This is a genomic window from Conexibacter sp. JCM 18997, assembly GCF_055391915.1.
This window is the reverse complement of the sequence record NZ_AP043885.1, coordinates 4807395-4918108: the sequence shown is the minus strand read 5'-3', so window position 1 is coordinate 4918108 and position 110714 is coordinate 4807395. Positions and strand designations below refer to the sequence as shown.

The 110714-nt window shown below is 72.9% G+C and carries 110 protein-coding genes and 2 tRNA genes (2 of these 112 cut by a window edge); 52 read left to right on the top strand and 60 right to left on the bottom strand.

All coding sequences use genetic code 11. The annotated features are described in order from the left end of the window. The 8 genes from ACZ5UI_RS24640 to ACZ5UI_RS24605 all read right to left on the bottom strand — a co-directional run. Positions 1-517 carry the 5' portion of a hypothetical protein gene (locus tag ACZ5UI_RS24640; protein ID WP_464192125.1) on the bottom strand. It extends 473 nt beyond the left edge of the window, so only the first 517 of its 990 coding nucleotides appear in the window; the start codon lies at positions 515-517; the stop codon falls past the left edge of the window. A gap of 5 nt (positions 518-522) precedes the next feature. Then, complete coding sequence (locus tag ACZ5UI_RS24635) at positions 523-1587, bottom strand: Gfo/Idh/MocA family protein (RefSeq protein WP_464192123.1); 1065 nt, start codon at positions 1585-1587, stop codon at positions 523-525. Position 1588: 1 nt separating this feature from the next. After that, complete coding sequence (locus ACZ5UI_RS24630) at positions 1589-2590, bottom strand: ABC transporter permease (RefSeq protein ID WP_464192121.1); 1002 nt, start codon at positions 2588-2590, stop codon at positions 1589-1591. 2 nt (positions 2591-2592) lie between these two features. After that, positions 2593-4107 carry a sugar ABC transporter ATP-binding protein gene (locus ACZ5UI_RS24625; RefSeq protein WP_464192119.1) on the bottom strand — a complete coding sequence of 505 codons (1515 nt, stop codon included), beginning with the start codon at positions 4105-4107 and terminating at the stop codon, positions 2593-2595. Positions 4108-4122: 15 nt separating this feature from the next. Next, positions 4123-5217, bottom strand: coding sequence for a sugar ABC transporter substrate-binding protein (locus ACZ5UI_RS24620; protein ID WP_464192117.1), 1095 nt, complete (start codon positions 5215-5217; stop codon positions 4123-4125). A 106-nt stretch (positions 5218-5323) separates the two neighbouring features. Further along, positions 5324-6160, bottom strand: coding sequence for a sugar phosphate isomerase/epimerase family protein (locus ACZ5UI_RS24615; RefSeq protein WP_464192115.1), 837 nt, complete (start codon positions 6158-6160; stop codon positions 5324-5326). Then, the gene (locus ACZ5UI_RS24610; protein WP_464192113.1) at positions 6161-6610 is read right to left on the bottom strand and encodes a VOC family protein; all 450 of its coding nucleotides are present in this window, start codon (positions 6608-6610) and stop codon (positions 6161-6163) included. Beyond that, positions 6603-6917, bottom strand: coding sequence for an L-rhamnose mutarotase (locus ACZ5UI_RS24605; RefSeq protein WP_464192111.1), 315 nt, complete (start codon positions 6915-6917; stop codon positions 6603-6605). The genes ACZ5UI_RS24610 and ACZ5UI_RS24605 overlap by 8 nt, the downstream gene beginning before the upstream one ends. 52 nt (positions 6918-6969) lie before the next feature. Here ACZ5UI_RS24605 and ACZ5UI_RS24600 point away from each other — a divergent pair, with 52 nt between their 5' ends. The 4 genes from ACZ5UI_RS24600 (at position 6970) to ACZ5UI_RS24585 (ending at position 12191) form a co-directional block, all read left to right on the top strand. Continuing rightward, positions 6970-8004 carry a LacI family DNA-binding transcriptional regulator gene (locus ACZ5UI_RS24600; protein WP_464192109.1) on the top strand — a complete coding sequence of 345 codons (1035 nt, stop codon included), beginning with the start codon at positions 6970-6972 and terminating at the stop codon, positions 8002-8004. Next, entirely contained in the window at positions 8001-9422 is a 1422-nt protein-coding gene (locus tag ACZ5UI_RS24595; protein WP_464192107.1) for an acyl-CoA synthetase, read from the top strand. Before ACZ5UI_RS24600 ends, ACZ5UI_RS24595 begins: the two co-directional genes overlap by 4 nt. A 184-nt stretch (positions 9423-9606) precedes the next feature. Further along, entirely contained in the window at positions 9607-10677 is a 1071-nt protein-coding gene (locus ACZ5UI_RS24590; protein ID WP_464192106.1) for a mandelate racemase/muconate lactonizing enzyme family protein, read from the top strand. After that, entirely contained in the window at positions 10674-12191 is a 1518-nt protein-coding gene (locus tag ACZ5UI_RS24585; RefSeq protein WP_464192104.1) for a hypothetical protein, read from the top strand. Before ACZ5UI_RS24590 ends, ACZ5UI_RS24585 begins: the two co-directional genes overlap by 4 nt. Before the next feature lie 342 nt (positions 12192-12533). On the opposite strand, the gene ACZ5UI_RS24580 is transcribed toward ACZ5UI_RS24585, so the two are convergent. The 8 genes from ACZ5UI_RS24580 to ACZ5UI_RS24545 are packed head-to-tail and all read right to left on the bottom strand — an operon-like array spanning position 12534 to position 20482. Then, a complete protein-coding gene (locus ACZ5UI_RS24580) occupies positions 12534-13745 on the bottom strand; it encodes a dihydrolipoamide acetyltransferase family protein (protein WP_464192101.1) in 1212 nt (403 codons plus the stop codon). Position 13746: 1 nt separating this feature from the next. Continuing rightward, a complete protein-coding gene (locus tag ACZ5UI_RS24575; protein ID WP_464192099.1) occupies positions 13747-14727 on the bottom strand; it encodes an alpha-ketoacid dehydrogenase subunit beta in 981 nt (326 codons plus the stop codon). Further along, the gene (locus ACZ5UI_RS24570) at positions 14724-15710 is read right to left on the bottom strand and encodes a thiamine pyrophosphate-dependent dehydrogenase E1 component subunit alpha (RefSeq protein WP_464192097.1); all 987 of its coding nucleotides are present in this window, start codon (positions 15708-15710) and stop codon (positions 14724-14726) included. The genes ACZ5UI_RS24575 and ACZ5UI_RS24570 overlap by 4 nt, the downstream gene beginning before the upstream one ends. A gap of 24 nt (positions 15711-15734) precedes the next feature. After that, positions 15735-16502 carry an SDR family NAD(P)-dependent oxidoreductase gene (locus ACZ5UI_RS24565; RefSeq protein WP_464192095.1) on the bottom strand — a complete coding sequence of 256 codons (768 nt, stop codon included), beginning with the start codon at positions 16500-16502 and terminating at the stop codon, positions 15735-15737. Positions 16503-16546: 44 nt separating this feature from the next. Continuing rightward, positions 16547-17437, bottom strand: a complete 891-nt coding sequence (locus ACZ5UI_RS24560) for a 2,4-diaminopentanoate dehydrogenase (RefSeq protein WP_464192093.1) — start codon at positions 17435-17437, stop codon at positions 16547-16549. Further along, positions 17434-18420 carry an alcohol dehydrogenase catalytic domain-containing protein gene (locus tag ACZ5UI_RS24555; protein ID WP_464192091.1) on the bottom strand — a complete coding sequence of 329 codons (987 nt, stop codon included), beginning with the start codon at positions 18418-18420 and terminating at the stop codon, positions 17434-17436. The genes ACZ5UI_RS24560 and ACZ5UI_RS24555 overlap by 4 nt, the downstream gene beginning before the upstream one ends. Positions 18421-18425: 5 nt before the next feature. Continuing rightward, positions 18426-19139, bottom strand: coding sequence for an SDR family NAD(P)-dependent oxidoreductase (locus ACZ5UI_RS24550; protein WP_464192089.1), 714 nt, complete (start codon positions 19137-19139; stop codon positions 18426-18428). A gap of 26 nt (positions 19140-19165) precedes the next feature. Further along, the gene (locus tag ACZ5UI_RS24545) at positions 19166-20482 is read right to left on the bottom strand and encodes a hypothetical protein (protein WP_464192087.1); all 1317 of its coding nucleotides are present in this window, start codon (positions 20480-20482) and stop codon (positions 19166-19168) included. Between the two features lie 67 nt (positions 20483-20549). On the opposite strand from ACZ5UI_RS24545, the gene ACZ5UI_RS24540 reads away from it, so the two are divergent. Together ACZ5UI_RS24540 and ACZ5UI_RS24535 are read left to right on the top strand one after the other, a co-directional pair. Beyond that, complete coding sequence (locus tag ACZ5UI_RS24540) at positions 20550-21662, top strand: hypothetical protein (RefSeq protein ID WP_464192084.1); 1113 nt, start codon at positions 20550-20552, stop codon at positions 21660-21662. 20 nt (positions 21663-21682) lie between these two features. Then, complete coding sequence (locus ACZ5UI_RS24535; protein WP_464192082.1) at positions 21683-22555, top strand: amidohydrolase family protein; 873 nt, start codon at positions 21683-21685, stop codon at positions 22553-22555. A gap of 16 nt (positions 22556-22571) precedes the next feature. Here the strand turns inward: ACZ5UI_RS24535 and ACZ5UI_RS24530 are convergent, their stop codons facing one another. Genes ACZ5UI_RS24530 through ACZ5UI_RS24520 form a run of 3 tightly spaced genes read right to left on the bottom strand, consistent with a single transcriptional unit; the run spans position 22572 to position 25506 of the window. Next, positions 22572-23315 (bottom strand): SDR family NAD(P)-dependent oxidoreductase, encoded by a 744-nt coding sequence (locus ACZ5UI_RS24530; protein ID WP_464192080.1) that lies wholly within the window; start codon positions 23313-23315, stop codon positions 22572-22574. Further along, positions 23312-24379, bottom strand: coding sequence for an MmgE/PrpD family protein (locus tag ACZ5UI_RS24525; protein ID WP_464192078.1), 1068 nt, complete (start codon positions 24377-24379; stop codon positions 23312-23314). The genes ACZ5UI_RS24530 and ACZ5UI_RS24525 overlap by 4 nt, the downstream gene beginning before the upstream one ends. Continuing rightward, positions 24376-25506 (bottom strand): mandelate racemase/muconate lactonizing enzyme family protein, encoded by a 1131-nt coding sequence (locus ACZ5UI_RS24520; protein WP_464192076.1) that lies wholly within the window; start codon positions 25504-25506, stop codon positions 24376-24378. The genes ACZ5UI_RS24525 and ACZ5UI_RS24520 overlap by 4 nt, the downstream gene beginning before the upstream one ends. A gap of 241 nt (positions 25507-25747) precedes the next feature. Between ACZ5UI_RS24520 and ACZ5UI_RS24515 the strand changes: the two genes are divergently transcribed. From ACZ5UI_RS24515 to ACZ5UI_RS24490, 6 genes are all read left to right on the top strand, one after another. After that, on the top strand, positions 25748-26926 hold the full coding sequence (locus ACZ5UI_RS24515) for a low temperature requirement protein A (RefSeq protein ID WP_464192074.1): 1179 nt from the start codon (positions 25748-25750) through the stop codon (positions 26924-26926). Beyond that, complete coding sequence (locus ACZ5UI_RS24510) at positions 26923-27813, top strand: ABC transporter ATP-binding protein (RefSeq protein WP_464192071.1); 891 nt, start codon at positions 26923-26925, stop codon at positions 27811-27813. Before ACZ5UI_RS24515 ends, ACZ5UI_RS24510 begins: the two co-directional genes overlap by 4 nt. Continuing rightward, a complete protein-coding gene (locus ACZ5UI_RS24505) occupies positions 27813-28607 on the top strand; it encodes an ABC transporter permease (protein WP_464192069.1) in 795 nt (264 codons plus the stop codon). Before ACZ5UI_RS24510 ends, ACZ5UI_RS24505 begins: the two co-directional genes overlap by 1 nt. A 9-nt stretch (positions 28608-28616) precedes the next feature. Continuing rightward, the gene (locus tag ACZ5UI_RS24500) at positions 28617-29462 is read left to right on the top strand and encodes an alpha/beta hydrolase (protein ID WP_464192067.1); all 846 of its coding nucleotides are present in this window, start codon (positions 28617-28619) and stop codon (positions 29460-29462) included. 9 nt (positions 29463-29471) lie between these two features. Continuing rightward, positions 29472-30443, top strand: coding sequence for a sigma-70 family RNA polymerase sigma factor (locus tag ACZ5UI_RS24495; protein WP_464192065.1), 972 nt, complete (start codon positions 29472-29474; stop codon positions 30441-30443). A gap of 79 nt (positions 30444-30522) precedes the next feature. Further along, positions 30523-31332 carry an alpha/beta fold hydrolase gene (locus ACZ5UI_RS24490; protein WP_464192062.1) on the top strand — a complete coding sequence of 270 codons (810 nt, stop codon included), beginning with the start codon at positions 30523-30525 and terminating at the stop codon, positions 31330-31332. 27 nt (positions 31333-31359) lie between these two features. On the opposite strand, the gene ACZ5UI_RS24485 is transcribed toward ACZ5UI_RS24490, so the two are convergent. From ACZ5UI_RS24485 to ACZ5UI_RS24465, 5 genes are all read right to left on the bottom strand, one after another. Further along, positions 31360-31854: a beta-class carbonic anhydrase gene (locus tag ACZ5UI_RS24485; RefSeq protein ID WP_464192060.1), complete on the bottom strand. Its 495-nt coding sequence runs from the start codon at positions 31852-31854 to the stop codon at positions 31360-31362. Positions 31855-31969: 115 nt separating this feature from the next. Beyond that, positions 31970-32395, bottom strand: coding sequence for a DUF1810 domain-containing protein (locus ACZ5UI_RS24480; protein ID WP_464192058.1), 426 nt, complete (start codon positions 32393-32395; stop codon positions 31970-31972). A gap of 44 nt (positions 32396-32439) precedes the next feature. Further along, positions 32440-34944: a choice-of-anchor A family protein gene (locus ACZ5UI_RS24475; RefSeq protein WP_464192056.1), complete on the bottom strand. Its 2505-nt coding sequence runs from the start codon at positions 34942-34944 to the stop codon at positions 32440-32442. Between the two features lie 194 nt (positions 34945-35138). Beyond that, positions 35139-35720 carry a gamma subclass chorismate mutase AroQ gene (aroQ, locus tag ACZ5UI_RS24470; RefSeq protein WP_464192053.1) on the bottom strand — a complete coding sequence of 194 codons (582 nt, stop codon included), beginning with the start codon at positions 35718-35720 and terminating at the stop codon, positions 35139-35141. 10 nt (positions 35721-35730) lie between these two features. After that, positions 35731-36342 (bottom strand): TetR/AcrR family transcriptional regulator, encoded by a 612-nt coding sequence (locus ACZ5UI_RS24465; RefSeq protein ID WP_464192051.1) that lies wholly within the window; start codon positions 36340-36342, stop codon positions 35731-35733. Between the two features lie 33 nt (positions 36343-36375). Between ACZ5UI_RS24465 and ACZ5UI_RS24460 the strand changes: the two genes are divergently transcribed. The 17 genes from ACZ5UI_RS24460 to ACZ5UI_RS24380 all read left to right on the top strand — a co-directional run bounded on the left by ACZ5UI_RS24460 (position 36376) and on the right by ACZ5UI_RS24380 (position 51076). Continuing rightward, complete coding sequence (locus tag ACZ5UI_RS24460) at positions 36376-37860, top strand: flavin-containing monooxygenase (RefSeq protein ID WP_464192049.1); 1485 nt, start codon at positions 36376-36378, stop codon at positions 37858-37860. A gap of 237 nt (positions 37861-38097) precedes the next feature. Next, positions 38098-39033, top strand: coding sequence for a S1C family serine protease (locus ACZ5UI_RS24455; protein WP_464192046.1), 936 nt, complete (start codon positions 38098-38100; stop codon positions 39031-39033). 211 nt (positions 39034-39244) lie between these two features. Further along, positions 39245-40186: a ribosome small subunit-dependent GTPase A gene (gene rsgA / locus ACZ5UI_RS24450; RefSeq protein WP_464192043.1), complete on the top strand. Its 942-nt coding sequence runs from the start codon at positions 39245-39247 to the stop codon at positions 40184-40186. 146 nt (positions 40187-40332) lie between these two features. Continuing rightward, positions 40333-41217, top strand: a complete 885-nt coding sequence (locus tag ACZ5UI_RS24445; protein ID WP_464192041.1) for a TerC family protein — start codon at positions 40333-40335, stop codon at positions 41215-41217. 39 nt (positions 41218-41256) lie between these two features. Then, the gene (locus ACZ5UI_RS24440) at positions 41257-42066 is read left to right on the top strand and encodes a CoA transferase subunit A (RefSeq protein ID WP_464192039.1); all 810 of its coding nucleotides are present in this window, start codon (positions 41257-41259) and stop codon (positions 42064-42066) included. Continuing rightward, positions 42059-42808, top strand: coding sequence for a CoA-transferase subunit beta (locus ACZ5UI_RS24435; RefSeq protein ID WP_464192037.1), 750 nt, complete (start codon positions 42059-42061; stop codon positions 42806-42808). Before ACZ5UI_RS24440 ends, ACZ5UI_RS24435 begins: the two co-directional genes overlap by 8 nt. After that, on the top strand, positions 42808-43983 hold the full coding sequence (locus ACZ5UI_RS24430; RefSeq protein WP_464192035.1) for a thiolase family protein: 1176 nt from the start codon (positions 42808-42810) through the stop codon (positions 43981-43983). The genes ACZ5UI_RS24435 and ACZ5UI_RS24430 overlap by 1 nt, the downstream gene beginning before the upstream one ends. 19 nt (positions 43984-44002) lie before the next feature. Beyond that, positions 44003-44725, top strand: a complete 723-nt coding sequence (gene pcaH, locus ACZ5UI_RS24425) for a protocatechuate 3,4-dioxygenase subunit beta (protein ID WP_464192033.1) — start codon at positions 44003-44005, stop codon at positions 44723-44725. Next, positions 44722-45348: a protocatechuate 3,4-dioxygenase subunit alpha gene (gene pcaG, locus ACZ5UI_RS24420; protein WP_464192031.1), complete on the top strand. Its 627-nt coding sequence runs from the start codon at positions 44722-44724 to the stop codon at positions 45346-45348. The genes pcaH and pcaG overlap by 4 nt, the downstream gene beginning before the upstream one ends. Positions 45349-45370: 22 nt before the next feature. Further along, complete coding sequence (gene pcaC, locus ACZ5UI_RS24415; protein WP_464197874.1) at positions 45371-45739, top strand: 4-carboxymuconolactone decarboxylase; 369 nt, start codon at positions 45371-45373, stop codon at positions 45737-45739. Then, positions 45736-46482 (top strand): IclR family transcriptional regulator domain-containing protein, encoded by a 747-nt coding sequence (locus ACZ5UI_RS24410; protein ID WP_464192029.1) that lies wholly within the window; start codon positions 45736-45738, stop codon positions 46480-46482. The genes pcaC and ACZ5UI_RS24410 overlap by 4 nt, the downstream gene beginning before the upstream one ends. Beyond that, on the top strand, positions 46479-47660 hold the full coding sequence (locus ACZ5UI_RS24405; protein ID WP_464192027.1) for a 4-hydroxybenzoate 3-monooxygenase: 1182 nt from the start codon (positions 46479-46481) through the stop codon (positions 47658-47660). The genes ACZ5UI_RS24410 and ACZ5UI_RS24405 overlap by 4 nt, the downstream gene beginning before the upstream one ends. Further along, positions 47657-48997, top strand: a complete 1341-nt coding sequence (gene pcaB, locus ACZ5UI_RS24400; RefSeq protein WP_464192025.1) for a 3-carboxy-cis,cis-muconate cycloisomerase — start codon at positions 47657-47659, stop codon at positions 48995-48997. Before ACZ5UI_RS24405 ends, pcaB begins: the two co-directional genes overlap by 4 nt. Further along, complete coding sequence (pcaD, locus tag ACZ5UI_RS24395) at positions 48994-49764, top strand: 3-oxoadipate enol-lactonase (protein WP_464192022.1); 771 nt, start codon at positions 48994-48996, stop codon at positions 49762-49764. Before pcaB ends, pcaD begins: the two co-directional genes overlap by 4 nt. Positions 49765-49771: 7 nt before the next feature. Then, positions 49772-50077 (top strand): antibiotic biosynthesis monooxygenase family protein, encoded by a 306-nt coding sequence (locus ACZ5UI_RS24390; protein WP_464192020.1) that lies wholly within the window; start codon positions 49772-49774, stop codon positions 50075-50077. Positions 50078-50105: 28 nt separating this feature from the next. Beyond that, positions 50106-50768, top strand: coding sequence for a MotA/TolQ/ExbB proton channel family protein (locus ACZ5UI_RS24385; protein WP_464192017.1), 663 nt, complete (start codon positions 50106-50108; stop codon positions 50766-50768). Beyond that, a complete protein-coding gene (locus ACZ5UI_RS24380) occupies positions 50765-51076 on the top strand; it encodes a DUF2149 domain-containing protein (protein WP_464192015.1) in 312 nt (103 codons plus the stop codon). Before ACZ5UI_RS24385 ends, ACZ5UI_RS24380 begins: the two co-directional genes overlap by 4 nt. A gap of 328 nt (positions 51077-51404) precedes the next feature. Here ACZ5UI_RS24380 and ACZ5UI_RS24375 read toward each other — a convergent pair whose 3' ends face one another. The 6 genes from ACZ5UI_RS24375 to ACZ5UI_RS24350 are packed head-to-tail and all read right to left on the bottom strand — an operon-like array spanning position 51405 to position 58389. Then, positions 51405-52145: a 3-keto-5-aminohexanoate cleavage protein gene (locus tag ACZ5UI_RS24375; RefSeq protein ID WP_464192013.1), complete on the bottom strand. Its 741-nt coding sequence runs from the start codon at positions 52143-52145 to the stop codon at positions 51405-51407. Beyond that, complete coding sequence (locus ACZ5UI_RS24370; RefSeq protein WP_464192010.1) at positions 52142-52498, bottom strand: hypothetical protein; 357 nt, start codon at positions 52496-52498, stop codon at positions 52142-52144. The genes ACZ5UI_RS24375 and ACZ5UI_RS24370 overlap by 4 nt, the downstream gene beginning before the upstream one ends. A 5-nt stretch (positions 52499-52503) precedes the next feature. Next, the gene (locus tag ACZ5UI_RS24365; RefSeq protein WP_464192008.1) at positions 52504-53916 is read right to left on the bottom strand and encodes an acyl-CoA synthetase; all 1413 of its coding nucleotides are present in this window, start codon (positions 53914-53916) and stop codon (positions 52504-52506) included. After that, positions 53913-55292 (bottom strand): pyridoxal phosphate-dependent decarboxylase family protein, encoded by a 1380-nt coding sequence (locus ACZ5UI_RS24360; RefSeq protein ID WP_464192006.1) that lies wholly within the window; start codon positions 55290-55292, stop codon positions 53913-53915. The genes ACZ5UI_RS24365 and ACZ5UI_RS24360 overlap by 4 nt, the downstream gene beginning before the upstream one ends. A gap of 51 nt (positions 55293-55343) precedes the next feature. Beyond that, on the bottom strand, positions 55344-56162 hold the full coding sequence (locus tag ACZ5UI_RS24355) for a serine protease (RefSeq protein WP_464192004.1): 819 nt from the start codon (positions 56160-56162) through the stop codon (positions 55344-55346). A 37-nt stretch (positions 56163-56199) separates the two neighbouring features. Then, positions 56200-58389, bottom strand: a complete 2190-nt coding sequence (locus ACZ5UI_RS24350) for a diguanylate cyclase domain-containing protein (protein ID WP_464192002.1) — start codon at positions 58387-58389, stop codon at positions 56200-56202. A 72-nt stretch (positions 58390-58461) separates the two neighbouring features. Between ACZ5UI_RS24350 and ACZ5UI_RS24345 the strand changes: the two genes are divergently transcribed. Next, positions 58462-59658 carry an esterase/lipase family protein gene (locus ACZ5UI_RS24345; RefSeq protein WP_464192000.1) on the top strand — a complete coding sequence of 399 codons (1197 nt, stop codon included), beginning with the start codon at positions 58462-58464 and terminating at the stop codon, positions 59656-59658. Position 59659: 1 nt separating this feature from the next. Here ACZ5UI_RS24345 and ACZ5UI_RS24340 read toward each other — a convergent pair whose 3' ends face one another. After that, the gene (locus tag ACZ5UI_RS24340) at positions 59660-60430 is read right to left on the bottom strand and encodes a VOC family protein (protein ID WP_464191998.1); all 771 of its coding nucleotides are present in this window, start codon (positions 60428-60430) and stop codon (positions 59660-59662) included. A gap of 58 nt (positions 60431-60488) precedes the next feature. Here ACZ5UI_RS24340 and ACZ5UI_RS24335 point away from each other — a divergent pair, with 58 nt between their 5' ends. Continuing rightward, a complete protein-coding gene (locus tag ACZ5UI_RS24335; protein WP_464191996.1) occupies positions 60489-61703 on the top strand; it encodes a metallopeptidase domain-containing protein in 1215 nt (404 codons plus the stop codon). Here ACZ5UI_RS24335 and ACZ5UI_RS24330 read toward each other — a convergent pair. Further along, complete coding sequence (locus ACZ5UI_RS24330) at positions 61700-62602, bottom strand: oxidoreductase (RefSeq protein ID WP_464191993.1); 903 nt, start codon at positions 62600-62602, stop codon at positions 61700-61702. The genes ACZ5UI_RS24335 and ACZ5UI_RS24330 overlap by 4 nt on opposite strands. An 86-nt stretch (positions 62603-62688) precedes the next feature. On the opposite strand from ACZ5UI_RS24330, the gene ACZ5UI_RS24325 reads away from it, so the two are divergent. The 5 genes from ACZ5UI_RS24325 to ACZ5UI_RS24305 all read left to right on the top strand — a co-directional run bounded on the left by ACZ5UI_RS24325 (position 62689) and on the right by ACZ5UI_RS24305 (position 68551). After that, on the top strand, positions 62689-63300 hold the full coding sequence (locus ACZ5UI_RS24325; protein ID WP_464191991.1) for a TetR/AcrR family transcriptional regulator: 612 nt from the start codon (positions 62689-62691) through the stop codon (positions 63298-63300). 120 nt (positions 63301-63420) lie between these two features. Next, positions 63421-64248, top strand: a complete 828-nt coding sequence (locus tag ACZ5UI_RS24320) for an alpha/beta hydrolase (protein WP_464191989.1) — start codon at positions 63421-63423, stop codon at positions 64246-64248. Next, positions 64245-65048 (top strand): MBL fold metallo-hydrolase, encoded by an 804-nt coding sequence (locus ACZ5UI_RS24315; protein WP_464191987.1) that lies wholly within the window; start codon positions 64245-64247, stop codon positions 65046-65048. Before ACZ5UI_RS24320 ends, ACZ5UI_RS24315 begins: the two co-directional genes overlap by 4 nt. After that, entirely contained in the window at positions 65041-65772 is a 732-nt protein-coding gene (locus tag ACZ5UI_RS24310) for an alpha/beta hydrolase (RefSeq protein ID WP_464191985.1), read from the top strand. Before ACZ5UI_RS24315 ends, ACZ5UI_RS24310 begins: the two co-directional genes overlap by 8 nt. 64 nt (positions 65773-65836) lie before the next feature. Next, the gene (locus tag ACZ5UI_RS24305; RefSeq protein WP_464191983.1) at positions 65837-68551 is read left to right on the top strand and encodes a helix-turn-helix transcriptional regulator; all 2715 of its coding nucleotides are present in this window, start codon (positions 65837-65839) and stop codon (positions 68549-68551) included. Here ACZ5UI_RS24305 and ACZ5UI_RS24300 read toward each other — a convergent pair. Continuing rightward, a complete protein-coding gene (locus ACZ5UI_RS24300; RefSeq protein ID WP_464191981.1) occupies positions 68548-71268 on the bottom strand; it encodes an AAA family ATPase in 2721 nt (906 codons plus the stop codon). The two genes, ACZ5UI_RS24305 and ACZ5UI_RS24300, sit on opposite strands and share 4 nt — an antisense overlap. Before the next feature lie 47 nt (positions 71269-71315). Between ACZ5UI_RS24300 and ACZ5UI_RS24295 the strand changes: the two genes are divergently transcribed. Beyond that, positions 71316-74546, top strand: a complete 3231-nt coding sequence (locus tag ACZ5UI_RS24295; RefSeq protein ID WP_464191979.1) for a BTAD domain-containing putative transcriptional regulator — start codon at positions 71316-71318, stop codon at positions 74544-74546. On the opposite strand, the gene ACZ5UI_RS24290 is transcribed toward ACZ5UI_RS24295, so the two are convergent. After that, positions 74520-75284, bottom strand: coding sequence for an ABC transporter permease (locus tag ACZ5UI_RS24290; RefSeq protein ID WP_464191977.1), 765 nt, complete (start codon positions 75282-75284; stop codon positions 74520-74522). The genes ACZ5UI_RS24295 and ACZ5UI_RS24290 overlap by 27 nt on opposite strands. Further along, positions 75281-76237: an ATP-binding cassette domain-containing protein gene (locus ACZ5UI_RS24285; RefSeq protein WP_464197872.1), complete on the bottom strand. Its 957-nt coding sequence runs from the start codon at positions 76235-76237 to the stop codon at positions 75281-75283. Before ACZ5UI_RS24285 ends, ACZ5UI_RS24290 begins: the two co-directional genes overlap by 4 nt. A gap of 153 nt (positions 76238-76390) precedes the next feature. Between ACZ5UI_RS24285 and ACZ5UI_RS24280 the strand changes: the two genes are divergently transcribed. After that, positions 76391-76708, top strand: coding sequence for a PilZ domain-containing protein (locus tag ACZ5UI_RS24280; RefSeq protein WP_464191975.1), 318 nt, complete (start codon positions 76391-76393; stop codon positions 76706-76708). Between the two features lies 1 nt (position 76709). On the opposite strand, the gene ACZ5UI_RS24275 is transcribed toward ACZ5UI_RS24280, so the two are convergent. Together ACZ5UI_RS24275 and ACZ5UI_RS24270 are read right to left on the bottom strand one after the other, a co-directional pair. Then, the gene (locus tag ACZ5UI_RS24275; RefSeq protein WP_464197870.1) at positions 76710-77774 is read right to left on the bottom strand and encodes an HD-GYP domain-containing protein; all 1065 of its coding nucleotides are present in this window, start codon (positions 77772-77774) and stop codon (positions 76710-76712) included. A 207-nt stretch (positions 77775-77981) separates the two neighbouring features. Further along, positions 77982-78833 carry a hypothetical protein gene (locus ACZ5UI_RS24270; RefSeq protein ID WP_464191973.1) on the bottom strand — a complete coding sequence of 284 codons (852 nt, stop codon included), beginning with the start codon at positions 78831-78833 and terminating at the stop codon, positions 77982-77984. An 89-nt stretch (positions 78834-78922) separates the two neighbouring features. Here ACZ5UI_RS24270 and ACZ5UI_RS24265 point away from each other — a divergent pair, with 89 nt between their 5' ends. Continuing rightward, positions 78923-80212 carry a TetR/AcrR family transcriptional regulator gene (locus tag ACZ5UI_RS24265; protein WP_464191971.1) on the top strand — a complete coding sequence of 430 codons (1290 nt, stop codon included), beginning with the start codon at positions 78923-78925 and terminating at the stop codon, positions 80210-80212. An 11-nt stretch (positions 80213-80223) separates the two neighbouring features. Here the strand turns inward: ACZ5UI_RS24265 and ACZ5UI_RS24260 are convergent, their stop codons facing one another. After that, positions 80224-82599 carry a hypothetical protein gene (locus ACZ5UI_RS24260; RefSeq protein WP_464191969.1) on the bottom strand — a complete coding sequence of 792 codons (2376 nt, stop codon included), beginning with the start codon at positions 82597-82599 and terminating at the stop codon, positions 80224-80226. Here ACZ5UI_RS24260 and ACZ5UI_RS24255 point away from each other — a divergent pair. Then, positions 82598-82873 (top strand): hypothetical protein, encoded by a 276-nt coding sequence (locus tag ACZ5UI_RS24255; protein WP_464191967.1) that lies wholly within the window; start codon positions 82598-82600, stop codon positions 82871-82873. The genes ACZ5UI_RS24260 and ACZ5UI_RS24255 overlap by 2 nt on opposite strands. A 235-nt stretch (positions 82874-83108) precedes the next feature. Here the strand turns inward: ACZ5UI_RS24255 and ACZ5UI_RS24250 are convergent. Both ACZ5UI_RS24250 and ACZ5UI_RS24245 read right to left on the bottom strand, forming a co-directional pair. Continuing rightward, a tRNA-Ser gene (locus tag ACZ5UI_RS24250) sits at positions 83109-83198 on the bottom strand. A gap of 43 nt (positions 83199-83241) precedes the next feature. Continuing rightward, positions 83242-84441 carry an aminopeptidase gene (locus tag ACZ5UI_RS24245; RefSeq protein WP_464191965.1) on the bottom strand — a complete coding sequence of 400 codons (1200 nt, stop codon included), beginning with the start codon at positions 84439-84441 and terminating at the stop codon, positions 83242-83244. A 102-nt stretch (positions 84442-84543) separates the two neighbouring features. Between ACZ5UI_RS24245 and ACZ5UI_RS24240 the strand changes: the two genes are divergently transcribed. Further along, positions 84544-85911: a sensor histidine kinase gene (locus tag ACZ5UI_RS24240; RefSeq protein ID WP_464191963.1), complete on the top strand. Its 1368-nt coding sequence runs from the start codon at positions 84544-84546 to the stop codon at positions 85909-85911. Here ACZ5UI_RS24240 and ACZ5UI_RS24235 read toward each other — a convergent pair. Together ACZ5UI_RS24235 and ACZ5UI_RS24230 are read right to left on the bottom strand one after the other, a co-directional pair. Continuing rightward, positions 85847-87103, bottom strand: coding sequence for an RNA polymerase sigma factor (locus ACZ5UI_RS24235; RefSeq protein WP_464191961.1), 1257 nt, complete (start codon positions 87101-87103; stop codon positions 85847-85849). The two genes, ACZ5UI_RS24240 and ACZ5UI_RS24235, sit on opposite strands and share 65 nt — an antisense overlap. After that, on the bottom strand, positions 87100-87453 hold the full coding sequence (locus ACZ5UI_RS24230; RefSeq protein WP_464191959.1) for a YciI family protein: 354 nt from the start codon (positions 87451-87453) through the stop codon (positions 87100-87102). Before ACZ5UI_RS24230 ends, ACZ5UI_RS24235 begins: the two co-directional genes overlap by 4 nt. 88 nt (positions 87454-87541) lie before the next feature. Here ACZ5UI_RS24230 and ACZ5UI_RS24225 point away from each other — a divergent pair, with 88 nt between their 5' ends. Then, positions 87542-89014 carry an MDR family MFS transporter gene (locus ACZ5UI_RS24225; RefSeq protein ID WP_464191957.1) on the top strand — a complete coding sequence of 491 codons (1473 nt, stop codon included), beginning with the start codon at positions 87542-87544 and terminating at the stop codon, positions 89012-89014. Here ACZ5UI_RS24225 and ACZ5UI_RS24220 read toward each other — a convergent pair. From ACZ5UI_RS24220 to ACZ5UI_RS24185, 8 genes are all read right to left on the bottom strand, one after another. After that, positions 89011-90669, bottom strand: coding sequence for a methyl-accepting chemotaxis protein (locus ACZ5UI_RS24220; RefSeq protein WP_464191955.1), 1659 nt, complete (start codon positions 90667-90669; stop codon positions 89011-89013). The genes ACZ5UI_RS24225 and ACZ5UI_RS24220 overlap by 4 nt on opposite strands. A 67-nt stretch (positions 90670-90736) precedes the next feature. Continuing rightward, entirely contained in the window at positions 90737-91684 is a 948-nt protein-coding gene (locus ACZ5UI_RS24215; protein WP_464191953.1) for a VOC family protein, read from the bottom strand. Continuing rightward, a complete protein-coding gene (locus ACZ5UI_RS24210) occupies positions 91681-92289 on the bottom strand; it encodes a 4-carboxy-4-hydroxy-2-oxoadipate aldolase/oxaloacetate decarboxylase (protein ID WP_464191951.1) in 609 nt (202 codons plus the stop codon). Before ACZ5UI_RS24210 ends, ACZ5UI_RS24215 begins: the two co-directional genes overlap by 4 nt. Beyond that, positions 92286-92999, bottom strand: a complete 714-nt coding sequence (locus tag ACZ5UI_RS24205; protein WP_464191948.1) for a PIG-L deacetylase family protein — start codon at positions 92997-92999, stop codon at positions 92286-92288. Before ACZ5UI_RS24205 ends, ACZ5UI_RS24210 begins: the two co-directional genes overlap by 4 nt. Then, positions 92992-93924, bottom strand: a complete 933-nt coding sequence (locus ACZ5UI_RS24200; RefSeq protein ID WP_464191946.1) for a DUF6282 family protein — start codon at positions 93922-93924, stop codon at positions 92992-92994. The genes ACZ5UI_RS24205 and ACZ5UI_RS24200 overlap by 8 nt, the downstream gene beginning before the upstream one ends. Continuing rightward, complete coding sequence (locus tag ACZ5UI_RS24195) at positions 93914-94675, bottom strand: DUF1932 domain-containing protein (protein WP_464191944.1); 762 nt, start codon at positions 94673-94675, stop codon at positions 93914-93916. Before ACZ5UI_RS24195 ends, ACZ5UI_RS24200 begins: the two co-directional genes overlap by 11 nt. A 6-nt stretch (positions 94676-94681) precedes the next feature. After that, positions 94682-95812, bottom strand: coding sequence for a 5-methyltetrahydropteroyltriglutamate--homocysteine S-methyltransferase (locus tag ACZ5UI_RS24190; RefSeq protein ID WP_464191942.1), 1131 nt, complete (start codon positions 95810-95812; stop codon positions 94682-94684). Between the two features lie 25 nt (positions 95813-95837). After that, positions 95838-96482, bottom strand: coding sequence for a GntR family transcriptional regulator (locus ACZ5UI_RS24185; protein WP_464191941.1), 645 nt, complete (start codon positions 96480-96482; stop codon positions 95838-95840). Positions 96483-96572: 90 nt separating this feature from the next. Here ACZ5UI_RS24185 and ACZ5UI_RS24180 point away from each other — a divergent pair, with 90 nt between their 5' ends. Continuing rightward, a complete protein-coding gene (locus ACZ5UI_RS24180; RefSeq protein WP_464191939.1) occupies positions 96573-97499 on the top strand; it encodes an acyl-CoA desaturase in 927 nt (308 codons plus the stop codon). 25 nt (positions 97500-97524) lie between these two features. Here ACZ5UI_RS24180 and ACZ5UI_RS24175 read toward each other — a convergent pair whose 3' ends face one another. After that, positions 97525-98127, bottom strand: a complete 603-nt coding sequence (locus tag ACZ5UI_RS24175; protein WP_464191937.1) for a hypothetical protein — start codon at positions 98125-98127, stop codon at positions 97525-97527. A gap of 146 nt (positions 98128-98273) precedes the next feature. On the opposite strand from ACZ5UI_RS24175, the gene ACZ5UI_RS24170 reads away from it, so the two are divergent. Continuing rightward, complete coding sequence (locus tag ACZ5UI_RS24170) at positions 98274-99632, top strand: HD-GYP domain-containing protein (protein ID WP_464191935.1); 1359 nt, start codon at positions 98274-98276, stop codon at positions 99630-99632. Between the two features lie 137 nt (positions 99633-99769). Beyond that, complete coding sequence (locus ACZ5UI_RS24165; protein ID WP_464191933.1) at positions 99770-99964, top strand: hypothetical protein; 195 nt, start codon at positions 99770-99772, stop codon at positions 99962-99964. Between the two features lie 137 nt (positions 99965-100101). On the opposite strand, the gene ACZ5UI_RS24160 is transcribed toward ACZ5UI_RS24165, so the two are convergent. Next, positions 100102-100191, bottom strand: a tRNA-Ser gene (locus ACZ5UI_RS24160). A 91-nt stretch (positions 100192-100282) separates the two neighbouring features. On the opposite strand from ACZ5UI_RS24160, the gene ACZ5UI_RS24155 reads away from it, so the two are divergent. Beyond that, a complete protein-coding gene (locus ACZ5UI_RS24155) occupies positions 100283-101692 on the top strand; it encodes an alpha/beta hydrolase (RefSeq protein ID WP_464191930.1) in 1410 nt (469 codons plus the stop codon). Here ACZ5UI_RS24155 and tadA read toward each other — a convergent pair. Beyond that, the gene (gene tadA / locus ACZ5UI_RS24150) at positions 101685-102182 is read right to left on the bottom strand and encodes a tRNA adenosine(34) deaminase TadA (protein WP_464191928.1); all 498 of its coding nucleotides are present in this window, start codon (positions 102180-102182) and stop codon (positions 101685-101687) included. The genes ACZ5UI_RS24155 and tadA overlap by 8 nt on opposite strands. A 25-nt stretch (positions 102183-102207) precedes the next feature. Here tadA and ACZ5UI_RS24145 point away from each other — a divergent pair, with 25 nt between their 5' ends. Further along, the gene (locus tag ACZ5UI_RS24145; protein WP_464191925.1) at positions 102208-103362 is read left to right on the top strand and encodes a S8 family serine peptidase; all 1155 of its coding nucleotides are present in this window, start codon (positions 102208-102210) and stop codon (positions 103360-103362) included. Here ACZ5UI_RS24145 and ACZ5UI_RS24140 read toward each other — a convergent pair. Beyond that, positions 103346-103789 (bottom strand): universal stress protein, encoded by a 444-nt coding sequence (locus ACZ5UI_RS24140; protein WP_464191923.1) that lies wholly within the window; start codon positions 103787-103789, stop codon positions 103346-103348. The two genes, ACZ5UI_RS24145 and ACZ5UI_RS24140, sit on opposite strands and share 17 nt — an antisense overlap. Here ACZ5UI_RS24140 and ACZ5UI_RS24135 point away from each other — a divergent pair. The 3 genes from ACZ5UI_RS24135 to ACZ5UI_RS24125 are packed head-to-tail and all read left to right on the top strand — an operon-like array spanning position 103764 to position 105573. Next, complete coding sequence (locus ACZ5UI_RS24135; protein ID WP_464191921.1) at positions 103764-103934, top strand: hypothetical protein; 171 nt, start codon at positions 103764-103766, stop codon at positions 103932-103934. The genes ACZ5UI_RS24140 and ACZ5UI_RS24135 overlap by 26 nt on opposite strands. A gap of 37 nt (positions 103935-103971) precedes the next feature. Continuing rightward, positions 103972-104988: a DUF2334 domain-containing protein gene (locus ACZ5UI_RS24130; RefSeq protein WP_464191919.1), complete on the top strand. Its 1017-nt coding sequence runs from the start codon at positions 103972-103974 to the stop codon at positions 104986-104988. Positions 104989-105015: 27 nt separating this feature from the next. After that, entirely contained in the window at positions 105016-105573 is a 558-nt protein-coding gene (locus ACZ5UI_RS24125) for a hypothetical protein (protein ID WP_464191917.1), read from the top strand. A 165-nt stretch (positions 105574-105738) separates the two neighbouring features. Here ACZ5UI_RS24125 and ACZ5UI_RS24120 read toward each other — a convergent pair whose 3' ends face one another. The 3 genes from ACZ5UI_RS24120 to ACZ5UI_RS24110 are packed head-to-tail and all read right to left on the bottom strand — an operon-like array spanning position 105739 to position 107483. Beyond that, positions 105739-106167: a hypothetical protein gene (locus ACZ5UI_RS24120; protein WP_464191915.1), complete on the bottom strand. Its 429-nt coding sequence runs from the start codon at positions 106165-106167 to the stop codon at positions 105739-105741. A gap of 51 nt (positions 106168-106218) precedes the next feature. Continuing rightward, positions 106219-107124, bottom strand: coding sequence for a homocysteine S-methyltransferase family protein (locus tag ACZ5UI_RS24115; protein ID WP_464191913.1), 906 nt, complete (start codon positions 107122-107124; stop codon positions 106219-106221). After that, positions 107121-107483, bottom strand: a complete 363-nt coding sequence (locus ACZ5UI_RS24110; protein WP_464191911.1) for an STAS domain-containing protein — start codon at positions 107481-107483, stop codon at positions 107121-107123. Before ACZ5UI_RS24110 ends, ACZ5UI_RS24115 begins: the two co-directional genes overlap by 4 nt. Before the next feature lie 91 nt (positions 107484-107574). On the opposite strand from ACZ5UI_RS24110, the gene ACZ5UI_RS24105 reads away from it, so the two are divergent. Continuing rightward, on the top strand, positions 107575-108306 hold the full coding sequence (locus ACZ5UI_RS24105) for a hypothetical protein (RefSeq protein ID WP_464191909.1): 732 nt from the start codon (positions 107575-107577) through the stop codon (positions 108304-108306). On the opposite strand, the gene ACZ5UI_RS24100 is transcribed toward ACZ5UI_RS24105, so the two are convergent. After that, complete coding sequence (locus ACZ5UI_RS24100; RefSeq protein ID WP_464191907.1) at positions 108290-108898, bottom strand: helix-turn-helix transcriptional regulator; 609 nt, start codon at positions 108896-108898, stop codon at positions 108290-108292. The genes ACZ5UI_RS24105 and ACZ5UI_RS24100 overlap by 17 nt on opposite strands. A gap of 105 nt (positions 108899-109003) precedes the next feature. Here ACZ5UI_RS24100 and ACZ5UI_RS24095 point away from each other — a divergent pair, with 105 nt between their 5' ends. Then, on the top strand, positions 109004-109609 hold the full coding sequence (locus tag ACZ5UI_RS24095; RefSeq protein WP_464191905.1) for a superoxide dismutase: 606 nt from the start codon (positions 109004-109006) through the stop codon (positions 109607-109609). 10 nt (positions 109610-109619) lie between these two features. Here the strand turns inward: ACZ5UI_RS24095 and ACZ5UI_RS24090 are convergent, their stop codons facing one another. Further along, the gene (locus tag ACZ5UI_RS24090) at positions 109620-110459 is read right to left on the bottom strand and encodes an EamA family transporter (RefSeq protein ID WP_464191902.1); all 840 of its coding nucleotides are present in this window, start codon (positions 110457-110459) and stop codon (positions 109620-109622) included. A 1-nt stretch (position 110460) separates the two neighbouring features. Further along, on the bottom strand, positions 110461-110714 hold the end of the coding sequence (mgrA, locus tag ACZ5UI_RS24085; protein WP_464191900.1) for an L-glyceraldehyde 3-phosphate reductase. 811 nt of this gene lie beyond the right edge of the window; only the last 254 of its 1065 coding nucleotides appear in the window; its start codon lies beyond the right edge, outside the window — the gene reads right to left on this strand; it ends in the stop codon at positions 110461-110463.

The window sequence follows — 110714 nt, the reverse complement described above, 5'->3', positions numbered from 1 at the left end:
AGCACTCGCCCACCGCGGCCTCGCCGAAGCGGTCGGCGACCACCGTGAGCAGCCCGGCCTGCAGGTCGGCCCAGCGGTCGTGCAGCGCGCGCCAGGCCTCGCGCAGCGCGTCGAAGCGCTCCAGCCCGTAGGCCGTGCCCACCTCCAGCCCGCGCAGGTCGTTGCCCAGCCGGCCGGCCATCGCGCCCAGGTCGCCCCAGCGCGCGTGCGGGTCCAGCGGCGTGCCGTCGGGGTAGGCCAGCAGCCGCGCCAGCCGCTCCCGCTCAGCCGCCAGCTCGTCGGCGCTCACCCCGCGCGCGAGCAGGAAGCCGTCGAAGCCCGCGCTCCAGGTCAGGTAGACGACGTGGCAGACCTTCGCCTCCTCCATGAAGTAGTCGACGAGCTGCGCCGCCTCCTCCCAGCGTCCGGCGCGGATCGCCTCGGCCACCTTGTGGGTCGTCCCGATCGCCTGGTCGGCCCAGTCGCCCGGGCGCACGCGCTTGCCCAGCGTGGCCGACCACGTCAGCGGGCCGGCCATCGCGCTCAGCGGGCGACGGGCTCGAGCTGGCCGCTGGCCGCGCTGCGGTAGGCGGCGTCGAGCAGCTCGACCGTGCGCGCCGCCAGCTCGCCCGGGGACTGGTTGACCACGTCCTTGCCCAGGGCCAGATCCACGAGCATGTGCGGCGGCCCGTCGCAGTCGTAGGCGCCGTCGCCGGCCTCGACGTCCAGGTGGATGTCGGTCGCGCCGCGGTCGGCCCAGATCCAGCCCGCCTCGCGCTCGACGTCGACGAGCAGGTGCCCCTCGGAGCCGATCGCGCGCACCTCGAGCTGGTGCTTGTTGCCCCCGGCGCCCAGATGGGCCGAGCCGCCCGCGACCGTGCCGATGGCGCCGTTGTCGTAGCGCACGGTGATCGCGTCGTGCAGCTCCACGGGCGCGTCCAGCGGGGCGCTCATCAGCGCGAACGCGTCGCTGGCCCGCAGGCCGGTCAGCCACAGGGCCAGGCCCAGCGCGTGGCTCAGCTGGGCCTGCGCGTAGCCGCCGCCCGAGACGCGCGGATCGGTCCAGGTGGCCTGCTCGGGCACCGTGTCCGGATCGGCGTCAGGGTAGGAGCCGGTGTTGGACAGCAGCTCGCGCGTGACCGAGGCCATCTGCACGGCCATCTGCTCGACCTCGCCGATGCCGCCCTCGTCCATCAGGCGCTTCATCTCGCGCACCATCGGCCGGTAGTTCCAGCCGAACGAGACGACCATGTGGCGCCCGAGCCGCTCGCCCGTGGCCACCAGGTCCCAGGCGTCGGCCGGGTCGATCGTGAACGGCTTCTCGACGAGCACGTGCGCGCCCGCCTCCATCGCCGCCTTGGCGTGCTCGTGGTGCAGGCCGGTCGGGCTGGCGATCAGCGCGATGTCCACGCCCGCATCGAGCACGTCGCGGTAGTCCTCGCTGGCCACCGAGAACCCGTACTCGCGCTGCACGCGCTCGAGCGCCTCGGTGCCCTTGCGGGCCACGCCGACGAACTCGACCTCGTCGGCGCGCTGGGCGAAGTTGGGCAGATGCGAGGCCAGGGCCCAGGACCCCGCGCCGATGACGCCCAGTCGGAGCTTGGTCATGTCAGTTGCTCGTCAGTCGGATGCGGAGCTGGTCGAACGACACCGCGAAGATCAGCAGCGCGCCCTGGGCCACCGTCTGCCAGAAGCTGGAGACGTTGAGCAGGACGAGGCCGTTGTTCAGCGTGCCGATGATCAGCAGGCCCAGGATCGTGCCGGCGATCGTGCCGCGGCCGCCGGCCAGCGACGCGCCGCCGAGGATCACCGCGGTGACCACCGAGAGCTCCATGCCCGTCGCCGCCTGCGGCGAGGCGGCGCCCAGCTGCGAGGCCAGGATCAGGCCGCCGATCGCCACGCACAGGCCGGACAGCACGAAGCCGATCCAGATCACGCGCCGCGAGCGGATGCCGTTCAGGCGTGCCGCCGCGGGGTTCGCGCCGATCGCGTACATCGAGCGCCCGTACACGGTGTAGCGACTGAGGAACCAGAAGGCGATGACGATCGCCGCCAGGATGAACACCGGCAGCGGGATGTCGAACAGCGGACGCGACGTGGCCCAGCTGAACTTGTCGATCGACAGCGTCTGACCGTCGGTGATCACCTGGGTCAGACCGCGGAACACCGCGAGCGTGCCCAGCGTGGTGATCAGCGCGTTGATGCCGACCACGGTGACCAGGAAGCCGTTGACCAGCCCGATCCCGATGCCGGCCAGGATCGCGATGAACACCGAGTAGTAGATGTCGTTGTGCAGCGCCAGCGAGGCGAGCACCGCACCACAGAACGCCGCCGCCGAGCCGACCGAGAGGTCGAACTGCCCGGCGATCAGGAGCATCGTGGCCGGCGCGGCGATGATGCCGGTGACCGCCGCGGCGGTGACGATGTTGACGAAGTTGTCGTAGTTCAGGAAGAACCCCGACGTGATCGAGAAGAACACCCCGAGCACGATCAGGACGACGATCAGCGCGGCGGTCTCCGGGACCTGCCGGCGCCGCTGGGTCGGCACCGCGGAGGTCGGCGGCGCACTGGGCCCTCCGACGACCTCGGGCGACAGGACGGGATCGGGCACGTTCATCCTCCAGCCAGCTCGGTGAGCCGTTCAGTCGTGATCTCATCGCCGCCCAGCTCGCCCACGACCCGTCCGCGGGCCATCACCGCGGCACGGTCGGCGAGCTGCACGACCTCCTCGTAGTCGGACGTGGCCACCAGCACGCCCATGCCCTTGCGGGCCAGCTTGCGGATCTCTCGGTAGATCTCCATGCGGGCGCCGACGTCGACGCCGCGGGTCGGCTCGATCAGCACGAGCATGTCGGACTCGCGCTCCAGCCAGCGGCCGAGCACGACCTTCTGCTGGTTGCCACCCGACAGGGTGCTGATCAACTGCTCCGGATCGTTGCGCGACCGGATCGACAGCTCGTCGTGCCAGCGCTTGTAGGCGCGCGCCTCGGAGCGGCGGCCCAGCAGGCCCCGCCGCGACAGGCGGCTCCAGGACGGCACGGAGATGTTCTCCGACACCGAGCGGACCATGAACGCGCCTTCGCGCTGACGATCGGCGGGCACGAGGCCGACGCCGGCGGCGATCGCCGCGTGCGGGCCGGACGGCGTGTGCGTCTCGCCGCGCAGGCGGCAGTCGCCCTCCGACAGCGCGCGCAGGCCGAAGGCGACCTCGGCCACCTCGGCGGTGCCGGAGCCGAGCTTGCCGTACAGCGCGACGACCTCGCCGGCGCGCACCGACAGGTCGACGTCGGCGAAGGCGCCCTCGCTGGCCGCGCCCGCGTAGGCCAGCAGCGGCGTGACGCCGGCGTCGATCGTGGCCGGCTCCGGGCGGGTCACCTCGCCGACCTCGCGGCCGACCATCGCGGTGACCAGGTCGGCGCGGCTGGTGCCGGCGACCTCGCGCTCGAGCACGACGGCGCCGTCGCGCAGCACCTCGACGCGGTCGGCGATCTGCACGACCTCGTCGAGACGGTGGGTGATGTAGATCAGCGCGGTCCCGCGGTCGCGCAGGCGGCGGACCGCGTCGAACAGCTTCTCGACCTCCTGGGCCGACAGCGCCGCGGTCGGCTCGTCGAGGATCAGGCAGCGGGCCCGGTCGGAGATCGCGCGAGCGATCTCGACGGCCTGGCGCTCGCCGATGCGCAGCTCGGCCACGGGACGGTCGGGGTCGAGGTCCACGCCGAGCTCGTCGAGCGCGCGGACGGCGCGCTCGCGCACCGCCTTCCAGCGCACGAAGCCGCGCTTGCCGGGCCAGCGCCCGAGCGAGATGTTCTCGGCGACGGTGAGCGCGGGCGCGTCGCTGAGCTCCTGGAAGATCATGCGCACGCCCAGCGACCTTGCGGCCACCGGGTCCAGCGCGGAGTGCGACTCGCCGGCGATGACGATCTCCCCCGAGTCGGGGGAGTGATCGCCGGCGAGGATGCGCACGAGCGTGGACTTGCCCGCCCCGTTCTCGCCGAGGAGGGCCAGCACCGAGCCGCCGGCGACATCGAGGTCCACACCGTGGAGGACCTCGACGCCGCCGAACGACTTGCGGATCGCCCGCGCCTGGAGGCGGAAGGGCTGCTGCGGTGTTTCAGAATCCGACATCCAGGCGCTCCGCGATCAGCACTTCGAAACGTCGTAGTAGTCGGCGATGTTGTCCTTGTTGATGATCACGTGCGGGACGAACAGGGTCTCGTTGACCGTCTCGCCCTTGGCCGCACGGATCGCCGCCGGGACCGCGATCTGACCGTACTTCTCGGGGAAGTACGCCGCGTCGGCGACCCACTGGTCGTTCGTCGCGATCTGGCAGTGCGACGTCGGGTCGGCACCTTGGCCGGCCAGGTACAGGTCCTTCTCGCGGCCCTGGGCCTTGGCGGCCGCCAGCGCGCCCAGCGCCATGTCGTCGTTCAGCGACAGGACGATGATCTTGTGCTGGCCGGGCAGCGACGTGAGGACGTCGGCGAACTTCTTCTGGCCACCCTCGATGGTGCCGCCGCCGTCGACGACCTTCAGGTTCTTCGGCTTGCCGCAGACCGACTCGAAGCCCGTCAGCGCGCCACCGGAGCGCTGGTCGTTGACCACGCCGGCCGCCGGCTGCTGCATCGACACGACCGCGTCGTAGTCGCAGTCGGAGTTCTCCTTGAAGTACGTGCCCATCGCCTCGCCGGCGATCTCACCAGCGCGCTGGTTGTCGGCGCCCATGAAGGCGACCTGGCACGGCTTCTGGTTGATGTCCACGGCGATCGTGGGGACGTCGGGACCGGCCGCGCAGATGCGCGGTGCGGACTTCTCGTCGACCTGGAAGTTGATGATCGCGTCCACGCCCTGCGTCTTGAAGTTCTTCGCGCAGTCCAGCGCCTTGGCCGCGTCCAGCTGCGAGTCGCAGAAGACGAGCTGCGCGCCGTCGGCCTTGGCCTCGGCCTTGATGTTGTCGGACACGAGCTTGACGAACGGCACCTGGTCGCCCAGGGAGATGTAGCCGATCTTCAGGCCGTCGCCGGAGCCGGGGACCGGGTCCTCGAACTTCGCGGCACCCTCGATGTCGGGCGTCGTGGCCTCCGGAGCCGCCTCAGCGGTCGTGGCCGGAGCGGCCGCGGCCGCCGTGCTGGCCGCCGTACCCGTGTCGTTGCTGTCTTCGCTGCCGCTGCCGCAGGCAGCCGCCCCGATGGCCAGAGCAGCGACTGCAGCCGCCGTCAGGCCCTTGCGCCAAAGCATTCTCGTTCTCCTCCTCCGTGTGGTGCCAGCCCCCGGACTGGGGACCGTTGCCGGAATCGCAACCGGAACCGTTTCCGGCGACGATACCTGCGCCCTCGTCAGACTGTCAAGCGACAACGGTCGCCTCCCGCCGGGCGGCCAGCCAGGCGACGCCTTGGCGGACCATCGAGCGCTCGTCGACGTCGCCGTCGCCGAGCTGCGCAAGCTCGATGCAGACAGGCAATCGCGGGTTCGACGGCAGCGCAGCCAGCACGCCATCGAGGTCGACGATGCCGTCGCCATAGGCCACCGATCGCGGGTCGGGACCGGCGTCGGCGACGTCCTTGAGGTGGACCATGGCCACGCGCGGCGCGACCGCGGCGGCCAGCGCGACCGGATCGTCACCCACGCGCAGCGCGTTGGCGGTGTCCAGGCAGACGCTCAGGCCGGGCACGGCGGCCAGCAGCGCCGCCAGCGCCGGGGTGTCGACGTCCCCGTGGTTCTCCAACGCGAGCGTGATGTCGCGGGCGCGGGCGCGCGCGTGGGCACGGCGCAGCGCGCGGGCCGTCGGCTCCAGCAGCCGGCCGTCGGGACCGCCCCGCGGGCGCAGCGCCGGATGCGCCGCCACGCAGCGCACGATCCGCACGCCGAGCGCCGGCGCGAGGTGGATCCAGGCCAGCAGGTCGTCCAGCGCGTCGGGATCGGTCCCCCAGCGCAGCCCGTAGGGATGCCCCCAGGCCAGCGCCAGCTCGCGCCCGCCCGCCGCATCGAGCAGCGCGCGGGCGTCGAGCTCGCCCGGCGGATCCAGGAAGACCGTCTCCAGCGACAGCACCTCGCCGCCGGCGTCGGCCATCTCGGCCACCAGCGCGGCCACGTCCGGGATCGGCGTGGCCCCCGGCCGCTCGCCCGGGCGGACCTCGCCGAGCAGGCGGTGGTAGCTGTAGGAGTCGATCCCGACCCGCATCTACGGGACCTGGAAGAGCTCGACGCTGATGCCGTCGTGGACCCGCAGATAGCAGACGCGCGCGCCCTCGTTGGGACCCGAGTCGATCGACACCGGGCCGTCCGGGTTCACCGGGCGCGCGCCCAGCGCGACGGCCCGCGCCCACACCGCGTCGACGTCGTCGACCCGCAGACACAGGTGCACGTTGCCCGGGTGCTTGGTGTCGTCGTCGCGCTGCTCGCGGCCGTCGAGCTGGTAGTCGAGCAGCTCGAGCACGCCCCCGCCGGGGAGGTCGATGATGCCCGCGTCGATCGTCACGCCGGGGTGGCCGACGGACTGCCCCAGGTACGGGCGTGACAGGCGGCCGCTGAAGCGGGCGGTGACGCCGAGGAACGCCTCCCAGAAGTCCAGTGCGGCGCGCAGGTCGGACACCGAGGCGCCGACGTGATGCACGCCGCGGACCTCAGTCAAGGTGCCAGACCTCTTGCGCGGTGAACAGCTCGCCGTTCTCATCGGTGAGCGCGACGATCAGGTCCTCGAAGTACTCCGACCAGCGCGTGTTGGCGTCGCTGGCGCCGATCTTGCCGAACGCGGTGGCCACGTCGGGCTCGGCCTCGCAGTAGGCGATGATCGTGGTGCCGCGACGGAAGAGGGAGTAGTTCGAGACGCCGCTGCCTTGGATGACCTCGACGAGCTCCGGCCAGATCTCGTCGTGGCGGCGCTTGTACTCGTCCTCGGCACCGGGACGGATCTCGAAGGTGAAGCAGAAACGCTCCATCTGAACCTCTCTCTCCTCGCTGGCTGGAACCGCTTCCGGTATCGTAACCGACATGAGGAGAAGTGAGGGCGGTCGCTCCAGCATGCGCGAGGTCGCGGACGCCGCGGGCGTCGCGATGTCGTCGGTCTCACGGGTGCTCAGCGGTCATCCTGACGTCTCGGAGAAGATGCGCGCGCGCGTGATGGTCGCGGTCGACGAACTCGGCTACACGCCCGACATGCTCGCGCAGTCGCTGCGCCGGCGGGCGACGCTGTCGATCGGCTTCGTGGCCGGCGACATCTCCAATCCCCTGATGGCGTCGATCGTCAAGGGCGCCGAGGCCGAGCTGCGCCGGGGCGAGTACTCGATGCTGCTGACCAACTCCGAGGGCGATCCGGATCGCGACGCCGAGCACGTCCGCCTGTTCGAGCAGCGCCGGGTCGACGGCCTGATGCTGTCGGTCGCGCGCGAGGACCACCCCGAGACGCTGGCCGCGCTGCGCGAGACCGACACGCCGCGCGTCGTCGTCGATCGCGCGCTGCCCGCCGACATGAACGCCTCCAGCGTCCTGTCCGACCACCGCTCCGGCATGCGCACCGCCGTCGGCCACCTGCTCGACCTCGGCCACCGCCGCATCGGCCTGATCCTCGGCCGTCCGGTCCGCCCCGCGCGCGAGCGCCTGCGCGGGCTCGAGGAGGCCTACGCCGACCGCGGGCTGCCCAACACCTACGTGGTCAGCGAGGGGGTCCTCTCCCCCCAACACGGTCGCGACGCCACCCGCCGCCTGCTCGACGCCCCGGACGCGCCCACCGCGATCATCACCGGCGGCAACCAGCTGCTGTCGGGCACGCTGATCGAGCTGCGCGACCGCGGTCTGGCCGTGGGCGCCGACGTGTCGGTGATCTCCTGCGACACGATCTCCACCACCGAGCTGCACCAGCCGCCGATCGCGGTCATCCGCCGGGACACGGTCGCCCTGGGGTCCCGGGCCGCGGAGCTGCTGCTGCGCCTGCTCGAGGGCGGCGCCGCGCCGGAGAGCATCACGCTGCCCACGGAGTTCGTGCCGCGCGAGAGCTGCGCGCCCCCGCGCGAGGTCGCGGCGCGATGAACTACACCCGTGACGTGGTCGACGCCGCCCCGGCGGCGCGCGAGGCGCTGATCACCATCAACGCCGCCGATGAGCGGCGCGCGTGGACCTTCGGCGAGCTGTCGGACGCCACCGCGCGGCTGTCGGGCACGCTGGTGGCCAACGGCGTCGGCCGCGGCGACGTGGTCATGACGCTGATGGGCAACCGCGTCGAGTGGGTGCTGACGCTGCTGGCCTGCTTTCGCATCGGCGCGGTGGCGCTGCCCTGCACCGAGCAGCTGCGGGCCAAGGACCTGTCGCTGCGCCTACGCCACGCCCGTCCCGCCGCGGTCGTCGCCGACGCCCGCAACCTCGACGAGCTGCAGGCCGCCGGACCGGACTGCCCGATCCTGCTGGCCGACGACGACGCGCTGCTGGCCGGCGCGCCCCAGCCGGCGGTCGACCTGGCCCCGGACGACCCGGCGCTGGTGATCTTCACCTCGGGCACGTCCGGCGAACCCAAGGCGGTGCTGCACGGCCAGCGCTACCTGGCCGGCCAGGCGCTGCAGGCCGAGCACTGGCTCGACGCGCGGCCCGGCGAGCTCGTCTGGTGCACGGCCGCCGCGGGCTGGAGCAAGTCCGCCCGCAACACGTTCATCGCGCCCTGGCTGCGCGGCGCGCGGGCGCTGCTGCACGACGCGCGCTTCGACCCCGCCCAGCGCCTGGACCTGATCGAGCGCGAGCGGGTCGACGTGCTCTGCATGGCCCCGACGGAGTACCGGGTGATCGCCAATCGGGCGACGTTGCGGCCGGTCGGCCTGCGCACCGCCGTGGCCGCCGGCGAGGCGCTCAACGCCGAGGTCGTGGGCACCTGGCAGGACGGCGCCGCGGTCACCGTGCGCGACGGCTTCGGCCAGACCGAGACGGGCGCGATCACCGGCATGCCGGTCGCCGAACCGGTCCGGCCCGGCTCGATGGGCCGCCCGCTGCCGGGCGTCGGACTCGACATCCGCGACGGGCAGATGTACCTCGATCCGGCGACCACGCCCACGTTCTTCCTGCGCTACCTCGACCACCAGCCCCACACCGGCTGGTGGCCGACGGGCGATCTGGTCGATCGCGACGAGGACGGCTTCCTGTGGTTCCGGGGCCGGGCCGACGACGTGATCGTCTCGGCCGGCTACCGGATCGGGCCGACCGAGGTCGAGGGCGCGCTGAACACCCACCCGGCCGTGGCCGACGCGGCCGTGGTCGGGGCGCCCGACGCGGAGCGCGGCGAGGTGGTGCGGGCGGTGATAGTGCTGCGCGACGGGTGGTCGGCCGACGACGCGCTGGTGCGCGCGCTGCAGGATCACGTGAAGGCCGAGACGGCGCCCTACAAGTACCCGCGGCTCGTCGAGTTCACCTCGACGCTGCCCCGCACGGCCAGCGGAAAGCTGCGCCGGGCGGCCTTGCGCTGAATGGTCAGGAGGGCTGGCAGTTGACAGCGCACAGCGTCTCTGGAAACGTTACCGGTAACGATGTGGACAACCGCGCAACGGCGTGGGATGAGGGGACTGGCGAGTGAGCACGACGGACGCGACGACAGCGGCAGGGACGATCAGGAGCCTGACCATCAGGCGGATCGAGACCGTCCCCATCCGCGTGCCACTGGGCCGCATCTACCGCGGCAGCTACTACGAGATGAGCCACCGCTCGACGATCGTCACGCGGGTCTTCACCGACGAGGGCATCGTGGGCGAGGCCTACGCCGGTGACGAGGACGCGGGCCTGCTGGAGATCGACGCGATCATCCACGAGGAGATCGCGCCCCGGCTGATCGGGGCCGACGCGATGGCCATCGAGCGCTGCTGGGAGCTCTCCCGGGGCGTGACGTTCAACATCCTGCGCGACCGCCGGCTCGGCCTCGTCGCCCAGGCCTGCGTCGACGCGGCTCTGTGGGACGCGATCGGCAAGGCGCTGGACCAGCCGCTGTGGCGGTTGTGGGGCGGCTACCGCGACCGCGTGCCGATGATCTCGATCGGCGGCTACTACGACGGCACGGGCACGATCGCCGAGGAGATCGAGCAGTTGCGCGAGGCCGGGATGGCCGGCATGAAGTTCAAGGTCGGCGGCAAGGACCCGGTGACCGACGCGGCTCGCTTCCGCGAGGCGCGCGCCGCCGGCGGCGATGACTTCATCCTGGCCGCCGACGCCAACCAGGGTTGGACGCGCGAGGAGGCGATCACCTTCGCCCGCCTGGTCGACGGCGCCAACCTGCGCTGGTTCGAGGAGCCCTGCCGCTGGCACAACGACCGCCGCGCGATGCGCGACGTGCGCAACATGGGCGGCGTCGCCGTGTGCGCCGGCCAGACCGAGTTCTCCGCGTCGGGGTGCCGCGACCTGATGGTCGAGGGCGCGATCGACGTGTGCAACTTCGACGCCTCCTGGTCGGGGGGACCGACCGAGTGGCGGCGCGTGGCCGCGATGGCCCTGAGCTTCGACGTGGCCATGGGCCACCACGAGGAGCCGCAGGTCGCGTCGCACCTGCTGTCGTCGATCTCCAACGGCACCTACGTCGAGTGCTTCCACCCCGATCGCGACCCGATCTGGTGGAACCTGATCGCCAACCGGCCCAAGCTGGTCGACGGCCAGCTGATCCTCACCGAGGCGCCCGGCCTGGGCTGGGAGCTGGACGAGGACTACATCGAGCATCACCGGGTCGCCCGCGCGTGAGCGGGATGCGGGCCGGGGCGGCGGCGGTCTCCCTGGAGCCGCCGCTGGGCCTGCCGATGGTCGGGTTCGTGCGCCGCTGGGAGCCGGCGCGATGGTCGGTCGGGGACCTCGAGGCGACGGCCGTCGTGCTGGAGTCCGACGGCACGCGCGCGGTCGTCATCGGCGTCGACACGATCGCCATCCAGGCCCCGATCATCGACGCGCTGCGCGAGCGCGTCGCCGCGGCGGTCGGGTGTGTGCCCGAGGCGGTGCTCGTGAACTTCAACCACACGCACTGCGCGCCGCCGGCCTCGCCCAAGCTGATGGAGCTGGGCGGTGGCGGACCGGGCGATGCCGCCGGTCCGGCCGTCGCGGCCTACGCCGAGCGGGTGCACGCCGCGATCGTCGACGTCGCGCTGCTCGCCGCGTCGCGCCTGGAGGAGGCCGCGCCCACCTGGGGCGTCGGGCGCTGCGACGAGTCGGTCAACCGGCGCGAGCGCCGCGGCGACCGCGTGATCCTGGGCTGGAACCCCGACGGGATGGTGGATCCCCAGGTGCCGGTGCTGCAGCTCCAGCGGGCCGACGGCAGCGCGCTGGCCACCGTCGTCGGCTTCGGCTGCCACACGGTCGCCGTCGGCCCTGACGTGCTGGCCTACAGCGCCGACTACGCCGGCCCGATGCGCGCCGCGGTCCGCGACTGGACGGGCGGCGAGTGCGTCTTCCTGCAGGGCGCGGCGGGCAACATCCTGCCCCGGGTGGCCTTCTCCCCGTCGCTCGAGCCGGCCCGCGCGATGGGCCGCCGGCTCGCGCTGGCCGCGCTGGATGCCGTGGCCGACCGGCCCGCCTGGGGGCGCCGGTTCGACCGTTCGCAGGACGGCTCGGTCACGCCCTTCCACCTGTACCGCCCGAGTGCGGGGGCGGCCGGGGACGTGACCCTGGCCGCCACGCAGCTCGACGTCGCCTTCCCACTGCAGGAGGTGCCGACGCTGGAGGCCGTCGAGGCCGAGCTGGCCGGCGTCGAGGCCCGGCTGGAGGCCGCCCGCGCCCGGGGCGCCGACGGCGGCGAGCTGAACGTGATCGGCTACGACGCCGTGTGGGCGCGCATCGTGGCCGACGAGCTGCGCGCCGGTCTGGTCAGCGACGCGCCCGTCGGGCCCGTGTGCGCGCTGCGCGTGGGCGATGGTGCGATCGTCACCGGCCCGGGCGAGATCTTCAGCGAGATCGGCCTCGCGGTCCGCGAGCGCTCACCGGCCGCCGTGACGCTGTACGCGGGCTACACGAACGGCCTGCTCACCTACTTCCCCTCCGCCGCGGCCTACCCGCACGGCGGCTACGAGCCGTCCCACGGCAACCGCTCGTTCGGCCTGGCCGCCCAGGTCACCCCCGAGGCCGACCGCCTGCTGGTGCGCGCCGGCGTCGACGCGCTGGCCGCCGTGTTCGACACGCCCCGGGTGCCCGAGGACGACGCGCTCCTCGCCTCCGGCCGGCTGCCCACCCCGCCTCCGGCGCTCGAGGCCGTCCGCCCCACCGGCTGAGGGCGCCCCGAACGACGGGCATCGAAGGCGAGCGGGCCTTGAGTCCCGTCCATTCGCCCGCGGCACTCGCGACCGTTGTCGGGTTTGCGTCGCTATGCGACGCCAGACCGACAACGACCGCTGGCAGTGACGCGTTGGCGCTCACATCCGCGACCGTTGTCGGGTTTGCGTCGCTATGCGACGCCAGACCGACAATGGTCGTGGCGGGGAGCGGTGACGCGCCACGGACCGCGGACGTGGGCGGCGGGGCGCGGCCCACGCGTCTTCGATGCCGTCGTTCGCCCGAACCCGGCCGAGTGACATATTCCCTCCGCTGAGCGGAGGGAATATGCCGTTCGGCCGTCAGAGGGCGAGGGCGAGCGGGTTCTCGAGGAGCTCGCGGATCTCGGTCAGGAACTGCGCGGCGTCGGCGCCGTAGAGGATGCGGTGGTCGCTGGCCAGCGTCATCGACATGATCGGCCGGACCGCGGGTGCGCCGTCGAAGGCGACCACCCGATCCTTGATCGCCCCGACGCACAGGATCGCCGCCTGCGGGACGTTGACGATCCCCTCGAAGCGGTCGATGCCGAACATGCCCAGGTTGCTGACCGTGAACGTGCCGCCCGACAGCTCGGGCGCGCTGATCTGCCCGTCGCGGACGCGGCCGGCCATGGCCCGCACCTCGGTGGCGATCGCGCCCAGCGACTTGCCGTCGGCGTTGCGCACGACCGGCACGACCAGGGTGTCGGTGGCGGCCACCGCGACACCGACGTTGACCTCGTCGTGCAGCTCGAAGCGGCCGTCCTTGTAGGACCCGTTCGCGCGCGGGTGGCGCCGCAGGGCGACGGCCGCCGCCTTGACGATCAGGTCGTTGACCGAGGGCGCCGGATCGGCGATCGCCTTCAGCTTGGCCCGCAGCTCGAGCGCGGCCGACATGTCGACCTCGACCTCGACCGCGAAGTCGGGCACCGTGGCGCGCGACTCGGCCATGCGGCGGGCGATCAGCTGCTGCGTGCGCGACAGGTCCTCCCCGGAGGCGGAGGCCACCGGGACCGGGACCGGCGTGGGCGTCGGCGTCGGCGTCGGCGTCTCGTCGGCCAGCGCCACCGCGACCGCGGGCTGCTCCTCGGGCTGCTCGGCCGGGACCTCGATCGTCGGCGTCTCGTCCGCCGCGGCGACCACGTCGGCCTTGAGCACGCGCCCGTACGGGCCCGAGCCGGTCAGGCCGACGAGCTCGACGCCAAGCCGCGACGCGATCCGCCGGGCCACCGGGGAGGCGTTGATCCCGCCGCCGCCGTTGACCGCGCGTCCGACGCCGGCCCCGACCGCGGCGCCCACCAGCGCCGGCTCACCGATGAACCCGATCGGCGCGCCGACCGCCACCGTCGAGCCGTCGGGCGCGCTGATCGACAGCGTCCCGGACTCGTCGGCCTCGTAGGCCATCGTCGCCTTGTCGGTCTCGATCTCGACCATCTCCTCCCCGCGCGTGACCTCGTCGCCGTCGGCCTTCAGCCAGCGCAGGATCGTGCCCTCCTCCATGGAGTCCGACAGGCGCGGCATCACGATCTCGCCCATGTCAGTAGGCGAGGGTGCGGCGCACGCCGTCGGCGATCCGCTCGGCGCTGGGGATCCACAGCTCCTCGAGGTCGCCGGCGTAGGGGATCGGGGTCTCGTCGCCGCCGATGACCAGCGGCGGCGCGTCGAGCGACTCGAAGTGGTCGCGCATCAGGCGCGCGACCAGGGAGGCGCCCCAGCTGCCGTCGTGCGTGCACTCCTGCGCGACGACCAGGTGGTTCGTGCGATCCAGCGATGCGCCGATCGTCTCGGCGTCCAGCGGCACCAGCGTGCGCGGGTCGATGACCTCGACCGACACGCCCTCGCCGGCCAGCAGCTCGGCCGCCTCGACGGCCCGGTAGCGCATCATCTGCGTGGCCACGATCGTCACGTCGTCGCCCTGGCGCACGATCTCGGCCTGGCCGAACGGCACCACGGCGGGCGTGTCGGCCACCTCGCCCTTGTGGTTGAACAGGTGCTTGTGCTCGAAGATGAGCACCGGATCGGGATCGCGGATCGCGCTGCGCAGCAGGCCGTAGGCGTCGGCCGGCGTGCCCGGCACGGCGATCTTCAGGCCCGGCACGTTGATGAACCAGTTCTCGACCGACTGCGAGTGCTGCGCGGCGAAGCCGGCGCCCGCGCCGTTGCCCAGGCGGATCGTCGCCGGGACGTTGACCTGGCCACCCGTCATGTAGCGGTACTTGGCCAGCTCGTTGGCGATGCCGTCGAAGCAGACCCCCGCGAAGTCGGCGAACATGATCTCGGCGATCGGACGCAGGCCCGACAGCGCGCTGCCGATCGCCGTGCCGATGATCGCCTGCTCGGAGATCGGCGTGTCGCGCACGCGGCGCGGGCCGAAGCGCTCCAGCAGCCCGTCGGACAGCTTGAACGGCCCGCCCGCCTCGGCCACGTCCTCGCCGAACAGGAAGACGCTCTCGTCCTCCTCCATCGCGTCGCCCATGGCCTGGACGATCGCGTCACGGTAGGTGATGGTCTGGCTCATGCGTAGACGTCCTCCAGTCGCGTCTCGGGCGCTGGGTCGGGCCAGCTCATCGCGCGCTCGAGCGCGTCGTTGACGGTCTTCTCGGCCTCGGCGCGCAGGGCGTCCAGGCGCTCCTGCTCGACGCCGGCGGCCAGCAGGTTGCGCTCGTGCAGCACGATCGGATCGCGCTCCAGCCATTGCTCCAGCTCGCCCTCGGGGCGGTAGGCGCCCGGATCGGCCCGCGAGTGGCCCTTGTAGCGGTAGGTCATCGCCTCGATGAACGTCGGGCCCTCGCCGGCGCGGGCCCGGGCGACCGCCTCGGCCACCGTCTCGTGGACGAGGTTGATGTCCATGCCGTCGATGCGCACGCCGGGCATCCCGTAGGAGTCCGCGCGCGTGACCAGCTCGGTGATCGGCGTCGTGTGGGCGATCGGGGAGAACTCGCCGTACAGGTTGTTCTCACACAGGAAGATCGCGGGGAGCTTCCACACCGAGGCCATGTTCATCGACTCGTGGAAGCCGCCGATGTTCGTCGAGCCGTCGCCGAAGAAGCACAGCGAGACGCCGTCGGAGCCCTTGTACAGCTCGGCGTAGGCGGTGCCCAGGATGATCGGCAGGTGGGCGCCGATGACGGCGAAGGAGCCGATCGCGCCGACGCGCATGTCGGTCAGGTGCATCGAGCCGCCCTTGCCCCGGCACAGGCCCTGCTCCTTGCCGAGGATCTCGGCGAAGGACTCGTCCAGCGGCGCGCCCTTGGCCAGCACGGCCGCGTGGCCGCGGTACGTGCAGGCCATCATGTCGGTGGTGCGCAGGGCCCGGCAGGCGCCCACGTTGACCGCCTCCTGGCCGGCGGCCAGGTGGGTCGATCCGCGCACCAGGCCGCGCGCGAACATGCGGTGGCACTCCTCCTCGAAGTGGCGGATCTCGAGCATCGACCGCTGCCAGTCGAGTTGCTCCTCCAGCGGCACGGCGGCCGCCGGGTTGGACGGTGCGGTCTTGCTCATCGGTGCATCGGCTCCATCGTGAGGTCAGTACATGAGCTGGCCGCCACTGACGTTGACGGTCGCGCCCGTGATGTAGGAGGCGTGGTCGGAAGACAGGAAGAGGACGATCCCGGCGAGCTCCGAGGGCTGGGCCATGCGCCCGAGCGGGACCATCTTGAGGAAGTTCGTGAGCGCCTCGTCGGAGGAGCCGTCGGTCATCATCGTCGTGTCCACGCCGCCCGGGGAGACGGTGTTGACGGTGATCCCGTCGGCGGCCAGCGTGCGGGCCAGGCCGCGGCTCATCGAGACGATGCCGCCCTTGCTGGCCGCGTAGACGACCGAGCCGCCGAAGCCGCCGGTCCACCAGCCCTGCGAGGTGAAGTTGACGATGCGCCCGCCGTTGCCCTGCTCGCGGAACAGGCGCGCGGCCCAGCGGTTGAGGAAGAAGGTGGCCTTGAGGTTGACGTCGAGCTGGAAGTCCCAGTCGTCCTCGGTGACGTCGTCGATCGTGTCGCGCCGGCGCAGGACCGCGGCCAGGTGGGCGAGCACGTCGAAGCGGCCGAAGTGCTCCAGCACCTGGCGCAGCACCGGCTCCTGAGCGTCGAGGTCGCTGATCGAGGCGCCGATGGCCAGGTGGCGGTCGGGCCCGCCCTCGAGGCCGGCGACGACCTGGGCGCAGGCGTCAGGATCCAGATCGACCACCGCGACGCGGGCGCCGGCCGAGGCGTACGCGGCGGCGACCTCACGGCCGATCCCACCCGCGCCTCCGGTGACGACGACCCCGCGGTCGTCGAGTCCCAGCTCCCAGCTCATCCTCTCTCCCTGAATACGGTACTGGTAACGATTCCGAAAACCTATCAGACCACCGGCAACGCGGGCGGCAACTCGGCCACCGTGACCCATCCCGGCGCCGCCGCGGCCACGCGCGCCACCGAGTTGGCCAGCACCGCCGCCGAGCCCGCCTGGGACGGCAGCCCGCCCGCGATCTCCATCCGCACCGGCGGCGTCGCGTCGACCTCGATCACGTCGCGCATGGTCAGCCCGGCGCTGCGCGGCGCGACGTGGCCGGTGAACTCGGCCACGAACCAGGGCTCCCCCTTGGCCACGGCGACGTAGCGCTGGACGAAGCCCGCCGTGCGCCCGCCGGCCAGCAGCGGCTCGATGTCGCCGTCGACGCGCTCGAGATCGACGCCCAGCGCCCGCGCGACCAGGCGCATCGACTGGGGGAAGCCGATGTGCCCGGTGATCGTGCCGGCGGCGATCCCGGCGGCGAACGCGTCGGGCGGGTAGCCGACGCCCAGCCGGGCCAGGATGGCCGGGCCGAACCCGGACAGGTCCACGACCCGCTCCACCCGCAGCGCGCGCACGTCGACGCAGGCGCCCATCGCGGTCAGCACCAGCGCGTCGAAGGCGAAGCCCGGGTTCAGCCCTGCGCCCAGGACCGTGACCCCGTGGGCGCGGGCCAGCGGGTCCAGCTCGCCCGCCAGCGCGGGATCGGTGGCCCACGGATCGGCCGCCTCCTCGGCGCTGGTCAGCACGTTGGAGCCCGCCTCGATCGCGGCGCGCACGTCGTCGGCGATGTCGGCCAGGAACGACGTGGTCGTGATGACCACCACGTCCGCCCCGCCCTCCAGCGCCGCGGACCGCTCGTCGCGGCCGAACGGCCCCTCGACGACGTGCCCGCGCCGGGCCAGCACACCCGCCACCGCGGTCCCGGCCTGGCCGACCCCGTAGATCGCCACCCTCACGGGATCAGCACCGAGCGCAGCACGCGGCCCGCGCGCAGGTCCTCCAGCGCGGCGTTGCCCTCCTCCAGCGGCCGCTGCACCCGGGTCAGGTGCTCGGTCTGCAGCTGGCCGGCCAGGTACAGGTCGATCACCGCGCGGATGTCGTCGGGCGTGAAGCCGCGCGAGCCCATCACCGACAGCTCGCGCCAGATCAGGTCGCTGGAGCGCGCCCGGAACTGGTCGACCGATGCGCCGACGAGCACGATGCGCGCGCCGTAGCCGCCCAACGCGATCGCCGCCTCGTCCAGCGCCGCCGAGTCGGCGCACTGCACGATCACGTCGGGTCCGTCGGGGCCGATCGCCTCGCGCGCCTGGTCCAGCGGCACGGCCGCCTCGGCGCCCAGCGCCCGGGCCAGCGCCAGCTTCTCCTCGCTGCGGCTGACCGCGATCACCCGCGCGCCCAGGCCGCGCGCGACCTGCACCGCGTTGGACCCGATCCCGCCGATCCCCAGCACGACCACCGTCTCCCCCGCCTGCACCCGCGCGATGCGGGCCAGCGCGTGGTAGGGCGTGCCCACCGCGTCCGTGAGCACGGCCAGCGTGGCCGGGTCCACGTGCGCCGCCGGCACGATCAGCGTCGACGCCGGGCGCACGACGTACTCGGCGAACGCGCCGTCGACGTCCACGCCCATGCGCTGGACGTGCGGCCCGAGGTTGGGCCGCGGCGCGTCGGGCGGGTTATCGATGTAGTAGAGCGCGACCTGGTCGCCGACGCGCAGACCTTCGACCCCGTCGCCCAGCGCGTCGACCACACCCGCCGCCTCGTGACCGGGCACGACCGGCAGCTTGTCGGCGCCGAACCCGCCCTTCTGCAGGAACAGGTCCGAGCCGCACACGCCGCAGGCCTGCACGCGCACGCGCACCTGCCCGGGACCGGGCTCGGGCACCTCGCGCTGCACCAGCTGAAGCGGCGCGTCGACGGCGGGCAGGAGCAGGGCACGCATCGCGATCAGTCGATCAGGAAGCCGCCGTTGACGTCGACGACCTCCGCGGTGATGTAGCCCGCGTGCTCGGAGCACAGGAAGGCGACGATGTCGGCCACGTCGTGGACCGTGCCCAGCCGGCCGACCGGGACCTTGGAGGCCATGTCGGGCATCGCGGAGATCATCTCGGTGTCGATCAGCGAGGGCGCCAGCGCGTTGGACGTGATGCCGAAGGGCGCGTACTCCGAGGCGATCGCCTTGGCCAGCGCCATCACGCCCGCCTTGGACGCGCCGTAGGCGGCCACCGACTTGGCCCCGCCCGTCTTGCCGGCGCTGGAGCCGATGGCCAGCACGCGACCGTAGCCCGCCTCGCGCATGGCCGGCAGCGCGCGGCGCGCGCACAGGAAGGCGCCGGTCAGGTTGACGTCGATCGAGCGCTGCCACGAGGCCAGCGTGGTCTCCTCGAAGGGCTCGATCACGAAGATGCCCGCGTTGAGCACGAGGATCGAGGGCGCGCCGAGCTCGGCCTCGACCCGCGCGAACGCGGCTTCGACCGACGCCTCGTCGGTCACGTCGAGCTCGATGCCGAGCACGCCGTCGTGCTCGGGCGCGCGCAGGTCGCCGGCGGCGACACGCGCGCCCAGGTCGCGCAGGGTGGTGGCGATCGTCGCGCCGATGCCGCGCGCGGCGCCGGTCACGAAGGCGACGCGGTCGTCGTAGCCATTGAGTTGGAGGGTCATGGTGCGGGTCCGTTCGTGGTTGGTTCTCAGCAGCGGATGGCCTGGACGCCGAGGAAGCGCGCGAGCACCTCGATCTGCGCGCCCAGCGCGCCCGGCGTGGCCGACGAGTGGTGGTTGGCTCCGGCGCGGCACCAGTCGGTCCACGCGTCCAGGCCACGGTCGAAGCGGAAGGCGCCGTTGGCCGTGCCGGTGGCCGGGAAGGCGCGGCCGGTGAACGCGCCCTCGGCGGCGATCAGGCGATAGCCGTCGCCGACCTGCGCGAAGCCGACGAGCGTCGCGGGCCCGGCCGGCGCGGAGAAGACCGGGCAGGCGCCGACCCGTGCGTCGGCCGCGTACCAGTCGTTGGCGATCAGGCGCGGGCGCACGCCGGGAGCGAGCGCCAGGTCGAACTCGCCCGAGCTGGCCAGGATCAGCTCGCCGGTGTCGTAGTCGACGGCCTCGAGCTCGTGGTACTGCGCGGCACCGCCCAGGCGCTTGGTGGCCAGCATGGCCACCGCGGTGAGCACGTCGCCGACCTCGGTCCAGGGGATGCCGTTCGTGGTCGCGCGACCCAGCGCGAAGGACGGCGCGATGCCGATCTCGGCGCCGAAGCGGATCTCGGGCACGTGCCCGTTGAGCGCGCCCGCGTCGAGCCGGTGGCGCGTGGCCAGATCGTCGATCGCGCAGGCCGCGCGCAGCGACCGCTCCAGGCCGTCGCCCTCGATCTCCACGTCGTACAGCGCGCGCGTCTCGGCCTCCAGCTCGCGTACCCGCGCGGGCGCCACGGCGCGGTACAGCTCGAGCACCTCGGCCGCCTCGATGGCCACCAGTTCGACGCCCGTGGCCGCGCGCAGCAGCGCGTCGTCGGTGTCAACGCAGGCGTAGCCGTCCAGCGGCCGACCCACCCGTCCGATGCGCGCGCGCCCCAGCGCCGCGGCCGCGCCCGCGGCCACCAGCGCGTCGGCCACGGCGTCCAGCGCGGCCGGATCGTCGATGCGCCCGAGCACGATCTCGAATGGCCGGCCCGCGCGCACGAGCAGGGACGTGAGCATGGGGACGCCGACGGTCGCGCCCTCGGTGGTGATCGCCGCGTGGTCGAAGCCCGAGGGCAGCGCGCCGCGGTGCGCGGCCCACACGACGACCGGCACGTCGCCCAGCGCGGGCAGCGTCCAGGCCGGCGGGGTGGCCATCGTCTGCAGCACGAGCGCGGCGTCGGCCTCGGCCGCGTCGGCCACCCACTGCACGCGTCCGGCCAGCGCGGCGCGTACGGTGTCGCCGATCGCCGCGCGGTCGGCGCGCAGGTCGTACGGGACGGAGCTCTCCCAGAACTCCCAGTACGGCTCCACCAACGCGACCCGAGTCATCTCGGACGCGACCGTATCAGGAAATGCTTGCGGGCCGGAAACGTTGCCAGTAACGTATCCGGGCGCCATGAGCGACACCCTGATCGCCTTCTCGGACGCGCTGGGTCGGCGCGTGCGAATGGGCAGCTGGGAAGACCAGCGGATCTCGACCTACCGCAAGATCCACGAGGCCATCGATGCCGGCGAATGGGATCTCGCCGCGCAGCTGGCCAACTACTTCGTGGAAGAGGCCAGCGTCTGCTGGGGCATCTACCGCCAGTGGATCCCCGACCTGAACGCCTTCCTGGCCGAGAACGGCGTGTCCAAGGAGGACATCGCGCAGGCCAACGAGCGGATCGTCTCCGTGCTCGCGTTCCCCGACGGAACGCCGTGGAACGTGCGCACCCAGTGGCACAAGGTCCACGAGCAGTGCGAGGAGTTGGTCGGCCACGTCTTCCGCGAGGAGGCCGACGCCGCCCACGCCAAGCTCGACGAGCTCAAGGAGACGTGGCGCCAGTGCCACGACCGCGACGTCGACCACACCTACGGGCTGATGAGCGAGATCGTCGCGCGCCTGGGCGAGGCCGCGATCGGCCGGATGTGGGAGAAGGTCCTGCTGCCGCTCTTCGCCTGGCGCTACGAGAAGTTCGACATCGACAAGTACCCGTGGGACGAGGGTCTCGAGGTGCTGATGACCGTCGCCTGCGAGGCGATGCGCGGCCACCTGTCGGGCCCGGAGCGCACCGGCGACTTCGACCTGTTCGAGCTCGACGACCGCTACGTGCTGCGCTTCGACCCCTGCGGCTCGGGCGGGCGCATCCCGCGCGGCGACGTGATCGAGGGCACCCCGGCGCGCACCGAGGCGCCGTACAACTGGTCGGTCTCCCAGGAGCCGCACACCTGGAACCACGGGAAGACCGGCGTCTGCCACTACTGCACGCACTGCGTGTACCTGATGGAGGAGATCCCGATCGACCGCTTCGGCTACCCGGTGCGCGTCGTCGACCCGCCCCAGCAGGGCCAGACCGAGCCCGACGGCTCGCCGCAGAAGTGCCAGTGGCAGATGTTCAAGGACCCGACCACGGTTCCGGAGGAGTACTACGAGCGGGTCGGGCGCACGAAGCCCGACGTGTTCGGCTCCAGCAACCACGCGTCCGAGGACCTGCCCGACATCGTCGTCGCCATGCCCGGCGCCGGCTGACCCACCCGAGGAGAGACCCCATGGCCGAGCTCGCGCTCGTCGACACGCACGTCCACTTCTGGGACCTGCAGAACCCCAAGACGCACTACTCCTGGCTGCAGCCCGGCTGGATCCACCCGATCCTGGGCGACATCGAGGCGATGAAGGTGCCGCTGTACGGCGGTGAGGCCTACGCGGCCGACGTGGCCGGGTCCAACGTGACCAAGGCCGTCCACATCCAGGCGGCGCTGGGCAGCGAGGATCCCGTCGAGGAGACGATCTGGCTGCAGGAGCAGGCAGAGGCGACGGGCTGGCCGCACGCGATCATCGGCGACGCCAAGCTCAACGCGGCCGACATCGACGAGGTGCTCGACCGTCACGCCGAGGCCTCGCCGCTGTTCCGGGGCATCCGCGACTTCGGCGAGGGCGACTACCTGCGCGACCCGGCCTGGCAGGCCGGCTTCGCCAAGCTCGGCGAGCGCGGCCTGGTCTACGACCTGGACTGCTTCTGGGAGAACATGCCCAAGGCCCGCGACCTGGCCAACCTGCACCCCGGGACCGTCCTGATCCTCGACCACGCCGGGTTCCCGCTCGAGCGCACGGACGAGTACTTCGCCAACTGGAAGCAGGGCATCAGCGCCCTGGCCGAGGCCCCGTCGGCCCTGTGCAAGATCTCCGGCCTGGCCATGGGCGACAACGACTGGACGGTCGACTCGATCCGCCCGTGGTTCGAGCACTGCGTCGAGGCGTTCGGCATCGAGCGCTGCTTCCTGGGCACGAACTGGCCGGTGGACAAGCTCTACAGCGACTTCGCCACCGTGGCCGACGCCTACGCGGAGATCGCCGCGCAGTACACCGCGGACGAGCAGGTCGCCCTGTTCTCTGGCAACGCGGAGCGCGTCTACAAGATCTGACGGCGGGCGGGCGGCCTCACCACATGGCGAGGCCGCCCGAGACGTTCATCGCCTCGCCGGTCATGTAGGAGCTGTCGGGCGAGAGCAGGAACCAGATGCTGCCGGCCATCTCGGCGGGCGTGGCGCCGCGCTTCATCGGGACGCTGTCGTTGCGGGCCTCGGAGAGCTCCTGGAGCGGCACGCCGCGCAGCACGGAGACCTCCTCGAGGACGGCGTCCTGCATGGGGGTGTCGGTGATGCCGGGGCAGACCGCGTTGACGCGCACGTCCTGCGCGGCCAGCGCGTAGGCGAAGGCGCGCGTGATGGCCAGGATCGCCGTCTTCGTCGTGGCGTAGATCGCCGTCTCGGCGGTCGAGGTCAGCTTGGCCGAGACCGACGAGAGGTTGACGATCGCCCCGCCCGGGCGCAGCTTCGGGCCGATCTGCTGGCACAGGAAGAAGATCGACTCGGCGTTGACCGCGAACAGGTCGTGCCAGTCCTGGCGCGACGTCTGAAGCAGCGGACGCAGCCGGATGATCCCGTGGCAGTTGACCAGAAAGTCGAAGTCGCTGGCGGCGACCGCGGCGACGGCGTCGACGCCCTCCTCGGTGGACAGGTCGACGGCCAGCGGGGTGGCGCCGGCCTCCTCCACCGTGGCCAGACCGTCGGTGTCGAGGTCGACGGCGACGACCTCGACGCCCTCGGCCAGCAGGCGCAAGGCAACGGCCTGGCCGATCCCGCGGGCCGCGCCGGTCACGACGGCGCGCTTGGTGTCGGTCATGCGGATCCCTTCTGGAGCAGGTCGAGCGGGGGTGCGGCGTCGGGGTTGAGCGCGCGCCACTTGGTCAGCAGGTCGTCGTCGGTCAGCTGGTCGGCCAGGGTGCGCTGGGCGCTGCGCCCGCCGATGGTCACGCGCGAGACCGCGGCCTCACGCAACTCGACGCGCGCTCGGACGGCGGTCACCTCGGGGTCGTCGACGTGCGCGAGGTCCTCGAGATCGCGGCCCAGCAGGGCCACCGCGACGGCGTGCGGTGCGCTCCACCAGGCGTCCGCGGCGGTCCCCGGCGCGGGGTCGCCGGCCATGGCCAGCGTCGCCGCGGGCGCCTCGACCAGGATCGGGCCGCCGTCGTCGGCCAGCTCGCGCGCGGCGTCGACCAGCGCCTGGTTGAACCCGCTGGTCGCGTGCGCGCGCAGGCTGGTGCCGGCGATCGCGCCCCGGTCGAATCCCTCCAGCGCCTGCTCGGACGAGCCACCCATCGCCGCGAACAGCCCGCGCTCGTGCTCGAGCCCGAGCTGGGTGGGGCGAAGATCGGTCAGGCGCGCGCACAGCAGCGCGGCGTTGACCGCGTGGTCGCGGTGGACGATGCGCGTGTCGCTGCGCTCGACCAGCGCGAGGATCGACCCGCCGGCCAGGGAGACCGCATGGCTGGCGGCGGCGACCGGATCGGTGCCCAGCGCCAGCGCCGCGGCGACCGCGCCGCCGACGGTCCCGGCGCTCGTCGTCGCGTGCCAGTAGCGACGGTGGTCGGGACCGAGCGCGCGGCCCAGGCGCGCGGTCACCTCGTAGCCCGCGTGCGCGGCGCGCCAGCGGTCCTCGCCCTCGGCGCCGGCGGCCAGCACCACGGTCCACACGATCGCCCCGGGATGGGTCAGCGACGCCCAGTGCACGTCGTCGCGATCGAGCGCGACCGCGGCGCCGGCGTCGCCCACCGCGGCGGGCACAGCGCGTCGACCGGCCTGCAGGTTGGCCAGGTAGTCGAACAGCGCGCGCCCACCGGCGGTGCGCGCCTCGAGCGGGTCGTAGGCCTCCAGGGCGGCGCCCACCATCCGCTCGGTGAGGGTCATGACAGCCGGTATTGCTCCAGCACCGACTCGCGCACCTCGACGCCGAGGCCGGGGCCGGTGGGCACCGTGATCCAGCCGTCCTGCTGGGCGATCGGCGTCTCCACGAGCTCGTGCTGCATCGGGTTCTCGTCGGGCTTGAGCTCCTGCAGCAGGCAGCGCGGCGTCGAGGCCGACAGCGCGATCGAGGCCGACGTGTTGACGGCGCTGGACCACGCGTGCGAGTTGAACCACAGGTCGTGCTGCTCGACCAGCGCGATCACGCGCAGCGCGCCGGTGATGCCCTCGGCGCGGCCGATGTCGCAGCCGACCACGTCGATGACGCCGCTCTCGATCACGCGCTGGAAGCCGCGCGCGTCCCACTCGCGCTCGCCGCCGGCGACCAGCGTCTTGGTGTGCTGGCGCAGGCGCTCGTGCCCCTTGACGTCATCGGGCTCCAGCGGCTCCTCGATCCAGTACAGGCCGAGCTCCTCGAAGGCGTTGGTGCGCTTGATCGCCTCGGCCAGATCCCAGGTCAGGGCCTGGCCGCGGTCCATCATGATCCAGGCGTCGGGGCCGACGGCCTCGCGCAGCAGGCGCACGAACTCGACGTCGCGGGCGAGCTCGTAGCCCAGCCGCGTGCCGCCCTTCTTGCCCATCCCGATCTTCACGCCCTGGTAGCCCTGCTCGCGCACGTAGCGGCCGTGGCGCTCGGCCTCGTACTCCAGCGACTCGTTGAACACGTGCGTGGAGGCGACGGAGGGCAGCTTCTCGTGCGCGGCGCCGCCGAGCAGGTTGATCAGCGGCTGCCCCAGCAGCTTGCCCTTCAGGTCCCACAGGGCGATGTCGATCGCGCTCAGGGCGAAGGCGGCGGCGCCGCCGCGGTAGCCGACCCACCAGCCGTTCTTCTTGATCGAGCGCCAGGTCTGGACGTTGGTCATCGGGTCGGTGCCGATGACCAGCTCGGCCATCCCGTTGACGAAATCCGCCGTCGCCCGCGTGGCATCGGGGAACATGGTGATCGCCTCGCCCCAGCCCACCGTGCCGTCGTCGGCCTCGACGCGCACGAACAGCAGGTGGCGCGTGTTGCCGTTGTCGTTGGGCTCGGGATAGGCGACCGGGAAGGTCGAGATACCGCTGACGCGCGCCATGGTCGGCAACGGTACCAGAACCGATTCCGGCCAGCCGTTGTCCGCTCAAGCCCGCCATCCGGGCGCAAGCGGACAACGGCCGGTCAGGCGCGCGGCATCGCGGCGGGCGTGCGGGTGCTGCGCTGCATGGTCCGGTACGCAGGCCAACGGCGCGCGCATCGCGTTTCTCCCCTCAGTCGGAAACGTCCAATGATTTGGGTAGCCAGCGTCCGCCCGGTCGACGCGTAGAGTCCGCGGGCGCATGAGTTCCGCAGCGCCGTTACGCCCGCGCCGCGCCGTTCTGCGCGACGACGCGCGCGTGCGCCCGCTGGAGCTGTTCTTCGACCTCGTCTTCGTCCTGACGTTGACGCAGTGCACGGCGCTGATGGCCGAGCACCCGACCGGCCAGGGCCTGGTCCAGGGCGTGCTGATCGCCGGGATCATGTGGTGGGCCTGGGTCGGCTACACGTGGGTGGGGTCGGTCATCGACCCCGAGGAAGGCCTGGTCCGCCTCGGCTTCTTCGTCGCGATGGCCGGCCTGCTGGTGGTGGCGCTGTGCATCCCCGACGCCTACGGCGACGAGGGGCTGCTGTTCGCCATCGGCTACGCGGTCGTGCGCTTCTCCCAGCTCTACCTGCTCAGCCTGGGCGGCCGCGAGGACCCCGCGTTCCAGCGCGCGGTGCGCGGCCTGACGGTGGGCACGACGATCGGCGTCGCGCTGTTGGTTGGCGGGTCGTTCGCCGACGGCTGGCTGCAGATCGGCATCTGGGGCCTCGCGCTGGCGCTGGACATGGGCGAGCCGTACGTGTTCGGCAGCGACGGCTGGAAGCTCAACCCGGCGCACTTCGCCGAGCGCCACGGGCTGATCATCATCGTCGCGCTGGGCGAGTCGATCGTGGCCATCGGCGTCGGCGCCCGGGCGCTGGACATCGACACCGGCATCGTCGTCGCGGCGATCCTCGGCCTGGGGATCTCGGCGGCGCTGTGGTGGCTGTACTTCGACGTGGTCGCGCTGGTCGCCGAGCGAAGACTCCACAACGCGGCCGAGGGCAAGGAGCGCAACGAGATCGCGCGCGACTCCTTCTCCTACCTGCACTTCCCGATGGTCGCCGGCATCGAGCTGATGGCGCTCGGGCTGGAGAAGACGATCGAGCACGTCGACGAGCACCTCAAGCTCGTGCCCGCCATCGCGCTGATGGGCGGCGGCGCGATGTACCTGCTCGCACACGTCGCCTTCCGCTGGCGCAACGTGCATCGCTTCAGCACCCAGCGTCTGGTCGGCGCCATCGTGCTGCTGGTGCTGATCCCGGTGGCCGAGCACATCCCCGCGTTGCTGTCGGTCGGGCTGACGCTGCTCGTGCTCGTCGCGGTCCTCGTCTACGAGCGGATCCGCTTCGCCGAGCTGCGCCACCGCCTGCGCCATCAGGTCGACGAGGCATGAGCGACCTGGCGCTGCGGATGCGCGGCGTGGTCAAGCGGTTCGGCTCCCTGACCGCGGTCGACGGCCTCGACCTCGACGTCCCGGCCGGCTCGTGTGTCGGCCTGCTCGGCCCCAACGGCGCGGGCAAGTCGACGACGATGCGGATCCTCACCGCCCAGGCGATCGCCGACGAGGGCGAGCTGGAGATCCTCGGGCACCGGCTCCCGGAGGACTCCAAGCAGGCGCGCGCGCTGATGGGCGTCGTGCCGCAGCTCGACAACCTCGACACGACGCTGACCGTGGAGCAGAACCTGCTCGTCTTCACGCATCTGTATCGCGTGCCCAAGGCGGCTCGCCGCGCGGCGATCGACCGGGCGCTGGACATCGCCAACCTGGGCGACCGCCGCGACGCCAAGGTCGACGTGCTCAGCGGCGGCATGCGCCGGCGGCTGCTGATCGCCCGGGCGCTGCTGCACGAGCCGCGGCTGGTGCTGCTGGACGAGCCGACCGTCGGCCTGGATCCGCAGGTCCGCCAGGAGCTGTGGGCGCTGATCGCCCGCCTGGGCTCGGAGGGCGTGTCGATCCTGATGAGCACGCACTACATCGACGAGGCTGAGCGCCTGTGCGACCGCGTGACGATCGTCTCCCACGGCCAGGCGGTGGCGGAGGGGCCGCCGCGCGAGCTGATCGAGCACCACGCCGGCAGCGAGGCGCTCGAGGTGTACGGCTCCCCCACCCGCCTGCGCGAGGTCGAGGGCGTGGCGGTCGAGCGGGGCTGGCGGACCCGGCGGACGGGGACGTCGGTGGCCATCCTGCACGCCGACGACGACCACGGCCTGGACGGCGAGCGGCGCACGACGAACCTCGAGGACGTCTTCGTGCTGCTCACCGGTGAGGAGATCGGCTGATGGCCGCGGCCGATACATCGCGGCGCCTGCATCGGCTCGAGGCCGCGGCGCTGCGCGGCGTGCTCGTGCGCGAGGTCGTCAACTTCTCCTCGTTCTGGAAGTCGTCGACGTTCTCCTCGACCGTCGACCCGACGATCTACCTGCTGGCCTTCGGGTTCGGCTTCGGCTCACTGGTCAGCACGGTCGGCGGCTACGACTACATCGACTTCGTCGGCACCGGCATCGTGGCCACGACGGTCCTGTTCTCCGGCGCGTTCCCGGCCATGTACGGGACGTTCGTCAAGGCGACGTTCCAGCACACCTACGACGCGATCCTGGCCGCGCCGGTCGACGTCGAGGAGCTGGTCACCGGCGAGGCGCTGTGGATCGGCGCGCGCACGGGTGTGTACGGGTGCGTGCCGATGCTCGTGGCCATGGTCTTCGGGCTGGATCCGAGCTGGGGCATGCTGCTGGTGCCGTTCATCGCCGCGCTGGCCGGCTTCGGCTGGGCCGCGACCGGCATCTTCATCGCCGCTCGGGCGAAGTCGATCGAGTCCTTCTCCTACTGGCAGAGCGGCCTGCTCACCCCGATGTTCCTCGTCGCCGGCACGTTCTTCCCGCTGTCCGAGCTGCCCGAGTGGGCGCAGATCCTGGGCAACTTCAACCCGCTGTTCCACTGCGTGCAGCTGGTGCGCCACGCGGTGTTCGGCTTCGTCGGCTGGGCCGACGTCGGGCACCTGGCCTTTCTGATCGGGTTCGCGCTGATCATGTGGCGGCTGGCAATTCATTTCATGGAGAAGCGCCTGATCCTGTAGAGAAGGGCTATGTCCTCCTCTGCACACGACACCACCGAAGCGCAAATCGACGCCGCCAACGCCTCCGGCAAGGTCCCCGTCGTCTTCGTCCACGGTCTGTGGCTGCTGCCCAGCAGCTGGGATCGGTGGGCCGCCGTCTTCGAGGAGGCCGGCTACGCGACGGTCGCCGCCGACTGGCCCGGCGACCACGAGACCGTCGAAGAGGCCAAGGCCAACCCCGAGGACGTGGCCGGCGTGTCGGTCGGCGACGTGGCCGACCACATCGGCGAGCACATCGCCAAGCTCGACCGCAAGCCAGCGATCATCGGGCACTCGTTCGGCGGCCTCCTGGTGCAGATCCTGGCCGGCCGCGGCCTGTCGGCGGCGACGGTCTCGATCAGCCCGGCGCCGTACCGCGGCGTCCTGGCGCTGCCGATCTCCGCGCTGCGCGTCGCGTCGGTGGCGCTGCGCAACCCGCTGAACAAGAACCGCGCGGTGCCGCTGACCTTCGAGCAGTTCCAGTACGGCTTCGCCAACCTGCTCGAGGAGGACGAGGCGAAGGCCCTGTACGAGGAGTTCTCCGTTCCCTCCCCGGGCGAGCCGCTGTTCCAGGCCGCGTCGGCCAACCTGAACCCGTGGACCGAGGTCAAGGTCGACTCCGACAACCCCGACCGCGGGCCGCTGCTGATCGTCGGTGCCGACAACGACCACACCGTCCCATGGGCGGTGTCGAACGCGTCCTACAAGCAGCAGAAGGACAACCCGGGCCTCACGGAGATCGTGGAGATCAGCGACCGCGGCCACGCGCTGACCATCGACAGCCGTTGGCGCGAGGTGTGCGACACGTCGCTGAACTTCGTGAAGCGCTTCGTGTAGCGTCGAGGCATGGCGGTCGAGGCGGAGGCGATCACGCTCGATCTCGAGCCGTACCGACGTGAGCTGACGGGCTACTGCTACCGAATGCTCGGGTCCGGTTCCGAGGCCGACGATGCGGTGCAGGAGACGATGGTGCGGGCCTGGCGCAATGCCGGTTCGCTGAAGGCGCGCGACGCGCTGCGCGCCTGGGTGTACCGGATCGCCACGAACGTCTGCCTCTCCATGCTGTCGGGCGCGCAGCGGCGCGCCCGACCGTTGGAGGTCGGGTCGCTGGTCAGCGCGGACCGCCCGATCCTCGACGAGCTGCCCCGCTACACGTGGGTCGAGCCGGTCGCCGATGCGGCGGTGCTGCCGGAGTCCGGCGATCCCGAGTCCGTGGCCGTCGCCCGCGAGACCGTGCGCCTGGCCTTCGTCGCCGCGCTGCAGCATCTGCCGCCGCGCCAGCGCGCCGTGCTGGTGCTGCGCGAGGTGCTGCACTTCTCGGCCGCGGAGACCGCCGAGCTGCTCGAGTCGAGCGTCGCCTCGGTCAACAGCGCGCTGCAACGGGCGCGGGCGACGATCGACGGGCTGGACATCGATCCGGCCGAGACGGCCGAGGTGGCCGACGAGCACGAGGAGCTGCTGGACCGCTACGTGGCGGCGTTCGAGGCCTACGACATCGACACGCTCGTCGCGTTGCTCGCGCGCGACGTCGTCTTCGACATGCCGCCGCACGCGATGTGGCTGGAGGGCCCCGAGGAGGTCGGGCGCTTCATGCTCGGCACCGGGATCCACTGCCGCGGCTCGCGCGTGCTGCGCGTCGACGTCAACGGCTCGCCGGGCTACGCGGCCTACAAGCCCACGGGCGACGGCGTGTGGACGCCCTGGTCGATCGTGGCCATCGACGTGGCCGCGGGCGGCGGCGCGATCGGCGCGGTCCACAACTTCCTGTTTCCCGAGCTGTTCCCGGCGTTCGGGCTGCCCGAGCGCCTCGAAGCCTGATGGACGTCGCCGTCGGTCGGCTGGAGCCCGACGAGGGCGAGCGGTTCCAGCGGCTGCGGGCGCCCGAGGACCTGCCGGCGTGAGCTTCGTCGACGTCGGTGACGCCCGCGTGGCGTACGCCGTCGACGGGTCGGGACCGGGCCTGGTGCTGGTGCACGGCACGGGCGGCAACGGCGCGACCGACTGGGGTGCGCTGGTCCCGCGCTTCGCCGACGCGTGGACGGTCGTGCGCCCGGACTACGCGGGCTCGGGCGAGACGACGGACGGCGGCGGCCCGCTGACGCTGGAGGTGCTGGCCGAGCAGGTCGCGGGCGCGGCGGCGGCCGCGGGTCTGGCGTCCTTCGACCTCGTCGGCTTCTCGCTGGGCGCGGCGGTCGCGGCGCAGCTGGCCGCCGATCGGCCCGAGCTGGTGCGGTCGCTGGTGCTGATCGGCGGCCTGGTCGACGCGGTCGACGACGCGCGCATGCAGATCCAGTTCGGGGTGTGGGAGCGCCTGTCGCAGTCCGATCCCGACCTGTTCGCCCGGATCGCGCTGCTCAGCGCGCTGTCGCCGGCGTTCGTCTCGGCGATGTCGCTCGCCGAGGCCGAAGAGGCGGTCGCGTTCGGCGTGCGCAACCGCCAGCCCGGCACGGCCCGCCAGGCCGCCCTGGACCGGCGCATCGACCTGCGCTCGTCGCTCGGCCTGATCCGCGCCCGGACGCTGGTCATCGGGCAGACGCTCGACTCGGTGGTTCCGATCGAGCACGCGCGCGCCCTGCAGGCGGGCATCGACGGCGCGGAGTACGTCGAGATCGACACCGGCCACCTCGGGCTGCTCGAGCAGCCCGACGTCGTGGCCAAGACGATCCGCGACTTCCTCTCGCGTTGCTTGTCAGATCCCTCGGCCTGAGCCCGAGCGATCTGACAAGGAACGCCGTCAGTCGTCGAGCACCTCGCGCACGCCCCCGGTCTCGGGGTCGAACACGAGGCCGCGGATGTGGTCGCGGCGGCTGAGCTCGGGTGCGGTGCGCAGGCGCTGCAGGCTGTTGCGCATCGTCGCGTCGATGTCGGCGAAGGCGCCCATCCGCCAGCTGGGGTGCGCGCCGGCCTCGGCCAGCTCCTTGGTGAACACGTCCTCGGACGCGCCGTGCAGGCCGCACCCGTCGTGCATCACGACCACGATCTCCTCGGTGCCCAGCACGCGCTGCGAGATGGCCAGCGAGCGGATCGCGTCGTCGGTGGCCAGGCCGCCGGCGTTGCGGATGATGTGCGCGTCCCCGAGCTCCAGCCCGAGCAGCGGGAAGATCGCGATCCGCGCGTCCATGCACGCGAGCACCGCGACCTTGCGACCGGGCGCGGCGCTGAGGTTCGGCGCGGCGTTCGACGCCGCGTGCGTCGCAGCGTGTTCGAGCATGTGGTCGGCGTTGCGCATCGGCTCGGATGGTACGAACCGACGACCGCGCACGCGTTGCTTGTCGGATCGATGGTCATGGCGACCATGGATCCGACAAGCAACGCCGGGCAGCGCCGCGACGGCGCGGTGAAGCTCACAGCCGCCGCTCGGTCTCCCGATCGGCCAGGCCGTCGAAGTAGCGCTCGAGCACCTGGGCGAACACCGGCTCGTAGCCGGACGCGCGTGCGAACAACGTCATCGAAGAGCGCAGCTTCAGCGCGTCGACCTCGCCGAGGATGTCGGCGGCGGAGCGACCGTCCTGCTCGGCCATCGCGCTTGCGCTCTCGATCAGGCGCGGGCCGAGGACCGGATGCGCCAGGTAGGCGCGCGCCTCGTCCAGGCCGGAGATCGCGTAGCGCGCCGCCGTCGGCGAGCGACCCAGGCCGGCCACCTGCGGGAACACGAACCACATCCAGTGGCTCACCTTGCGCCCGCCACGCAGTTCCGACAGCGCCCGGTCGTACGTCCCACCGGCGTCCTGCGCGTCGACGAAGCGCTCCAGATCAAACGGATCGCCCATGGGGCGCGATGCTAGTCGCGCCCCATGGGTGGGAGATCCGTGAGCTAGGCCGGCTTGATCGTCATCCAGCGAGTCCCGCTGCCCGCGGAGACCTCGATCGTGCCCTTGCCCTTCTTCGTGGCCGAGCCCAGCGCGGCCTGGCCGTCGCTGGTCAGGTCCAGCTGCACCGTCTTGGCCACGCCGGCGGTCAGGTTGGTCGAGCCCGTGGCCCAGACCGTGCCCGACGGCGACTTCACCGTGATCGTTGCGTTGTCGCTGACCGAGGCGATCGCCTTGACCGTCAGCTTGGTCGAGCCGGCCTTGGCCGAGGCGCCCAGCGCCACGACCTTGTCGGGCTGGACCGTGACGGTCGCGCTCGCGCTGTTGTTGCCGTTGACCGAGTCGGTCGCGGTGGTGCTGACCGTGGCGGTGTTGAGCACCGACACGGGCGAGGCGCCGTTGACCTTCTCGGGACCGGTGCGGTCGTTGAGGCACTCGAGGTCGATCGTCGCGCTCTGGTTGGAGCCGGTCGTGTTGACCAGCTTGAACGCGCGCGTCTTCGGCCGCGGGTCGTTGCCCACCGAGTACACGCCCGCCGGCAGCGTCCAGGTGCCCACGATGCCCTTGGCGTCGTCGGCGCAGATGACCTGCTCCTCGATCGTCTGACCGGCCGGCACGTTGACCGTGCGCACGATGTGGTTGGTGACCAGCGCGTGCGTGTGGCCGGCCGCCGGATCGACGTCCGTGTTCAGGCAGCGCACCGACAACGTCGCCGTGGTCGGGGAGCTCACGTCGACCGTGAACTTCCAGCCGCCGGCGGTCGGCTCGGAGCCGGCCACCGTCGCCGCGCCGCCCGCGAAGGCGAAGCCCGGGACGATCGGCATCGTGCCGCTCGGGCACGCGACGGTCGCCGTCTGGCGCCCGACGCCCCACGCCTGCGTGGTGGAGACGACGTTGTTGGCGGCGATCAGCGAGTGCTGGTGGCCACCGGCCGACTCCGTCGAGGCGGGCAGGCAGACCGCGAAGGCCTTGGCCTGCGCGCGGCCGGTCGCGCCGTTGGTCACGACGGCCTCCCAGGAGGCGATCCCGGTCGACTGCGCGCTGACCACGTGCACGTCGGTCATCGCGCCCGTGCCCTGGTCGACGGCATCGACGCGAATCGAGGCATCGCTCAGGATCGCGCCCGACGAGGGGCACGAGATCTGGACGGTCTTCGTCTCACCCGGGTTGAGATCGACCTGCGACTCCACCTTGGAGATCGTCAGGTTGTGCTGCTGACCGGGGTGCGGCACCGAGCCGCCGGCGCCGATCGGGTTGGCGATCACGCCGATCTTGAACGTCTTGGAGTCGCCGTTGTTCAGGTCGCCCGCATCGCAGGTGACGATGACGCCGGAGACCGTGCAGCCGGTCGAGGCCCAGTCGAACGTCACGCCGAGCGGCAGCGTGTCGCTGGCCTTGACGGCGGTCGCCTTGTCGGGGCCGTTGTTCTTGACGGTCAGCGAGTAGCTGAAGGTCGAGCCGCCGCCGGGGCTGGCCTTGGAGGCCGTCTTGGTGATCTGCACGTCGGCGTCCGGCGTCGGCGTCGGACCGCCGCCGCCCGGCAGGCAGGCGCTGCTCGGGAACAGACCGAGGTGCGTCTCCTTCTCGGAGTCGAACGTCTTTGCGATGATCTGGCCAGGGTTGTTGCCGATCGAGCTGCTGGTGGACACGGCCGCGTTGGGGGCCAGGTACGTGCCGCCCCAGTTGCCGCCGCCGTTGAAGTTCACCGACGTCGCCGTCGGGAAGTTCCACAGGATCCCCGGCTGCGCGGCGATCGTGGAGTCGCTGGCCTGCTTCCAGGTGCCGCCCTGCTTGAGCCACATCTTCGCGGCGCTGCCGTTGCCCAGGGTCACCGAGGTGCCCGAGACGTTGATGAGCGCGACCGAGCCCATCGGCACGTCGATGGCGACGCCCTGGGTCGAGGACAGCTGCGCGGCCGTGACGTTGAAGACGTTCAGGTCCGAGTTGGTGCCGGTCATCCCGAGCAGCGGACCCTCGGGGACCGCTGGCGGGTTGAGGTTGGCCACCGTGCCGGTCGTCGTCGCGGTCGCCCACGCCGTCGACTTGGCCCGCAGGTCGGTGAAGGCCGCGGCGAAGTCGATCGGGTTGGAGGCGGCGTAGCCCGAGCCCGACTGATGGAACTCGATGGCGCCGGGATTCGGCGGGTTGTTGAAGAACGGCGTGCTGCCGGCCCGGTTCCCCACCCACGCGCTGCCGTGCTCGAGCTTCACCGGCGCACCACCGTTGGTGATCTTGTCGCCGACGACCAGGCGAACGGTCGCCGGGTTGCCGTTGGTGCCGTGGATGTCCACCTGCTGGATGGTCAGGACACCGCCGGTGGCCACCGACCCTTCCGACTCCGACGAGTGGCGGTTGTTGCGCCCCTCGATGAACTCGGTCCAACCCTGGGCGGCGCCCAGCGGGTTGGCGACGGTCGTGCAAGAAGCGGGCGTCGCGCTTGCCGAGGTGGCAAGCGGAATTGCCGCGAGCCCGAGCAGGGCCAGGCAGGCGAGCGCAGCACGGAGTGCCACGCGGAGGAGCGCAGAGATCATTGGTGAGGTTCGACCCGGTTGAGGGAGGTATTAGACGTCTGTCAAACAACGTCTGACCTCAAGGTAGTGAACTTCAGGGTTCACGTGAGGTCCGACATTCGTTTATCGACTGTCGCGAGAAAAACCTGAAGCACCCCCCTCGAGTTTCGACGGGCGGGCTGATTTGGGCTGCGTCAGACGGATGAACAGGGTGCCCGCCGACCGGCGGGCCGCACGCCCAGCACCGCGTCGACGATCTGCTCGCGCAGCGCGTCGTCGGCGAACCGGACGGTGATCGTCGCCCGCGCCGCCTTCATCAGGCTCGCGTAGGCGTTGCGCACGCAGTGCGCCCGCCCGGTGCGCGTCAGCGCGTCGGCGATGGCCGGCGCCAGCGCGCCGATCTGCGGACGCACGCTGGCCAGGTCCGGCGTGGGCGCGTCGGCCGGGTAGCCGAACAGCAGCCACTGCTCACCCCAGCCGAGCTGGATCTGCTTGGCCGCGGTGATCTGCGCCTGGAACAGGTCGGCCACCGAGGTCGGGTTCAACTCGCGGGCCGTGGCCAGATCGCGGGCGCTGGCCAGCACGGTGGCCTCCTGGGCGCTGTCCTGGATCGGCGACCGGCTGACCCACTTGGCCGCCGCGACCGTCTCCATGAACGAGAGCCGCTGCTGGGTCAGCGCCAGCACGTCGCGCGCGCCCGAGAGGTCGTCGGCGTGGGCGACGCCGGCTGGGACCAGCAGCGCCGCGAAGAGGATCAGGACCCGAAGTGCCCGCACGCGGGCCAGGCTAGCCAGTGAAGACCGGCGCGGTCACCACCGCGACGATCAGGTCCGTCGCCACGCCGGTCAGGTCGGCGAGGTGCTGCGTGCGCCCGTCCTCGACCGCCTGGAGCATCAGCTCGTTGATCCCGCCCGCGACCGCGGTGGCCAGCGCCGGCGAGAGCGGCGTGATCGTCGGCTCGTCGGTGGCGGCCTCGGCGGTGAGCACGCGCAGCTGCTCCGCGAAGCGCTCGTGGACGACGCGGCGGGCGGCCAGCGCGCGGGGGCCGGCGGCCTGGATCTCGACCACGAAGGTCCGGGTCAGCGCCGGTTGGGCCGCCAGCTCGGTCAGGTACGCGTGCGCGGCCGCCTCGACGCGGTCGCGCCAGGGGCCCGCGCCCCGCACCGCGTCGGCGATGACCGCGAGCAGGTGGTCGCTGACCGCGGCGTACAGGGCCAGGAAGCACGCCTCCTTGTCGGCGAAGTGCTCGTAGAAGGTGCGCTTGGACACGCGCGCGTGGCGCACGACGTCGGCGATCGTCGCGGCGGCGTAGCCCTTCTCGACGATCGCCAGCGCCAGGCCGCCGAGCAGGCGCCCGCTGGCGTCGTCCGGCAGTTGCAGGTCGCCGGGTTTATCCATCGGCGATCGATGGTACCAATGCGTACCAGACCGATGACCCCTCCCCACGTCCACATCGCCATCGCCGGCACCGGGTTCGGCGGGCTCGGCATGGCGGTCCGCCTGCGGCAGCGCGGGCGCCGCGACTTCGTCCTGTTCGAGAAGGCCGACGACGTCGGCGGCACCTGGCGCGACAACACGTATCCGGGCGTGGCCTGCGACGTGCCCTCGCACCTGTACTCGTTCAGCTTCGCCCCCAATCCCGACTGGTCGCGCACGTTCTCCGCGGGCGGCGAGATCTGGGCCTACCTGCGCGGCGTCGCCCGCGAGCACGGCGTCTACGAGCACGTCCGCTTCGGCCACGAGGTGCGGCGCGCGGCCTGGGACGACGACGCGCGCCGCTGGGAGATCGAGACCAGCCAGGGCACGTGGACGGCCGACGTGCTCGTCTCCGGCACCGGCGCGCTGCACGAGCCGGCGCTACCCGCCCTCCCCGGCCTCGAGCGGTTCGCGGGAATCACCTTCCACTCGGCCGCCTGGGATCACGACCACGACCTGACCGGCCGCCGCGTCGCCGTCGTGGGCACCGGCGCGAGCGCGATCCAGTTCGTCCCCGAGATCCAGCCGCAGGTGGCCAAGCTCAGCCTGTTCCAGCGCACGCCACCGTGGATCATGCCGCGCGGCGACCGACCGCTGCGCCGCTGGGAGCACCGCCTGTACCGCGCCTTCCCACCGGCCCAGCGGGCGATGCGGGCGGCGATCTACTGGGCCCGTGAGGTGTTCGTGCTGCCGTTCATGCACCCGCCACTGGCCCGCCTGCCCGAGCGGATCGCCCGCAAGCACCTGCAGGACTCGGTCGCCGATCCGGCGCTGCGGGCCAAGCTCACGCCCGACTACCGCATGGGCTGCAAGCGCATCCTGCTCTCCAACGACTACCTGCCGGCGCTGGAGAACGACAACGTCGACGTCGTCACGGCCGGCATCGCCGAGGTGCGCGAGCGCTCGATCGTCACCACGGACGGCGCCGAGCACGCGGTCGACACGATCATCTTCGGCACCGGCTTCCAGGTCACCGACATCCCGATCGCCCATCGCGTGTGGGGTCGCGACGGGCGCCACCTGGCCACCGAGTGGGACGGCAGCCCGCGCGCGCACCTGGGCACGATCGCCCACGGCTACCCGAACCTGTTCTTCCTGCTGGGACCGAACACGGGCCTGGGCCACAACTCGGTCGTGTTCATGATCGAGTCCCAGCTCGCGCTGATCCTCGACGCGATCGATCACCTCGACCGGACCGGCGCCCAGGCGATCGAGCCGCGGGCCGAGGCGCAGGCCGCGTTCCTGGCCGAGGTGGACGCCGCGATGTGCGGAACCGTGTGGACGTCGGGCGGCTGCCAGAGCTGGTACCTGGACCACACGGGGCGCAACTCCACGCTGTGGCCGGGCTTCACCTATCCGTTCAGGCGGCGCCTGGCCCATCTGGACCCAAGCGAGTTCTCGGCCATCGCTCCGCCGGTCCGGGAGGCCGTCCCCGCTTAGCCAATCCCTCCTCGCCCTTGATCTAGCGCTGAGGATTCTTTCGCGCCAGCTTCAGCAAGCATCACTTCACTGGACGTTGCCAATGCAACGACATGAAGGAGATGAATGGGCATGAGGAACGTAGGCGCAGCCCTTCTGGGCGCGCTCACCGCACTGGGAGTGTGCGCCGCCGTGGTCTTCGGTGGAGTCCTGAGCTCCGACGATTCAGGGAAGGCGAGTACCGAGAACACCCGCCAGGTGGCGCAGACGCCGTCGTCCTCGTCGTCCAGCAGCTCAAGCACCAACGTGGACCTGGCCGAGCTCTACAACTCGGTCAAGAACGGCGTCGTGTACGTCCAGGCCGGCGAGTCGGCCTCCGGCTCGGGCTTCGTGATCAGCGATGACGGCTACATCGTCACCAACGAGCACGTGGTCGCCGACGCCTCCAGCTACACGGTCCGCATCGGCGAGACCGACAAGACCGTCCCGGCCACGCTGATCGGCGCGGACGCGTCGAGCGACCTGGCGCTGCTCAAGGTCGACACGGCGCAGACGGGCACGCTGCATCCGCTCGAGCTGGCGGACGCCAGCGACGCGAAGGTGGGCGACGAGGTGATCGCCATCGGCAGCCCGTTCGGCCTGCAGTCCACGTTGACCTCGGGCATCGTCTCGTCGCTCAACCGCACGCTGCAGTCGCCCAACGGCCACAGCATCAGCGGCGCGCTGCAGACCGACGCGGCCATCAACCCCGGCAACTCGGGCGGCCCGCTGCTGAACACCGACGGCAAGGTCATCGGCGTCAACGCCCAGATCGCCTCGCAGTCGGGCGGCAGCACCGGCGTCGGCTTCGCGATCTCGGTGACGACGGTCAAGAGCATCATCCCGCAGCTGAAGGCCGGCGGCGGCACGGGCACCGAGAGCACGCAGGATCCGACCCAGCAGGTCGATCCCAGCCAGCAGCAGGTGGACCCGACCGACCCCAGCCAGCAGCAGCAGATCGACCCGACCGACCCCAGCCAAGGCGGCTCGTCGGGCGGGATGACCCAGGAGGAGCTCCAGCAGCTGCTCGAGCAGCTCCAGCAGCAGCAGGGGTCGCAGTCGCAGGACCCCTACGGGGATCAGTCGCAGGATCCGTTCGGCACCGACCCGTCGGACCCCTACGGCCAGCAGTACGCGCTGCCCGGCTCCGGCTGAGCACCAGCACCGCATCTTGGGCGCGAGCGGACCGTGGGAGGCCGCTCGCGCCCTTGCGCGTTCTCCGGGCGATCGGGTACCGTCGATCGCTCATGCAGCACCGCCTTCACATCACGCACGCCACGGCCGCCTGACGCAGGCGCCGGACCGGATCGGTCCGCCGCCCTGCCGCGCCCGTTCCGTTTCGTGATCTCGTGAAGGACCTCTCCCCTTGCCTCCCCATGTTCCGCTGCGCGTGCTCGCGCAGCATCGCGGCCGCTGGCTGGTCGCCACCGACACCGGTTCCCTGCTCGTGCCCGCGCGCGGGCGCCTGCGCGAGACCCCGCCGGTCACCGGCGACTGGGTCCGGCTGGACGACGGCGGCGCGATCGCCGAGGTGCTCGAGCGCCGCGGCACGATCGTCCGCCGCGCGGCCGGCGCGCGCACCGAGGCCCAGGTGCTGGCCGCCAACGTCGACCTGGCGCTGGTCGTCGAACCGCTGCCCTCCCCCAACGCCCGCCGCGCTGAGCGGATGATCGCGCTGGCCGGCGCGGGCGGGGTCGCCGCCGCGCTCGTGCTGACCAAGGCCGACGCGGCACCCGAGGCCGACGCGATGCGCATGGCCCGATCGCTCGGCCTGGCCGACGGCGTCGCCGTCAGCGCGCTCGAGGGCGACGGCGTCGGCGTGCTGCGCTCGCTGCTGCCGCCCGGGACCACGACGGTGCTGCTCGGGCCGTCGGGCGCGGGCAAGTCGACGCTGGCCAACGCGCTGCTGGGCCAGGAGCGGCTGGCCACCGGCGCGGTGCGCGCGTCCGACGGACGCGGGCGCCACACCACCGTGGCCCGCGAGCTCGTCGCGCTGCCCAACGGCGCGCTGCTGGTCGACACGCCGGGCATCCGCGAGGCCGGCGTGTGGGACGGCACCGGCGGCGCGTTCGCGGAGATCGATGCGCTGGCCGGCGCCTGCCGGTTCGCCGACTGCCAGCACGAGGACGAGCCCGGCTGCGCGGTGCGCGGCGCGGTCGACCCCGAGCGGCTGGCGGCGCGGCGCAAGCTGGAGCGCGAGCAGGCCTGGGTCGACGACCGCCGCGCGGCCAACCGGGCCCGCGAGGCGCTCGGACGCGCACGCTGGCGCGAGCAGAAGGCCGCCCGGCGCAGCAAAGGTTCGCCTTAGGTCGCGGCCCTATCGTTGCGGGCGTCGAAGGGAAGTAGCCCAACGGCGGGTGTTCGTCAACACGGCCTTCGGGCCCGGCGCCCGCAGCCCGTGTGGCGGCAAAACCTTCGCGAGTTGCCCGACCCAACCCGCGAAGGAGCCGTTCCATGTCCGACCTGCTGTCCTCGTCTGCCGCGCCCTGGCTGGGCCTCGGCATCGCCATCGCCGTCCTGCTGGCCATCGACCTGTTCGTCGTCCGCGGCCGCGGGGGCGAGATGACCGCCCGCCAGGCCGGAATCGCCAGCGCCGTCTGGGTGGCCATCGCGCTGGCCTTCGGTGGTGTCCTGCTGCTGTTCGGCGAGCGCGAGGACGCGGGCTCCTACCTGGCCGGCTACCTGGTCGAGAAGAGCCTGTCGCTGGACAACGTGTTCGTCTACCTGCTCGTGCTGACCGCCTTCGCGGTGCCGGTCACCGAGCGCCACAAGCTGCTGACCTACGGCATCGTCGGCGCGCTGCTGCTGCGCGGCGTGTTCATCTTCGCCGGCGCGGCCGTGCTGGAGCAGTTCAGCTGGGTCAGCTTCCTGTTCGCCGCGCTGCTGCTGTGGACGGCCTGGCGGCTGTTCGCCCACCGCCACGACCACGCGGGCGAGGACAAGCTCGTCCAGCGCCTGAGCAACAAGCTGCCCAGCGCGTTCGCGGGGGCCCTGGTGGCGATCATGATCGTCGACATCATCTTCGCGATCGACTCGGTGCCGGCGATCCTGGCCATCACCGACGACGCGTTCATCGTCTTCGCGGCCAACGCGTTCGCGCTGCTCGGCCTGCGACCGCTGTTCTTCCTGGTCGCCGACCTGGTCGAGCGCCTGTACTACCTGAAGACCGCGCTGGCCGTGCTGCTCGCGTTCATCGGGCTGAAGATGGTCCTGGGCGAGCTGGTCGGGAAGGTCGGGCCCGAGTTCAGCCTGCCGGTCATCGCGCTGATCCTGGGCACCGGGGTGGTCGCCTCGCTGCTGCGCGAGCGCCGGCAGGCAGCGGTGCCCGAGATCCCGTAAGGTGTTCGCCCAGCGCACCGTGTGCGCTATCCGCACACCATGACTGCCACCTTCACCACGCTCCCCGAGGCGATCGCCGCCCTCGTCCACGACGGCGACACCATCGCGCTCGAGGGCTTCACCCATCTGATCCCGGTCGCCGCGGGCCAGGAGATCATCCGCCAGGGTCGGCGCAACCTGACCCTGGTGCGGATGACCCCGGACATCGTCTACGACCAGCTGATCGGCGCCGGCTGCGCGCGCAAGCTCGTCTTCTCCTGGGGCGGCAACCCGGGCGTCGGCTCGCTGCATCGCCTGCGCGACGCGGTCGAGCACGAGTGGCCCGCGCCGCTGGAGATCGAGGAGCACTCGCACGCGGGGATGGCCAACCGCTACGCGGCCAGCGCCGCCGGCCTGCCCTTCGCGGTGATGCGCGGGTACACGGGCACCGACCTGCCCAAGCACACGAAGACCATCGGCCAGGTCACCTGCCCGTTCACCGGCGAGGTGCTGACCGCGGTGCCCAACCTCGGCCTCGACGTGGGGATCATCCACGCGCAGCGGGCCGACCGGAAGGGCAACGTGCAGATGTGGGGCCTGACCGGCGTGCAGAAGGAGACGGTGCTGGGCGCGCAGCGCTCGCTGGTCACGGTCGAGGAGATCGTCGACGAGCTCGAGCCGATGCCCAACCAGGTCGTCCTGCCCAGCTGGGTGGTGACCGCGATCGCCGAAGTGCCCAAGGGAGCCGTGCCGTCCTACGCGCAGGGCTACTACGACCGCGACAACGCGGCCTACCGCGCGTGGGACACCGTCTCGCGCGACCGCGAGTCCTTCCAGGAATGGCTCAACCGCGAGGTGCTCGATGCCTGAGTTCGCCCCCGACGAGCTGCTCACCGTCGCGGCGGCGCGCGTGCTGACCGACGGCACCACGACGTTCGTGGGCATCGGTCCTCCCGGCGCGGCCGCCAACCTGGCCCAGCGCACCCACGCGCCGAACCTCGTGCTCGTGTACGAGTCCGGCGCGATCGGGGCCAAGCCCGACCGCCTGCCGCTGAGCATCGGCGACGGCATCCTGGGTGAGACGGCCGACGCGGTGGTCGCCGTGCCCGAGATGTTCAACTACTGGGTGCAGCCGGGCCGCATCGACGTCGGCTTCCTCGGCGCCGCTCAGATCGACAAGTTCGGCAACATCAACACGACGGTGGTCGGCGGCGACTACGCGCACCCGAAGGTGCGCCTGCCCGGCGCCGGCGGAGCGCCCGAGATCGCCGCCAACTGCGGCGAGGTGATCGTGATCCTGCGCCAGTCGGCGCGCGCGTTCGTGGAGAAGGTCGACTTCGTGACCAGCGTGGGCCACGGCGACGGCTCGCCGGGCTACCGCGAGAAGCTCGGCCTGCGCGGCCGCGGCCCGACGAAGATCATCACCGACCTCGGCGTCCTCGAAGCCGAGGACGGCAGCAACGAGTTCGTGATGACCGCGCTGCACGAGGGCGTCACGCGCGAGCAGGCCGTCGAGGCGACCGGCTGGGCGCTGCGCTTCGCCGACGACGTCGACACCCTGGCGCTCCCGACCGCCGCGGAGCTGGACACCCTGCGAGCCCTGAAGGCCTGATGCCGACCTCCTACGTCATCGACGCGATCCGCACCCCGATCGGCCGCTACGGCGGCGCGCTGTCGGGCGTGCGTCCCGACGACCTCGCCGCCCACGTGGTCAAGACGATCGTCGAGCGCGACCAGATCGATCCCGAGCTGATCGACGACGTCTTCTTCGGCGACGCCAACGCGGCCGGTGAGGACAACCGCGACGTCGCGCGCATGGCCGTGCTGCTGGCCGGCCTGCCCACGACGGTGCCGGGCGTGACGCTCAACCGGCTGTGCGGCAGCGGCCTGGAGGCGGCGATCGGCGCCAGCCGCGCGGTCGAGGCGGGCGACGCCTCGCTGACGCTGGTCGGCGGCGTGGAGTCGATGAGCCGCGCGCCCTGGGTGCTGCTGAAGCCGGCCAAGGGCTTCCCGGCCGGCCACGAGACGCTGCACTCGACCACGCTGGGTTGGCGCATGGTGAACCCGAACATGCCCGACCAGTGGTCGATCCCGCTGGGTGAGTCGGCCGAGATCCTGGCCGACCGCTACGAGATCACCCGCGAGCAGCAGGACGCGTTCGCGATGGCCAGCCATCAGCGCGCGCACGCCGCCTGGGAGGCGGGGTTCTACGACGACCACGTGGTCCCCGTGCCCGGCACCGACCTGACCCGCGACGAGGGCATCCGCCCCGACAGCTCGATGGAGAAGCTGGCCAAGCTGAAGCCCGCCTTTCGCCAGGACGGCACGGTCACCGCCGGCAACGCGTCGCCGCTGAACGACGGCGCCGGCGCCGTGGTCATCGGCGACGAGGCGGCGGCGAGCAAGCTGGGCCGCGAGCCGATGGCCCGCATCGCCGCGCGCGCGGTGCACGGCGTCGATCCCGACGTCTTCGGCATCGCCCCCGTGGAGGCGGCCAACAAGGCGCTGGCCCGGGCCGGCATCGGCTGGGACGACCTGTCCGTGGTCGAGCTCAACGAGGCGTTCGCCTCCCAGTCGCTGGCCTGCCTGGCCGACTGGAAGGAGCTCGATCCCGCGATCGTCAACCCCAACGGGGGCGCGATCGCCATCGGCCATCCGCTCGGCTGCTCGGGCGTGCGCATCCTCGGCGCGCTGGCCCACGAGCTGCGCCGGCGCGGCGGCGGCTGGGGCCTGGCGGCCATCTGCATCGGCGTCGGCCAGGGGCTGGCCGTCGTGTTGGAAGCCTGACGTTCACCAAGGAGGAGAGATGTCGCAGAGCCCGCTCCCGACGTACGCGCCGCTCCCCCAGGGCGACGACCCGTCGGCGTTCCCCGGCTACCGCTCGACGCAGTACCGCTTCCCCAAGCGCAAGCTGTTCCACCTGCCCCAGGGCATCGGCGAGGTGACCGGCCCGCTGCTGGGCGAGGACCGCGTCGGCGAGCACGACCACGACCTGACCGTGCACGGCCGCGGTGAGCCGATCGGCGAGCGCATCATCGTCCACGGCCGCCTGCTGGACAGCGGCGGCCGCCCGCTTCCGGGCCAGCTCGTCGAGCTCTGGCAGGCCAACGCGGCCGGGCGCTACGACCACGTCGTCGACCAGCACCCGGCGCCGCTGGACCCGAACTTCAGCGGGGTCGGCCGCGCGCTGACCGACGCCGACGGCCGCTACCGCTTCATCACGATCAAGCCGGGCGCGTACCCGTGGGGCAACCACCCCAACGCCTGGCGCGCCCAGCACATCCACTTCTCGCTGACCGGGCGCTCGCTGCCCCAGCGGCTGGTCACCCAGATGTACTTCCCCGGCGACCCGCTGTTCTTCCAGGACCCGATCTTCGACGCGGGCCTGGACGAGCCCACGCGCAACCGCATGATCAGCACGTTCGACCTCGACGAGACCGTGCCCGAGTGGGCGCTGGCCTACAAATGGGACATCGTCCTGCGCGGGCCCGACGCGACCCACATCGAGACCGCGGAGGAGCACGGATGAGCGACCCCTACCAGGAGCCGATCGGCCCGTACGCGCCCGCGACGCTGGCGCCGACGCCCGGCCCGACGCCGTCGCAGACCGTCGGTCCCTACTTCGCCTTCGGCCTGACCACGCCGTGGCCCGAGGGCGTCAACGCGGTCGAGCCCTACCACGGCGACGCGATCGAGATCTTCGGCCACGTGTACGACGGCAACGGCGCGCCCGTGCCCGACGCGATGATCGAGATCTGGCAGGCCGATCCCAACGGGCGCTTCAACCACCCCGACGATCCGCGCGGCGCCACGGTGTTCGAGGGCTTCAGCGGGTTCGCCCGCTGCGGGACCGACAACGAAGGTCGCTGGGCGGTCAGGACGCTGAAGCCGGGCGCGATCCCGGCGGCCGAGGGCGACCGCGACCAGGCGCCGCACATCTCGGTGATCGTCATGGCCCGCGGGCTGCTGCGCCAGCTCAACACGCGCATCTACTTCGCCGAGGAGGCCGCGGCCAACGCGGCCGACCCGGTGCTGCAGTCGCTGCCCGAGGACGTGCGCGGGACCCTCATCGCCGAGCCGGTCGACGACCGCGGCTATCGCTTCGACATCGTCCTGCAGGGAGCTGGTGAGACTGCCTTCTTCGAGCTCTGACGACGAGCGCCGCGCACAGGGGATGGAGGTCCGCCGGGCGGTGCTCGGCGAGGCCCACGTCGAGCGCGCGGTGGCGGGAACCACCGACTTCACCGAGCTGTTCCAGGACTTCATCACGCGCACCGCGTGGGGGGACGTGTGGTCGCGGCCCGGGCTGGACCGGCGCACCCGGTCGATCATCACGCTGACCGCGCTGACGGCGATCCGGGCCGAGGGCGAGATCGCCATGCACGTGCGCGCGGCGATCACCAACGGGCTGACGCCCGACGAGATCGGCGAGGTGATCCTCCACACCGCGGTGTACGCCGGCGTCCCGGCCGCCAACGCGGCGTTCAAGATCGCCAACGAGACGCTGCGCGAGCTGGGCATCGCGGAGGCGCAGCAGCGGTGAGCGACGCCGTCCCCGCCCGCCCCGACCACTTCGTCCAGTCGCTCGAGCGCGGCATCGCCGTGATCCGGGCGTTCTCGGCGGAGGAGCCGCAGATGACGCTGAGCGACGTCGCGCGCCGCACCGGCCTGACGCGCGCGGCCGCGCGTCGCTTCCTGCTGACGCTGGTCGACCTGCACTACGTGCACACCGACGGGCGGATGTTCTGGCTGTCCCCGCGGGTGCTCGAGCTCGGCCACAGCTACCTGTCGTCGCTGTCGCTGCCCGAGGTGGCCGAGCCGCACATCGAGCGCCTGGTCGCCCGGGTGCGTGAGTCCTCGTCGGTCTCGGTGCTCGACGAGGGCGACGTCATCTACGTCGCGCGCGTGCCGGTCTCGCGGATCATGACCGTCTCGCTGCACGTCGGCACCCGTCTGCCCGCGCACCGCACGTCGATGGGTCGCGTGCTGCTCGCGGCCACCGACTTCCACACCGGCGACGCCGTCCTGCAGCGCAAGCTCGACGACGCGCGCCGCGACGGGTACGCGATCGTCGACCAAGAGCTCGAGGCGGGCCTGCGCTCGATCGCCGTCCCGATCCGCGACGGCGCCGGCACCGTCGTCGCGGCCATGAACCTGTCCACGCACGCCGCCCGACGCACGGTCGCGGCGATGCGGTCGGAGCTGCTGCCCGCCCTGCGCGAGACCGCGGCGCGCATCGAAGCCGACCTCGCCGCCACACCCGTCATCCACCGGAGAGCAACATGACACGCACCCAAGTGGGGATCGTCGGCGCCGGGCCCGCCGGCCTGTTCCTGGCCGAGTTCCTGCGCCAGGCGGGGATCGACTGCGTCGTCATCGAGGCCCGCGACCGCGAGTACGTCCAGCAGCGGGTGCGCGCCGGGGTGCTCGAGCAGGGCTCGGTCGAGGCGATGGCCCAGCTCGGCGTCGACGCGCGGCTGCGGCGCGAGGGGCTCGTGCACGAGGGCTTCGAGCTGCTGTTCGAGGGCGCGCGGCATCGGATCGACATGCAGGCGCTGTGCGGGCGGGCGATCACCGTCTACGGCCAGCAGGAGGTCGTCAAGGACCTGATCGACCATCGCCTGGCGGTCGGCGGCGCGCTGCACTTCGAGTGCTCCGACGTCGCGCTGCACGGCCTGGACTCCGATGCGCCGTCGATCACCTACACCCAGGACGGCGCGGCCCACGAGCTGGTCTGCGACTACATCGCCGGCTGCGACGGCTTCCACGGCATCTCGCGCCCGTCGATCCCCGACGGCGTGCTGACCGTCTTCGAGCGCGTCTACCCGTTCGCCTGGCTGGGGATCCTGGCCCGCGCCGCGCCGGCCAACGAGGAGCTGATCTACGCCAACACGCCGCGCGGGTTCGCGCTGTACTCGATGCGCAACCCGCAGGTCACGCGCCTGTACCTGCAGGTCACGCCCGACGAGGACATCGAGCAGTGGCCCGACGAGCGCATCTGGTCCGAGCTGCACGCGCGGCTGGAGACCGGCCCCGACGACGACTTCCACCTCAACGAGGGCGAGATCTTCGAGAAGGGCATCACGCCGATGCGCTCGTTCGTCGTCGAGCCGATGCAGTACGGCCGCCTGTTCCTGTGCGGTGACGCCGCGCACATCGTCCCGCCCACCGGCGCCAAGGGCATGAACGTGGCGATCGCCGACGTGCAGAACCTGTCCGAGGCGCTCGTCGCGTTCTACGACCGCGACGACCGGTCCGGACTGGAGGGCTACACCGAGCGCTGCCTGCGTAAGGTCTGGCGCGTGCAGCACTTCTCGTGGTTCATGACGTCGATGATGCACCAGCCTCCGGGCCGCGATCCGTTCGAGGAGCGCCTGCAGATCTCGCAGCTGAAGTACGTGACGTCGTCGCCCGCGGCCGCGCTGTCGCTGGCCGAGAACTACGCGGGGCTGCCCCGCACGTGAATCAGCTCTTCGCCGGGGTCCTCGCGCGTGGACCGGTGGCGGAGGCCGTCGGCGAACGCGCCTGGCTGCAGGCGATGCTCGACTTCGAGGCGGGCCTGGCCCGGGCGCAGGCCGAGCTGGGGCTGATCCCGCACGGCGCGGCGGAGGCGATCGCCGCGGCCGCGCGCGCCGAGAACTTCGATGCGGCGTCGATCGGCGTGGCGGCGACCAGCGGCGGCAACCCGGCCCAGCCGCTGGTCAAGGCGCTGACCGCGGCCGTGGGCTCCTCCAGCGCGCGCGGTCACGTGCATCGCGGCGCCACGTCGCAGGACGTGATCGACACGGCCGCGATGCTCGTCTCGCGCGTCGCGCTCGACCTGATCCTGGTCGACCTGCGCGCGGCCTCCGACGCTGCCGCGGCGCTGGCTCGCGACCATCGCGGCACGCCGATGGCCGCGCGCACGCTGATGCAGCAGGCGGTCCCGACGACGTTCGGGCTGAAGGCGGCCGGCTGGATGATCGCGCTCGACGCCGCGACCGATCGGATCGCCGCCGTGCGCGAGACGCGCCTGGCCGTCCAGCTCGGCGGCGCGGCGGGCACGCTGGCCTCGCTGGGCGCCGACGGTCCGGCGGTGGTGGCGACGCTGGCCCGCCTGCTCGGCCTGCCCGAACCGGTGCTGCCCTGGCACACCGACCGCACGCGGATCGGCGAGCTGGCCGGCGCTCTGGGCGAGGCCGCGGGCGCGATCGCCAAGCCGGCGCGCGACGTGATCCTGCTCAGCCAGACCGAGGTCGGCGAGGTGCGCGAGAGCGCGGGCGGCGGCTCGTCGACCATGCCGCACAAGCAGAACCCGGTGGCGTCGATCGCCGCGCTGGCCTGCGCCCGGCGGGCCCCGGCGCTGGCCGGCGGGCTGCTGGGCTCGATGGACCACGAGCACGAGCGCGCCGCCGGGGCCTGGCACGCCGAGTGGGTGCCGCTGTGCGACCTGCTGGTGGCCGTGGGCGCCGCCGCGGCCTGGCTGCGCGAGTGCCTGCAGGGCCTGGAGGTCGATCGCGCGCGGATGCGCTCCAACCTCGACGCGACCGGCGGGCTGCTGCTGGCCGAGCGCGTGTCGACCGAGCTCGGCCGCACGCTGGGCCGCGACGTGGCCCATGAGGCGATCGAGCGCGCCGCGCAGGAGGCCGGGACGCTCGGCCGCCCGTTCGGCGAGGTGCTGGCCGAGGACGAGGCGGTGCGCGCGCACGTGCCGGCCGACGAGCTGGCCGAGCTCCTGGACCCCGAGGGCTACCTGGGCAGCGCCGGCGTCTTCGTCGACCGAGCGCTCGAAGCGCACCGTGCGCTTCAATCCGGCGCGTGACCGCCGTCGACGTCCACCACGTGGTCGAGGGGCCGGCCGATGCGCCCGCCCTCGTGCTGATCAACTCGCTGGGCTCGACCCTGGCCATGTGGGAGCCGCAGATCGACGCGCTCGCCGCGCGCTTCCGCGTCGTGCGCTTCGACCTGCGCGGCCACGGCCGCTCGCCGGTTCCGCCCGGGCCGTACGCGCTGGATGACATCGGCGGCGACGTGCTGGCGCTGCTGGACGCGCTGGGCATCGCGCGGGCGCATGTGGCCGGCGTCTCGCTGGGCGGCATGACCACGATGTGGCTGGCCACGCACGCCGCCGACCGGGTCGATCGGATCGTGCTGTGCTGCACGTCGGCCCAGCTCGGGCCCCCGCAGCAGTGGGTGGACCGGGCGGCGCTGGTGCGCGCCGAGGGCACCGGCGCGGTGGCCGATGCGGTGGTGGCGCGCTGGTTCACGCCGGCGTGGGCGGCCGCGCATCCGCAGCGGGTGGGCCAGCTGCGCGAGATGATCGCCGCCACCCCCGCCGAGGGCTACGCGGGGTGCTGCGCGGCGATCGGCGCGATGGATCAGATCGACGCGCTGGCCGGCATCGTGGCGCCGACGCTGGTGATCGCCGGGGCCGACGATCCGTCGACGCCGTCCGACCACGGTGCGCGCATCGCGGCGCGGATCCCGGGCGCGCGGATGACGGTCATCCCCCACGCCGCGCACCTGGCCAACATCGAGCAGGCGCCCCAGGTGACCGAGCGGATCCTCGCCCACCTTCGGGTAGCCTAACCGCGCCATGACTTTCGTCTCGATGAACTGCGTCACGCCGGAGCCCGAGCAGGCCGAGGAGTTCGAGCAGGCCTTCCTCAACCGCGAGCGCCGCATGGGCGCCGCGCCCGGCTTCATCCGCTTCCAGCTCATGAAGCCGCTGCGCAACCAGGAGTACCTGGTCGTGACCGAATGGGAGTCCGAGCAGGCCTTCAAGGACTGGATCGGCAGCGACCTGTTCAAGCAGGCCCACCGCGGGGACGGCCAGCGCTCGTTCGGCGGGCACTCCGAGCTGCGTACCTACGAGATCATCGACGTCGAGCAGCCCGCGTAGGGCGCGCCCGCTCTAGTCTGAGGTCGCAGTGGAGGATCTGCTCCTCGACATCGCGAACGCGCTCAAGTACCCGGTCTTCGTGCTCGCGTTCGCCGCGTTGGCGGCCGTCGTGTTCGAGACCGGTGCCTTCCTCGTCGAGCTGCTGCGCCGGCGCCGGCGCGATCTGCCCCGCCTGGAGCGGGCCGCGTCGGAGGCCAAGCGCGAGCTGCTCAAGGGCGACAAGGGCAAGGCGCGCGTGCCGCTGCTGCGCGTGTCGACCGACGCCGCGATGGCGCAGTGCATGCGCGACATGGTGGCCGAATGGGGCCAGCCGAACGCCAACGACCGCGTGGCCAAGCGCCTGGCCGACTTCGACTTCGGCTCGCTGCGGCGGCTGGAGCGCACGCGCCTGCTCGTGCGCGCCGGCCCGGGCCTCGGCCTGATGGGCACGCTGATCCCGCTGTCCCCCGCGCTCGCCGCGCTCGGCGAGGGCGACGTCAAGCAGCTCTCCGACGGCCTGCGCGTCGCCTTCGGCGTGACCGTGATCGGGATCTTCGTGGGCATGGTCGCCTTCATCCTGTCGCTGGTGCGCGACCGCCTGTACTCCCAGGACCACTCCGATCTGGAGTTCGTCGCCGCCGTCCTGTTCGACCAGCCCAGCGTCCAGCAGACGCACGAGTCGCTGCCGATGCCGGTGGTGCAGTCGACGTGAAGTCGCGCGTCTCCACCCGGGCGCGCCTGCGCGACGATCGGGCCGGCGACCCGCTCGACGGCCTGGTCAACCTGTTCGACCTCGGCCTCGTGCTCGCGCTCGCCTTCCTGCTCGTGGCGATCAACTCGCTCGGCGCGGACTCGGTGACGCCGGCCGCGGACAACCAGGTCAAGGTCTCCCCCGACCAGCAGGTCGGCACCGTCCCCCAGACCGGCGGCGAGCAGGTCATCGGCCGCGGCGAAGAGGTCGGCAAGGTCTACCGCCTGGACGACGGGCGGCTCGTCTACGTCGCGCCGAAGTCGCCGTAATCGGTCGCCGTTGCGCGAACGAACGGCGGGCGGCGAAGACAGCCGGCCCGGAGCCGCCGCGCCGAGCACGCCGCGGGTCGGTTCGCTTTTCGGACCGGCACGTGACCGACTTTAACCCCGCTATACGAGCTTAAGGTCGGTCACGTCGCCCCCTTTCGCCGCGCGGACCGCGGAGCGGACGACCCACGCGCCTTCGCTGCCCGTCGTTCGCCCGCGCCGACGCGTCCGACAACGAGAAGAGCCGCCCCGAATCGGAGCGGCCTATCCAGGTGGTCGGCCAGCGTCGACGCAACTTGAGAGCGGCAACGCGCCAGCTGTGGCGAGCCGCTCAGGCGCCGTCGTTCGCTTGCCCCGGGACGAGGCGGGCGGTAGCCGCGACGAGCTGCGCGTTGCTCGTCGCGCGCTCGCCGTCGGGCAGCAGGAGCGTGTCCTCGAAGCCGATGCGCGTGTCGTAGCCGAAGACAATCGCGTCCTCGAGCACGGGCCAGGTCGCCTCGCCGTCGGCGTGCTGGAGACGCGGCGCGGTGATGCCGTGGCGGTCCAGCGCGGCGTGAATCGACTCGTACAGCAGCGGCGCCGCGACGGGGTCGGGATCGACCGGCTCGACGAGCACGCGCGTGAGGCGGTCGGCCAGCCCGCAGGCGGCGAGGCGCTCGGCGTCTTCGACCGACCAAACGCCCGCCTCGATGCCGATGCCGTTCTCCAGCAGAACGCGCATGACCTCGTCGAAACCCTCCTCGGAGACGTTGACCGAGGCGTAGATGGGCGCGCTCCACGCGCTGATCAGCGCGAGGCGGCGCTCGAGGTCAGGCTCGATCCATGCCGCGGTCGAGACGCCGACGGGTGCGCCATTCGCGGCCTCGCGCACCTGCCGCACAACCGCATCGATGACCGCCGGATCCAACGTCTCGCGGCCCTCGCCGTCGCGCGGGTGGATGTGGAACGCGCCCGCACCGGCGGCCACGCAGGCCGAGGCGTCGCGGGCGAGCTCGTCGGCGGTGACCGGGACCGCTGGATGATCGTTGCGGGTGCGGTCGCCGTTGAGCGCGGCTTGCAGGAGCAACGTCACCGAACCCCCCGATCCCGACGCACGACGGTCAGCCAGTAGATCGGGACAAGTCCGGGCTGCCACAGAAGCCGACCGGGCCAGTTCTTCAGGGCCGGGTCAACCAGTGCGCGCTCACGTGCATCGGCGCGTGCCCACCACATCGCCCAGAACTCCACGACGAGCGCCGCCAAGAGCGCGACCACCAGGAAAGGCGTCACGCCCCATTCAGCTGCTCCGTTCGGCTGGAGGATCGCCCCCGCAACGATGATGACGGCGATAAGGGCCGCAACGATCCACGGAATGAAAGCGAGCGCAACGAACAGGCGGCTCTCAACGCGTACCCATCGTCGTGTGCGGGGCGATCTCGTCGCCATGCCCATCAGGGTTCCCGCAACGCCTTCTTCTGCACCTTCCCCAGCGCGTTGCGGGGCAGCTCGGCTACCCATCGGACCACGCGAGGGCGCTTGTGCGGCGTGAGCAGGCCGGCAACGTGGTTGGCGACGTCGGCGTCGGTCGGACGGTCGACGCCGTCGCGGGCGACCAGCCAGGCGACGACGCGCTCGCCGAGGTCGTCGTCGGGCTCGCCGGTGACGGCGGCCTCGGCGACGGCGTCGTGTTCGAGCAGGGCGTTCTCGATCTCGCCGGCGCCGATCTTGAAGCCGCCGCTCTTGATCAGGTCGGTGGCGCGGCGGCCGACGATGCGCACGTAGCCGTCGTCGTCGAGCGTGGCCAGGTCGCCGGTGTGGAACCAGCCGTCGGCGTCGACGGCCTCCGCGGTCGCGTCGGGACGATTCAGGTAGCCGAGAAACAGGTTGGGGCCGCGCACGAGGATCTCGCCGATGCCGCTCTCGTCGCCGGCCTCCGAGAGCAGACGCACCTCGACGCCGTCCAGCGGCGGCCCGACCGCGCCCGGGCGCCGGTCGCCGTCGGCGCGCACCGCCGTGTTCATCAGCGTCTCGGTCATGCCGTAGCGCTCGACCACCAGCTGGCCCGTCAGCCGCTCGATGCGCTCGTGCTCGCGCGCGGGCAGCGCGGCCGAGCCCGACACCAGCAGCCGCGCGCGCCCCAACGCGCCGGCGATGCGCGGATCGGCCTGCGCGGCGTCGGCCAACCGCCGATGCATCGTGGGCACGGCGAAGAGCATCGTCGCGTCGCGCTCGAAGGCGTCGGCCACCTCGGCCGGGTCGAAGCGCCCGAGCTGCCAGCCGATCCCGCCCCGGCGCAGCGCGCCGATCATCCCGACGATCAACCCGTGCACGTGGAACAGCGGCAGCGCGTGCACGACGACGTCCTCCTCCGTCCACGCCCACGCCTCGCCCAGCGCGTCGAGGTTCGTCGTGACGGCGCGGCGGGGCAGCACGGCGCCCTTCGGCGGCCCGGTGGTGCCCGAGGTGTAGACGACGAACGCGGGCGTCTCGGGATCGGGCTCGGCGGGCACCTCCCCGCCGATCGCGCGCAGGTCGACGTCGATGCGCGGGCGCCCGGGCGCCGTGCCCTCCCCCGGCGTCGTCAGCACCAGCGCCGGATCGCTGTCGGCCAGGACGTGCTCGAGCTCGCGCGCACCGGCCTTGGGGTTCAGCGGCACGATCGGCACGCCGGCCAGCAGCGCGCCCACGACCGCCACCACCGTCTCGGCCGACGGCACCGCCCACACGGCCACGCGCTCGGTCCCGGCGACGTGATCGGCAACCGCGGTGGCCGCGCCGTGCAGCTCCTGCCAGGTCAGCTCCCGGGCCCCGACGCGCAGAGCGACCGCCTCGGGATAGGCCAGGTCCAGCAGACGCGGGATCACGAAGCGGACGCTATCGCGGCCAGCTGGGCGATCGTCTCGTCGATCTCCGCCTCGGTCGTGCGCGGGTTGATCGTGCACAGCCGCAGCACGCCGCGGCCGTCGAGCACCGTCGAGCTGAGCACCGCGTAGCCGTCCTCCACCAGCGCGGCGGCCAGCGCCGCGCAGTCGCCCGACACGGGCGCGAACGTGACCACGGCCAGCTGTGCCGGGGTGACGATCTCCCAGCCCGGCGTGGCCCGCAGCGTCGCCTCGGCGTGCTCGGCCAGCGCGATCCCGGTGGCGATCGCCGTGCGGATCTCCGCGACGCCGAACGTCTTGATCGTCAGCCACAGCTTCAGCGCCCGCGACGTGCGGGTGAGCTGCAGCGAGCGATCGCGCAGCGACGGCTCCGGGCCGGTGGTGTCGGCCAGGTACTCGGGCGACATCGCGAACGCCTGCGCCAGCAGCCCCGGCTCGCGCACCAGCAGCACGCCGCACTCGTAGGGCGTGAACAGCCACTTGTGCGGGTCGACGACGAGCGAGTCGGCTCGCCCCATCCCGGCCAGCAGCGCCGCGCCCTGGGGCACCAAAGCGCCGGGCGCGCCGTACGCCCCGTCGACGTGCAGCCACAGTCCCTCGGCGGCGGCCAGGTCGGCCAGGGCCTCGAGGTCGTCGACCGCGCCGGTGTTCGTCGTGCCCGCGTTGGCGATCAGCAGGAACGGGCGCCGGCCGGCGGCGCGATCCTCGGCCACCGCGCGCGCGACCGACGCCACCGGCAAGCGAAAGGCCGCGTCGCAGTCCAGCACCCGCAAGCGATCCTCCGCGAACCCCAGCGCCCGCAGCGCCCGGGGCAGCGACGCGTGGGTCTGCGCCGAGCAGTAGACGGTGGCCTCCGGATCGTGCCCGCCCAGGCGGGCCAGGCGCGCCGCCGCGAACGCGGTCAGGCTCGACATCGACCCGCCCGACAGCAGCACGCCCTCGGTCTCCTCGGGCATCCCCAGCAGCTGCGCCAGCCAGTCGGTGACGACGAGCTCCAGCGTGGTGGGCCCCGCCGAGCCGGCCCACGAGGTGGCGATCGCGTTGAAGCCGGAGGCCAGCGCGTCGGCCAGCGGCCCGATCGGGCTGGACGGTCCCGGCACGCGCGCGAAGTACCGCGGGTGCTGGGTCAGCTGCATGTGGGCCAGGACGACGTCGGTCGCCGTGGTCAGCGCGGCGTCGACGTCGCCCGGCTGCTCGGGCGGCGGCTCGCGCAGAACGGCGTCGAGGGCCTCACGCGACCCGGGCCGCAGCGGCGGCAGGTCGCGAATGCCCTCGAGGTGATCGGCGACCAGGTCGGCCACCGTGTGCGCCAGGCGACGGAACTCGCCGGGCGCCAGGGACAACGGCTCACGCTCCACCGGCGAGACCCTATTTCAGGTCCCGCCGGGGAGCATGCTCCGCTGGAGGTCCTAGATCGGCAGGGTCCCGCCGGCGAAGGGCTCGGTACCCTTCACGAGGCTGATCGACTGACCGCCCTTGCTGTTGGCCCAGGCGATCTCCTTGGCCACGTCGCCGACGCCGTTGGAGGCGGCCAGCGGCGCGATCGCCACCGTCGACAGCACGCCGAGCGCGTTGCCGTCGGCGTCCAGGAACGCCGAGCCGGAGTCACCGGGGATGCCGGGGGTCAGGGTGTAGACGGTGTGGGTCCAGCCGTTGGCGTCGTCACCGAGGCTGAAGCCCTCCTTCGGGCTGAGCAGCGTGATGCCCTGGCGCAGCGACGAGTTGCCGTAGGAGAAGACCTTGTCGCCGGCCGCGGTGCCCGACGTGTTGATGCCGACCGGGCCACCGAAGTTCGGGATCGAGGGGTTGACCAGATCGACGTCGGCCGGATCGATCTTCACGAGCGCGAGATCGTTGTAGGCGCACGTGTCGGGATCGGTCTCCCCGCTGGCCTGCATGGCCAGCCACGAGTTGTAGACCATGGTGCCCGGCTTGGTGGCACCGCCGATCTCGACCTTCGTGCCGAGCGGGAGCGACTGCGAGGTGCAGCCGTCGGTCTCGGTGGCCTCACCGGTCGACGAGCAGTGCGCCGCCTGACCGATGTAGGTGTTCGTTCCGTCCTGGAAGATGAAGTTGGCGGTGCACTGACCGCTGCCGTCCGTGACCGTCTGCACGCCTGGATGGATCGGCGCGGTGTCGGCGGGCGCCCAGGCCATGGCCGGACCGGCGGCGGCAAGCGCGGCGACTCCGGCGGTGGCGAGGACAGCGACCCTGGTGGAGAGCTTCATGTCCGCTTGGAACGCGCGCCCGGCGCAGAACTTGCGCTCAGCGCGGAGCGATGCGGCGCATCAGCGCCGCGGCCGCGCGCACGGCCAGCGCGCGGTCGTAGGTCAGGCAGAAGTCGAACCGGCGCTCCATGTCGGCGCCGTCGTCGCCCAGGTCGCGCCCGACGAACGCCGCCGCGAAGTGCGGCGTGACCACGACCACGTTCCACTCGCCGCGCAGCGGCTCGGCGCTGTCGAGGTCCGCCCCGCGCACACCGGGCACCGGCTCGGGGCTGAGGCCGACACCGAGCGCGCCGACGAAGGCGGCCGACTGGGCCAGGCGCCGGTAGCGGCTGCGGCTGGCGTCGGTCAGGTGGCGCGCCTCCTGGAAGGTCGACAGCACGACCGCGGCCTCGCCGTGGGCCATCGCCTGGGCCTCCAGGTGCTTGGAGATGGCCAGCAGCAGCCGCTTGGGACCGCGGCGCGTCTCGCGGGCGCCGGCGACGATCGAGAAGGGCGTCTCATCCGCCGCGGGGAGCGGCAGGGGCGCCCGGGTGGGCAGCGGGTGCGCCGGGACGGGCACGGGATCGGGCAGCGCCTCCGGGCGGCCGAACAGCCACCCCTGGCCGTGCGTGGCGCCCAGCGCGCGGGCGATGCGCAGGTGCTCCTCGGTCTCGATCCCCTCGGCCAGGACGATCGCGCCGGAGCGCTCGGCCTCGGCGTTGACCGCGTGCACGATCGCCGCGATCTCCGCCGTCGGGTTGCTCTGCACGAGGCGCAGGTCGAGCTTGATCACGTCGGGTGCGACGAAGGGCATGAAGGCCAGCGAGCGCCGGTCGGTGCCGACGTCGTCCAGCGCGATCGCGATGCCCTGGTCGCGCAGCGCGGCGACCGCCGCGATCACGTCGGCGGGGCGGTCGACCAGCGCGCGCTCGGTCAGCTCGATGACGAGCGCGTGGCCGTCGTCGACCGGGCCGTCGACCGGGCCGTCGAGCGTGGTCAGCGAGCTGGGTTCGACGTTGACGAACAGCCGCAGCGGCGCGCGCACGCCGCCGGCGATGCCCTGGGCGATGGCCGCGCGCCGACAGGCGGCGTCGAGCTCGGCCGTGCGGCCGGTGCGCGCCGCGACCGCGAACAGCCGATCGGGGAACTGCAAGGGCGAGCCCTCGGGGCCGCGGGCCAACGCCTCGTAGGCCGCGACCGAGCGGTCCTCGAGATCGACGATCGGCTGGAAGCGCGGCACGATCAGCCCGCCGGCCAGGATCCGATCGAGCTCGGCGGCGTCGGCGGCGTCGGCCTCGAGGTCGGGCGCCACGGGATCGACGGCGGCGGCCGGCGCGAAGGAGGGGGACTCGGTGCCGTGCAGGCGGAAGGTGGCGCCGCCGGCCGCCTTGGCCGCGTACATCGCGCTGTCGGCGTGCTGGAGCAGCGTGCGCGCGTCGTTGGCGTCGCCGGGGAAGGCGCTGATGCCGATCGACGCGGTCACGTGGACCGTCTCACCGGCCAGCAGGAAGCCACCACGCAGCGCATCGGCCAGGCGCGCGGCCACCTCCGCCCCGCGGATGGCGGCGCCGCTGGCCACCTCGCCGAGCACGAGCAGGAACTCGTCGCCGCCCTGGCGGGCCAGCAGGTCGGTCGGGCGCACGACGGACGAGAGGCGTTCGGTGGCCTGGCGCAGGAGCTCGTCGCCGGCGGCGTGACCGAACCGGTCGTTGACCTGCTTGAAGCCGTCCAGATCGAGGAACAGCAGGGCCAGCTCACTGCCGGAGGCGTGGGCGCGGGAGAGCAGCTCGGCCAGGCGATCCTGCAGCCGCGCGCGGTTGGCCAGGCCGGTGAGCGTGTCGTGGTAGGCCAGGAAGCGCACTTGCTCCTCGGCCAGCCGACGCTCGGTGACGTCGGTCTGCACGCCGATGACGTGGGTCACGCGATCGGCGTTGCGGACCGGCGAGAGCGTGATCTCGTTCCAGAACGGCCGGCCGTCGGCGCGGTAGTTGAGCAGCGTGACGGTCGTCGGGCGTGCCTCGCGCAGCGCCGTCGCGAGCTCCGCGATCGCCGCCGGATCGGTTCCCGGGCCCTGCAGGACGCGGCAGTTGCGCCCGACCACCGCGTCGGCGCCGTAGCCGGTGATGCGCTCGAAGCCCGCGTTGACGTAGCGGATCGGGTAGTCGGCGTCGGCGTCGCAGATCACGATGCCGTTGGTGGCGGCAGCCAGCGCCGCCTCGTGCAGAACCAGGTCGCCGAGTACGTCCATCTCTGGTGGTTCATCGGCGTCTCACCTGCCCGGCTTGAGAAACGACTGCGGCTTCCGGGGTAGGAGAAGCACATGAGCGCTTCCACGTCCGAGGCCGGCGCCCTGGTCACGCTCGCGGCCGACGGCTTCACCGCCACCACCAGCCGCATCGAGGAGATCCACCGGGCGATCGCCGACCGCTCGTTCCGCTCGCCCGGCTCCGCGCCCGCGCGCGCCGTGCACGACACGGTCGCCGGGGCGGTCTACGCGGGCGTGCGCGGCGCTGGACGCCTGGCCGGTCAGGCCGCCGCGGCCACGCTGCCCGATCGTCGCCTCAGCGCGACGCCCCGCGGGGCCGCGGTGCAGGCCGCGCTGAACGGGTGGCTGGGTGACAAGCTGGCCACCGAGGACAGCGCGCTGGCCATCGAGCTGGCCGTGCGCGTCGACGGCCGCGACCTGCCGCTGGACCCCGCGACGATCGCCGACGCCTACCCGGACGCCTCAGCGCGGATCGTCGTCTTCACCCACGGCCTGGGCGAGAGCGAGGACGCCTGGCGGCTGCGCGCGGCGGCCCGGGGCGGCACCTACGCCACGCGCCTGCGCGACGAGCTCGGCACCAGCGCCGTGTTCGTGCGGGCCAACACCGGCCTGCACATCTCCGACAACGGCCGCCGCCTGGCCGACCTCCTCGAGCAGCTGGTCGCCGCCTGGCCGGTGCCCGTGCAGCGCATCGACCTGGTCGGCCACTCGATGGGCGGCTTGATCGGCCGCTCGGCCTGTCACGTGGGCGCCGGCCGCGGCGACGCGTGGATCACGCCGCTGGGCGTCACGGTCACGCTGGGCACGCCGCACCACGGCGCCCCGCTGGAGCAGGCGACCAACGTCGCCGGCTGGCTGTTGCGCCGGGTCCCCGAGTCGACGCCGCTGGCCACCGTGCTCGAGTCGCGCAGCGCGGGCATCAAGGACCTGCGCTTCGGCGCGATCCTCGACGAGGACTGGGACGGCGCCGATCCCGACGCGCTGCTGGACGATCGCCGGGTGGACGTCCCGCTGCACGACGGCGCCCGCCACTTCGCCGTGGCCGCGACGCTGACCGAGAGCGACCGCCATCCGGTGGCCCGCGTGCTCGGCGACGCGCTCGTGCTCAAGCCCAGCGCCCACGGCCTGGGCCGGGGCGGGCGCACCACCGGCTACGCCGACGACGCGGTCCAGCACATCGGCGGCATCGACCACCTGGCGCTGCTCAACGACGCGCGCGTCGAGGCGCTGCTGCTGCGCTGGCTGGCCTGAGTCAGGCGGCGACGCGGATCGCGTTGCCGGCCGGATCGGCGAGCGTGCGCTGCTCGCCGCCCACCGCGGTGAAGTGGCGCAAGCCGACGACGCCCGCGGCCGGGACGCCGGGGATGCCCACGCCGCGCCACGTGTTCAGGCCGACGTGGTGGTGGTAGCCGTCCCAGGACAAAAACGCGGCCTGGTCGCCGTACATCGTCATCACGTCGAGCCCGAGCTCGCGGGTGTAGAAGTCGACGGCGGCGCCGAGGTCGTTGACGTGCAGGTGGACGTGGCCGACGGTCATCCCGGGCGCCGCGTGCCGGCGCGGCGGGTCCTGGGCGACGGTGTCGTAGAGCGCCTGCAGGTCGAGCGCGCGGGTGAACATGCCGACCTTCTCGCCCGGGTGCTCCGGGGGCGGCCACTGATCGCGCGGCCGGTCGCGGTACAGCTCGAGCCCGTTGCCGTCGGGATCGGACAGGTAGATCGCCTCGCTGACGCCGTGATCGGACGCGCCCTCGATCGGCGTGCGGGTGACGGCCAGGCGCTGTAGCGCGCGGGCCAGCTCGTCGCGGCTGGGGTACAGCAGCGCCACGTGGTAGAGCCCGGCGTGGCGGCCGGCGGGCGCGGCGCCCGGCTCGCCCGCGAGCACGAGCAGCGGCTCGCCGCCGCCGGTCCCCAGCGCGGCCTCGTGGTCGGTCAGGTCGTGGACCTGCAGCCCGATGGCGTCCTGGTAGAAGGCGACGGACCGGTCGAGGTCGGAGACGATGAGATGAACGGGTCCGAGGTGCATGCTCCGATTGTAGTTGCATGTGCAACGTCTCCGCCAGATCACTAGGTTGAGGCGCTCGATGCGGCCACGGACGGCGCTCACGCTGCTGATCGCCATCCTCACGCTGGCCAGCGCGCTCCCCGCAGTCGCCTCGGCCGACGCGCCCCAGGTGCTGGCCGGCAACGCGCTGCGCATCCATGCGTCGGGCACCGACCACTGGGACGTGTGGGCGTGCGGCGACGTCGACGACGACGTGCGCGCCGCCGATGCCGTCGACGTCCTCGACGCCAAGGTCGTGCCGTTCTACACGTGGCTGTCCGACGGCCGCTACCGCCAGGACTTCCGCGCCCGCGGGCGCCTGGAGGCCGACAAGGCCGGGGAGTGCGCCGACGAGGCCGGGCGCCGCAGCGCGGGCAGCGAGGGAGCTGTCGTTCTGCAGACGGAGCACATCTCGGCCGGCGGCGACGAGTGCGTCGCCGACCAGACCAGCCTGACCCCCTGCGCCGGGCAGCCGACCGTACTCCCGGGCAACAAGCGCATCGCCTACCTCCGCCCCAAGCTGCTGCTGGGCGACGACCCGCACATCTCGACCGTCGTGCATGAGCTCGGCCACGCGCTCAACTGGCCCCACTCCTTCACCGGCCGTCTGTACGTGATCTACGACGAACAGCGCGCCGGCGTGGAGTACGACGACCCGTTCGACGTGATGGGCTACGAGCGCCTGTGGGGCACCGGCGACTGGACCAAGCCCGAGGACGGCACGTTCATCCCCAAGGCGACCCAGGTGTTCAACCGCATCGCCGCCGGCTGGGTGCCGGCCGACGCGATCGCCATCGACGACGGAACCTCCAAGGCCTACTCGGTCGGTCCGATCGGCGCCAACGGGCTGCAGGCGGTGATCGTCCCGACCGCGGACCCGCGTGCGTTCCTGACGCTCGAGGCGCGCGTGCGCAGCCGCTTCGACCCGGTGCCGGGCGAGGGCATCGTCGTCCACGCGATCGACCAGCGCCCGGCGGCCTGCGATCTCGACGCCGACGTGGCCGGCTGCTGGGGCGAGTTCGTGCGCGAGTCCACCGCCCCCAACCAGCCCGACAGCCTGGCCAGCCTGGTCAGCGTCGGCGAGGACGTCGACGTCGCGGGCGTCACCGTCTCCGTGACCGCCCGCACCGGCGATCGCTTCACCGTCAAGGTCGACGGCGGGCGCGCGTCGTTCGCGCTCAAGCCCGTGGCCTGCCTGTACGCGCCGCTGGTGTGCGACGGCGGCGGCCAGGCTCCGCTGTCCAAGAGCGGCTAACGGGTGGCGGCGACCAGCGGCGGGAAGGACACGCCGGTGAGCCGCTCCGACAGGTCCCACAGCCGGCCACCGAGCTCGGCGTCCTGGGAGAGCGGCGTGCTCGAGGCCGGGCCCGGATGGCCGCGCATCTCGCGGAAGCCGTCGGGCCCGATGTAGGCCGCCGGTCCGACGTCGGCGGTGGCCGCGTACTCGGTCGGCCAGGCGCCCTGCTCGTCGGACTGGGCCAGCAGCTTGTTGCCGACCACGGCCAGCGCCTCGAAGAACCGGCTGGCGGTGCCGCTCTGCAGGTTGGTGCTGGCGTAGCCGGGGTGCGCCGCGACCGCGAGCACGGGCGAGCCGGCCTCGGTCAGCCGCCGCTGCAGCTCGCGCGTGAACAGCAGGTTGGCCAGCTTGGACTGCCCGTAGGCCCGCCAGGGGCTGTAGGAGCGCGACTCCCAGTTGAGGTCGTCGAGGTCGATCTTGCCGACGCGGTGCGCGTCGGAGGCGACGGTCACCACCCGGCCGGTGACGTGCTCCAGCAGGAGGTTGGTCAGCGCGAAGTGGCCGAGGTGGTTGGTGCCGATCTGCATCTCGAAGCCCTCCTTCGTGCGCCGCTCCGGGATGGCCATCACGCCCGCGTTGTTGATCAGCAGGTCGAGGTCACCGGTCCAGGCGTCGGCGAAGGCGCGTACGGAGGACAGGTCGGCCAGGTCCAGCAGCCGCACCTCCGACTCGCCGGAGATGGTCGCGGCGGCGCGCTCACCGCGGGCCAGGTCGCGCACCGCGAGCACCACGCGGGCGCCGTGGGCGGCCAGTTGGCGGGCCGCGGTCAGGCCGATGCCGCTGTTGGCGCCGGTGACGACGACGGTGCGGCCGTCCAGCCTGGGCATCTGCTCGGGGGTCCACTTCTGACTGGGCATGGCGCCAGTGTAGACACTGCCAACAAAGCTGTCAATGACAACAATGCTGTCGCCGTCCACATACGCCGTTAGGCTGTGCACCGCCGATGTCCGTCGCCCCGTCCCGCCCTTACCACCACGGCAACCTGCGCGCCGAGCTGCTCGACGCGGCCCAACAGGCGCTCGAGGCGGGCGGCGTCACGGCGCTGTCGCTGCGCGGGCTGGCGCGTGAGCTGGGCGTCAGCCACGCCGCTCCCGGCCGCCACTTCGCCGACAAGCAGGCCCTGCTCGACGCGCTGGCGCTGACCGGCTACGAGCAGCTCGGCGCCGCGCTGGAGGCCGCCCGGTCCGACGCGCCGGCGGCCTTCGACGAGCAGCTGCTGGCCCTCGCGCAGGCCTACGTCGCCTTCGCCACCGAGCATCCGGCCCTGCTGGACCTGATGTTCACCGCCAAGCAGGCCAGCCGCGACACCGAGCTGGGCGAGCAGCTGCGCACGGTGGCCGACGCCGCGCTCAGCGCCCCGCTCGAGCTGATCGCCGCCGGCCAGGCCGCCGGCGAGATCGTGCCCGGCGACGTCATGCGCACGGCGGTCTCCACGTGGGCCACGATCCACGGGATCGCGTCGATGGCCAGCACGGGGATGCTGCACGACTTCCCGCTGGACGAGCTGGTGGACGAGGCGGTTCGCCGGACCATCCTCGGGCTGCGACCCCGCTGAGCCAGCGTCGCGCGACGGCACGTACGCGGCGCGCGTGCAGTCACCCGACCGATGCCACGGCCCCGGCGGCCCGCGAAGGTGGACAACGTCAAGGCCGCTCCTCTCCGAAAGGACCCCGTCATGCCCGCCGACCGCCTCACGCCCGACACGATCGTCCTCGTGCACGGCTTCTGGATGACTCCTCGCAGCTGGGAGCACTGGGTGGCCCACTACGAGGCCAAGGGCTACAAGGTCATCGCCCCGGCCTATCCCGGCTTCGAGGTCGAGGTCGAGGCGCTCAACGCCGACCCGACGCCGATCGCCGAGGTCACGCTCCCCGGGATCGTCGCGCACTTCGAGGACTGCATCCGCGAGCTGGACAGCAACCCGATCATCATCGGCCACTCGGCCGGCGGCGCCATCACCCAGATCCTGCTCGACCACGGCTTCGGCGCGGCCGGCGTGGCCATCAACTCGGCGCCGACCGAGGGCGTGCTCGTGGCGCCGTGGTCGCAGCTGCACTCGACCTTCCCGGTGCTGAAGAACCCGGCCAACCGCCACCGCGCCGTCGGCTTCACGCACGAGCAGTTCCAGTACGCGTTCACCAACGGCGTCGACGAGGACGTCTCGCTTGCCGCATACGAGCGCTACGCGATCCCCGCCAACGGCGGCATCCTGTTCGACAGCGTGACCGCGAACGTCAAGCCCGGCCACCAGGCCACCTGGGTCGACTACCACAACGCCGACCGCGCACCGCTGCTGTTCATCTCCGGCGACCGCGATCACATCATGCCCCCGAGCGTGCAGAAGTCCAACCTCAAGCGCTACAAGGCGCCGGGCACGATCACCGAGCGCATCGAGTTCGAGGGGCCGCACTTCATGGTCGGCCTGGACGGCTGGGACGCGATCGCCGACGCCGCCCTGGACTGGGCCGTCGAGCACGCCGGGCAGCCGGTGGCCGCGGCGTGAGCCAGGCGCGCCTGACCCACATCGGCGGTCCCACGGCACTGATCGAGGTGGGCGGCTGGCGCCTGCTGACCGACCCGACGTTCGACGCCCCCGGCCAGAAGTACAACTTCGGCTGGGGGACGTCGTCGGTCAAGCTGGCCGGGCCGGCGATCGCCGCGCAGGACCTGCTGCCGATCGACGCCGTGCTGCTGACGCACGACCACCACGGCGACAACCTCGATCCCGCCGGTCGCGCGCTGCTGCCGTCGGCCGACGTGGTCATCACCACCATGGCCGGCGCCGGACGGCTGGGCGGCACGACCCGGGGCCTGGCCGACTGGCAGACCACGCGCCTGGAGGCGCCGGGCCGCCCGACGCTGGAGATCACCGCCACGCCGTGCCGGCACGGACCGCCCGGCAGCCGCCCGATCGTGGGGCAGGTGATCGGCTTCGCGCTGCGCTGGGAGGGCCAGACCGACGGCGTGCTGTGGATCTCGGGCGACACCGTGCTGTACGACGGGGTGCGCTCGGTGGCCGACCGGTTCGACATCGACACCGCGGTCCTGCACCTCGGCGGCGTGCAGTTCCCGGTCACCGGGCCACTGCACTACACGCTGACCGCGGAGGGCGCGATCGAGCTGATCGGGCTGATCAAGCCCCGCCAGGCGGTCCCGATCCACTACGAGGGCTGGAAGCACTTCCGCCAGGGCCGCGCCGACGTCGAGCAGGCGCTGGCCGGCGCGCCCGCCGACGTGCGCGATCGGGTGCGCTGGATCCCCATCGGCGAGCCCGTCGAGCTCGGCGCGCAGCTCGATGCCTGACCGCCGCGTCACCCCGTCGGTCCTGCTCGTGCACGGCGCGTTCGCCGACACGTCGCTGTGGACGGGGGTGATCGCGGCGCTGCGCCGGCGGACGATCGACGCCGTCGCCGTCGCCAACCCGCTCAGCGGCCTGCGCCGCGACGCCGCCTACGTCGCGTCGCTGGCCGCGGCGATCGACGGGCCGGTGCTGCTGGCCGGCCAGGGCTACGCGGGCGCGGTGATCGGCGTGACGGCCGCCGCCTGCGCGAACGTGATCGCGCTGGTCTACGTGGCCGCGTTCGTGCCCGACGAGGGCGAGAGCTGCATCGACCTGATCGGCCGCTCGCCCGACCCGCGGCCGATCGAGGCGCTGCAACCGGCGATCGTCCAGCGCGACGACGGGCCGACCACGGTCGAAGCGGCGATCCGGCGCGACGCGTTCCACGAGATCGTGGCCGGCGACCTGCCCACCGACGACGCGGCGGTCGCCGCCGCCAGCCAGCGTCCGGTGGTGGCCGGCGCGTTGGAGGAGCCCGCGCCGGCCGCGCCGGGCTGGCGGACGCGGCCCAGCTGGTACGTCGTGGCCGGCGCCGACCGGCTGATCCCCCCGGACATCCAGCGCTTCATGGCCCAACGAGCGGGCGCCCGGATCGTCGAGCTGGACGGGTCGCACGCCATCGCCCGCGTGCGCCCGGACGAGATCGCGGAGGTGATCGCCGATGCCGCCCGGGGCAACGGCGGCTGAGCCGCGCGCCCTGCTGGACCAGCCGCGTGCGCGACGGGCCCGGATCGGTCATCGTTTCGCCGGCATGGAGGCCGCGCCCACCACGGCGGCGCTGTTCGGCCGCGACGACGAGCTCGCCCACCTGGCGCGGCTGCTGGACGACGCCGCCACGGGCACGGCGATGCTCGTGCTCCGGGGGCCGCGCGGCTGCGGGATCAGCGCGCTGATCGACGTGGCCACCGTCCAGGCCGCCGAGCGCGAGATGCTCGTCCTGCGCGTCGCCGGTGTCGAGGCCGAGCGCGCGTTCGCCTATGCCGGCCTGCAGCAGCTGCTGCGCCCCATGCGCCGGGCGATCGAGGCGCTGCCCGCGCCCCAACGCGCTGCGCTGCACGCCGCCTTCGGCCTGAGCGACGCGCCCACCGACCGCTTCCGGGTGGCGATGGCCACGCTGGCGCTCGTGTCGCTGGCCACCCGCGCCGGAGCGGTCCTGGTCTGCGTCGACGAGGCCCAGTGGCTGGACGACGACACGGTCGCGGTGCTCGGGCTGTTGGCGCGCCGGCTGTCGCACGAGCCGGTCGCGCTGCTCGTCGGGACCCACGGCGTCGATCCGCTGGCCGAGGTCGACGCCGACGCCCGCACGCTGGGGCCGCTGCCGGAGCCCTGCGCCGCCGCGCTCGTCGATGCGCGCGCCCCCGACCTGCCGGGCTTCGTGCGCGAGCGCGTCCTGCAGGAGGCGGCGGGCAACCCGCTGGCGCTGTCGGAGCTGCCGCTGGCCATGGCGAACGCCGACGACGGCGCGCTGCTGGCGTCGTGGGCGCCGCTGACGCAGCGGCTGGCCGAGGCCTTCGCGGGCGGGCTGGATGACCTGCCCGCCGACGCGCGCCTGCTGCTGCTCGTGGCCGCGCTGGACGACGGCGCCCGCATCGCGCCCGTGCTGGACACCGCCTCGGCGCTGGCCGACCGTCCGCTGACCGCCGCTGCCCTGACGCCCGCGGTGGACGCCGGGCTCGTCGTGCTCGACGGGCCGCAGCTGAGCTTCGTCCACCCGCTCAGCCGCGCGGCGATCCGCCGCTCGGCCACACCGGCCCAGCGCCAGGCGGCACACGCCGCCTTCGCCGCCACGGTCGCCGCCGAGGAGCCCGACCGCGCGACCTGGCATCGCGTGGTCGGCGCCGCCGGGGTCGACGAGGGCCTGGCCGATGCGCTCGAGGCGGCGGGGCTGCGGGCCCGCGATCGCGGCGACTTCGCGCGGGCCACGGCCGCCCTGCGCCGAGCCGCCCGACTGACGCCCAGCGGCCCGATCCGCGACGGCCGCCTGGTTGCCGCGGCCGAGCTGGCCTACGAGCTCGGCGGCGTCGCCCTCAGCGACCGGTTGCTGGACGGCGTGGCCGCCGACGGGCTCGATCCCGTGGCCCGCGGGCGGCTGACCGCGCTGCGTCAGCGCACCGGCGCGCCGCGCGGTGAGCAGCGTCGATCCCAGACGCTGGCCGGCCTGGCCCGCGAGGCGGCGGCCGGCGGGGACCGGGCGCTGGCGCTGCGGCTGCTGTGGCACGCGGCGGGCGAGCTGGAGGCGCTCGGCCGCGGCGGGCACGATGCGGCCGTCGTCCTCGCCGCGGCGACCGAGATCGCGGACGACCCGCTCGATCCGACGCGGCTGTCCATCCTCGCCGCGCTCGACGCGCGCGGGCACGAGGAGGAGATCCTCGCCGGCCTGAGCGCGCACGCGCCCGACGCGCTGCCCCCGGACACGCAGCTGCTGCTCGGCCACGCGGCGATCGTCACCGGCGACCCGCATCGCGCCGTCGACCTGCTGGCCCGCGCCGTCGACGGGCTGCGCGCCCAGGGGCGCCTGACGACGCTCGGGCCGGCGCTGGCGCTGTCGGCCTGGGCCCGTGTGAGCCTGTCGGACTGGGACCGGGCCGAGCGGGAGGCCGCGGAGGCCGATCGCCTCAGCGTCCAGGTCCGCCAGCCGATGTGGAGCGCGGTCGCGCGCAGCGCACTGGGGCTCGTCTGCGCACTGCGGGGCGACGAGGCCGCCGCGGCGGAGCACGCCGCCGCCGCTGAGCGGGTGGCGGTGCCCGCGCGGGCCGCGGCCGTGCTGGCGCTGGTCCAGCAGGCCCGCGGCATGCTCGCGCTCAGCGCCGGGCGTCCGGCCGAGGCCTTCGGTCACCTGCAGCGCCCGTTCGATCCCACCGATCCGGCCTACGAACGCCTGCGCGCCGCGAGCCTGATCGGGGACCTGGCCGAAGCGGCGACGACCGACCAGGAGCGCGCGCTCGTGGCGCGGCTGCTGGACGAGCTGCCGCCCTCCCAAGCACCGGCCCTGCGCATCGCGGTCGCCCACGCGCGGCTCGTGCTGGCCGACGACGCCGACGCCGACGCCGCCTACGCGCGGGCCTGCGCCCGGGCCGCCGGAGAACGCTGGCCGCTGCAGGACGCGCGCATGCTGCTCGTCCACGGCATGCGCCTGCGCCGCGCGCGGCGCGTGTCGGACTCGCGCGAGCCGCTGCGCCAGGCGCGGGCGATCTTCGCGGCGCTGGGCGCCACCCCGTGGGCCGAGCGGGCGGCGCGCGAGCTGGCGGCGACGGCCGAAACGACGCACCGCGGGCCGCAGGACGCCGACCGCCTGACGCCCCAGGAGCTGCAGATCGCCCAGATGGCCGCGCGGGGCCTGAGCAACCGGGAGATCGCCGCGACCCTGTCGCTCTCGCCGCGGACCGTCGGCGCCCACCTGTCGCACATCTACGGCAAGCTCGGGATCGGCTCGCGCGGGGCAATCGCCCAGGCGCTGGAGGGCTAGGGCGCCAGGACCGACCGCAGCTCGGCTCGGGAGGCGATCCCGAGCTTGGGGAAGATGCGGTACAGGTGCGAGCCGATCGTGCGGTGCGACAGGTACAGCGTCGCCCCGATCTCGCGGTTGCTCAGCCCGGCAGCCGCCATCTGGGCGATCTGCAGCTCCTGCGGGGAGAGCAGCTCGGCCGCGTCGACCGGCGCGCTGCGGACCGTCTCGCCGGCGGCGCGCAGCTCCTGGCGGGCGCGCTCCGCGGGCGGCCCCATGCCCAGCGCCGCGAACGTGTCGCGGGCGGCGCGCAGGACGGCCCGCGCCTCCGTCGACCGGCGCTGGCGGCGCAGGCGCACGCCGTGGGCGAGCTGGACGCGAGCCCGCAGCGCGGGCAGCGCGGCGCAGGCGACCAGCGCGGCATCGGCCGGCGCGTCGACGTCGTCGGGTGCGCCCAGCAGGCGCGCGTAGGCCAGCGACCCCTCGAGGTGGACGCTGCGCCCGGGCGCGTCGGCGAAGCGGGCGATCAGGACGTCCAGCTGCTCGGGCGCGCCGGCCAGCACCGCCGCCTCGGCGGCGTCGGCCACGCACCAGCGCGCGACGAAGTCGGTGTGCCAGGGCTGGCCGGCGTCCAGCACCAACCGGAAGTGCTCCAGGGCCTCGGCCGGCCGGCCGCCGGCCAGGTGCGCCACGCCGCGGGTCGTGTGCACCAGCGAGCGCATCCCCTCGGCGGCGCCGGGCGGCAGCAGGCGCTCGGCCTCGTCGGCCAGCGCCAGGCCCTCGTCCGGCGCGCCGCGCAGGGCGACCAGCGCGCCCGCCGCAGCGGTGGCGGACATCGCCCACAGCGGCTGGTCGGTCTCGCGGCCGACCTCGCGGGCGTCGTCGGCCGCCGCCTGCGCCGCGCTCCACCCGCCCGCGAACACGCCGGCCCACGCGCGCCCGACCAGCGCGGGCGCCAGCAGCCCGTACCGACCGCGGGTGCGCAGCCGCTCGACCGCGCGCTCGGCGATCAGCGCGCCGCGCTCGAAGGCGCCGACGATGCTGCCCGAGACGGCGGCGAAGCGCAGCAGCTCGGTCGGCACCGCGTCGGGCTCCAGCCGCTCCAGCCGCTCGGCCACCTCCGCACCACACGCCGCCGGGGCGACGAGCGACAGGACGATCGTCTCGACCAGCTCGGCCGGCGGCGGCAGCGCCCGCGCGGCCGCCACGATCCGGGCGCGGATCGTGTCCGGCACCGCCGACCACCAGCAGCGGAAGGCGACGGTCAGCAGCGCCTGGGACGCGCGCACGACGTCGCCACCGGCCTGCAGCTCCTCCACGCGCGCGAGGTGCGCGGTGAACCACTCGGGCTCGGGCGCCGTCCGCCGGGCGGTCTCCTGCAGCCAGCCCCGGCGCGCCACGTCGGCCCCGGTCACGCTCAGCGGCCCGGCGTCGGCCAGCAGCCGCTGCACGAGATCGTCGCGTCCGATCTCCAGCGCCAGCTCGGCGGCGTCGAGCAGGCGGGCGCCCCGCACCGGCTCGTCGGCGGTGAGCTGCGCGGCGCGGCCGAGCGTCTGGGCGGCGGTGACGACCGAGCCGCGGCGCCCGGCGGCGATCCCGACCGCGGCGAGCTCGTCGGCCAGCGCGTCGTCGGTCCCGCCGGCGGCCGCGACGCGGTGCCAGATCGCCCGGCCCGGGTCGGCGGCGAGCACGTCGGCCAGCGCGGCATGCGCCGCCTGCCGGGCGCCCGCGGTGCCGCCCTGCCCGATGGCCGAGCGCATCAGCGGGTGCGCGAAGCGGACGCTGAGCTCGTCGACCTCCACGAGGCCGGCGGTCACGGCCGGCGTGAACGTGTCCAGCGTCAGCGGCTCGCCGGCGATCGAGCCCGCGGCCAGCAGGATCTCGGCCACGTCGGCCTGGTTGGTCAGCGCGGCGACGCGGAGCGTCGTGCGCGTCGCGGGCGGGAGGTCGGCGACGCGAGCGGTGAACGTTCGCTCCAGGCGCGTGGTCAGCGGCAGCCAGGTCGGCAGCTGCGGCTCGCCGGCGCTGATCCGGGCCGCCTCTGCGCGCAGCTCGACCAGGCCGAGCGGGTTGCCCTCGGCCTGCTCGAGGATGCGCTTGCGCGCCGGCGCGGCCAGGTCGGGGTCCAGCGCGCGCAGCAGCGCGTCGGCGTCGTCGGCGCGCAGCGGCCCGAGGCGCCAGGTGGTCAGGCCGGCACCGCGGATGCTGCGCGGGATCCCGTCGCGCGAGGTGATCAGCACGGCGATCGGATCGGCCTCGATCCGACGGGCCACGAAGGCCAGCACCTCGCTGGTCGGGTCGTCGAGCCAGTGCGCGTCCTCGGCCACGACGACGAGCGGCGCGCGCTCCGCGGCGTCGCCCAGCAGGCCGAGCACGGCCAGCCCGGTCCGGTAGGGATCGGCGCGCGTGTCCGCCTCGGCGCCCAGCGCGGCCATCAGCGCGGTGCGCTGCGGCGCGGGCAGCGCGTCGGCGTCGTCCATCACCGGCCACAGCAGCTGGTGCAGGCAGGCGTACGGCAGCTCGGCCTCCGACGGAACGCCGGTCGTGGTCAGCACGGTGGCCCCGGCGGCGCGCGCCCGGGCCACCGCCGCGGCGGCGATCGCCGACTTGCCGATGCCCGGGTCGCCGTGCAGCAGGAGCGCGTCGCCCTGCTCGCGTCCGCGCGTCAACAGGCCGTCGACCAGCGCGAGCTCGTGCGCTCGTCCGATCAGCGTCGTTCCATCGACCTGCCGCGCCACCTGGCAGCGGACCCTACGTGAGCCCGCGACCGTGCGACAGTGGGGGCGTGCGCGTGGGAATCCTCGGACCGCTGCAGGTGCAGAACGGCGACCGGGCCGTCGAGGTCGGCGGCGCGCGACTGCGGGCGCTGCTGGCCCGGCTGGCGCTCGACGCCGGGCGCCCGGTGCGCGCCGACGCGCTGGTCGACGCGGTGTGGGACGACGGGCTGCCCGCCGACGCCGCCCACTCGCTGCAGTCGCTGGTGTCCCGGCTGCGCCGGGCGCTGGGCGACAGCGACCTGGTCCCGGGCACCGCGGGTGGCGGCTACCGCCTCGCGCTGGCCCCCGACGCGATCGACGCCACCCGGTTCGAGGCGCTGGCCCGCGACGGCTCGGCGGCGCTGGCGGCCGGTGAGCACGCGCGCGCCGCGCAGCTGCTGCGCGACGCGCTGGCGCTCTGGCGCGGCCCCGCGCTGGACGACATCCCCGCCCACCGCTTCGCCGTCAGCGCGGCCGACGCGCTGGAGGCCCGGCGGCTGGCGGCGCTGGCCGACCGGATCGACGCCGACCTCGCGCTGGGCGACGCCGTGCGGGTGGTCGCCGAGCTGGAAGGCGTGCTGTCCACCCACCCGCTGAACGAGCGCTTCGCCGCCCAGCTGATGACCGCGCTCTACGCGGCGGGTCGCCAGGCCGACGCGCTCACCGTCTACGAGCGGGTCCGCACCGCGCTGGACGACGAGCTCGGCGTGCCGCCCTCCCCCGCGCTGCAAGCGGCCCACCTGTCGGTGCTGCGCGGCGACGTCGCCCCCGTCCAGCCACCGGTGCAGGCCCCGCCGCAGCAGCGCAGCAACCTGACCGCGCCGCTGACCAGCTTCGTCGGGCGCGAGGCCGAGATCGGCCGCATCGACGACCTGCTCACGGGCAGCCGGTTGGTCACGCTGGTCGGCCCCGGCGGCGCGGGCAAGACGCGCCTGGCCCGGGAGGCCACGGGCCGCTGGGTCGACCGCGTGCCCGACGGCGTGTGGATCGTCGAGCTCGCGCCGGTGACCGAGGCGATCGAGATCGTCCCCACGATCCTGGCCGCGCTGGGGCTGCGCGACTCCGCGCTCGTCGACCGGCCCAGCCACCGCCGCCCGGTCGACGGCGTCGAGCGCCTGCTGGACGTGCTGCGCGACCGCGAGGCGATCGTCGTGCTGGACAACTGCGAGCACCTGATCGCGCCCGCCGCGGAGGCGGTCGAGACGCTGCTGGGCGCCTGTCCGCGCATGCGCGTCGTGGCCACCAGCCGCGAGCCGCTGGCGATCACCGGCGAGAGCCTGTGCCCGGTCCCGCCGCTGGACCTGCCCGAGACGGGCGCCACCCCCGCCGAGGCGCTGACCCACCCCGCCGTGCGCCTGTTCGCCGACCGGGCCGCCGCCGTGCGGCCGGGCTTCGTCGTCGACGCCGCCACTGCCCCCGCGGTGATCGAGATCTGCCGCCGCCTGGACGGCCTGCCGCTGGCCATCGAGCTGGCCGCCGCCCGGCTGCGCTCGATGCCGCTGGAGGAGATCGCCCGCCGCCTGGACGACCGCTTCCGCCTGCTCACCGGCGGCAGCCGCACCGCGTTGCCGCGTCATCGCACGCTGCGCGCCGTGGTCGACTGGAGCTGGGAGCTCCTGGACGAGCCCGAGCGCAGGCTGGCCCGGCGGCTGGCCGTGTTCGCCGGCGCGACCGCCGACAGCGCCGTGGCCATCTGCGGCCGCGACGGGATCGACCCGGCCGACGTGCCCGACGGGCTGGCCGCGCTGGTCGACCGCTCGCTCCTGCAGGTGGTGCCCGGGACCGAGCCGCCGCGGTACCGCATGCTGGAGACGATCCGGGAGTACGGCCTCGAGCAGCTCGCCCTCGCCGCGGAGGTCGAGCCGGTCCGCACCGCCCACGCGCGCTGGTTCACCGACCTGGCGGTGACGGGCGAGCCGCACCTGCGCGGCCGCGAGCAGCTCGCCTGGTACCGGCGCCTGGACGCCGACCGCGACAACGTGCTGGCCGGGCTGCGCTGGCTGGGCGACACCGGCGACGCCGCCGGCGCGCTGCGCTGCACGGTCGCGCTGCTGTGGTTCTGGCTGCTGTCGGGCAGCCGCGAGGAGTCACGCTCCTGGCTGACCTTCGCCCTGTCGGTGCCCGGCGAGGCCGACCCGCTGGACCGGGTCATCGCCGAGGGCGTGCTGGCCGCCTCCGACGGCGAGGACGGCCACCGGGACCCCGACGACCCGGACGTGGCGGCGCAGTTGGGCGCGTACCTGCTGGCGGTCGAGACGCACGACGACGGCACCCGCCCGCTCCTGGCCGTGGCCAAGCCGATCCTGGCCATGTTCGGCCGGGAGGAGGCCAAGAGCGAGCGCTACATGGAGGCCGCGCGCCGCCACCCCGACCCGTGGGTGCGCGCGGCGATCGACCTGTTCGCCGGGGTCAAGTCGGAGAACCTCGGCGAGGCGGAGGAGACGCGCGACCACCTGGCCGGCGCGCTGCGCGGCTTCGAGGCGGTGGGCGACCGCTGGGCGGCGGCGATGGCCCGGACGATCGAGTCGGGGCGGCGCATCGCGATCGGCGACCTGGACGGCGCCGAGGAGGCGATCGACCGCGCGTACGCCGTCATGGACGAGCTGAGCGCGTCCGGCGCGACGTGGGTCCTGGAGATGCGCCGCTCCGACGTCGCGTTGCGCCGCGGCGACCTCGCCGCCGCCCGCGAGGCGGCCCAGCGGGTGATCGAGCGCACGAACGTCGGCGGCGACGACCGCGTGTTCGCCCAGACCCAGCTGGCCTTCGTGGAGATCCTCGCGGGCGACCTCGCGGCCGCCCACCGGGTGCTCCAGGCGCCGCTCGACCGGCTGGCCGAGCGCGACGGCGTGCGCGCGGACCACAGCCACGGCCGGGCGATCCTGGCCGCGGCGCAGGCCACGCTCACGCTGGCCGAGGGCGACGTCGCCGGCGCGGAGCGGATCCTGCCCGACGCGCTCGCGCTCGCGCTGGCCACGACCGACATGCCGGTGGTGGCCACGGTCGGGCTGGCCCTCAGCCGCCTGGCGCTGCTGCGCGCCGACCCGACCGCCGCCGCCGAGGTGCTGGGCGCGGCGGCGGTGCTGCGCGGCGGCGACGACCCGACCCATCCGGCGGTCATCTGGCTGGCCGACCAGCTGCGCGGGGCGCTGGGCGACGCCGCCTACGCGGGCGCCTACCGGCGCGGCCGGGCGATGACGCGCGAGGAGGCCGTCGCCCGGCTCGAGGCGGTCACCTCAGACGCGCCGGCCGTAGGCGCGTAGGGCCAGCGGCACGAACACGATCAGCAGGGCGGCCATCCAGCCCAGCGACCACAGGACGTCCGTGCCGACGTTGCCGCCGAGCATCAGCCCGCGCATCGCCTCGACCAGGTGCGTGATCGGGTTGACCTTGGTGAAGGTCTCCAGCCAGCCGGGGAGCGTGTCGGTCGGGACGAAGATGCCGCTGGCGAACGACAGCGGCATGAGGATCAGGAACATGATCCCCTGCACCGCGCCGGGCGTGCGCACGAGCATGCCGACGTACACCGCCGACCAGGACAGGCACAGGGCGAACGCGATGGCCAGCAGGCAGGCGGCCACCACCTCGGGCACGTTGGTGGCGGCCCGGAAGCCGAGCACGTAGCCGAACCCGAGCGTCACCACCGTGAGCAGCACGTAGCGGACGATGTCCGACAGCACGGCGCCGACCAGCGGCGCGGCCCGCGCGATCGGCAGGCTGCGGAAGCGGTCGAAGACGCCCTTCTCGATGTCGGAGTTGAGGTTGACGCCGATCGCGATGCCGCCGAAGGCGATCGTCTGGACCAGGATGCCCGGCAGCAGGAACTGCAGGTAGTCGTGCTGCGAGCCGCCGGCGATCGCTCCACCGAAGACGTAGGTGAACAGCGTCAGGAAGATGATCGGCTGCAACGTCACGTCGATCAGCGACTCGGGGTTGCGCACGACGCCGATCAGCGAGCGCTTGGCCAGCACGCTGCTGTGGCGAACCAGGCGCGCGGTCATGCGGCCACCCGCGGCAGCTCGCGGACGTCGCGCCGGGTCAGCTGGAAGAACACGTCGTCCAGGCTGGGCAGGTGCAGGGACAGCTCGGTCACCGCGATGCCGGCGGCGCTCAGGTTGCCGACGGCCGCGGCCAGCGCGGCGTCGCCGTCCACGGGAACGCTGACCGAGCCGGTGTCCGGCCGCTCGGGCGTGGCCTGAGCGATCGCCGCGATGATCCGGGCCGCCTCGTCCAGGCGCGTCGGATCGGCCGGGCGCACGGTCAGCCGCTGGCCCCCGACGACGCGCTTGAGCCCCTCGGGCGTGTCGTGCGCGACGACGGTGCCGCGGTCGATGACCGTGATCTCGTCAGCCAGCGCGTCGGCCTCCTCGAGGTACTGCGTAGTCAGCAGGACGGTCGAGCCGTCGGCCACCAGCTCACGGATGACCCGCCACATCTCCTCGCGCTTGGACGGGTCCAGGCCGGTCGTCGGCTCGTCCAGGAAGATCACCGCGGGCCGGCCGACCAGGCTGGCGGCCAGGTCCAGCCGCCGGCGCATGCCGCCCGAGTAGGTCTTGGCCGGACGGTCCGCGGCCTCCTCCAGGCCGAACCAGGCCAGCAGCTCGCGGGCCCGGGCCTTGGCGTCCCGGCCGCTGAGGTCCAGCAGCTGGCCGATCATCGTCAGGTTCTGCCTGCCGGTCAGCAGCTCGTCGACCGACGCGTACTGGCCGGTCAGGCCGATCGTCTCACGGACCTTGGGCGCCTCGCGGGCCACGTCGTAGCCGCCGACCCGGGCGGTCCCGCCGTCGGCGGCGATCAGCGTGGCCAGGATCCGCACCGCCGTCGTCTTGCCGGCCCCGTTGGGGCCGAGCACACCCAGGACGGTGCCCTGGCGCGCGCGCAGGTCGACGCCGGCCAGGGCCCGCGTCTCCCCATATCGCTTCATGAGGCCCTCGGCCTCGATCACGTACTCCATGTCGGCCTCCACGTTCAGGTTTCTGGAGGCAGCATCGGCGCCGCCGCTCACAGCGCCCGCACAGCGCGCACACAGCGCATGTGTGCCAGCTCTTGTCCGACGTGCGACCGCCCCCGCTTGACGTCCGGCGCCGCGGCCCGCACCGTGCAGCGCATGGAGTCATCGCACCGGCGGGAGTCTCCGCGGGTCAACGCCGAGTTGCAGCTGCTGCTGGCCCGGAAGATCGGTGGCGGTCTGCCCGCGCAGACGAGCGACATCGGCGTCGGTGGCGCGCGCGTGCGCTGCCGGCGTCCGCTGCGGATCGACGAGGAGCTGCGCTGCGACCTCGAGCTGCCCGACGGCGCGCGCCTGCAGGCCACGGCGCGGGTCCTGCGCCAGCATCGCCATGACGTCTACGCGCTGCGCTTCGAGCAGCTCAGCGCCGCGGCGAGCGCGCGGCTGGGCCGGTTCGTGGCCCAGGCGGCGGCGTAGCTCAGGCCTCGTCGACGACCAGCTCGTCGCGGCGCAGCGCGAGGAACGCCTCGACGACCATGGGGTCGAACTGCGCGCCGCTCTGCCGGCGGATCTCGGCGATCGACTCCTCGACCGACCACGCGGGCTTGTACGGGCGCACGTGGCTGAGCGAGTCGAACACGTCGGCGACCGCGACGATCCGCCCGCGCAGGGGGATGTTCGCGCCGCTCAGGCCGAAGGGATAGCCGGTGCCGTCCCAGCGCTCGTGGTGGCTGAGCGCGATCTCCCGGGCGGCGAGCAGGACGTGGCTGCTGCTGTCGTCGAGCATGCTCGCGCCGGCCGTCGTGTGGCTCTTCATGATCGCCACCTCGCCGGGGGTGAGGCGGCCGGGCTTGAGCAGGATCGCGTCGCTGAGCGCGAGCTTGCCGATGTCGTGCAGCGGCGCGGCGAGACGCATCACCTCGACCTCGTCGGGGCTGCGGCCCAGCCGTTCGGCCAGCAGCGCGGAGAGCATCCCGACGCGCTCGGTGTGGCGGAACGTGACGTCGTCGCGCTGCTCGGCGGCCCGGGCCAGGTGGGTGATCGTCTCGCGGCGGGCGTTGGCCAGCTCGTCGTAGACCTGGATGCTGCTCAGCGCGCTGGAGGTCGAGTCGGCCAGCGCCTGCAGGACGGCGACCTCCTCGACCGACGGCTGGCGCGACCGGGCCCAGTACGCGCCGATCGCGCCGATCGGCGCGGTCGAGCGGATCGGGACCATGACCAGGCTCTTGACGAACGTCGGCCGGTACGCGTCGTGCGGGATGCGGTCGTCCTCGTAGATGTTCGGGATCGCCGCCGGCGAGCGGTTGAGCATCGCCCAGCCGCTGATGCAGGCGGTCAGCGGGAAGCGCTGGCCCTTCCACAGCGGCTCGATCGCGTCCTCGTCGGCGTAGAAGCACTGGTCGTCGTCGCGCAGGACGAACGTGGCTCCGTCGGCGCCGGTCAGCGTGCGGGCCGCGCGCCGGACGATCTCCTGGACCTGAGCGATCGTGCGAGCCAGCGACAGGCGCTGGACGACCGCGACCAACTCGAACCCGGCGCCCAGCGCTGTGGGCGCCGGCGGGGTGTCTGGGCGGTCGGTCGCGAGTGGGGTGTGCACGTCAGGAGGTATCGATCCAGCCTGCCCATCCATGAGCGCCCGGACCGTTTCCCGTACGCCGACGGACAACCCCGGTCGCCATTAGGACCGCATGACCGAGCCAATTGGATGAGGCGCCAACAGCCGATTCGCGTTGGCGCCTCCCGGCGACGCTCAGCCCCGGATGTTGACCTGGGTGCCCGGCGTGTCCTCGTTGACGCCACCGACGCCGCCGACGCGCAGCGTGACCGGGCCGTCGGGCAGGCCGGGCGGGACGATCACCGAGATCTGATCGAAGCCGTCGATCCACCACTGCGTGGCCGGGACGTTGTTGAAGTACACCTGCGTCACGAGGTTCATGTTGGCCCCGCGGACGGCCAGCCCGTTGCCGAGCGTGACGCCGCCGCTCGAACCGGTGCCGACGGCCAGCCCCAGCGCGGTCGGACCGGTGGTGGCCACCTTCTCGACGACCGGCGTCGGTGTCGCCGCCGCCGTGATGTCGGCGCTGAAGCCGAGCCGGAACGAGCCGAGCGTCAGCTCGGGTGTGCCCAGCACGGTCCCGACGGTCGTGGGATGCCCCTGCCAGCGGTAGGACGTGGCCGCGCCGGACCCAGCGCGCAGCTGCGTGTTGTCGCCGGTCACCGCGATCGTGTCCCCCGCCTGGATGGGCAGGTTGGCCACGTAGGTGTTGACGCCGAGCACGGCCACCGGCTGCGCTGTCGTCTCGGCGGCGATCTGCCAGCCGCCGCCCGTGGGATGCAGCACCATCAGCTGCACCGTGCCGGTCGCGACGCCGGTGCGGATGCGCCACGAGGTCACGGTGCCGGACTCGGTGGCCACGACGTCGGGCGCGGTCCAGATCCACGTGGACGCGGACAACGTGAGGTTGCCGGCCGTCCAGTCGCCGGCGTTGCCGAGGTCGGCAGACGACGGACCGACGGTGCTGTCGGCGGAAGCCGCGGGCGCCCCGACGGCCAGGAGGGCGCAGGCCACGAGGGCGGCGCGCAGACCACGAGAGAGGCTCATGCACCCCGTATTCGGTTCGGGTGAGCAAACCTGAACCAGCACCGACACGGCGTCGACGCCGTGTGCTCCGCGGTCGTTAGGCTCGGCGGGTGCCGCAGCCGCCCGATCTCGCCAGGCCGCCGCAGCAGCGGCGCAGCCGGCAGTCCCTTCAGAAGGCGCTCGACGCCGCCGTCGAGGTCATCGCCACCGAAGGCTGGGATGGCTTCACGGTTCCGGAGGTCAGCCGGCGGGCCGGCGTCTCGGTGCCGTTGATCTATCGCCGGTTCGGCACCAAGGACGATCTCTTCCGAGCCGCGCAGGCTCATGGCCTTGAGGAGTCCGAGCGGCTGATCGCCGGGCGGCTCGGCCCGGCGGACATCTCCGTGGTGCCGGTCAGCCAGGGGATCCAGGAGGGGGTCGCGGCGATGGCCGCCGTCTTCGCCTCCTACAGCGCGTTCCTGCGGGGGCTGCGCGATCGGGCGATCGAGGATCCGAAGGTGCGCGAGATCGGCGGCAGCTCGCTGCGGGTGGCGCGCGCGCGGTTCGACGATCACCTCCTGCAGTGGCGGGACTCGATGACGCATCCCGAGCCCGAGCAGGCGGTCGAGACGTGCTTTCGCGTCCTCGTGGCGACGCTGGATCAGGAGGCCCAGTTCGGCGGGCCGCTGACCGGCCAGATGAACTGGGACAGCGTCGTGCGCCAGCTCTCGGATTGCTGTGAGGCCTATCTCGTCGCGGACCCGCGCTTGACGCCCGGGGCGATCGCGGGCCCGCGCCCGTGGCCGCTGGCCGACCCCGAGCCGTCGACGCCGGCCGACGCACTGGTCGCGCGTGCCGCCGACGAGCTGGGCCAGCAGGGGTACGGCGCGCTCGCGATTGCCGAGTTCAGCGCGGCGACCCGCACGTCGGTCGGCGCGCTGTACCGGATGTTCGGCGACAAGCAAGGGCTCGTCCAGGCCGCCGAGCGGCGCGCGCTGGAGCAGCTGTTCGACGATGCCACGTGGCAGTTCCCCGGCAACCTCGAAGAGCTGCCCGAGTCCGAGGCGCTGGATCAGGCGATCGTGCGTCTCAGCGTCGTCCTCGCGCGCAACCGCGCGGCGGTCCAGGTCCTCGTCGGTCGCCACGCCCAGGCGGGGACGCGCTCACTGGCCACCGCGACGATGGCCTCGCTGCGCGACCTGTTCGTCGCGGCGCTCGCCCGGCCCGGACGGGTGCAGCCGCCGCGCACGAAGGAGGCCGAAGCGCTGTGCTTCCGCATCGCGTTCGCCGCGCTGACGGAGTTCAGCAGCCTGGGCGAGGAGTTCGAGCTCGGCCTGGGACCGGACACACAGGACCAGTTCCTGACCGAGCTCGCGAACGTCTGCGGCGAGTACCTGCGCGCCGTCGGCGCGCAGGCCTAGCCACCCTCCCCTCAGGCGCGCACGGGCGACCGGCCCTTGCGCGTCTTGTACGTGACGACGAGCGTCTTGCCGTCCTCGGCCACGACGGTCACCGTGATGCGCACCCCGGGCTTGAGCTCCGAGCCGCGGAACGTCGAGGCCACGTTCGCCGTGCCCCGGTGGACGTCCACGACCCGGACCTCCTTCGGGCAACCTCGACCGTCACACGACACGCCGACGGTCCCGCCGTCACCGAGCCCCGTGACGCGCAGCGACCGCACGCGGGTGACCGACTTGCCGACGGCGAAGCGGGCCGACACCTTCGGCTTGCTGCTTCGGGCCGGCGCGGACGTCGGCGCCGACGGGGTGGACGGCCCCGGCGTCGCCGCGGGGGTCGGCGTGGACTCCGACGGGGTGCTGGTCGAGCCGCCCGTGGTCGACGGGGTCGGGACCGGCGGCGCCGGCGGGGGCGGCGTGGGCGCGGGGAACTGCGCGATCCGCGTCGTGACCGAGAACCCGAAGCTGTCGGAGTAGGGCAGCTTCGAGGTCCCTCCCGGGCCCGCGTGACTCGGACCGGGATCCACGTCGGGGATCAGGTTGCCCTGGTCGTTGGGCGTGATCGTCCCGTCGGCGTTGAGGATGCCGACGATGCTGCGCGGGCCGCCGACGGCGTAGTACCCGGACTGGCTGATGAAGCCGCCGGTGCCGCTGAACTGAGCCAGCGGGGCGGTCACGCCCGGGGCGGGATGCCAGAACCGCGGCAGCTGTCCGGATTCGCCGTTCTGCTCGTTGGGGTCGTAGTGCACGTTCGTCAGCCCGGCGGCCACGGGGAACGTGATGTTCGCGGCGAACAGGTTCTTGAGCAGGATGCCCGGCTTGTTGGGGGTGGTGATCGACGCGGTGATCTCGCAGCGGCAGCCGTTGCTGAACCGGGTGGCCGTCACGTAGCCGTCCATCCGGAAGTTCGCCACGTTCGGATCGATGGCCAGCGTCGGGTAGCCGACGAAGTCCGGGCTCAGCTGCCACGTGTCGGGCGTGACGTTGTTCGTCGTGAAGTACGGCGTATACGGCGGCTCGTTCTCGAGGAACTGGATGCGCCCGCCGTCGCCGTTCCAGATGATCTGGGTCTTCTTGTAGTGCTCGACCCAGAGGCCCTGCCAGGTGACGTGGTCGCTGTTGACGACGAGGCCGTAGGAGCCGTCTGGTGCAGCCCAGGCCGGACCGGAGAGGGCCGCACCCTGGCCGCCGTCGTACTCGCCCTGGCTCTGCAGGACGTAGTCCTGGTTGATGACCTCGGCGGTCACGGCCTTGCCGAAGATGCTGATGTCCGACAGCGTCGTCGGATCGGACTTCAGGCCGGTGCCGATGTTGGTGGTGCCGATCTGCACCTGGAAGTCGGCGGGTGTGGCTCCGCCGAGCGCGGCGGCGTTGATGGTGAAGCCGGCCAGGATCGTGCCGGTGGCGCCAGAGGCCACCTTGACCGACTGCACGCCGGCGTTCGCCGTCAGCTGCGCGATGCCCAGCCCGAGCACGATCTGACTTGGGCTGTCGATGGTCAACGGCGCGTCCTGCGTGTAGTTGCCCGGGTTGAGCAAGAGGTTCTTGCCCGCGGCCAGCTGCGCGTTGAGCGTCGCGACCGGGTCCGCCGGGTTGGCCACGTAGAAGTCGCTGAGCGGCAGCGACCGACCGTCGGTCAGGCTCCAGTCGTACCCGCGCCGATCGAACTGGACGCCAGGGCTGAAGACCTTGAACTGGCTCGCCGCGGTGTCGTAGTAGACGAACGGCGACTCGCGCACGACCGGGAGCCGGTCGAGGTTGCCGACCTGGCCGCCGGGACCGAAGTCCTCGGGCGGCGCGCCGTTGACACCGGCGAACTGGATCAGGCCGGCCCAGCCGGTGAGGCCGCCGACGTCGCTGCCCTGCACGTAGTACATCGCGTTGGAGCCACCGCCGTCACCGTCGGGCTGGACCGACGTCGTCGACGTGTTGAGGCTGTTGCCGTTCAGCAGCTGGCCCGTGATGTTCGAGTTGGTGATCATCGCGCCGAAGCTCTGGTTGCCGGTCTCGAGGTTGCCGATCTCGACGTTGCCCAGCAGGTTCACGCGCCGCCAGACCGCCGTCTGCGAGGTGACCCAGTGCATCGTGTCGACCGGGGTGTTGGCCTCGACCGGGTCGATCGTCATGTTCTGCAGCTGGCGGGCCGTGATCGACAAGCCGCCGTTGACGACGAACAGCGCGCCGTGGATGACCACGTCGCACGGGCTCTGGCCCAGGCCCGAGACGACCGTGTTGGCCCCGATCGGGGCGGAGATGATGCCGGCCGCGTTGGCGGCGGCGAGGACGTTGGCCGCCGAGCCACCGGGGACGACGGGCGGGGCGACGCCGGGCGTCCCGTATGTGCCGGGCATGAAGAAGAACTGCCGCCGCGCACCGCCCGCCGGCGCGTTGAGCGCCGCGTTGATCGACGACACCGACATGGACGGGTCAAAGACCGTCACGTTCGCCCCGAACGGGACGCTCGCGGGCGGCGCCGCGTTGGTGGGTGCGCTGCCTGGGCACGGGTTCGCGTTCGCCGACGCGACCCCGGTGGCGGCAACGAAGCACGCCCCGGCGACGGTCGCAGCGACAACCGCCCTGCGCAGGACGCCTGGACTCGGGGCGCTGAGCGCGCGCCCGAAATGACCCGACATGAACTCTCCTCTCGTGGACTCCGCAGAGACCCGCCTAGCCGGAACGGGTCATCTACGTTTCACTATCTCTGTTTGGCTTCGCCCGGTCAAGGGCGCAAAACAGATACGGTCGATTCCGCCGAGAGAAGGCGTTGAATGACGGGCCGGGCCGGGGCGTGCGCCCACGGACGAGATCAACAGGGGAGGATCGCCCGGCGACAGCCGGGGACTCCCCATGGGAAGGGCAGCGGAGAGGGAGGGATTCGAACCCTCGGACGAGGTTGACCCCCGTCACGGCATTTCCAGTGCCGCCCGTTCAACCGCTCCGGCACCTCTCCAGGGACTGCGATACGGCGACGCAGACTAGCGCCGCCGGTTCCTTCAGACCTGCCAGACGCCCCCGCGCAGGACGGGGACCGCGTCGCCGTCGGCGGTGATGCCGTCGACTTCCATGTCGGGCGAGCCGATCATGAAGTCGATGTGGATGTCGGAGCGGTTGATGCGCTCCTTGTCGGCGTCGTCGCCGACGGTCATCTCGTAGGCGGCGCCCAGGGCGATGTGGCTGGCGGCGTTCTCGTCCAGCAGCGTGTCGTAGAAGACGGTGTCCAGCGGGCCGATGCGGCCCTCGCGGTCGACGAGCGCGAGCTCGCCCAGGCGGGTGCCGCCGTCGTCGCGCTTGGTCATCGCCTCGAGCACCTCGCCGCCGGTGTCGGCCTCGATCGACACGGCGTGGCCGCCCTCGAAGCGGACGCGCAGGCCCTCGATCGTCGTGCCGCCCAGGACGAGCGGCTTGGTCGCGCGCACGACGCCGTCGACGCGCGCCGGATCGGGCGCGGTGAAGACCTCTTCGGTGGGCAGGTTGGCGATGTGCGAGATCCCGCCGACGGTGTCCATGGCGCCGCCGGTCCAGCTCGACGACGCCAGCAGCCCGACGGTCAGGTCGGTGCCGTCGCCGCGCAGGCGGATCGCGTCGAAGCGGCGCTCGTTCATCGCGGCGGCCGCGGCGTGGATCGCCTCCACGCGGGCCCGCCAGGCGCCGGCCGGGTCCTCCTCGTCCAGACGCATGATGTGGATCAGCTGCTCGTCCAGCTTGGCCAGCGCCTCGTCGGCCGGCAGGTCGCGGTGCACGAACTGCGCCCACTGCGGCGACGGACACGGTGCGACGGTCCAGTTGACCGTGCGCGCGTTGACGACCTGCATCGACTCCTTGACGTAGGGGAGCTGGTCGCGGCCCAGGCGCGCGGGGTCCAGGCCCTTGAACAGCGTCGGCTCGATCGGCCCGCTCAGGCCGATGCGCGCGCCGCGCTCCTCGCCCAGCTCCAGCAGCCGCTGGCCGTACCACTTGGGGACGTAGTCGAGGTCCTCCTCGCGCGAGAGCTCGATGCGCGCCTTCTTGACGTGGAGGTCGAAGATGCTGACGTCGACGTACTTCGCGCCGTGGCGGTAGGCCGACCGCGCGAGCTCGCGCGTGAGCGCCTCCTTGCCGGGCTCGCTGCCGATGGCGACGACCTGGCCGGGCTGGACGTTGGCACCCACGCCGACGATGACGTCGGCGAATCGTTCGAGCGTCGGCTGATCCATGGGCCGAGACTACCGAGTCCGAGCGGGGTTCAAGACTTGACCAGAACGCCGCTGGTGCCGATAGTCCTGGATCCGGTGCTCCCCAGAACTGACTAACCCGAAGTGACCACCCCCGACACCTCGCTCGTCGTGCGGCTGCGCAACGTCCTGCCGCGCGGCAACTCGCTGCCCGACGCGGAGTGGAGACGACGCCATCGCTGGCTGCTGGTGATCCTGTGGCTGCAGGTCGTCGGGCTGCCGATCTTCGGGCTGGCGCAGGGGTTCGCTGTCGGCACCTGCCTGCTCTGGGGCGCGGTGATCGGGGTCTTCGCGGCGATCTGCACGTTCGGCCGCGACACCCGCGCGTGGTGGGTCAGCTCGGCGATGTCGATCGGCCTGCTGACCTGCTCGGCGGTGCTGATCGCCTTCTGGCACGGGCAGATCGAGGCGCACTTCCACTTCTTCGTCGTGATCGTGCTGCTGACGCTCTACGAGGAGTGGCTGCCGTTCCTGATCGCCGCCGCCTACGTCGCGCTGCACCACGGCATCGTCGGCGTCGTCGATCCCGACGACGTCTACGACCACGCCTCGGCGATCAACCACCCGTGGCAGTGGGCGGCGATCCACGCCGGGTTCATCATCGCCGCCGGCGTCGCGGCGCTCATCGCCTGGCGCATGAACGAGGACGTCCGCGACGAGGCCCAGCGCTCCCTGGACCGCGCGATCGCCGCGGAGCACGCGCTGGCCGCCTCGGCCGCCGAGCTGCAGCGCTCCAACGAGGAGCTGGCCCACTTCGCCTCGGTCGCCTCCCACGACCTGTCCGAGCCGCTGCGCACGATCACCGGCTTCATGCGCCTGCTCGAGCAGCGCTACGACGTCCAGCTCGACGACCGCGGCCGCCAGTTCATCGCCCATTCGCTGGACGGTGCGGAGCGCATGCAACGCCTGATCGATGGCCTGCTGGCCTACTCCAAGGTCGGCCAGGACGCACCCCCGCGCAATCGCGTGGACCTGGACGCGGTCGCCCATGCCGCCGTGGAGGCGCTCGGCGCGCGGATCGCCGAGACGGACGCCACGGTCACCGTCGGCCGCCTGCCCGCCGTGCTCGGTGATGCCGACCAACTCGACCAGGCGCTGCAGAACCTGATCTCCAACGCGTTGAAGTTCGCCCCGCCCGGCGAGCCGGCCCGGGTCGAGGTCGAGGCCTACGCCGCGGGCGACGCCTGGTGCGTCGCCGTCGTCGACCACGGCATCGGCATCCCACCCGACCAGCACGCGCGGATCTTCCAGATGTTCCACCGCCTCCACGGGCTGGACCACTACGAGGGCACGGGCATGGGCCTGGCCATCGTCGAGCGCGTGGTGCGCCGCCACGGCGGCGAGATCCACGTCGAGGACACGCCGGGGGGCGGGGCGACCTTCGTGCTCACGCTCCCGGCGGCGACCGGCGCTGCTGCGGCGCAGCCGCTGCCGGTGCCGGTGTCGAGCTGAGCGACAGCGCGCGACGGCGCAAGTACCGCTGCTCGGGCAGCGAGGTCGTGCGCCGGGCCGCGCGCTCGTAGGCCGCGCGCGCGGCCTCCCGGCGCCCGTCCAGCTCGAGCAGATGGGCGCGCACCGCGTCGAGTCGGTGGTGACCGTCCAGCGCGCCGCTGCGATCGAGCTCGGCGACGATCGCCAGGCCGGCCCGCGGACCGTCGGCCATCCCGACCGCGACCGCGCGGTTGAGCGTGACCATCGGCCCGGGCGCGACGCGTTCCAGCAGCCCGTACAGCGCGGCGATCTGGGGCCAGTCGGTGGCCTGGGCGATCGGCGCCTCGGCGTGCACCGCGGCGATCGCCGCCTGTAGTTGGTAGGCGCCGACCGGCCCGCGCACCAGCGCGTCGGAGACCAGCGCGACGCCCTCGTCGATCGCCGCGCGATCCCAGCGCGAGCGGTCCTGCTCGGCCAGGGGGATCAGCGCGCCGTCGGGCGCGGTGCGGGCCGTCCGGCGGGCGTTGGTCAGCAGCATCAGCGCGAGCAGCCCGGCGGCCTCGCCCTCGGCGGGCAGCAGCCGGGCCAGGCGGATCGCCTCGTCGGCCAGCTCGACGCGCTGCAGCCGCGGTCCCGAGGTCGCGGTGTAGCCCTCGTTGAAGATCAGGTAGAGCACGTGCAGCACCGAGGCCATCCGGGCCGCGCCGTCGTCGGGCCCCGGCGCCGCGAAGGCGATCCCGTCCGCGCGCAGGGTCGACTTGGCCCGCGAGATGCGCTGGGCCATCGTCGCCTCGGGCACGAGGAACGCCGCGGCGATCTGCGCGGTGGTCAGCCCGCCCACCGCGCGCAGCGTCAACGCGATCTGCGACGCCGGCGTGAGCGCCGGATGGCAGCACAGCAGCAGGAGCGAGAGCGTGTCGTCGACCTCGGGCCCGGGCGGCGCGACCGGCTCGGCGGCCAAGGCCTCCTCGCGCCGGCGCCGGGCCTCGTCGCTGCGCACCGCGTCGATCAGCCGTCGTGTGGCCACCGCGACCAGCCAGCCGTGCGGGTTGTCGGGGATCCCCTCGCGCGGCCACTGGTCGGCCGCGGCCAGCAGCGCTTCCTGCAGGGCGTCCTCGCAGGCCTCGAAGTCGCGGTGGCGGCGCACGAGCGCGCCGAGCGCCTGCGGCGCGAGCTCGCGCAGCAGACGCTCGGTGTCGCCCCGCCGGTTCACATCTCGGTCCCGCCGGCGTTCATCAGCGGGCGCACCTCGATCGGCTGGTGCGGCCAGGACATGGCGATCTCCACGGCGCGGTCGACCGACTCGACGTCGACGAGCAGGTAGCCGCCGAAGTGCTCCTTGGCCTCGGCCAGCGGGCCGTCGGTGGCCACCGGCACGCCGCCCTCGCGCACCACGGTGCGCGTCTCGGAGGGGTCGGCCAGCGCCTCGCCGCCGATCAGCTCGCCCGACTCGGTCAGGTCGTCCATCACCCGGTTGACCTGGGCCATCAGCTCTTGACCCGCCTCGCTGGAGAACAGATCGCGCGTGTCGGCGTTGTCGTAGATCATCAGCATGTACTTCATCGCGGCACCTCCGGGTGCTCGGTGATGGTCGTTGCCCGGTGGTCGGAGCCCGTCGTCGGTTCTCGACATCACCCTAAAGTCCGCCGCCGTGCGCTCCACCCTGGTCACGTTCGGCGCCATCATGCTGGCCACGCTGCTGGCCGCCCTGGATCAGACGATCGTCGCGACGGCGCTGCCCCAGATCGTCACCGACCTGCAGGGCTTCGAGCATCTGTCCTGGGTGGTGACCGCGTATCTGGTCGCCTCCACGGTGACGATCCCGCTGTACGGCAAGCTGTCGGACCTGTACGGCCGCCGGCGGCTGTTCATCGTGGCCATCTCGCTGTTCATCCTCGGCTCGGCGCTGTGCGGCGCGGCCGCCTCGATGGGCCAGCTGATCGCCTTCCGCGCGCTGCAGGGCCTGGGCGCGGGCGGCCTGATCCCGCTGGCCCAGGCCACCGTGGCCGACCTGTTCTCGCCCCGCGAGCGCGGTCGCTATCAGGGCTACATCACGTCGATGTGGGGCATCGCGGCGGTCGCCGGCCCGCTGGTCGGCGGCACGCTGACCGACGTGATCTCGTGGCGCTGGATCTTCTTCGTCAACATCCCGCTGGGGCTCGTCGCGCTGGCCGTGGTGATCCGCACGATGCCCTCCGCGGGCGAGCGCACCGAGCACCGCATCGACTACGCCGGCGCGGCCGCGCTGGGCCTGTCGATCACGGCGATCCTGCTGGCCAGCGTGTGGGGCGGCACGACGTATCCGTGGGACTCCGCCCAGGTCCTCGGGTGCGCCACCGGCGGCCTGCTCGGCCTGGCCGCCTTCATCGCGATCGAGCGCCGCGCGGCCGAGCCGATCCTCCCGCTGGGCCTGTTTGGCAACCGGGTGTTCAGCATCTCGGTCAGCGCGAACTTCGTGATCGGCGCGCTGGTGTTCGCGATCTCCATCTACATGCCCGTCTACCTGCAGGGGGTGCTGGGCGACTCGGCGACGATGTCGGGCCTGACGCTGATCGGCTTCAGCGCGGGCTGGGTGGTGACCGCCACGGTGGTCGGCACCCTGATCTCGCGGACCGGCCGCTACCGCGTGTTCCCGATCATCGGCTCGGTGCTGGTGGCGGTCGGCCTGGCCGGGGCCACGCAGTTCGGCACCGACACCTCCCATCTGGCCGTGGCCGTGGCCATGATCGTGCCGGGCATCGGCATGGGCCTGTCGGTGCAGGCCTACATCGTGGCCACGCAGAACGCGGTCCAGCCCGCGCAGCTGGGCACCGCCACGGCAGGCCTGAACTTCTTTCGCTCGATCGGCGGCAGCCTCGCCGTCGCCGGCCTGGGCGCGCTGCTGGCCAACCGGGTGGCCGCCGAGCTGGGCGACCAGGCCGAGCAGGTGAACATCAACCGCCTGCTGCAGGGCGGCGACGTGCCGGCCCGCCTGGCCGACGCGGCGCAGAGCGCGCTGTCCTCCGCGCTGCACTCGGTCTTCCTGGTCACCGCGGTCATCGCCCTCGCGGGGATCGTGCTCGCGGTGGCCCAGGAGGAGCGCCGGTTGCGCACCGACGCTCCCGCCCGGGCCGAGGCGGACTAAGCGAGCTGGAAGCGGGCCACGAGCTCCTCGAGCTCACGCGCGCTGCCGGCCAGCTCCTGCGCCGACGCCGCGATCTGCTGCGTCGAGGCGCTCGTCTCCTCGGTCGAGGCCGACACCTGCTCGGTCGCGGCACTGGACTGCTCGGCCACCGAGGCGACCTCGTTGGCGGCGGCGTAGATCTCCTCGACGCGCTCGGAGATCGTCCCGATCACCTCGGTGATGCGCTCGAACGCCCCGCGCGCCTCGTCGACCACCTCGGCCCCCTCCTGGGAGCGCGCCGCGGACGCCTCGACGACCTCCACCGCGCGGACGGTCTCGGTCTGGATCTCGGCGATCAGGTTCCCGATCGTGGCGGCCGCCGACGAGGACTCCTCGGCCAGCTTGCGCACCTCGTCGGCCACGACCGCGAAGCCCTTGCCCTGCTCGCCGGCGCGGGCCGCCTCGATGGCCGCGTTGAGCGCCAGCAGGTTCGTCTGCTCGGCGATGCCGGCGATCGTCGCGGCGATGCCGTTGACCTCGTCGGACTTGGCCGCCAGCGCCTGGATGGCCGTGGCCACCTGTCCGCCGGAGTCGCGCACCGCGCCCATCGCGGTCGTCGCGCGCTCGGCCGCCTCGGCGCCGATCGCGGCGACCGTGCCGGCCTCGCCGGCCACGCCGCGGGTCGCCTCGGCGGCGTCGCGGGTCGCCTCGACCATGCCGACCTGACGCGTCGCGCCGGTGGCCACCTCGGTGATCGCCTCGGCGATCTCGTTCGTCGCCCGGCCGGTCTCCTCCGACGTGGCCGCCATCTGCTCGGAGGCCGACGACACGTTGCTCGCCGTCGAGGAGATCTGGCCGATCATCGCGGCCAGCGCCTCGCGCGTGTCGTTGTAGGCCTCGACCGAGGCGATCGTCGACGCGCGGATGTCGTTGACGGCGATCGCGGCGTCGCCCAGCTCGTCGCCCGGGATGCGGGTGATCGGCGGGGTCACGGGCGTGACCGTCTGCGTCAGGTCGCCGTTGGCGGTCGCCTCCAGCGCGGCGCGCAGGTCGGTGGTGCAGTGGTCGCGCAGCATGCCCAGCCGGTCGAGCACGTCGGCGATCGTGCGACGGATGCGGGTGGTGATGACCAGGGCGATGGCCAGGCCCAGGGCGATCGCCGCGGCGATGGCGATGATCACCAGGGTGCGGGCGCTGGTGAAGGTGTCGTGCGCGCTGGCCGCCTCGTCGTCGGCGAAGCGCTCGTTGTGGTCGATCCAGTCGCCGATGCGCGACTCGATCGAGCGGAACTGCTTGGCCGCCTGCGGGGAGGTGGGGTCCAGCTTGACGTAGTCGGCCCAGGCCGCGGTGATCGCGCTCTGGGTCGCGCGGTCGGTGGCGTCGACGGCGAAGGGGGTGTAGGCGGCCAGCTTGGCGTCGATCTCCTGGCCGACCGTCGCGATCTCCTGCGGCTGGTTCTCCAGCTGCGCCTTGCGGTAGCGCTCCATGTCGGCGTCGGTCTTGGCCACGAGCACGACCCCGGGCAGCACCTGGTGGGCCATGTTGTCGGTCTCGTCCTGGATGGCGTGCATCCGGTGCAGACCGAGCACACCGATCAGGATGGTCAGAGCAAGGACGGCGGCGAACCCACCCAACAGCTGGGTCCGAACGGAGATGCGACGGCGGCGCGAGGACATGCACCGGTAGTCGGAGTTCCTGGTGCGCGTTACATCCCCGATCTGCGGTACAGATTTTCCCTCCCCGCTATTGGGGACCGGCTTCGATCGGTGGAGTCCCGTACGTGTGGAAGGTGGAGATCGTCTTCACCCGCCAGGCTTGTCCGAGCGCCCGTTCCTCCTCGCTCCAGGTGACCACCGGCTGGTCGGGGTCGAAGACCATGTAGCCGCCGGTCGTGACCTCGATGCGGTTGCCGCCCGGCTCGTAGCCGTACAGGAAGAAGCCCTGCGCGACGCCGTGCTTGGAGGGGGCCGCCTCGATGTGGATCTCGTTGTCGAGGAACAGGTCGGCGGCGCGCAGGCACTCCTCGCGCGTGTCGACCCAGTAGGCGACGTGGTGCAGGCGCCCGTTGGCCTTGTGGTGATCGGACGTGTAGATCAGCTCGTGCGCGGCGGTGGAGAGGCTCATCCACGCGCCGGACTCGGTGCCGTCGTCCAGCTCGATGCGCTCGTACAGGCGGTAGCCGAGGTCCTCGACGGCGAAGTCGCGGCACGGGCGCACGTCGGCGGCCAGCAGGTTGACGTGGTCCAGGCGCTTGACGGCGCAGCCGCGGCCGGTGTTGCGCTGGGGCTGGTTCTTCAGCGACGGGCGCAGGTGGTCGGGCGCCACGTAGCGGTCGACCTCGTAGTAGAGCTCGAAGGCGTGACCGTCGGGATCGCGGAACCGGTAGGACGGGCCGCGGCCGCGATCGCCGTCGCTCCAGCCGTCCCCCAGCCCGGCCGCCTGCACCGCGGCGACGCGCCGCTGCAGCGCCGCCTCGTCCCAGGCGCGCAGGCCGAGCATGCGCATGCCGCTGGTCGCGTGCTCGGTCAGCTTCAGGCTGTAGCGCTGGTAGTCGCCCCAGCCGCGCAGGTACACCGACTGCCCCTCGCGCCCCTCGATCTCCATCCCGAAGATCTCGGTGAAGAACCACAGCGACTCGTCCGGCTTGGGCGTCAGCAGCTCGACCGGTCCCAGGTGCGCCAGCTCGCTCATGTCCACCGCTCCCTCAAGCCGTCGATCTCCCACGACAGCGCGCCGCCCTGCAGGCGCTCGCGCTTGACCGCCTCGCGCTGCTCGCGCTCCAGCGAGGCCGCCAGGACCGCGTCGGCGCGCTCGGCCTCGACGACCGCCACGCCGTCGGCGTCCAGCACGACGAGGTCGCCGGGGCGGATCGTCGCGCCGCCGACGACGACGGGCACGTCGAGCTGACCCAGCGCGTCCTTGGTCGCGCCCTTGACGCGCACCCAGCGCGCCCAGATCGGCAGCCCCATCGCGGCCAGCTCCTCGACATCGCGCACCGACGCGTCGATCAGCAGCGCCGCGGCGCCCGCGACCTGCGCCTGGGTGGCCAGCAGGTCGCCGACCAGCGCCACCGGCGCGGCCTGCGGCATCGTCAGCACGACGACGTCGCCCGGTTGGACGTGGGGCATGACCGCGTGGACCATCAGGTTGTCGTCCTGGGCGCACACGACGGTGCGCGCGGGGCCGCACACGCGCGAGCCGGGCACCACCTGGATCAGGTCGGCGTCGACGTAGCCGCGCCGGCCGCCGGCCTCGTACACCGTCGCCGACCCCAGGCGCGCGAGCTCGTCGATCACAGCTCGCCCACCACCTGCGGGATCACCCGCTGGAACGCCTCGGCCTGCCGCACGTCCTGGTCGCCGGAGGCGCGCCGCGCGTGGTTGCCGCGATGGTCGGCCCGCTCGCGGTAGTAGGTCTGCAGGTACTTCTGCGCCTGCATCTCCTCCATCGCCGCCTGCTTGGCCTCGATCACGCTGGTGATGTCGACGAAGGTGGTCGGCGTGAAGTTGCACAGCTCGGGCTGGTGGGGCTCGAACAGGAAGAACGCCGGCGGCTTGATCGTCGGGAACGCGCTGCTGACGCCCGCGCCGGCGGCCAGCCCGCGAGCCCGGTCGACCGCCCGCGAGGCGACGGGATGGTCGGGGTTGAACGGGTCGGTGTCGGTGTGGGTGACGACGACGTCGGGGGCGAACGCGCGGATCGCGTCGGCGATCAGCAGCAGCGCCTCGCCGTCGATCTCCAGCGGGTAGTCGCCCAGGTCCAGGCAGCGGAAGGTCGCGCCCAGGTGCTGGGCGGCGCGGTCGGCCTCGCCGTGGCGGATGGTCTTGACGTTGTCGATCGTCTGGCCGTCCTCCTTCCATAGCTCGCCGGACTCGCCGCGCTCGCCGTAGGACAGCGCGATCACCTCGGCGGTGCCGCCGGCCTGCGTGCAGACGGCGATCGCGCCGCCGGCGCGCCACACGAAGTCCGCGCTGTGCGCCCCGATGACCAGCAGGCGCCTAGACATCGAGCCCCGCCAGCCGACGCGTGTTCGTGACCGCCATCGTGCGGACCTCCTCCTCGCTGAACCCGGCCTCCAGGAAGCGGTCGGCCATCAGGGCCAGCCCGTCCTCGACCGGGGGGTTGAACTTCTGGCCCAAGTCCGTGGACCAGATCGTGTGGGCCGCGCCGACCGCGCGCGTGGCCGCGTAGAAGTCCTCCCACGGGGCCTTGCCGGTGTAGGTGGTGGTGAAGCAGCGCTCCATCAGCGCGCCCTTCTCGACCAGCTGCACCTGGTCGGCCGGTGAGACGCGCTGCGACGGGAACTCGGGATGGGTGACGACGATCTGACGCACCCCGGCGGCCACCGCGCCGTCGACCAGCGTGAAGATCTCGTCGCGCGACAGGTGCCCCGTGCACAGGACCATGTCGTGACGGGCGATCACCTCGAGCACCGCGTGGGCCTCGGGCACGAGCGCGCCGATCTCGTCGATGACCGGCACGGGATCGGCGGACAGGCCGGCCTCGCGCAGCGACAGCTCGAACTTCACCCAGACCGGGACCTTCCCGTTCGGATCGGCCTGCAGCACCTCGTGCTGCTCGTTGACCGAGGAGACCGTGGGGAACCACACGACCTTCGCGCCCTCGCGCGCGGCGATCTCGACGGCCAGCGGGTTCAGCCCGCCGATCGAGCGGTTCAGCGTGATCGTGCCCAGCACCGTGACGCCCGGGACCGCCTCCATCACCACCTGGGCGCGCTCGGCGGTCGACGTGTAGTGCGACTTCAGCCCGAACCCCGCCTGCCCCGTCTCCAGGCACCGCTTGGCCAACTGCACGTCGGTGATGCGGCGCCCGACGAAGTCCGGCGCCACGTGGATGTGGTAGTCGACCGCGCCGCGGACGAGCTCGCGCGCGCGCGGCGTCGGGACGGGGTGATCCTGCTCATCGGCCATCGTGCAGCTCCCTCAGCCAGCCGGCGGCCGCGTCGGCCACCCTCGGTTCCACGCCCAGCTCTTCCAGCATCGCCACGGCGTCGTGCATCTCGTGCATCCGACGCTCGGCGTGCTGGACGCTTCCCGTCTCCATCCGCCGCGCCAGCGTGGCGTCGGCCTCTTCGAACAGCGCTTCGATCTGGTCGCGCATGAAGTCTTCCTGGTCGGCGGCGCGGGCCGCGGCCAGCGACTCGGTGATCGCCGCGGCGATCCCCTTCCACAGCACGCTGCGCAGCAGCTTGCGCGTGGCCGCATCGCCCGCCTGCGCACCGCCCACCGCGACGCCCATGCCCAGCGGGGCGAACGCGTCGACGAAGGCGCGGGCCCCGTCGCCGCTGGCCAACGCCGGGACGCCGATGCCGCGCCCGGGCATCGGCGACAGGATGGCCACGTCGGCGAACGCCGCGCCGGTCGGCTGGACCAGCGCGGCCAGCTCGCGCTTGAGCGCCGCCCCCGACGTGTTGGCGTCGGCGTACACCTGCGTGGGGCCGAGCTCGGTCAGGACCGACTCGGCCGCCTCGCGGGCGTGCGCCGCCGTGGTCAGGCTGAGCACGACGTCGGCCATCGCCGCCGCGGCCTGGGGATCGTCGACGTCGGGCTCGGTAGCGGGCAGTGGGTCGTACCCGACGACCCGCGCGCCGGCTGCGCGCAGCCCGGCCCGGATCTCGGTTCCGGCCTCACCCAGCCCGAGCATCGCCACAACGAGCGCCATGCCCGCCTACGAGCCCCAGACCTCGTCGGCGACCTCGACGATGAGCGCCAGCTTGGCCTTCTGCTCGTCCTCGGTCAGGTCGTTGCCCTCCTCGGTGGAGGAGAACCCGCACTGGGGCGACAGGCACAGCTGCTCGATGTCGACGAACTTCGACGCCTCGTCGATGCGGCGCTTGAGCTCGTCCTTGGACTCCAGCGCGCCCTTCTTCGTCGTGACCAGGCCGAGCACGACCTGCTTGTGGCCCTTGGGGACGAAGCGCAGCGGCTCGAAGCCGCCGGAGCGCTCGTCGTCGAACTCGAGGAAGTAGCCGTCGACCTCGAGCTGGTTGAACAGCGCCTCGGCGACGAAGTCGTAGCCGCCCTCGGCCGCCCACATCGACTGGTTGTTGCCGCGGCACAGGTGCGTGGTGATCGTCAGATCCTCCGGACGGCCGGCCAGCGCGCGGTTGATGTTGGCGATGTACTGCTCGTGCAGGTGGTCGGGATCGCCGCCGATCTCGGCGATGTGCTCGCGCTGCTTGGGGTCGTTGACGTAGGCCAGCGACGTGTCGTCGAGCTGCAGGTAGCGGCAGCCGAGCGCGTAGACGCCCTCCATCTGCTGGTGGTAGGCGCCGGCCAGGTCGGTCCAGAACTCGTCGAGGTCGGGGTACACGGACGAGTCGATCGACGAGTTGCCGCCGCGGTAGTGGACCATCGACGGCGACGGGATCGTCAGCTTCGGCGTGACGCCCGCGTCGACGTGGTCGCGCAGGTAGGTGAAGTCGTCGGCGAAGATCGGGGCCGGGAGGCCGATCCGGCCGTCGACGTGCATGGCCGGCGGGGCGTAGTCGTACTCGCCGCTCTCGTTGCGGAACTGCACGTGGATCGACTCGCCCTGGACCTGGCTGACCCCGGACAGCTGGTAGATGAAGTCCATGTGCCACGAGGTGCGGCGCAGCTCGCCGTCGGTGGCGGACTGCAGGCCGGCCGACTTCTGCAGGGCGATCACGTCGAGGATCGCCTCGTCCTCGACGGCCTTCAGCCCGGCGTCGTCGAGGCTGCCCGCCTTGTGCGCGGCGCGCGCGTCGCGCAGCTTCTGCGGGCGCAGCAACGAGCCGACGTGGTCGGCGCGGAACGGCGGGGTGGTGCGGCGGGACATGCGGACTCTCTCCTCCTGGATGGCTCTAGGTGCGGCCGGCGGGTAGCGACCCGGCGACGTTGGACAGGTGGTGGCGCATCGCGGCCTCGGCGGCGTCGCCGTCGCCCGCCTCGATCGCGTCGACGATCGCGCTGTGCTCGGCGAACGACCCGCGCGGCCGGCCGGGCACGAGGATCGTGCGGTACTGGTAGCGGACGATCTGCGAGTTGAGCCCGAGGATCAGCCGGCTGGCGGTCGTGTGCTCCGACAGCTCGGCGATCGTGCGGTGCAGGACCGCCTGCTCGTCGCTGGCGCCCATCAGGTCGCCCGCGTCCAGCAGCGTGCGCATCGTGTCGAGGATGGCGCGCAGGCGCTCGACGTCGGCGGGGGTGGCGCGCTCGGCGGCCTGGCGCGCGCACAGGCCCTCGAGCACCGCGCGCGTCTCGACGATCTCCGCGGCCTCGCTCTCGGAGACGAGGCGGACCTTCGCGCCGCGGTGGCGTTCGCGCTCGACCAGGCCATCGGCCTCGAGGCGCACGAGCGCCGTGCGGATCGCGGTGCGACCGAGCCCGAGCCGCTCGCTGAGGTCGAGCTCGACCAGGCGTTCGTTGGGCTGCAGCTCGCCGTCGATGATCGCCTGCCGCAGCCGGTCGTAGCTGTCGTCGCCAGGATTGTCGACAATCTCGCCCACAAGTTGGGAACCTACCACGTGTGGCTAACCCCACCCAGGACGCCAGCAGGCAACAGGGAGATTCTTCGGTGACCCTGGCAGGGTGGGCGCATGAGCCGCGAAGCGCCGACCGACGCCGACCGCCAGCCGACCAACAACGAGACGGTCGATCGCGTCGCCACGGGCCTGATCACCGTGCTGCCGTTCATCGGCCTGGGCATCGTCTGCTGGCAGGTGTGGGCGGACCTCCTCAACTGGAGCGACGTGATCGTCTTCGCGATCGTCTACGCCTTCACCGGGTTGGGCGTGACCGTCGGCTTCCACCGCCACCTGACCCACCGGGCCTTCACCACGAGCAAGCCGATGCGCGGGTTCCTCGCCATCTGCGGCTCGGCCGCGATCGAGGGACCGGTCATCTCCTGGGTCTCCGACCACCGCAAGCACCACGTCTTCTCCGACCATGAGGGCGACCCGCACAGCCCCCACGGCCACGGCGGCGCGCTGCGCGGTCTGCTGCACGCGCACGTCGGCTGGCTGTTCCGGCACGACGAGCGCGGCAACCACGAGCGCTACGCCCCCGACCTGCTCAAGGACCCGGTGATCAGCTTCGTCAACCGCACCTTCCTGCTCTGGGTGCTGGCCGGGCTGGCCGTCCCGTTCTTCCTGGGCTGGGCCATCGGCGGCACCGTCGACGCCGCGCTGACCGGCCTGCTGTGGGGCGGCCTGGTGCGCATGCTCGTGCTGCACCACGTGACCTACAGCATCAACTCGCTGTGCCACTTCTTCGGCCGCCGGCGCTTCGACACCGACGACGAGTCACGCAACCTGGCCTGGCTGTCGATCTTCTCGCTGGGCGAGTCCTGGCATCACAACCACCACGCCTTCCCGACCAGCGCCCACCACGGGCTGCGCTGGTACGAGTTCGACGTGTCCTCGCTGGTCATCCGCGGGATGCGCCGCGTGGGCCTCGTGTGGGACGTCGTCGAGGTCAGCCCCGAGCGCCAGGCGCGCAAGCTCGCGCCCACGCCGACCGCCTGAGCGGCCGGCGCGGCGCGGCTGCGGCTCAGCCCCGGCGGTAGGGATCGACGAACACGTCGTCGATCGTCCACGTGCCGGTCAGCGACGTGAAGCGCACGGCGACCGGCGCCTCCCCGTCGGTCAGCGCGGCGGCCACGGCGGACAGGGTGAGCATGGGCAGCGTGGGCGCCCACGCGCTGCTCGGCGTGACGACGCCGGCCGGGACCGGGACGAGCCCCAGCAGGCCGTCGCGGTAGAGCAGGTCGACCTTCAGCACGGCCAGGCCACCCAGCAGCCCGCCCGCCGAGCGGGCGAAGAAGCGGATCGTCGGATACGCGGCGTTGACGCAGGTGGCCGGCGACGTGACCGTCGCGCCCTGCGGGATCGACACGCCCTGGCCGCCGTTGGCGCCGGCGGTCAGGCCCGCCCCGCGCGTGAACGCCCAGCCGTCGGTGCCGCTCTCGAAGTCGCCGCCGGGCGCCAGCTTGTAGTTCGCCTGGTCACCCCAGGGGGCGAACGGCTGCGTCAGCTGCGCGTCGTCGCACAGGCCGAGCTCGATCGGCGCGGCACTCGCCGTCGCGGCACATCCACCCAGGCCGACCAGGCCCAGCGTGGTGATCAGCGCCATCCGGGCGCTCCGTCGCTTCATCGTGTCCCCTTCCTGGAAACGGTCGCCCTGCCGGACAACTGGGGACCCATCGGGTGATCAACCGTTCGGATGAAGACTGACTGGACAGATGTCCGAGTTCGAGACTCATCTATGTGGAAGATCGCGCCGATAACCCGCGCGTGAGCATGTCCATGCTCGAGAGCGACCCACAGGTCGAGGAGCTGCTGCGCGCCGCCGTGCCGCGCCGCCAGCGCGCGCTGCCGCGCCGCGAGGTGGTCAGCGAGGCGCTCCTCGCCACCGGCCTGCTGGGCGCGATCGCCGGGCTCGCGCTGGCCGCGCCGACCGGGACGCATCACGACCACCTGGTCCTGCTCGCGGCCGGTCTGGCCGTGCTCTACGCGGTCGCGCTGCAGGTGCCGTTCACCGTGGGCGCCGGCTACGGGTCGGCCGCCCAACTGGCCTACGTGCCGATGCTCGTGCTGCTGCCGCCGGCGCTCGTGCCGGTGCTCGTGCTGGCGGTCCTGACGTTGACCCGGCTGCCCGACTACGTGCGCGGCCGCCGGCACCCCGACCGGGTGCTGCTGGCCTTCGGCGACACCTGGTTCACGATCGGCCCGGCGCTCGTGCTCACGCTCCTGCCCGTCAGCGACCCCGCGGTCGGCGACTGGTGGATCTTCGCGCTGTGCCTGCCCGCCCAGCTCGGCACCGACCTGGTCGTCTCGGCGGCGCGCGAGCGGCTGGCCAGCGGCGTCCTGCCGACGCTCCAGCTGCGCCTGCACGGCATCGTCTTCCTGGTCGACGCCGCGCTGACCCCGGTCGCGCTGGTCGCCGGCCTGGCCGCCGTCGACTCCCCGGCCGCGATCCTCGCGCTGCTGCCGCTGATGGGCCTGCTCGCGCTGCTGTCGCGTGAGCGCGAGCGGCGCATCCAGGAGGGCCTGGCGCTGAGCGCCGCCTACCGCGGCTCGGCGTTGCTGATGGGCGAGATGCTCGAGGCCGACGACCCGTACACCGGCGGCGAGCACAGCCAGGGCGTGGTCGCGCTGGCGCTGGCCGTGGGCCAGAAGCTCGGCCTCGACGCGCGCGCCCAGCGCGATCTGGAGTTCGGCGCGCTGCTGCACGACATCGGCAAGCTGCGCACGCCGGCCGAGATCCTCAACAAGCCCGCCAGCCTGTCCGCCGAGGAGTGGGAGGTCATCCGCCGCCATCCGGTCGACGGGCAGGCGATGCTCGATCGCATCGGTGGCGCGCTGGCCGACGTGGGCCGGATCGTGCGCGCCCACCACGAGCGTTGGGACGGCGGCGGCTATCCCGACGGCCTCGCGGGCGAGCAGATCCCGCTGGCCGCCCGGATCATCTCCGCCTCCGACGCGTTCAGCGCGATGACCACCGACCGTCCGTACCGGCGGGCAATGGGCGTCCACGTGGCCCTGATCGAGCTGCAGTCCTGCGCGGGCACGCAGTTCGACCCGGCCGTCGTGCACGCGCTCGAAGCCGTCGTCGCGCAGGACCTGCCGGAACGCCTGCATGTCGCGTTGACGTCCTAGTGCCCTGAGTCAGAAATTCGCCCGCATCTGGCGGCGGCGGCATCGTGCCTGCCCGCACCCGCCATCCACCAGCTGCACACGAATTACCGACTCAGGACACTAGCGTTCGGGGCCGAACTATGCGAACGTGTGTTCGCATGGCCACGATCTACATCATCACCCGCCGCGACCGCCCGCACATCACGCTCTTCCAGGCGCCCTCGCTCGACGAGATCGCGGTCACGCTGGCCGCGCAGCCCAACGCGCAGGAGCTCACCGTGTACGCCAACGCGGGCAACTTCAGCCGCGACCTGACGCCCGACGAAGCGCGCCGGCTGGCGGTCACGTCGTAGGCGCGACAGGGCGTCAAAGAAGCGACGTGTTCGACTTTGTTGCCGCCATACGACGGTAACGTCGAACACGTCAGGCTTTTCGGCGTTTCCAGGCACGAAAAAGCCCGCCGTGGGCGGGCTGTTTCGCACTGCTCAAGCGGAGGGGGAGGGATTCGAACCCTCGGTACAGGGGTTACCCGCACAACGGTTTTCGAGACCGCCCCGTTCAACCACTCCGGCACCCCTCCATGTTGCTGCGGCTGCCGAGGATACAAACGACCTCCCGGTTATCGGCAGACGGGGTCGTCGGGCGCACCCCGGCAGTAGGGTGGCCGACCGATGATCCGGCGTCTCTCGCTCGCCGCGGCCCTCGCGGCGGTGGCGCTCAGCATCGCGGTCGCCGCGGCCCAGGCCGCGGGGTCCACGTGCACGAAGGGATTCCGCTGCCGCACCGTGTGGGTGCCGCTGGATCGCACCGGCGTCGTGCCCGGCAAGGTGCCGATCCGCGTGGCCGAGCAGCGCGGCAGCGGGCCGGCACTGCTGGTGCTCGGCGGCGGCCCCGGTCAGGGCATGGTCTCGACCGCGGGCTCGATCGGCGTGCTCATGCACGAGGTGACCAACCGGCGGATCGTCCTGGTCGACCAGCGCGGCACGGGCCTCAGCGCGCTGCGCTGCGGCCGGCTGCAGCGGGCGGACCTGTCGGATCTGACCGTTCCGCCCCACGGCGCGGTCGGCGCGTGCGGCACCCACCTGGGCGACCGGCGCGGCCTCTACACGACGACGGCCACGGTCGACGACCTGGAGGCCGTGCGCGCCGCCCTGGACCTCGACCGCTGGGGCCTGCTCGGCGTCTCCTACGGCACGTACGTGGCGCAGCGCTACGCGCGCGCCCATCCCGATCGCGTCACGCATCTGGTGCTCGACTCCGTGCTGCCCCAGGAGGGCGTGGATCCCTACTTCGTGGACAACCTGCGCCGCAGCGCGCTGATCCTGCACCAGCTGTGCGTGCGGGGCTCGACCTGCGCGCAGTACACCCGCACGCCGGTGCAGGACCTGGCCCGCCTGGTGCGCCGGACCAACCGGCGCGGCCTGCACGGCCAGGGCGTGATCATCGACGGCCCCGCACTGTTCGATCTGATCACCTCGATGTCGAGCTTCATCCCGTCGGCGTTCCCCCAGTTCCCGGTCGCCGTGAAGCTGGCGCTGCAGGGCGACCCGCAGCCGCTCCTGAAGCTGGCCGCCGAGGTGCGGGCGACGAACGCCAGCGGCGCGCAGCAGTTGTCGCTGGGCCTGCACACGGCCACGCTGTGCTCCGACATCACATTCCCGTGGGGCGGGCCCGGCGCCACCCCGAGCCAACGCGCCACCGCACTGCGCGCCCCCGCTCAGCCGCTGACACAGAACCTGGGACCGTTCGACCGCGACACGGCCATGAACAACGGCGCGATGCTGACCTGCCTGCGCTGGCCGACCACGCCGAACGTCGCGCCGGCCCCCGCACCCGGACCGCTGCCCGCCGTCCCCACGCTGGTGCTGTCGGGCACCTGGGACCTGTCGACGCCGCTGGAAGGCGCACGCGCGGCCGCCCGGCGCTCCCCCACCGCACAGCTGGCCGTCCTGCCCCAGGTCGGCCACTCGACGATCACCTCGGCCCCGTGCGCGCAGAAGATCGTCCACCGCTTCTTCGCGGGACGCCGACTCGGCACCCCGTGTGCCGGCCACCGCGCCCCGGTGAAGCTGGCTACGTGATCGGCCGGCGCCGACGGTCGGCGAAGAACGCCCGCAGCAGCGATGCGCACGCCTCGGCGCACACGCCGCCCTCGACCAGCGGCCGGTGGTTGAGCTGCGGCTGGGCCAGCACGTCGAGCACCGAGCCGGCCGCGCCCGCCTTGGGATCGGTGCAGCCGAACACGACGCGGGGCACACGGGCCAGGACGATCGCGCCCGCGCACATCGCGCACGGCTCGAGCGTCACGAACAACGTCGACTCCAGCACCCGCCACGAGCCGAGCGCCGCGGCCGCCTCGCGCAGGGCGAGGACCTCGGCGTGCGCGGTCGGATCCTGGCGCAGCTCACGTTCGTTGTGCCCCGCGCCGATGACCTCCCCATCGTGGACCACGACCGCGCCGATCGGCACGTCGTCGTGTTCCAGCGCCCGACGTGCCTCGCGCAGGGCGAGGTCCATGAAGAAGCGATCGTCTCGCGGGAAGCGCGGCTCGTCCATCATCCGTTCGTTCATCATGCCGGGTCATCGCCGAATCACGGTGGCGCTTGTCGCGCTCGCGGCGGTCCTGTGCGCCCTGGCGGCGCCCCGCCCGGCCGCCGCGCGCGGCCCGCTCGCGCGCATCGCCCAGCAAGCTGAGCCGGTCCTCCCGACACCGAACGACCCCGGTGCACGCGGCCGGCCCGGTGGCTGGCGCTCGCTGCAGTGGAACTTTCGCGCCGACCACTACGGCATCGACGTCGAGCCGGCCTGGGCGCGGCTGGCCGCGGCCGGCCGCCCCGGCGCGCGGGGTGTCGTCGTCGCGGTGCTCGACACGGGCGTGGCCTACGCCAACCACGGGAAGTACCGCCGGTCGCCGGATCTGGTCGGCTCGCAGTTCGTGCCCGGCTACGACTTCGTCGACGACGATCCATACCCCGACGACCACAACGGCCACGGCACGCACGTCGCCTCGACGATCGCCGAGCGCACCAACAACGGCATCGCGGTGACCGGGATCGCCTACGAGGCGACGATCATGCCGGTGCGCGTCCTCGATGCGCGCGGCGAGGGCGACGCCGCGGTGATCGCCCGCGGCGTGCGCTTCGCCACCCGCCACGGCGCCGACGTCATCAACCTGTCGCTCGAGTTCCCCGGCGACGTTCGGGCCTCCGACATCCGCCCACTACTACGCGCGATCGTCGCCGCCCATGAACGCGGCGTCGTGATCGTGGGCGCGTCGGGCAACGAGGCGGGCAGGGTCGTCACCTACCCCGCGCGGGCACCGCAGGTGATCGCCACGGGCGCGACCACCGACCACGGCTGCCTGTCGGACTTCTCCAACGAGGGCCGCGGGCTGGATGTCGTGGCGCCCGGCGGTGGACACGACGCCGACCTGATCGACGACCCGCGCTGCGCGCCCAGCCAGCCGGCCGGGCCCGACATCTACCAGATGACCTTCGTCAACCACAATCCCGGGCGGTTCGGGCTCCCCAGCGGTTACGAGGGCACGTCGATGGCCGCCCCGCACGTCTCCGGCGTCGTCGCCCTGATGCTGGCCAGCGGCGTGCTGGGTCCCGATCCGTCACCCGATGCGGTCCTCGCGCACCTCAAGGCGACGGCGACCGACCTCGGCGCGCCCGGCTACGACCGTCGCTACGGCGCCGGGCTGATCAGCGCCAACGCCGCGACGCTGCCGCTCACGTCGTCCGGATGATCAGCACCGAGCACGGAGCGTGGTGGCTGACCTTGTTGGGCACCGAGCCGAGCAGGAAGCGCTTGGCCCCGGTCATGCCCTTGTTGCCGACGACGATCAGGTCGGCGTCGGTCTCCTCGGCCACGTCGAGGATCGCGTCGGCCGGATCGCCCTGACGGGCGAACACCTCGACGTCGACGCCCGCCTCACGGACGGCGTCGGCGGCGTCCGACAGGGTGCCGTCGACCTCTTCGCGGGGGTTGACCATCCACTGCAGGTCCTCGGGTGCCTCGCGCTTCTCCTCGCGCAGACGGGAGGAGGGAACCGGCTCGTAGGCACTGACCAGCTTGATCTTGGCGCCGACGTCCTTGGCCAGCTCCACGGCCTGGCGCACCGCCTCGGAGGCGGTCTGTGAACCGTCGGTGCCCACCACGATCGACCGGAACATCGGTCTCCTCTCGATTACCGCCCTCCAGGACGCGGCGATCATAGAACGGCGCGGCTCCAAGCCGCGCCGTGATCGTCAGACGAGCCTGACGATGCCGATGATGATCCCGATCAGGACGAAGAAGACGATCGCGATCTGGGTGTAGATCCAGAAGGGAGACACGAGGCCGACACAATAGGGCTGTGGCCGACGAACGAGCGCAGCGCGACAGCGAACGCAACCGGCGGCTGCTGTTCGCCACCGAGCTGGCCGACGGCGCCGTCCGGCCCTCGCAGCTGGCCCGCGCCGACGTGCGCGCGGTCGGCCACTCCCAGCGGGTCCCCTCGCCGCTGAGCCGCCGCTACCAGCGCCGCCTGCTGGCCAGCGGGGCGCTGCGCTACGAGGCGCACACCGTCGCGCGCATGATGGCGGCGCGCCGGGCCGTGCTGGGCGATGCGGCCGACGGGCCGCCGCGCGTGCTCCTGCGGACCGGCGCCTTCCCCCATCCGCTGGCCGACGAGGAGCCGGCGCGCTTCGGCATCGAGCCGTTCCGCCGGGCCCACGCGCAGCTGGCCGAGGCAGGCGTGCCGTACCTGCTGGCGGTGACGCCGCGCGTGTCGCGCCGGCCCCTGGACGCGCGCGCCGACGCCTGGCGCCCGCTGAGCGATGCGGAGGCCGACGTGCTGGCCACCCTGCGCCACGACGGCGTCACGTTCGCCGCGCACGGACTGGACCACCGCACCCGCCGGCGCTCGCCGGCGCGCCGCTCGGAGCTCAGCGGCCTGAGCCAGAAGGACCTGGGCGCGCGCCTGGACCTGGCCGCCACGGAGCTGGCCGAGGTCGCCGCGATCCGCCCGGACGTGTTCGTGCCGCCGTTCGACCGCTTCGGGTGGCGCCAGTGGGACACGATCGCCCAGCGCTACGCGGTGGTCACCGCGGGCCACGACAGCGTCGACTCGTTCGGCTTCCACGACGGGCCGCTGTGGCGGGGCGACGCGGTGTGGCTGCCGGTCTACCAGCCGCTCGACGGGCCCGCGCCCGCGGTGCTGGAGGCGATCCGCGCGCTGGCCGATCTCGACGCGTCGGTGTGGGTCGGTGCGGCGATCGACTGGAGCGCGGAGTTCGCCGGCGCCGGTCTGCCCGCGCTGCTGTCCCGCGCGCGATCGTGGTTCGTCGACTGGGAGCGGTTTCTGGCCTCCGTGCGAGAAAGTGCCACATGACAGCTTGTCTCACTTAGGATCGGCCGGGTGACCGACGATCTCTCGCCGCGGGCCCGCGCGATCCTGGACGCGGCCGAGCGGCTGGCGGGCGGGAGGACCCCGGCCCCCACCCCACCGCCGGTCACCCCACCCGTGCTCCCGCCGGCACCGGCCACGGCGGCGCAGCTGGCCGCCCTGGCCGAGCACGTGCGCATCACCGTGGAGACCGTGCGGGCCCGGCTGGAGGAGCTGACGCGCATCGTCGACGACCTGACCGAGCGGGTCGACCACCAGGCGCGGCAGCCGGTCGCGCCACCGCCACCGCCAACGCCGCCGCCCACGTTGGTCGCCGCGATGCCCGCGCCGCCACCACCGCGCCGCATCCAGGAGCCGACGCCCCCGCCGCTGCCGACGCCCTCCCCCGACGACGCCCCGCGCCTGCTGGCCATCGAGCTGGCGGTCGCGGGCGCAACGCGGGCCGACGTCGACGCCCGCCTGCGCGAGCGCTTCGGGGTCAGCTCGACGGCGGAGCTGCTGGACGAGGTCTTCGGCGTGGGCTCCTCGCCCGGGGCACGCCTGCCCTGGGGCGGGACCGAACCCGTGTAGTGCCCTGAGTCAGAAATTCGCCCGCATCTGGCGGCGGCGGCATCGTGCCTGCCCGCACCCGCCATCCACAGCCGTACCACCAGTACGACGGTGGATGGCGGTCACGGGCAGGCCCGCCCCGCCATCCACCAGCTGCACACGAATTACCGACTCAGGACACTAGCCCTACGAGCTCTGCTCGGCGTCGAGCGTGCGCCCGATCTGCTTCAGCGTGCGGTTGACCTCGCGGTTGGCGGTCGTCGTCGCCTCCAGCAGCGCCTGCTGGGCGGCCACGACCGCGTCGGGGTCCTCCGACAGCGGGGTCTGGGCCGCGGCGTCGATCGCCTCGGCGTAGGTCGACACGTCGCCGGCCAGCTGGCGGTGCAGCGTGGCCACCGCCGAGGGCGGCTGGATGGCCAGCAGAGCGTCGGCCGTGCGCTCCAGGGTGGCCGAGTACGTGCGCAGCGTGTCCGCCTCGAACCCGGACGGCAGCTGCTTGGCCTCACGCGCGAAGCGCTGCACCGCGCCGTTGACCTGGTCGATGTAGGCCCGGTCGGCCTGCGCGTCCTTGTCGTCGCCCCCACAGCCCGCGAGCGCCGCCACGGCCATCAGCACGGTCGCGGCACCTGCGACAGCCCGTCTCAGTCCTCCCATCGAGAGCGAAGGCTACCGATCGCTCATCAGGGCACCGAGCGCGCGCATGTGGCGCTCGTCGGTTCCGCAGCACCCGCCGAGCACCCGCAGGCCGTGCTCGGTGTGCAGCCGCCACATGGCGGCGGCGAAGCGCTCGGGCGCGTCGCTCTCGATGTGGTCGAGCGCGACGAGCTGCTCCGGCGTCAGGGCTGAGCCGTTGGCCTTGCACTCGAGCACGCGGCCAGCCGGGACGCCCTCCAGCGCGCGGGCGGCCACATCGGGATGCACGCAGCTGAGCGCGTGGAAGATCGGCGGGGGATCGGCCTCGGCGTCGATGCGCGCGATCGCGACGTCCAGCGGCGTCCCGTCCAGGACGCGCCCGTCCGGGCCCAAGACGTAGCTGATCACCGCGGGCAGCCCGGTGGCCGTCATCGCCCGCACGCAGCCCAGGGCCTCGTCGATCGCCGGGAACGTCGGCGCGAACAGGAAGTCGGCGCCGGCGTCGGCCAGCGCGCGGGCCTGCACGGCGTGGTAGGTCTCGGCGAACCCGGCGTCGGGCGCCTCGGACGGGGTGTAGGCGTCGCCGTACGGTCCCAGGACGCCGGCGACGAGGATCGGCGCGCCCGGCCCAGCGGCCTCGCGCAGCGCCAACTGGTGGCGCACCGCGGCGGCGTTGACCGCGACGACGTCCGCGCCCGCGGCCTCGGCATAGCGCGCGCCGGCGCGGAAGCTGGGCGTGCCGACGATCACCGGCAGGTCGAAGGCCCGCGCCGCGGCGATGTAGCCGGCGTACACCTCGCGCAGCGCGTCGCTGCCCACGAGCGCGGCCGACTGCAGCGGCTCGGGCAGGGCGATCCCCCGGTCGAACATCAGCTGCGTCTCGATCCCCCCGTCGGTGAGGATCAGCGCGTCGCCGGCCAGGAGCGCGGCGGCGCTCACTCGGCCAGTGCCTGGAGGGCGGCCTCGCGCGTCGGGTGCAGGTCGATCATGCCGGGCAGCGCCACCTCGATCACGCGCGCGACCGGCCCGTGCTCGACGCAGCACAGCGCGAAACGCCCGCCGTGCCCCTCGACGGCGCTGCGCGCGTCGATGATCGCGTGCAACCCGGTGGAGTCGACGAACTCGCAGGCCGACAGATCGAGCACGACCGCCTCGTCGTCACCGCCGGTGACGACGCCCAGCGGGCCTTCGAGATCCGTGGTGCTGGCCGCATCCAGCTCGCCGGCCACGGCGACGATCGTCGCGCCGTCCTGACGGCTGACCGTGACTTCGAGCTCGGGTTCGGAGTTGTCGTCCACTGCGCGGTGCCTCGATGCGCAACGGTACCTTCGTCAGCGGCGGGGCGGAAGGGGCGACCCGCGCGAGCCGGACGAACGGAGGACGTTGCAGATGAAGGGGTCAGGGATCGCGGCACTCGTCACGGTGCTGGCGATGGCGGTCGGCGTCACGTCGGCGAGCGCGGCGGCGCCCGTCGCGCAGGCGGCCAAGACGACGTGCAAGAAGAGCAAGCGCACCGGGACGAAGGTCTGCACGGTCACGGGCGCGCGCGGGAAGACGGGCGCGCGCGGCCCCAAGGGCGACAAGGGCGAGAAGGGCGACACCGGCGCCAGTGGAGGCACCGGCGCGAAGGGCGACAAGGGCGACAAGGGCGACGCCGGCCTGCCCGGCGCGACCGGCGCGACCGGCCCGGCGGGCAGCGGCGCCGCGACCGCCTACGCGACGCTGCCCGGCCCGCTGACCACGGCCTCCACGACCTACGTGCCCACCGGCGTCGCCGTCGACGTGATCGTCCCGCCCTCGGGCAACCTGCTCGTCGCGGCCTCCACGGAGACCGCGGACGAGGCCGCCCTGACGCTCATGCGCGACGGGGTGACGAACCTCGGCGTGCTCGATTGCGGCGCCAACGACGAGCTGTTCGACACGCCCGGCGTCGCGGGCATCTGGGGCACGCCCGGCACGCTGGGCTTCGCCAACTGCTCCAGCGCCGGCTCGCCGGCCGCGGTGTACATCAACACGACGCCCGGCGCCGCGCACCTGGAGCTGTACTACCTGTCCTGCGCGTGCGGCGGCGGCAGCGTGTCGCTGACCAACCCGCGCCTGTGGGTCACGCCGCTTCCGTAGCCCGCGGCCGCACCTCGTAGACGCACTTCGTCGAGCCGCTCACGATGTGGGCGACTCGGCGAACGTCGGCCTCGGGCAGGACCGCGCGCAGGAAGCCGAGCTCGGTCGTGCAGGCGTGCCCGTGGCGGCGGGCCACGGCCAGGATCGCGCAGTTGTGCTCGGTGATCCGCCAGCCGCCGTCGGCCAGCGGCTGGGCCTCGGCAAGGTAGCCGGCCTCGTCGAGGATCGCCGCCAGCTCGCGCACGCGGCCCGCGAAGTCGCGACCGGCCAGGCGCTCGCGGGCCTGGGCGATGCGCGTGTCGCGGCGGCGCTCGAACGCGCGTTGCAGCAGCGCCGGGTCCTCGGCGCCGATGTGCTCCAGCAGCTCGGTGGTCAGCTCGCCGTAGGCCTTGGGGAAGAGCGCGTCGGCGGCGTGGCTGAGGCGATAGAAGCGGCGCGGGCGGCCGGGGCCGTCGCGCTCGTCGCGGTAGTCGACCAGGCCGGCGCCGACGAGCGGCGAGAGCTGCTGGCGGGCGGCGCTCGCGGTCACGCCGAGCGCGTCGGCCAGCTCTTCGGCCCGCGCCTCGCCGCGCTTGCGCAGGGCGACGAGCACAGCCCGGCGCGCCTGGGGTAGCTCGGACAACACAACGTCCACACCCTCAGGATAAACAAGTGGTAGCTTGCTTTATCGATCCACCGCTCACCGAAGGGAGCCCCGATGGCTTATTCCGTTCCGGATCTGCCCTACGCCTACGACGCGCTCGAGCCGCATATCGACGAGGCGACGATGCGTGTCCATCACGACAAGCACCACCAGGCGTACGTCGACAAGGTCAACGCCGCGCTGGAGGGCACCGAGTGGGCTGACAAGCCCATCGAGGATGTCGTCGCCAACCTCGGCGACCTGCCGGCCGACAAGCAGGGCCCCGTGCGCAACAACGGCGGCGGCCACTACAACCACACGCTCTTCTGGGAGTCCCTGTCGCCCGACGGCGGCGGCGCCCCCAGCGGCGACCTGGGCGCGGCGATCGACGAGGCCTTCGGGTCCTTCGACGCCTTCAAGGAGCAGTTCGAGGCGGCCGGCGTGGGCCAGTTCGGCTCCGGCTGGGCCTGGCTCGTGGCCGACGGCGGCACGGTCGCCATCGTCTCGACGCCCAACCAGAACTCCCCGCTGACCGACGGCAAGACCGTGCTGTTCGGCAACGACGTGTGGGAGCACGCGTACTACCTGAAGTACCAGAACAAGCGCCCCGACTACCTCAAGGCGACGTGGAACGTCGTCAACTGGGACAAGGTCGCGGAGCGCTTCGCCGCAGCGCAGTAGCGCCGCTGGGCTACCCGCCCACGAGGAGCGCGATGCCGCCGAACGCGGCGGCGACCCCGACCCCTTGGGTCGGGGTCATGCGCTCCTTGAGCACGATCCGGGCCAGCAGCACGGTCATCACCGGGTAGACCGAGCCGAGCACGCTGACCACGCTCAGCAGGCCGAGCGTCGAGGCCCAGGCGAACAGGCCGTTGGCGCTGACGTCCAGGACGCCGATCGCCACCAGCGGCGCCAGCGGCCGCACCTCGGTGCGCAGCCGCCCGGGCCCGCGCAGCACCAGCGCCAGCGCGACGACCAGCGCCACCGCCGTCGCGCGCGACAGCTCCAGCGCCCACAGGACGTCGTGGTCGCTGGCCCGGTCGATCCCCACGAACCCGGCGCCGATCAGCCCCGCGGCCAGCAGCGCGAACAGGATCCCCGCGCGCTGGATCGCCGCGCCGCCCGACGACGAGCGCGCGGCCAGGAAGCAGCCGGCCACCGCGGCGACCATGCCGACGCCCTGCAACCAGCTGGGCCGGTCGCCGCCCGCGATGCCCACCACCACGGGCACGACGCCGGCCAGCGCCGTCAGCGGCGCGACGATGCTCATCGGTCCGATCGACAGCGCCTGGTACAGGCACAGCACGCCGAGCCCGGTGCCGGACCCGGCCAGCACCGCCCAGGGCACGATCGCCGCGTCCGGGAAGGCGCGCCAGGCGATCAGCAGCACGACGCTCAGCCCGAGCAGGCCGATCGTCTGGCTGCCGGCCATCACCGCGACCGCGCTGCGCCCGCGGGACACCAGGCCCCCGACGAAGTCCCCGGTCCCCCACACGGCCGACGCGGCGAGGGCCAGGAGGAGGCCGCTCACGTCAACCGTCGCTCGACTGGGCCCACAGGTTGATGCCGGCGTCGACGGCGTGACCGTCGATGTCGCTCAGCTCGGCGTCGGAGAAGGCCAGGTTGCGCACGGCCGCGACGGTGTCCTCCAGCTGCTTGACGCTGCTGGCGCCGACCAGCGACGAGGTCACGCGCGCGTCGCGCAGCGTCCAGGCGACGGCCATCTGGGCCAGCGTCTGGCCCCGGCCCTGAGCGATCTCGTTGAGCGCGCGCACGTGGGCGAGGT

Coding starts and splice junctions, on each gene's coding strand:
- ACZ5UI_RS24520 (WP_464192076.1), bottom strand. CDS start 25,506: ATGGCGCGCGTCAGCGGTATCTCGACCTTCCCGGTCGCCTATCCCGAG.
- ACZ5UI_RS24545 (WP_464192087.1), bottom strand. CDS start 20,482: ATGACTCGGGTCGCGTTGGTGGAGCCGTACTGGGAGTTCTGGGAGAGC.
- ACZ5UI_RS24625 (WP_464192119.1), bottom strand. CDS start 4,107: ATGTCGGATTCTGAAACACCGCAGCAGCCCTTCCGCCTCCAGGCGCGG.
- ACZ5UI_RS24525 (WP_464192078.1), bottom strand. CDS start 24,379: ATGACCCTCACCGAGCGGATGGTGGGCGCCGCCCTGGAGGCCTACGAC.
- tadA (WP_464191928.1), bottom strand. CDS start 102,182: ATGAACGAACGGATGATGGACGAGCCGCGCTTCCCGCGAGACGATCGC.
- ACZ5UI_RS24440 (WP_464192039.1), top strand. CDS start 41,257: ATGACTGCCACCTTCACCACGCTCCCCGAGGCGATCGCCGCCCTCGTC.
- ACZ5UI_RS24390 (WP_464192020.1), top strand. CDS start 49,772: ATGACTTTCGTCTCGATGAACTGCGTCACGCCGGAGCCCGAGCAGGCC.
- ACZ5UI_RS24325 (WP_464191991.1), top strand. CDS start 62,689: ATGTCCGTCGCCCCGTCCCGCCCTTACCACCACGGCAACCTGCGCGCC.
- ACZ5UI_RS24540 (WP_464192084.1), top strand. CDS start 20,550: ATGAGCGACACCCTGATCGCCTTCTCGGACGCGCTGGGTCGGCGCGTG.
- ACZ5UI_RS24635 (WP_464192123.1), bottom strand. CDS start 1,587: ATGACCAAGCTCCGACTGGGCGTCATCGGCGCGGGGTCCTGGGCCCTG.
- ACZ5UI_RS24570 (WP_464192097.1), bottom strand. CDS start 15,710: ATGAGCAAGACCGCACCGTCCAACCCGGCGGCCGCCGTGCCGCTGGAG.
- ACZ5UI_RS24605 (WP_464192111.1), bottom strand. CDS start 6,917: ATGGAGCGTTTCTGCTTCACCTTCGAGATCCGTCCCGGTGCCGAGGAC.
- ACZ5UI_RS24580 (WP_464192101.1), bottom strand. CDS start 13,745: ATGGGCGAGATCGTGATGCCGCGCCTGTCGGACTCCATGGAGGAGGGC.
- ACZ5UI_RS24485 (WP_464192060.1), bottom strand. CDS start 31,854: ATGCGCAACGCCGACCACATGCTCGAACACGCTGCGACGCACGCGGCG.
- ACZ5UI_RS24500 (WP_464192067.1), top strand. CDS start 28,617: ATGTCCTCCTCTGCACACGACACCACCGAAGCGCAAATCGACGCCGCC.
- ACZ5UI_RS24535 (WP_464192082.1), top strand. CDS start 21,683: ATGGCCGAGCTCGCGCTCGTCGACACGCACGTCCACTTCTGGGACCTG.
- ACZ5UI_RS24530 (WP_464192080.1), bottom strand. CDS start 23,315: ATGACCGACACCAAGCGCGCCGTCGTGACCGGCGCGGCCCGCGGGATC.
- ACZ5UI_RS24435 (WP_464192037.1), top strand. CDS start 42,059: ATGCCTGAGTTCGCCCCCGACGAGCTGCTCACCGTCGCGGCGGCGCGC.
- ACZ5UI_RS24495 (WP_464192065.1), top strand. CDS start 29,472: ATGGCGGTCGAGGCGGAGGCGATCACGCTCGATCTCGAGCCGTACCGA.
- ACZ5UI_RS24310 (WP_464191985.1), top strand. CDS start 65,041: ATGCCTGACCGCCGCGTCACCCCGTCGGTCCTGCTCGTGCACGGCGCG.
- ACZ5UI_RS24480 (WP_464192058.1), bottom strand. CDS start 32,395: ATGGGCGATCCGTTTGATCTGGAGCGCTTCGTCGACGCGCAGGACGCC.
- pcaC (WP_464197874.1), top strand. CDS start 45,371: ATGGAGGTCCGCCGGGCGGTGCTCGGCGAGGCCCACGTCGAGCGCGCG.
- ACZ5UI_RS24465 (WP_464192051.1), bottom strand. CDS start 36,342: ATGGATAAACCCGGCGACCTGCAACTGCCGGACGACGCCAGCGGGCGC.
- ACZ5UI_RS24140 (WP_464191923.1), bottom strand. CDS start 103,789: ATGTTCCGGTCGATCGTGGTGGGCACCGACGGTTCACAGACCGCCTCC.
- ACZ5UI_RS24095 (WP_464191905.1), top strand. CDS start 109,004: ATGGCTTATTCCGTTCCGGATCTGCCCTACGCCTACGACGCGCTCGAG.
- ACZ5UI_RS24565 (WP_464192095.1), bottom strand. CDS start 16,502: ATGAGCTGGGAGCTGGGACTCGACGACCGCGGGGTCGTCGTCACCGGA.
- ACZ5UI_RS24285 (WP_464197872.1), bottom strand. CDS start 76,237: ATGGAGTACGTGATCGAGGCCGAGGGCCTCATGAAGCGATATGGGGAG.
- ACZ5UI_RS24200 (WP_464191946.1), bottom strand. CDS start 93,924: ATGGCCGATGAGCAGGATCACCCCGTCCCGACGCCGCGCGCGCGCGAG.
- ACZ5UI_RS24280 (WP_464191975.1), top strand. CDS start 76,391: ATGGAGTCATCGCACCGGCGGGAGTCTCCGCGGGTCAACGCCGAGTTG.
- ACZ5UI_RS24405 (WP_464192027.1), top strand. CDS start 46,479: ATGACACGCACCCAAGTGGGGATCGTCGGCGCCGGGCCCGCCGGCCTG.
- ACZ5UI_RS24340 (WP_464191998.1), bottom strand. CDS start 60,430: ATGCACCTCGGACCCGTTCATCTCATCGTCTCCGACCTCGACCGGTCC.
- ACZ5UI_RS24195 (WP_464191944.1), bottom strand. CDS start 94,675: ATGGCGCTCGTTGTGGCGATGCTCGGGCTGGGTGAGGCCGGAACCGAG.
- ACZ5UI_RS24345 (WP_464192000.1), top strand. CDS start 58,462: ATGAGCGCTTCCACGTCCGAGGCCGGCGCCCTGGTCACGCTCGCGGCC.
- ACZ5UI_RS24170 (WP_464191935.1), top strand. CDS start 98,274: ATGTCCATGCTCGAGAGCGACCCACAGGTCGAGGAGCTGCTGCGCGCC.
- ACZ5UI_RS24105 (WP_464191909.1), top strand. CDS start 107,575: ATGAAGGGGTCAGGGATCGCGGCACTCGTCACGGTGCTGGCGATGGCG.
- ACZ5UI_RS24230 (WP_464191959.1), bottom strand. CDS start 87,453: ATGAAGTACATGCTGATGATCTACGACAACGCCGACACGCGCGATCTG.
- ACZ5UI_RS24595 (WP_464192107.1), top strand. CDS start 8,001: ATGAACTACACCCGTGACGTGGTCGACGCCGCCCCGGCGGCGCGCGAG.
- ACZ5UI_RS24255 (WP_464191967.1), top strand. CDS start 82,598: ATGAAGAAGAACTGCCGCCGCGCACCGCCCGCCGGCGCGTTGAGCGCC.
- ACZ5UI_RS24550 (WP_464192089.1), bottom strand. CDS start 19,139: ATGACCCTCCAACTCAATGGCTACGACGACCGCGTCGCCTTCGTGACC.
- ACZ5UI_RS24175 (WP_464191937.1), bottom strand. CDS start 98,127: ATGAAGCGACGGAGCGCCCGGATGGCGCTGATCACCACGCTGGGCCTG.
- ACZ5UI_RS24180 (WP_464191939.1), top strand. CDS start 96,573: ATGAGCCGCGAAGCGCCGACCGACGCCGACCGCCAGCCGACCAACAAC.
- ACZ5UI_RS24370 (WP_464192010.1), bottom strand. CDS start 52,498: ATGGCGACGAGATCGCCCCGCACACGACGATGGGTACGCGTTGAGAGC.
- pcaH (WP_464192033.1), top strand. CDS start 44,003: ATGTCGCAGAGCCCGCTCCCGACGTACGCGCCGCTCCCCCAGGGCGAC.
- ACZ5UI_RS24350 (WP_464192002.1), bottom strand. CDS start 58,389: ATGGACGTACTCGGCGACCTGGTTCTGCACGAGGCGGCGCTGGCTGCC.
- ACZ5UI_RS24600 (WP_464192109.1), top strand. CDS start 6,970: ATGAGGAGAAGTGAGGGCGGTCGCTCCAGCATGCGCGAGGTCGCGGAC.
- ACZ5UI_RS24445 (WP_464192041.1), top strand. CDS start 40,333: ATGTCCGACCTGCTGTCCTCGTCTGCCGCGCCCTGGCTGGGCCTCGGC.
- ACZ5UI_RS24335 (WP_464191996.1), top strand. CDS start 60,489: ATGCGGCCACGGACGGCGCTCACGCTGCTGATCGCCATCCTCACGCTG.
- ACZ5UI_RS24430 (WP_464192035.1), top strand. CDS start 42,808: ATGCCGACCTCCTACGTCATCGACGCGATCCGCACCCCGATCGGCCGC.
- ACZ5UI_RS24505 (WP_464192069.1), top strand. CDS start 27,813: ATGGCCGCGGCCGATACATCGCGGCGCCTGCATCGGCTCGAGGCCGCG.
- ACZ5UI_RS24460 (WP_464192049.1), top strand. CDS start 36,376: ATGACCCCTCCCCACGTCCACATCGCCATCGCCGGCACCGGGTTCGGC.
- ACZ5UI_RS24220 (WP_464191955.1), bottom strand. CDS start 90,669: ATGTCCTCGCGCCGCCGTCGCATCTCCGTTCGGACCCAGCTGTTGGGT.
- ACZ5UI_RS24615 (WP_464192115.1), bottom strand. CDS start 6,160: ATGCGGGTCGGGATCGACTCCTACAGCTACCACCGCCTGCTCGGCGAG.
- ACZ5UI_RS24355 (WP_464192004.1), bottom strand. CDS start 56,162: ATGAAGCTCTCCACCAGGGTCGCTGTCCTCGCCACCGCCGGAGTCGCC.
- ACZ5UI_RS24290 (WP_464191977.1), bottom strand. CDS start 75,284: ATGACCGCGCGCCTGGTTCGCCACAGCAGCGTGCTGGCCAAGCGCTCG.
- ACZ5UI_RS24215 (WP_464191953.1), bottom strand. CDS start 91,684: ATGAGCGAGCTGGCGCACCTGGGACCGGTCGAGCTGCTGACGCCCAAG.
- ACZ5UI_RS24270 (WP_464191973.1), bottom strand. CDS start 78,833: ATGAGCCTCTCTCGTGGTCTGCGCGCCGCCCTCGTGGCCTGCGCCCTC.
- pcaG (WP_464192031.1), top strand. CDS start 44,722: ATGAGCGACCCCTACCAGGAGCCGATCGGCCCGTACGCGCCCGCGACG.
- ACZ5UI_RS24190 (WP_464191942.1), bottom strand. CDS start 95,812: ATGTCCCGCCGCACCACCCCGCCGTTCCGCGCCGACCACGTCGGCTCG.
- ACZ5UI_RS24155 (WP_464191930.1), top strand. CDS start 100,283: ATGATCCGGCGTCTCTCGCTCGCCGCGGCCCTCGCGGCGGTGGCGCTC.
- ACZ5UI_RS24245 (WP_464191965.1), bottom strand. CDS start 84,441: ATGGATCAGCCGACGCTCGAACGATTCGCCGACGTCATCGTCGGCGTG.
- ACZ5UI_RS24330 (WP_464191993.1), bottom strand. CDS start 62,602: ATGCCCAGTCAGAAGTGGACCCCCGAGCAGATGCCCAGGCTGGACGGC.
- ACZ5UI_RS24165 (WP_464191933.1), top strand. CDS start 99,770: ATGGCCACGATCTACATCATCACCCGCCGCGACCGCCCGCACATCACG.
- ACZ5UI_RS24515 (WP_464192074.1), top strand. CDS start 25,748: ATGAGTTCCGCAGCGCCGTTACGCCCGCGCCGCGCCGTTCTGCGCGAC.
- ACZ5UI_RS24575 (WP_464192099.1), bottom strand. CDS start 14,727: ATGAGCCAGACCATCACCTACCGTGACGCGATCGTCCAGGCCATGGGC.
- ACZ5UI_RS24320 (WP_464191989.1), top strand. CDS start 63,421: ATGCCCGCCGACCGCCTCACGCCCGACACGATCGTCCTCGTGCACGGC.
- ACZ5UI_RS24260 (WP_464191969.1), bottom strand. CDS start 82,599: ATGCCCGGCACATACGGGACGCCCGGCGTCGCCCCGCCCGTCGTCCCC.
- ACZ5UI_RS24555 (WP_464192091.1), bottom strand. CDS start 18,420: ATGCGTGCCCTGCTCCTGCCCGCCGTCGACGCGCCGCTTCAGCTGGTG.
- ACZ5UI_RS24620 (WP_464192117.1), bottom strand. CDS start 5,217: ATGCTTTGGCGCAAGGGCCTGACGGCGGCTGCAGTCGCTGCTCTGGCC.
- ACZ5UI_RS24510 (WP_464192071.1), top strand. CDS start 26,923: ATGAGCGACCTGGCGCTGCGGATGCGCGGCGTGGTCAAGCGGTTCGGC.
- ACZ5UI_RS24205 (WP_464191948.1), bottom strand. CDS start 92,999: ATGTCTAGGCGCCTGCTGGTCATCGGGGCGCACAGCGCGGACTTCGTG.
- ACZ5UI_RS24305 (WP_464191983.1), top strand. CDS start 65,837: ATGGAGGCCGCGCCCACCACGGCGGCGCTGTTCGGCCGCGACGACGAG.